Origin of the sequence: Streptomyces sp. CB02923 (assembly GCF_001905005.1) — a bacterium.
In the GTDB taxonomy this organism is placed as follows: Bacteria; Actinomycetota; Actinomycetes; order Streptomycetales; family Streptomycetaceae; genus Streptomyces.
In genome coordinates, this window is sequence record NZ_LWKZ01000026.1 from 504,622 (window position 1) to 617,861 (window position 113,240).

Below are 113,240 nucleotides of genomic sequence, written 5' to 3' on the forward strand. Positions count from 1 at the left end.
CGTGGATCCGCACCTCCGGCGCCTTCGACGCGGTCGCCGACTTCGCGGCGGCACTGGCCGATCCGTCGGCCCCCGAGGCGCTGCTGCCCGCGTACGACAGCGGCGACCGCAAGCACCCGGGCGACGCCGGTTACCGGGCGATGGCGGAGGCGGTGGATCCGGCGGCGCTCTGAGCGGTGTGCCGCCCCGGCCGGCCGAGGCGGGCGGCACACCGGCTCGTGATCAGCGGAGGTGTGCCCCGGCTCGCTCCGGAAGGGAGCGGACGGCCGTGGCCATGACGGCCAGGGCGGCCAGGGCGCACAGGCTGCCGACGGCGAACGCCGCACGTGGCCCCCACAGCTGGCTGACCGCTCCGGCGCCCAGCACGCCGAACGGATTCGTCCCCCAGGTGAAGAGGCGGTCCACGCTGACGCTCCGGCCACGGAGCCGGTCGGGGACCATGCTCTGGCGCAGGGAGACGGCTATCACCGTCCAGCAGGTGATCGCGTACACCGAGAGGCAGTACGCGCAGGCGATGACGTAGATGTTCCTCGTCGCGGCGATCCCGAGCCCCGACAGGGCGACGGCCACCGGGCCGCCGGTCAGGATCGCCCTGCGGCCGAGGGCCTCGGTGAGACGTGCCGCCGTCGTGCTGGCGGCCACGCCGCCCAGCGCGCCGACCGTCAGCAGCACCCCGTACAGGGCGGCCGGCAGGCGCAGTTCCTGCCGCACCAGGAGGATCAGCACGGCGAGCTGTCCCATGTAGACGGTGTTCACCAGCGTCGCCGCGGCAGTGAGCTTCAGCAGGACGCGATGCCGCAGCAGGTACCGGAGACACTCTCCGATCTCCCGCCGGACGTGTCCGGACCGCTGGGGCCGGGGCGGCGTCCGCCGTACCGTGCGGACCCGGCGCAGCAGCAGCGCCGAGCACAGGAAGGACACCGCGTCGAGCAGCAGCGGCACGCTTCTGCCCACCGCGAAGAGAAGCCCGCCGAGTGCCTGCCCGGCCAGGTCGCGGCCGATGGTCTGGGTGGCGTAGAGATGGCCGTTGGCCCGCTCCAGGCCGTTGCCGTCCACCAGTCCGGGCAGCAGGGCGTTGGCGGCGCAGTCGAAGAGCACCTCGCCGACGCCGAGGAGGAACGCCAGGGTCACCAGTGGCCAGAAGGTGAGGTGGCCGGCGAGGAGGAGCACGATCGCCCCGAGGAGCACCAGGCTGCGCAGCAGATCCGCGAAGACCATGACGCGCTGCCGGTCGAGGCGGTCCACGTAGACCCCGGCGGGCAGGGCCACCAGCAGCCAGGACGCCGTTCCGGCCGCGGTCAGGACGGTCACCTGGAACGGACTGTCCAGGAGGGCGACGGCCAGCAGCGGCAGGGCGGCGAAGCGGACTCCGTCGCCGAGTGCCGAGACGGCCGAGGACTGCAGCAGCGCGCGGTAGCCGACCGCGGCGGCTCTTCCCATCAAGGGGCCTGCCGTGCGGAGATGAGAGCGATCTCGACCAGGTGCACGTCGGGCGGCGCGGCGAGGACATGGCAGACCTGTGCGGCGACGTCGGCGGGATCGAGCCCCTGCTCCTGGTGCCAGCGGGCGGTCGTCTCCCGCACCTGCGGGTCGGTGATGTAGGCGCCGCGGTTGGTCAGCACCATGCCGGGCGAGAGCACGGTGACCCGGATGCCGCGGTCGTGCAGTTCGTCGCGGAGACCGTCGCTGATGGCGTGCACCGCGTGTTTCGTGCCCGCGTAGACGCCCGTCACCGCACCGGGCGTCCGCCGCCCGCTCATCGAACTGATGTTGATCAGCTGTCCGGACCCGCTCCGTGTCAGGAAGGGGATGGCGGCCTGGGACGCGGCGAGCAGCCCGAGGACGTTCAGTTCGACCATCTCCCGCCAGTCGGCGGGGCGGCCGTCGTGCACCGTGCCGAGCCGGAAGCTCCCGGCGTTGTTCACCAGGGCGTCGAGGCCGCCGAGCGCGTCGGCGGCGGCCTCGACCGCCCGCGGCACCGCGTCGGGGTCGCGGAGGTCCGCCGGGACGGGCCGGGCGCCGGTCTCCCGGGCGACCGCCCGGAGCCGCTCGCTGTCCCTGGCGAGGACGGCGACGTGCGCGCCCCGGTCCGTCAGGGCGCGGGCCGTCGCCTCGCCGATGCCGGCGGAACCGCCGGTGATGAGGACCTTGCGCGCACTGAGCGCCATGTTCGCCTCCGTACCGGCCGTCAGCGGACGCCGAGGCCCGCGAGAAGGTCGCGGGTCAGGCGCGTATGCGGGTGGTTCGGTCCCAGGACGCGGTCCCGGGCGCGCAGGACGTCCTGAACGATGGGCAGGGCGGCGTCCCGGTCGCCGCTCACCGCCGTCCACCGGCCCAGTTCGTGCTGGGTCAGCAGGGTCCGGGGGTGGTGCGCGCCCTGGACTTCCTTCCGTACGGGCCACAGGTCGTGCAGCATGGCCAGCGCCTTGTCGGGCGCTCCCGCCTCGCCGACCCATTTGGCGTGTTCGTGGCGGGTCGTCAGCATGCTGATGTGCCGGGGGCCCAGGACCCGTTCCCGGCGGGGCACCAGTTCCTCGAACTGCTCGGCGGCCTTTTCGGCCTCGCCGGTTTCGCCGGTGCGGCGCGCGATTTCGTGCCGGGCGGTGAGCGTGTCCGCGTGTTCCGGCCCCTGGTGCTCCGTACGCGTTTCCAGGATTTCCCGGAATCGGGCCAAAGCGGTGGCGGGATCGCCTCCCTCGCCGATCCAGTAGGCGAGGCGGTGTTCGGTCAGCAGGGTGTCGGGGTGCGTCGGACCGAGGGCTCGCGCACGCATCGGGAGGAGTTCCCTGCTCAATTCGACGGCCAGGTCGAAGTCGCCCGACTCGCCCGTCCAATAGGAGATGTTCTGACGGCAGTGCAAAGTGCCCGGGTGGTCGGGTCCGGCCAGTCGCTCCCAGTCCGGGAGGTAGGCTTGAAAGGCACTCAGCGCCGTGCGGAAATGTCCGCCCTCGGCCAGCCAATGCGCGTGAATGTCCCTCGTCGTGAGGGTTTCCAGGTGTTCCGGGCCGTAAACGCGCTCGAATACGGGCAGCAACTCGCCGAGGGCCGAGGCGGCGAGATCCGGGCTCTCCTGTTCGCCGAGGCGGTCGGCCTCGTCCCGTTGCGCCGGCAGATTCCGTACATCGCGGACCCGGGGCGCCGATGTCCGGTGTCCGGCCTCCCGCGGGGCGCCTTCCGGGACTCCCCCGTCTCCGGCCCGGGAGCGCACCCACTCGACCAGCCCCGGCATCGCGGCCTCGATCATCGAGAAGACCTCGGCGAAGTCCGCCTCCGTCCCGTAATAGGGGTCGGGCACCTGGTCCGCGCCGGACGCCGCGCCGCCGCACTCCGGCGAGAACGACCGCAGCAGCCGGATCCGTCGGGCCGGCTCCCCTGCTCCGCCGTCCCCCGCTTCGCCCCGCGCCGTTTCGAGCCGGGCCGTTTGGAGCCGCGCCGTTTCGAGCCGGGCTTCCAGTTCGGCGACGTGGCGGGAGTCCATGGCCACGAAGAGATCCGCGTCGAGGTCGCGTTCCCCCAGTTGAGCCGCCACGTGATGGACCGGGTATCCGCGTGCGGACAATACGCCGGCGGCCCGTTCGTCGATGCGCTTTCCGGTGTGCCAGGTCCCCACCCCGGCACTGGTGACGGAGACGCGGTGCGCCATTCCGGCCCTGCTTAATTCCTCCTGAAACATCAGTGCCGCCATGGGAGAGCGACAGATATTCCCCGTACAGATGAAGGAGATATGCATGATCGACACGATAGGCGACGGCGTCACGGGCGGACAAGGATCTTGCACGGGCGCATTTGCAGTGACGACGAAGTGTTCAATTGCGCACCTTTCCGGACAACCGAAGGTGCGGCATGCCCGTTGCGGCGCGATATCGACCGCGATGGGCCGATGGGACGGGCGGCGCGGCCGGGTGGGTTCGACGGGCGTCAGTCGCCGTCGGCGATGAAGTCCGCTATCGCGGCAGCGACGGCTTCGGGCTGCTCGTCGGGGATGAAGTGTCCGGCGTCGGGCACGACAATTCGGGTGGTGTTGTCGGCCCATGGGCTGATGGAGGCGGCCATGTCCGGAATGGAGCCGTGGCTGCTGGAGATTCCGAGGACCGGCACCGTCAGGTGCCGCGACGTGAGCGCCTCGCGGTTCTTGCGCGCCGACTCCGCGGCGTCTCGGTAGTACGCGAGGGAAGCGCGCAGGCCGCCGTCGGCGGCGACGGCCGCCACGTAGTGGTCGATCTCGGCGTCGTCGAACGTATCGGGAGACAGCGCCTTCACCTTCAGGAACCAGCCGACGTACTCGCGTTCGCGGCCGGCGAGCAGCGTCTCGGGCAGATCGGGCACGAGGTGGAACGCGAAATGCCAGGTATTCCACGCGCGATCCGGGTCGGTGGGAATCGCCTCCGGGAGAGTGATACCGGGAATTCCGGCGTCGAGCAGAGCGACCCCGCGCAGGTGGCTCTCGAAGTTGAGGGCGAGGGAGAAAGCGACCCAGGCGCCGACGTCGTGGGCGACCAGGGAGTAGGTCGACACTCCGAGAGCCTGCACGGCGGCATGGACGTGCGCGGCGACCGTGTGCGTGTCGTAGCCGCGCTCCGGACGCTCGGAGTGGCCCTGACCCGGCAGGTCGATCGCGATGACGCGGAACCGGCGGGCGAGGCCGGGCATCACCTTTCGCCAGGCCCACCAGGTTTGCGGGAATCCGGCGAGCAGGACGACGGCCGGGCCGCTCGGCCGTCCGCCTTCGACGGCATGAAGGCGGACGCCGTCCGCGTCGACCCAGCGGTGAGTGAATCCGGTCAGATCCTGCAGGGGCAGGTCGCGGACGGGGTTGCTTTCGCAGACATGAGGAGTGCTGGTTGTTGCCGGGCCGGTCACGGGGATTCTCCATCGGTGTCAGGTACGCGGTGTGCGGTGTGCGGTCGGAACGGTGTGGCTGGCCATGACCACGATCGCAGGCTACACATCTTGAACTGATTAGTTCAAGATAGAATGGTGCGCGACACGGTCCGCACCATCGACGCACCGGCAAGGAAGTACCGCGTGGCAGGCAAGAAGCAGTTCGACATGGACACGGCGCTCGACGCCGCGATGATCCAGTTCTGGCGCGACGGCTACGCCGACACCTCATTGGACGATTTGTCGCGGGCAACCGGCCTGAACCGCAGTTCCATCTACTCCTCCCTCGGCGGCAAGGACACGCTCTTCCTGCGCTGCCTGGATCTCTACGCCGCGCGCTATGGCGAGAAGTACGACGCCGCCCTGTCGTGTGCAGCCTCGGAACCCGTTGCCGCTGTCCGTGCGTTCTTCGACGTCACCCTCCAGCGCATCGCCGATCCCGGACTACCTGATGGATGCCTGATCGCCCAGTCGGCCATGGCGATCCCGGTGCTGAGTCCGAGCATCGCGGCGCACGCCAAGCAGGCACTCGGCTTCCAGCGCCTGCGCCTGCGCACCGCGCTGAAGGCCGGCCGGCTGACCGACCAGGACGCCGAGGCCTTCGCCGTACACACGGCGGCTGTGAACCAGTCGCTCGCCGTCATGAGCAGGGCCGGGGCGAGCCCCGCGCAGCTCCTGGCCATCGTGGGCGTGACCGTGGACGCGCTGGCGCGGGCAGCTCAAAGGCGCTGACCCCACGTCAGCAACGAAGTTCGACCGCCGCCCTAAAACCGCTCCACGACCCGGAAACGCTCGGCGACGACCTGCGTGTCGTCGTCGGTGTGGAACTCCGGGTCGCCGAGCGCCTCGCGCATCTGCGGGCCGTGCCAGAAGCTCTCGTGGTCGGACCGCCAGGCGGCCACGGTCCGGTGGCCCTCGCCTTCGTCCACGGCGTGCGGCAGGTCCACATCGGCCAGCCGCAGCACCCGTACTTCCGTCACTTCGATGACGGCGACGGTTCGGCCGCCGGAGTCGGGTACCCGGTAGCGGTCGCCGATGCGCGGCAGCGGGTCGCCCTCGTGCTCGTAGTCCGCCAGCAGGCCCGTCGTGGTGGTCTTGGCGCCACTGAGGACGGCGGCGACGAGCCGGTCCCGCAGCGGGCCCGGGTAGGCGAACTCGCAGGGCGGCAGGTCCTCGTGGGCAGGCATACGGCTCACCCTATGGGGGTGGTGGCGCGGCGTGCCCGCGCATTTCAGGGGCGGTCGTCCCGCCCGGCGGCGCGGGCCGTGTGCAGGGCCCAGGCGACCATGGGCAGTTGGAGCGGCAGGCGGCCGTAGGCGACGGCCCTGAGGGGCGCCGGGCGGTGTCGCCAGTCGCGGGCCATCTTGATGTTGGCGGGGAAGACGGCGGCGAACAGGCCGGCGGCGGCCAGCGCGCCGGCCCGGCGGGTGCGCGGCAGGGCGACCGCGGCGGCCACGGCGAGTTCCGCGGCGCCGCTGACGTACGTCCAGGTGCGCGGGGAGCCGGGCAGCGCGCGGGGCACGATCGCGTCGAACGGCTTGGGGGCGAGGAAGTGGAGCGCCCCCATGCCGCCGAGCATCCGGGCCATCGTCAGGGCGGAACGGTCGGCGGTGCGGTCGGCGGCTGCCACGGGGCGCTCCCAGGGTCGGTCCGGTGCGGTCGGGGCCGACCTTACCCGTGGGTCAGGTCGGCGGACAGGGGCTGATCACCGTTGGGGACGAGGTGTGCGTCACGCTTCACCAGGGCCGCGTAGCGGCCGCCTGCGGCGAGGAGTTCGCCGTGGGTGCCGCGTTCGGCGATCCGGCCCCCGTCGAGGACGACGATCTGGTCGGCGTCGCGGACGGTGGACAGGCGGTGCGCGATGGTGATGGTGGTACGGCCCTTGGAGAGCGCGTCGATGGCCTGCTGCACCGCGTGTTCCGTACGGGTGTCCAGCGCGCTGGTGGCCTCGTCGAGGACGAGGACGGGCGGGTCGCGCAGGATCGTCCGGGCGATGGCCAGGCGCTGCTTCTCGCCGCCGGAGAAGCGGTGGCCGCGTTCGCCCACGAGGGTGTCGTAGCCGTCCGGGAGGCCGGCGATGTGGTCGTGGATCTGGGCCGCGCGGGCGGCGCGTTCGATGTCGTCGTCGGTGGCGTCCGGCTTGGCGAAGCGGAGGTTGTCGGCGACGGAGGCGTGGAAGAGGTACGTCTCCTGGGAGACCACGCCGACGGCGCGGGCCAGGGAGTCGAAGTCCAGGTCGCGGACGTCGGTGCCGTCCAGGGTGACCCGGCCCGCCGTCACGTCGTACAGCCGCGGCACCAGGTAGCTCAGGGTGCTCTTGCCGCTGCCGGTCGGCCCGACGACGGCCAGGCTGCTGCCGGCCGGGACGCTCAGGTCGATGTCGCGCAGGGTCGCCGGGGCGGGCGCTGCGCCGGGTTCGCGCTCCGGGTTGTCGTACGTGAACGTCACGTGCTCGAAGCGGACCTCGCCTCGCGGCTCGGCCAGGCGTACCGGGTGTGCCGGTTCGGTGATGGCCACCGGCAGGTCGAGGTATTCGAAGATGCGCTGGAAGAGTGCGACGGAGGTCTGCATCTGCACGCCGGTGGACAGCAGCGAGACGGTGGGGCGCAGCAGGCCCTGCTGGAGGGTGACGAAGGCGACGAGGGTGCCGATGGAGAAGACCGGGCCGCCGAGCTGGAGGACGAGTCCGGCCGACCAGTAGATGACGGCGGGCATGGCGGCCATGACGATGCCGATGGTGGCCATCCGCCAGCGCCCGGCCATGTTGGCGCGGACCTCCAGGCCGACCAGCCGCTCGGACTCGGTGGCGAAGTTGCGGGTGAGGGAGTCGGCGCGGCCCATCGTGCGGCCGAGCAGGATGCCGCTGACCGACAGCGACTCGGTGACCATCGCGGACATCGCGGCCATCTGCTTCTGCCGGGCGGTGGTGATCCGCTTTCGTTCGTTGCCGACCCGGCGGCTGATCCAGACGAAGAGCGGGAGCAGCAGCAGGGAGACCAGGGTCAGCCGCCAGTCGAGGGCGAGCATGGCGACGACGGTGGCGACGACGGAGGTGAGGTTGGAGACCAGGGAGGTCGCGGTGGAGGTGACGGTGGCCTGCATGCCGCCGATGTCGTTGGCGATGCGGGACTGCACCTCGCCGGTGCGGGTGCGGGTGAAGAACGCCAGCGGCATCCGCTGGAGCTTGGCGTAGACGGCGGTGCGCAGGTCGTGCATGACGCGCTGGCCGACGGTGGTCGAGATCAGGGTCTGCAGGACGCCGAAGACGCTGGTCAGCACGGCGGTGACGATCATGCCGGCGGCGAGCAGGGTCAGCAGTCCGGTGCGCCCCTGGGGGATCGCCACGTCCAGCACGGCGCGGAGCAGGAAGGGGGAGGCGACCGAGACCAGGGAGGAGGCGGCCACCAGCAGGCCCACCGTGGCCAGCCGGCCGCGGTAGGGGCGGAAGAGGGCGAGGATGCGCCGCACCTGGGCCGGCTGGGCCGGGTCCCTGGGCGGCGGGGTCCACTCGGGTTCGTCGGGGCGCATGGGCTCCTTCGGAGGGGTACGGGAGGTGGGACCCGCCGAGCATAACCAATTGTTACCTATACTCACAATGAGCGTGGTCCTGATACCCTCCGGCCATGCCCTCCCCCGACCCGGCCGCCACCGACCCGGCCACCACCTCCCCCGCCACCACCGACCCCGACCTGGCGGAGCAGCTGGTGCGCCTGACCCGCCGGATGCACCGCGCGCAGCAGCGGCACCTGGAGACGCTCGACATCGCGCTGACCCCGGCGCAGACCCGGCTGCTGCGCATCGTGGACCACTACCGCGAAGGGACACCGCCCCGCATGGCCGACCTGGCCGCACGCCTGGAGGTCGTACCGCGGGCCGTGACGACGCTGGTCGACGCGCTGGAGGCGAAGGACGCGGTGCGCCGGGTGCCCGACCCCGCCAACCGCCGCGTCATACGGATCGAGCTGACCGACACCGGCCGTTCGACGCTGCGCGCGTTGCGCGGCGCGCGCCGGGACGCGGCACGCGAAATCCTGGCACCACTGACCGCCGAACAGCGGGACGTGCTCGGCGGCCTGCTGTCCACCCTGGTGGACGGGGCGGCGGGACGCTGCTGAAACACTGGAAACGGGTGGCCGCACCGGGCGCCGGAGCGGCGGAGCGGGCCCGCGCAGACCGGAGGAGAGTCGTCATGCCCCTGCTGGAACCGAAGCCCGGGACCCTGCGGCCGGCCACCACGGAAGGCCCGTACCACGACCGGGTGACCGACCGACGGGCGTCCGGCACCCCGGAGCGGCTGCGCGACGACCTGACGGCGCTGCTCGGCCCGGACAAGGTGCTGCACACCATCTCCGACCTGGTCCGGTACGCCTCCGACGCGAGCCCGTACCGCTTCGTCCCGCAGGTCGTCGTGCTCGCCGAGGACGTCGACGACATCTCCACGGTCTTCTCCTACGCCCACGGCAAGGGCCGCGACGTCGTCTTCCGGGCCGCCGGCACCTCGCTCAACGGGCAGGCGCAGGGCGAGGACATCCTCGTGGACGTGCGCCGGCACTGGGCGGGCGTCGAGGTGCTGGACGACGGCGCCCGCGCCCGTATCCGGCCCGGCACCACGGTCGTACGGGCCAACGCCGCGCTCGCCCGGTACGGCAGGCTGCTCGGTCCGGACCCGGCCAGCGCCATCGCCTGCACGCTCGGTGGCGTGGTCGCCAACAACGCCTCCGGCATGACGGCGGGCACCACCCGCAACTCCTACCGGACGCTGGCCTCGGTCACGCTCGTGCTGCCCTCCGGAACGATCGTGGACACCGGTGACCCGGCGGCGGACGGGGAACTGGCGCACGCCGAACCCGCGCTGTGCCAGGGACTGATGGCGCTGAAGGCGGAGATCGAGGCGGACCGGGAGCTGGTGGCCCGCATCCGCGCCAAGTACGAGATCAAGAACACCAACGGCTACCGGCTGGACGCCTTCCTGGACGGCGGCACGCCCGTCGAGATCCTGCGCGGACTGGCGGTCGGCTCCGAGGGCACCCTCGGCTTCATCGCGGAGACCGTCTTCGAGACGCTGCCCCTGAACCGGTACACCTCCACCGCCCTGCTGTTCTTCCCGACGCTGAGCGCCGCCGCGGCCGCCGTCCCGCAGTTCAACGAGGCGGGGGCCATCGCCGTCGAGCTGATGGACGGCAACACGCTGCGCGCGTCGGTGCGCGTGTCCGGGGTGCCCGCCGACTGGGCGGAGCTGCCGAAGACGACCGCCGCGCTGCTGGTCGAGTTCCGCGCACCCGACGAGGCGGCGCAGGAGACGCAGGAGGAGGCCGCGCGGCAGGTGCTGGCGGGGCTGGAGCTGGTCGCCCCGGTCGCGTCCGTGACCAACGCGTTCACCCGCGACGCCGGAGTCATCGCCGGGTACTGGAAGGCCCGCAAGGCGTTCGTCACCGCGGTCGGCGGTTCCCGCCCGTCCGGTACGACGCTGATCACCGAGGACTTCGCCGTACCGCCGTCCCGGCTCGCCGAGGCCTGTGTGACGCTGCTGGAACTCCAGGACCGGCACGGCTTCGACGCGGCGGTGGCGGGCCACGCCGCGCACGGCAACCTGCACTTCCTGCTCGCCTTCGACGCCGCCCGGCCCGCGGACGTGGAGCGCTACGCCGCCTTCATGGACGAGTTCTGCACGCTGACCGTCGAACGCTTCGACGGCTCGCTGAAGGCCGAGCACGCCACCGGCCGCAACATCGCCCCGTTCCTCGAACGCGAATGGGGCTCGCGCGCCACGGAGCTGATGTGGCGCATCAAGCAGACCGTCGACCCGCACGGCATCCTGGCCCCGCGCGTCCTGCTCGACCGCGACCCGAAGGCGCACCTGCGCGGCCTGAAGACCATTCCGCAGGTCGAAGCCGTCGCCGACCCGTGCATCGAATGCGGCTTCTGCGAACCGACCTGCCCCAGCCAGGACCTGACCACGACACCGCGCCAGCGCATCGTGCTGCGCCGCGAGATGATGCGCCAGACCCCGGCCTCGCCGGTCACCGGCGCCCTGCTGGACGCGTACGGGTACGACGCGGTGGACACCTGCGCGGGCGACTCGACCTGCAAGCTGGCCTGCCCGGTCGGCATCGACACCGGCGCGATGATGAAGGAGTTCCGGCACCGGCGCCACTCCCCCCGGGAGGAACGCGCGGCGGCGCTGACCGCCCGGCACTTCAAGGCGGTCGAGCGGTCGGCGCGGCTGGCGGTGGCCGCCGCCGCGAAGATCGGCGACCGGATCGGCGAGGGCCGCGCCGACCGGCTGCTGCAGTCCCTGACCGGCGCGGCACGCAAGGCCGTACGGCCCGATCTCGTACCGGAATGGCTGCCGCAGATCCCCGGCGCGGCGGCCCGGAAACTGCCCGCGACCCGGCGCGTGGGGGCCGCCGCCGTCTACTACCCGGCCTGCGTGAACCGCATCTTCGGCGAGCCGGACGGCTTCGGCGGCCCGTCGCTGCCCGAGGCGGTCGTGGCGGTGTCCGGGCGCGCGGGCAGGCCGGTGTGGATCCCCTCCGACGTGGCGGGCACCTGCTGCGCCACCATCTGGCACTCCAAGGGCTACGACGAGGGCAACGCGGTGATGGCCAACCGCATCGTCGAGGCCGCCTGGGGCTGGACGGCGGGCGGGCGGCTGCCGCTGGTCGTGGACGCCTCGTCGTGCACGCTGGGCATCGCCCACGAGGTCGTGCCGTACCTCACCCCGGACAACCGGGAGCTGCACGCCGAGCTGACCGTCGTGGACTCGGTGGTCTGGGCGGCCGAGGAACTGCTGCCGCACCTGGAGGTGTTGCGGACGGTCGGTTCGGCCGTCCTGCACCCCACGTGTTCCATGCGGCACCTGGGTGACGAGGCGCAGCTGCGCGCGGTCGCCGAGGCGTGCGCGACGGAGGTGGTCATCCCGGACGACGCGGGCTGCTGCGCCTTCGCGGGCGACCGCGGCTTGCTGCACAAGGAGCTGACGGAGGCGGCGACCGCCAAGGAGGCGGCGGAGGTGACGTCCCGGCACTTCGACGCGCATCTGTCGGCGAACCGGATGTGCGAGGTCGGGATGGACCACGCGACCGGCGGCCGGGGGTACCACTCGGCGCTCCTCGCTCTGGAGCGGGCGACGCGGCCGAAGGCTTGAGGGGCCGGAGGCCATGCGGCGGGGCCCGCCCGACACTCCGGGCGGGCCCCGCCGCCGTCCGGCGTCTCAGCCGCGGACGTGCAGTGCCACCGCGCTCTTCGCCGGGACCGTGATCCGTGCCGTCCCGTCGTCCCCGACGGTGACCGTGTGCCCGTCGCACGCGTCGGGCGCGGCCCGGGTCACGTCGCAGTACGTGCCCGCCGGCAGGGATGTCGCGAACGTACGGTCCAGCGCCGTGTCGCCGTTGTTGAGGGCGACGAAGCCCTTGCCCTCACGCGCGAAGGCGAGGGCGCCGCCTCCGTCGTCCCACCAGTCGCTGAGCGGGGCGGAGCCGACCGCGTTGCGGAAGCCGACCATGCCGGTGATCTCCCGCTTGGTGTGCGTGTCGGTCCAGCCGTCGGTTCCGGCGGGCGGGCCCGCGTCCTTGTCGGTCCACGCGTAGCCGGAGTGGACGTTCGGTGAGCCGTACGGCGAGGCGAGCATGAAGACGTTGGCGAGGAGGTAGGACGCGCCGTCCTTGTAGGTGAGTGTCGAGCCGTTGCGCTCGGTGTCCCAGTTGTCGACGAACGTACGGGCCCGGTCGCCGCTCAGCTTGCCGTCGGCCACGGACTTCAGCGAGGCGAGGTTCCCGCTCTGGAAGGCGGCCTTGAGGTGCGTCCCGTAGCGGAACTCGTCGACGTCGCCGGTGCCGGTGTACTCCTCCGGCCGCACCGCCTCTCCCTCGCCGTACACGACCTCCTGGACCCAGAACCCGGGGTCCTTCATCTTGCTCTTGACGGCCGCCAGGTCGTCGGCGGCCAGGTGCTTGGCGGCGTCCACGCGGAAGCCGTCCACGCCCAGTGACCGCAGGTCGTCCAGGTATCCGGCGACCGCGTTCCGTACGTGGTCGCTGCCGGTGTCCAGGTCGGCCAGGCCGACGAGTTCGCAGGTCTGGACGTTGCCCCGGTCGTGGTAGTCGGAGATGCCCTTGCGGCAGGGGTGGAAGTCCCGGTCACCATAGAGGCCGGGGTAGCCGTACTTGGTGTACGCGGTGCCGCCGGTACCCGTGCCGGATCCGGCGGCCATGTGGTTGACCACGGCGTCGGCGATCACCTTCACTCCGGCCGCGTGGCATGCGTCCACCATCTTCTTGAAGGCCGTACGGTCACCGAGCCGCCCGGCGATCCGGTAGCTGACGGGCTGGTACGAGGTCCACCACTGTCCGCCCTGTATGTGTTCGGTGGCGGGTGACACCTCGACGTAGCCGTATCCGGCCGGGCCGAGCCGGTCGGTGCAGGCCTCGGCGACCTGGGAGAACGGCCGCTCGAAGAGGGTGGCTGTAACGGTTTTCACGCCCGGCGGGGCGGCCTGCGCCGTCCAGGGGGCGCACGCGGCGAGGCCGGCGGCGGCCAGCACGCCGCCGATGACACGGGTACGACGCTGCATTCTGCGGCTCCTTCGACAGGCGGACACGACCGGCCGGTGTGCGGTGGTGGGGCACCGCGGGCCGTCTCCGCGCGGGCAGCCGCGAACGGGCTGCCGTGGGGGGGGAACGTCCGACGGAGCCTGCCGTTCCGCCGGTTGGCCCGTCAAGAGTTTCCGCAAGAATTTCCAGGCATTTGCGCAAGACGGTGGTCCCGCCGCCCCCGGGCCGTACCCGGCAGGCCCCGCACCTGCGCACAAAAGATCAGTCGCAGCGGCCCTCTTGTGCTTCGAGCCACACAACCGACAAGGTCCTCAGCGAGGTTCACGCTTCCGCCACGCACCATCCGCTCCTATGGAGGACCGATGAACGAGGCACCATCGCAGAACCACGGGCCGCACGAGAACGACGGCCACGAGGAGGGGCCCGGACGGGAGGGAACCCGGCCCAGCAGGCGCTCCGTTCTGTGGACCGCCGGAGCGGCGGGGGCCGGACTCGGGATCGGCGGGCTGGGCGCGGGCAGCGCCGCCGCGGCCGACGCCGGACCGGGAGCGGCGGCTGCCGCCGCCGGGGAGGCGGCAGCGGCCCCGAAGGGCCGTCACAAGACCATGATCGGCGTACCGTTCGAAAGACGGCGCACGGTACGCATCGGCATCATCGGCCTGGGCAACCGCGGCATGGGCATGCTGCCCCTCTACCTCGCCATCCCGGGCGTCCGGGTGGTGGCGGTCTGCGACCCGGTCAAGGACAAGGCGGCGAAGGCGGTCCAGCTGGTCACCGCGGCCGGACAGCCCGCACCGGCCGTCTACACCAAGGGCGACCACGACTTCGAGAACCTGTGCGAGCGCGGCGACCTCGACTTCGTGTACATCGCCACCCCGTGGGACTGGCACTTCGAGATGGCCAAGGCCACGCTGCTGGGCGGCAAGCACGCCGGCGTCGAATGCCCGGTCTCCATGCGGATGGACCAGCTCTGGGAACTGGTCGACCTGTCCGAACGCACCCGTCGCCACTGTATGCAGGTGGAGAACTGCTGCTACGGCCGCAACGAGATGCGCGTCCTGCGGATGGCGCACGCGGGCCGCTTCGGCCAGCTGCTGCACGCGGCGGGCGCGTACAACCACGACCTGCGCCAGCTGATGTTCGATCCGACGTACTACGAGGGCCCGTGGCGGCGGCTGTGGCACACCCGGCTGCGCGGCGACCTCTACCCGACCCACGGGTTCGGCCCGATAGCCAACTACATGGACATCAACCGCGGCGACCGGGTGGTACGGATCTCCAGCTTCGGCACGCCCGCGCTGGGACTCGCCGAGTACCGCGAGGAGCACATGCCGCCGGGCGACCCGAGCTGGAAGGAGTCGTACATCGAGAGCGACCGCACCTTCAGCCTCGTCCAGACCGCCAAGGGCAGGGTGCTGCGGCTGGAGCACGACGTGTCCACACCGCACCCGTACAGCCGCATCAACAGCCTCGGCGGCACCAAGGGCGTCTTCGAGGACTACCCCGAGCGGATCTACATCGAACCCGACCAGAGCAACGACGAGTGGGGGGACTTCAGCAAGTACGCGGAGTGGGACCACTGGCTGTGGAAGGAGCACTCCAACCCGCCCGGCGGCCACGGCGGCATGGACTACATCATGCTGTTCCGGCTCATGCAGTGCTTCCAGCTGGGACTCGTACCGGACTTTGACGTCTACGACGCGGCGACCTGGAGCGCGCCGGTGCCGCTGAGCCACGCCTCGATCAAGGCCAAGGGCGAGCCCCAGGACATCCCGGACTTCACCCGTGGGCTGTGGCGCAAGCCGCGGCAGGGTGTGGACTCCCCGAAGCCGACGGAGTGACGCGGACGGGGCCGGACGGGCCTGACGCCCCGTCCGGCCCCGGCACCGTGCGGGCCGTTCAGTCCGTGAGGTGCGCGGTGTCCCCCATGACCACGACGGGGTGCTGTCGCGGGTCGAGGGTGCGCAGCAACGAGACCATCCCCGCCTTCGAGATGCTCACACAGCCGGACGTGCCGTTGCCGTGGTCCAGGTGGAGCCAGATACCGCCGCCCTTCTTCTGGCCCTGCGGCCGGGTCGGGTCCAGGGGCGTGGTGCCCTTGACGCGGTTGTAGTCGACGGCGATGACGTGGTCGAAGTCGTGCCAGGTCCGCTTCCCCCAGTACGTCGGCGGGGTGAAGGCCGACGAGTGGGTGTACGGCAGCTTCGCGCCCGGGTCGGGCAGCACACCGCCCGCGTCGGAGAGGCTGAAGACGCCGACCGGGCTGCGCATGTCGTCCTCGTGATGGTCGGTGGTCCAGCCCTTCCTCCCGTTGTGCGCGGGCCAGGCCACGGTCCGCTCCCACCCCTTGGCCGTCTTCGTGTACAGGGCCAGCGTGGCGTCCGCCGAGTCGGCGCCCTTGCCGTACACGGCCACGACCTGCCGCGTGTCCCCGGGAATGCGCGAGCGCAGCTTCGCGCCCACGCCCGGGATGTTCTCCGTGTATCTGGAAGCCTCCGCGGTACGGCCGCCGCTGCCCTTGCCGTTGTCCTTCGCCGATCCGCCGCTCGCGCCGCAGCCCGCCAGCAGGATCAGTCCCGCCGTGGCCGCCGCCGCCCTTCGCACCATGCAGCACGCAGTTCGCATGGCTCCCATGGTCGCACCCGTACAGCTCGTACGGACGGTACGGCACCGGCCCATTGTGTGCGCCCCGCGCGGAAAACCGGTTGAAGCGGGCCACCCTGACGCGCCAGTCTTCCATGGCTCCCCCGAAGCCGTGCCCTTATCTCCTGCCCGCGCGCTCGTACGGCGCCCGGCACCGTCCCACCACGGCTCGGTCCGGTCACCGGACCCACCGGCCACCGGACATCCGGCCTGCCGGCCGCCCTCGGCCCCGAACCGTCGCCATCCGACCCGACCTTTGGACATCATGCACATTCGCGATCTACCCCATGCCGACCCAGGGGTCCCGGACGTCCGCTCCGGTGGCCGCTTGCTCCTGTGGCTCTACCGGCAGCAGCTGGGCGGGCAGACCAAAGCACTGTGCTGGGGGCTGGTGCACACCGGTGGCGTGGCGTCCTTCCCCGTCCCGGTCGGGCTCGCGGTGCAGGCCGTCGTGGACCGTTCCGGCTCCCGGCTGCTGCTCGCGGGCGGGTTGTTGCTGCTGCTCGGCGTGCTGGTCGCGGTCGGCGACGTGATGCTGCACCGCGCCGCGATCACCAACTGGATCACGTCGGTGGCGCGCCTCCAGCAGTTGCTGGCGCGCAAGACCACGGAGTTGGGGTCCGCCATGACCCGACGGGTGGCCGCCGGTGAGGTCGTCGCCGTGAGCACCGGCGACCTGGAGAAGATCGGCTGGTTCGTCGAGGCGATCTCCCGGTTCGGGGCCGCGGCGCTGACCTCCGTCGGCGTCTGTGTGGCCCTGGTGGTCTACCAGCCCGCGCTGGGCGTGGTGGTCGCCGTCGGCGTGCCCGTACTGGCCCTGGCCGTACTGCCGCTGCTGCCGCCCGCGACCCGCCGCGCCGACGAACAGCGCGAGAAGGCGGGCCGGGCGACCGAACTGGCCTCCGACACCGTCGCGGGGCTGCGCGTCCTGCGCGGCATCGGCGGCGAGGAGCTCTTCCTCGGCCGGTACCGGCGCGCGTCCCAGGACGTCCGCCGCGCCGCCGTGCGCAGCGCCCGGATGTGGTCCATGATCTCGGCTTTCCAGGTCGTCCTGCCGGGGCTGCTGCTGATCGCGGTGGTCTGGTTCGGGACCGGGCTCGCGCTCGACGGCCGGATCGGGGTCGGCGAACTGGTCACCGTCTACAGCGCGGTGACGTTTCTGCTGTACCCCTTGAGGCACTTCGAGGAAATCGCCATGGCCTATTCCTTCTCCAAGCCGTCGGCCAAACGCGCCGCCCGCGTGCTGGCGCTGAGCCGTCCCGCCGACGGGCGGATCGCCGGTCCCGGAACGCTCCGCGGCGATCTGTACGACCCGGTCAGCGGACTGTGCGCACCGAGCGGGCAGCTGACCGCCGTGGTGTGCGGCGACCCCGACGCGGCCGGGCGGCTCGCCGACCGGCTCGGCGGCCACCCCGCCGACGCGCCGGAAGGCACCCCGTCGGTCCTGCTGGGCGGCACCGCGCTGGACGACGTCCCGCGCGAAGCGGCCCGTACCGCCGTACTCGTCCAGGACAAGGACCCCATCCTGCTCTCCGGGACGCTCGGCGAACTCCTGGACATCCCGTCGTCCGGATCGGTACGGGCCGGGGACGCGCTGACGGCGGCGCAGTGCGGCGACGTGCTGACCGCGCTGGCGCAGGGGTCGGCCGACGACTCCGGCGACCCGATGCACACCCACATCACCGAGCGCGGCCGGTCCCTGTCGGGCGGGCAGCGGCAGCGCCTGGCGCTGGCCAGGTCGCTGGTCACGGACCCCGAGGTGCTGGTCCTGGACGAGCCGACCAGCGCCGTCGACTCGCACACCGAGGCCCGGATCGCGGACGGGCTGCGCGCCCTGCGCGCGGGCCGCACGACCGTGGTGCTGACCTCCAGTCCGCTGCTCCTGGACCGCGCCGAACAGGTGGTCTTCCTCGGCGCGGAGGGAGTCGCGGGCATCGGTACCCACCGCGAACTCCTGCGCACCGACGTCGCCTATCGCGCCGTGGTCACCCGCGAAACCGAAGAGGAACCCGAACCGGCGGCCGCGTCCGTGGCCGGCCCGTCCGTGGCCGGGCTGCGTCTCGCCCGTACCGGCACCGACCAGATCGAGGAGAGCGCATGATCGGCCTGGCGCCACCGGAGCACGATCCGGACGCCCCGCGGACGGCCACGACCCTGCCGGTCGGCTCGCCCGCGACCGTACGCGCCTACGTGGGCGGGCTGGTCCGCCGGCACCGGCGGGCCTTCGTCCTGCTGGTGACCGTGAACGCCGTCGCGGTGATCGCCTCCATGGCCGGGCCGTTCCTGCTCGGCGGTGTGGTGGAGGACCTGGGCAACGGGGTCCGCGACCTGCACCTGGAGCGCACGATCGGGCTGTTCGTCCTCGCCCTGGCGATCCAGACGGTGTTCGTACGGATGGTGCGGCTGCGCGGCGCGATGCTCGGCGAGCAGATGCTGGCGGACCTGCGCGAGGACTTCCTCGTACGGTCCGTGGCCCTGCCGCCGGGTGTGCTGGAACGGGCCGGGACCGGCGACCTGCTGTCCCGCATCACGACGGACATCGACCGGCTGTCCAACGCCATGCGCGAGGCCGTACCGCAGCTGTCGATCGGCGTGGTCTGGATCGCGCTGCTGCTCGGCGGCATGACCGTCACCGCTCCCCCGCTGGCCCTGTCCGTCCTCGTCGGCCTGCCCGTACTGATCATCGGCTGCCGCTGGTACTTCAAACGGGCGCCGCACGCCTACCGCTCCGAGGCCGCCGGGTACGCCGCGGTCTCGGCGGCGCTGACCGAGTCGGTGGACGCGGGCCGGACCATCGAGGCGCACCGGCTCGGCGAACGCCGCATCGGGCTGTCGGAACGCCGGATCCGCGAATGGACTCAGTGGGAACGCTTCACGCTCTACCTCCGCTCGGTGCTCTTCCCGGTCGTCAACGTGACGCACGTACTGATCCTGGGCGCGGTACTGCTGCTCGGCGGCCTGTTCGTGCTGCGCGGCTGGATCACGCCCGGCCAGCTGACGACGGGGGCCCTGCTCGCGCAGATGATGAGCGAGCCCGTGTCGATGATTCTCAGGTGGTACGACGAACTCCAGGTGGCCCAGGTCTCCATCGCGCGGCTGGTGGGCGTACGGGAGATCGAACCGGACGCCGCCGACGAGCGGGCGGAGCCTGCGGGACGGGACGTACGGGCGGACGACGTGCGGTTCGGCTACAGCGCCGGGGTCGACGTGCTGCACGAGGTCACACTGCGGGTACGCCCGGGGACGCGGATGGCGCTGGTCGGACCGTCCGGAGCGGGCAAGTCGACACTCGGCCGGCTGCTCGCCGGGATCTACGCCCCGCGCACCGGCGAGGTCACGCTCGGCGGCACCGAGCTGTCCCGGATGCCGGCGGAACGGGTGCGCGAGCATGTGGCGCTGGTCAACCAGGAGCACCACGTCTTCGTGGGCTCGCTGCGCGACAACCTGCTGCTGGCCCGTACGGACGCCGGGGACGCCGAACTGTGGACCGCGCTCGGCGCGGTGGACGCGGACGACTGGGCGAGGGCCCTGGAGGCGGGCCTGGACACCGAGGTCGGCTCGGGCGGCCACACCCTCACCCCGGCGCAGGCCCAGCAGATCGCGCTGGCCCGCCTCGTGCTGGCCGACCCGCACACGCTCGTCCTCGACGAGGCGACCTCGCTGCTGGACCCCCGCGCGGCCCGGCACCTGGAACGCTCGCTGGGCCGGGTGCTGGACGGCCGTACGGTCGTGGCGATTGCGCACCGGCTGCACACCGCGCACGACGCGGACGTGATCGCCGTGGTCGAGGCGGGCCGCATCAGCGAGCTCGGCAGCCACCACGAACTGGTCGCCGCGGACGGCGCGTACGCGGCGCTGTGGCGGTCGTGGCACGGATAGGGGGCTCGGGCCTCCGGGGCCGGGCTCCGGGGCTCGGCTCCGAGGCTCGGATCCGGGGCCGGGCTCCAGGGCCTGGCTCCGGGGGACGGCTCCGGACGGCGAGGCCGGTGGGAGCCGGGGCGCCGGTGACGCTGCGGGCCGGGTCGACGGTGATCTCGCCGGGGCATTCGGCACCTCTCCCGGCTGCACGGGAGAGGTGCCGAATGCCCCGGTGAAGACCGGCACGGGAGCAGTGCCGAATGCCTCAGTGCAGACCGGCACGGGAGCGGTGACGAATGTCCCGGTGAAGACCGGTGTCGGAGGGAGTCGGCTTCACCTCGAAGACGACCGCGCCGTCCGTGTCGGCCCCGCCCTCGGCCAGGTCGGGGAGACCGCACCCCGGGGCACGGGCAACGCCACGCAGGTGTGGTCCCGGCCCGTGACCCGGGCCGGGGCCACCGCCCGCAGGGCGTGGCGGTCCCTGCCCCAGCCGACCGGTGGGCAGGACGTCGGGGATCTTCGAGGCTCCCGGGAACCCGTTACCGCCCGCACTGCCCGTCGGGGGTGGCTCAGAGGTAGCCCAGGGCCCCCAGGCCCCCGATACCGCCCAGCAGCATGAACACGGGCATCAGCACCTTCAGCTCCACCCAGCTCCCGGCACGGAACCGCATGGGCTTCGGCGGGCCGATCGGGTACCAGCGCTTGCGGCCGATCGGTATGGGCCACAGGATCGGGCAGCCCGAGACGGTCAGCGCGTCGCCGATGTCGTGGACCAGAGCGCCCAGCACGATCGGCAGGCCCAGCCACAGGTATTCCTGCCCGGGGTCGGTGAACAGCCAGCCCGCCCCGTTGCCCGGCTGGTCCAGGACCCCGGCGAGGATCCAGGCCGTCGCGGCGCCCAGCAGCCACACCAGGACGTCGCTGGAGACCCGGGCAGCCCGCCACAGCAGTCCTTCGATCGCCAGCACCATGTGGACGAAGAGGATGCCGAGCACCGCCCAGCGGCCGCCCGTGACCGCCAGGAGCGACATTCCGCCGCCGACCAGGACCGCCCACACCCACGTATGAGTGAGGGTGCGGTGTCCGCCGTTCCGGTTCGAGTCGCCGCGCATCTTCGTGGCCTTGTAGACGGCGTGCGAGATGTTGTCGACAACGCCGCACACCGCCCGCGAGAGCGGCCCGAAGGCGCGCGATATCGTGGCCGACTTGTGGTCCAGGTCGGGGGCGAGCGCCGCGCCCGCGCAGATCAGCGCGCCGACGACGAGTACCGGCCAGGGCATCGGATATCCCGCGGCCGCCGTCGCCGCACCCACCCCCAGCCAGGCCGCGGCGCCGGACAGCGAGTGCGCCGGTCCCATCATGGTCGTTCCCCATCCCGGATCGATCTGGACACAGAGCTCGGGTCCCGGTTTCTGACGCCGGGCCGGCGACACAGCGTAGCGTCAGATGATCTAGGTCTGACCCGCCGGTTGTCCGATCCGGACCACGGGAAGGCAGTATGGGGGCGTGACCCTCATCGATCATCTCCCGAACGACGCCGACCCCGATGCCCTCTTCGAAGCCTTTTCGAGCTGGGCCGAACAGCAGGGCATCGCGCTCTACCCTGCCCAGGAGGAGGCGCTGATCGAGGTGGTCTCGGGGGCGAACGTCATCCTGTCCACCCCCACCGGCTCCGGCAAGAGCCTGGTCGCGGCCGGCGCGCACTTCACCGCGCTCGCCAACGACCAGGTCACCTTCTACACCGCGCCGATCAAGGCGCTGGTGTCGGAGAAGTTCTTCGACCTGTGCAAGCTCTTCGGCACCGAGAATGTCGGGATGCTCACCGGCGACGCCTCCGTCAACGCCGACGCGCCGGTCATCTGCTGCACGGCCGAGGTGCTCGCCTCCATAGCGCTGCGGGACGGCAAGGACGCCGACATCGGTCAGGTCGTCATGGACGAGTTCCATTTCTATGCCGAGCCGGACCGCGGCTGGGCCTGGCAGATCCCGCTGCTGGAACTGCCGCAGGCGCAGTTCGTGCTGATGTCGGCGACGCTCGGCGACATGTCGCGCTTCGAGGAGGACCTGACCCGGCGCACCGGCAAACCGACCTCGGTCGTCCGGTCCGCGACCCGGCCCGTTCCGCTGTCGTACGAGTACCGGGCGACCCCGATGACGGAGACGCTGACCGAGCTGCTGGAGACGCACCAGGCCCCGGTCTACATCGTGCACTTCACCCAGGCCGCGGCCGTGGAGCGGGCGCAGGCGCTGATGAGCATCAACATGTGCACCCGGGCGGAGAAGGACGAGATCGCCGCGCTGATCGGCAACTTCCGCTTCACGACCAAGTTCGGACGCAATCTGTCCCGTTACGTCCGGCACGGCATCGGCGTTCACCACGCCGGCATGCTGCCCAAGTACCGCCGGCTGGTCGAGAAGCTCGCCCAGGCGGGCCTGCTGAAGGTCATCTGCGGTACGGACACGCTCGGCGTCGGCGTCAACGTCCCCATCCGTACCGTGCTGTTCACCGCACTGACCAAGTACGACGGGACGCGCGTACGGACGCTGCGGGCGCGGGAGTTCCACCAGATCGCGGGCCGCGCCGGGCGGGCCGGTTTCGACACCGCCGGCTTCGTCGTCGCGCAGGCACCCGAGCACGTCGTGGAGAACGAGAAGGCACTCGCCAAGGCGGGCGACGACCCCAAGAAGCGCCGCAAGGTCGTACGCAAGAAGGCGCCGGAGGGCTTCGTCAACTGGGGCCAGAACACGTTCGAGAAGCTGATCTCCGCCGAGCCGGAGCAGCTGACCTCGCGCTTCCGGGTCACCCACGCCATGCTGCTGTCCGTGATCGCGCGGCCCGGCAACGCCTTCGACGCGATGCGCAAGCTGCTGGAGGACAACCACGAGCCGCGCCGCAACCAGCTGCGGCACATCCGCCGCGCCATCGCCATCTACCGCTCCCTGCTGGACGGCGGGATCGTCGAGCGCCTCGACGAGCCGGACGCGGAGGGGCGCATCGTCCGCCTGACCGTCGACCTGCAGCAGGACTTCGCGCTCAACCAGCCGCTGTCCACCTTCGCGCTGGCGGCGTTCGACCTGCTCGACCCGGAGTCGCCGTCCTACGCACTGGACATGGTCTCGGTGGTGGAGTCCACCCTCGACGACCCGCGGCAGATCCTCGCGGCCCAGCAGAACAAGGCCAAGGGCGAGGCGGTGGCCCAGATGAAGGCCGACGGCGTCGAGTACGAGGACCGCATGGAGCGCCTCATGGACGTCGAGTACCCCAAGCCGCTGGACGAGCTGCTCTCGCACGCGTACAACCTCTACCGCAAGAGCCATCCGTGGGTCGGCGACCACCCGCTGTCGCCGAAGTCGGTCATCCGCGACATGTACGAGCGCGCGATGACCTTCACCGAGTTCACGTCGTTCTACGAGCTCGCGCGCACCGAGGGCATCGTCCTGCGCTACCTCGCGAGCGCGTACAAGGCGCTCGACCACACCGTGCCGGACGACCTGAAGTCCGAGGACTTCGAGGACATCATCGCCTGGCTGGGCGAGATGGTCCGCCAGGTGGACTCCAGCCTGCTGGACGAGTGGGAGCAGCTGGCCAATCCCGCGGAGGAGACCGCCGAACAGGCCGCCGAGCGGGCGGACCAGGTCAAGCCGGTCACCGCGAACGCGCGGGCGTTCCGGGTGCTGGTACGCAACGCCCTGTTCCGGCGGGTCGAGCTGGCGGCGCTGGACAAGGTCGAGGAGCTCGGCGAGATGGATGCCGAGTCCGGCTGGGACGCGGACGCCTGGGGCGAGGCGATGGACGCGTACTGGGACGAGTACGACGAGCTGGGCACCGGTCCGGATGCGCGCGGGCCCAAGCTGTTGCAGATTCAGGAGGAACCCGAGCACGGGCTGTGGAAGGTACGGCAGACTTTCGCCGACCCCAACGGCGATCACGACTGGGGCATCTCCGCGGAGGTCGACCTGACGGCCTCCGACGAGGAGGGGCGCGCGGTCGTGCGCGTCACCGCCGTGGGCCAGCTGTGACCGGGTGGTGCGCCCCGCGCGGGGCGCACCACCCGGCAATGGCATCGAGACATCCGACGGAGGACGTACGGCCATGAGCAATCCCGCCGAGCGCCTGGTGGATCTGCTGGACCTGGAGCAGATAGAGGTGAACATCTTCCGCGGCCGCAGCCCGCAGGAAAGCCTCCAGCGCGTCTTCGGCGGGCAGGTGGCCGGACAGGCGCTGGTCGCGGCCGGGCGGACCACGGAGGGCGACCGCCCCGTGCACTCGCTGCACGCGTACTTCCTGCGCCCGGGGCGTCCCGGGGTGCCGATCGTGTACCAGGTGGAGCGGGTACGGGACGGCCGGTCCTTCACGACGCGCCGCGTGGTCGCCGTCCAGCAAGGGCGCACGATCTTCAATCTGACCGCCTCCTTCCACAAGCCCGAACCGGGCTTCGAACACCAGTTGCCGATGCGCCGCGTGGTACCCGCTCCCGAGGAGCTGCCGACCGTCGCGGACGAGGTGCGCGAGCACCTGGGCGGGCTGCCCGAGGCGCTGGAGCGGATGGCCCGCCGGCAGCCCTTCGACATCCGCTACGTCGACCGGCTGCGCTGGAAGCCGGAGGAGATCGAGGGCGCGGAGCCGCGCAGCGCGGTCTGGATGCGTGCGGTCGGCCCGCTGGGTGAGGACCCGCTGATCCACACCTGCGCGCTGACCTACGCCAGCGACATGACCCTGCTGGACGCCGTCCGCATCCCGATCGAGCCGCTCTGGGGCCCGCGTGGCTTCGACATGGCTTCCCTGGACCACGCGATGTGGTTCCACCGCCCCTTCCGCGCGGACGAGTGGTTCCTCTACGACCAGGAGTCCCCCATCGCCACCGGCGGCCGGGGCCTGGCCCGCGGCCGCATCTACGACCGCGGCGGCAACCTCCTCGTCTCCGTGGTCCAGGAAGGTCTCCTACGCCCCCACACCAAGAACCACAGCCTGGAACGTCCGTACGGCGACGAGGCGGGAAAGTAGGCACTCGGCCACCGGCGGGATGAGAAAGCAGGCATTCGGCCTCCCGTGAGCTCCTGTCCCTCTCATGACCTATACGGCCGAGCTGCGAACCGCTCCCAAGCCCTCCCTCGTCGGGCGGGGCGGTGACGCCGACCAGGGTCGATGCCCGTCACGGGCCGTCACCCGGCGGGCGCGGGCAGGCCGGGAGGCGTAGGCGGGCGGTGGCCGGCTGGTGGTGGCGGGCGCGGTCCAGGGAGCGGGAGAGGTTGACGCGGTACCAGAGCACCTCGTCGAACTCTTCCGCCATGGTCGCCCGCTCGACCGCTTCCCTGGCCGCCGGGCCCGGGGCGGGCGGGGCCAGGGACGGGCGCAGGCGTCGTAGCACGGAGCGCTCCCATGGATCTTCCACGACCGAGGCCAGCTCCTCCGGGGGCAGTACCGCCGCGATCACCGCGGCCGACTCCCAGCCGTCCGTCGCCTGGCTCATCAGCTGGGCGACCCGGCGGCTGCGCCACTTGCGACCGCGCCAGTCCTGCCCGCCGTCGAGCACGACCCGCAGTACCGCGGGGATGTTGCCCCGCAGCAGCCCCGGCTCGCGGTCGGCGAAGTCCGTCAGCTCCGCCGCGAGGTAGAGCCAGACCACGGCGCCGTAGCGGTTCACGTAGCAGCGGGCGGGGGCGAAGCAGCCGGACCGGGCCAGCCGCAGGCAGCGGGCCGCTCCGATGCCGAGCAGTTCGGCGGCCTCGGCCGTGCCGACCGTGCGGAGTCGCTCACGCAGTGTGCCGGGGAAGCCCTCCTCGCTGCGCAGCCGACGGATCTCCTCCGCCGGCACCCGGCGCCGCCCCCACGGGCCGACCGGGCCGGGCCGCGCTTCAGGATCCGGTGGGAGGGTGAGAACTTCCCCCAACTGCACGGCCAGGTCGAATTCTCCGCCTCTCAGGCCGAGTTCGCGGGCTGCGCGCCCTGGCGTGAACACCTCACCGGCGGCGAGCCATTCCTCCGTCGCGAGCACCGCAGGCGCCTGCCGCCCGTCGCACATCACCGTCATGTCGCACTCCCCCGTCATCGTGTCCGTCGAGGGATCCACTGCGGATCCCCGCCGGTTCGTTACCGACAGTGACGACGATAGCGGTGAGGTACGACAGCCGGTCAACCCCCGACCTCAGCCCTGTGGACAACTCTCCGGCTGCCGGGCCGCGACCCCCAGATGTTCCCCCACACGGTTGACCAGCAGCGCCATTTCGTAGGCAATTTGTCCCATATCGGCCTCTGGGCCCGCCAGTACGCACAGACAGCTGCCGTCCCCCGCCGCCGTCACGAACAGCACGCCATCGTCGAACTCCACCATCGTCTGCCGCACCCGTCCGGCCTCGAAGTGCCGTCCGGAGCCCTTGGCGAGGCTGTGCAGCCCCGACGCGACCGCCGCCAGGTGCTCGGCGTCCTCCCGCGCCAGCCGCTCGCTCGCGCTCGTCACCAGCCCGTCGTTGGACAGCACCAGGGCGTGCCGCACCTGGTCGATCCGCTCGGTCAGGTCGTCCAGCAGCCAGTCGAGTCCACCGCTCAGTGCCATACCGCTTCCTCCCCGCGTCCCCGTGGGCAACTGCCGTGCAAGCCTGGACCACCGTTGCCGTACGGGCAAGCAACCCGGCGGAGCCGACGCGCTCGGTGCGGCCGCGCGGCCCGTTCACGCCGGATGGCGCAGGATGGCGGTATGGCACGCAAAATGAGCAAGGACGAGTGGCAGAGCTTCCTGTCCGAGGGCACCCGTACCGGCAAGCTCTCGACCGTACGGGCCGACGGCAGCCCGCACATCGCGCCGGTGTGGTTCCTGCTGGACGGCGACGACCTCGTCTTCAACACCGGCGCCGACACGGTCAAGGGGCGCAACCTCGCCCGGGACGGCCGCGTCTCGCTCTGTGTGGACGACGACCGGCCGCCGTTCAGCTTCGCGATCGTGGAGGGCCAGGCCGAGACCAGCGACGAGCTGTCCGAGGTGCGCGCCTGGGCCACCCGTATCGCGGCGCGTTACATGGGTGAGGAGCGCGCCGAGGAGTACGGGGCGCGCAACGGCGTTCCCGGGGAACTGCTGGTCCGGATCCGGATCAGCAAGGTCGTCGCGCTCGCCGATCTGGCCGGCTGACGCCTCATGGCCGTGCTCCGGCGGCGCGCCCCGCCGGAGCACGGCGGCCGTGAGCGCGCCCTCACCCCACCGAGTCCAGCAGCCGGGCGGTGTGCACCCGCCCGGCGTGCTCGACCAGCCGTATCAGCACTTCCTTCCCCGAGTCGCGGTCCCGCGCGTCGCACAGCACCACCGGGGTGCCCCGGTCCAGGTCGAGCGCCCGCGCCACCTCGCCGGCCCCGTAAGCGCGCGCCTCAGGGAAGCAGTTGACGGCCACCAGGAAGGGAATCCCGCGGTTCTCGAAGTAGTCGACGGCGGGGAAGCAGTCCTCCAGCCTGCGGGTATCGGCGAGCACGACGGCACCCAGCGCGCCCTGCGCCAGGTCGTCCCACAGAAACCAGAAGCGGTCCTGCCCCGGTGTCCCGAAGAGGTACAGGGACAGTCCGGCCCTGATGGTGATACGGCCGAAGTCCATCGCCACGGTGGTCGTGGTCTTGCGCACCACGTCCCGGGAGTCGTCCAGCGCCGCGCCCGCCTCGCTGAGCCGTTCCTCCGTGCGCAGCGGCCGGATCTCGCTCACGGCACCGACCAGAGTCGTCTTGCCGACCCCGAACCCGCCCGCCACCAGGATTTTCAGAGCCAGCACACTGTCGTCCGAGGTGTTCGCGGATCCGTCGGCAGGCGCTACAGGTACGTCGTGGGGATCGTCGTGCGACTCGAAAACCATGGCGAGGACCGTACTCCTTTCGCTACGCAGCGTGGCACGGAGTTGACAAGTTCGTACGCTTCGGGAGAAAGCCCCGGCCACCGTCCGGCCGGGCGCCACCAGCGGGAAGCCCGCGCCCGAGCCGGTCGCCACGCCGGCCGGACGCGAGAAAGAAGGCTGATGATGTCCACCCACGAGGCCACCGGTACCGGCACGGACATCGCGGCCGTTCCCGCCGCGGGCGACAACGAGGCCGGTCCCTGGCACAACGTCTGCCGAATCTGCCATCCGCGGGAGTCGCCCGTACGGCCGCTCGTCGCCATCTGCGGTGAGCCACTGCTCGGCATCAGGGCCGCCCGGGACGCGCCGCGGTGCGAGCTGTGCGACTACCTCACTCCGCTGCACGAGCGGGGCCACCGGGCCTGAGAGCGAGGGAGCAGCAGGGGAGGCGCGAGGGAGGCACCGGGGGAGGAGCGGGCGAGGCCGGCTCGTGTGCGTCCATCACACCGACTGTGCGCTCATCACACCAACAGGCGTACATCCCCTGCTAGCTTGGTTAGCAAATCTAACTAGGTAGGCGAAGGGGCCGCATGTCTCAGCAGCAGTGGAACACGGTCGACGACTACTTGACCTCTCTGCTCGTCCCCGCCGACGAAGCGCTGCACGCCGCACTGCGTGACAGTGCGGCCGCCGGTCTTCCCCACATAGCCGTCTCCCCCACCCAGGGCAAACTGCTCCACCTCCTCGCCCGAATACAGGGCGCCCGGCGCATCCTGGAGATCGGCACCCTCGGCGGCTACAGCGCCATCTGGCTCGGCCGCGCCCTCCCCGCCGACGGCCGGCTCATCTCCCTGGAGGCCAACGCCGCGTACGCCGACATCGCCCGCGCCAACCTGGCCCGCGCCGGGCTCGCGGAGCGTACCGAGGTCCGCGTGGCCCCGGCGCTCGACAGCCTCGCCGAGCTGGTCGCCGAGCGCGCCGAACCGTTCGACCTGGTCTTCATCGACGCGGACAAGCCGAACAATCCGCACTACCTGGAGCAGGTCCTCGAACTCACCCGCCCCGGCAGCCTGATCATCGGTGACAACGTCGTACGTGACGGGGACATCGCCGACGCCGCCAGCACGGATCCCTCGATCCGCGGGACCCGCCGGTTCCTGGAACTCATCGCGGAGAATCCGAAACTGAGCGCCACCGCCGTGCAGACCGTGGGCACCAAGGGCTACGACGGGTTCTCGCTGGCCCGGGTGATCGAATGACCGGCCGGCCCGCCGATTGAGCTGCCGACCGGCCGGCCGCGTTCATCCCAGACTGATCCTGTTTCCGGCGGAGATCTCCGCGCCGACCACGCCCGAGCCGGCATAGCGGACGTTGTTTCCCGTGGCCGTCCCGCCGGAACAGGAGGTGAACAGTATCGCGGTCCCGTCGCCGCCCCGGCTGTATTTCACGATGTTCCCGGTGACCACTCCCTCGTGGACGTACTGCAGCGCAATGCCGTGGGAACTGGCCCAGTCGCGGATGATGTTCCCGGAGACGACGATGTTCTCCATCGGTGTGTCCGACATCCCGTATATGCCGATGGTGGCGTAGCGGGGCCCTTGGCCCGGTTGTTTCTCCAGCCCCATGTGCGTCAGGACATTGTGCGCGATGACGATGTCCTCGGTCTGCGACCAGAACCACGACTGGTACTGCGCGGAGGGATCCATCTGCACCTGGATTCCGCTGTTGCAGTCCTCCATGATGTTGTTCGAGATGACCGCGTGGCGCCAGTTGTGTGCGCGGACGGCGTAGTTCCTGGCGTTGGTGATCCTGTTGTTCACCACGCGCAGACCGTCGTGGAAACGGCCGGGGAAGGTGGCCGTGTGCGTGCCCACCAGCGCTCCGTACCCGTCGGCCGAGCAGCCGTCGACGACGATGTTGGCGCTGTGCGTGCCGTCCGGCGCCTCCTGGACCTCGATCGCCTCGGAGAAGAACCGGGTGGGCGTGGTGGCCCGGAAACGCCGGAAGACGCAGTTGCGCGCCGTTCCGTTGCGGATGCCGTGGAACTCGATCGCGTGCCAGTCCGGGATGTTCTCCACCACCAGGTCCTCGTAGAGGATGTTCTCGGCGGAGCAGAAGGCGAACATGTCCAGCGGCAGCGTGTTGTTCGCGCCACCGTCCCATAATCCACCGCGGATGCTGATGTTGGACGCGCCGTTGTAGCCGTCGTGGGAGAAACCGCCGCCCCAGAGAGTGTCGATGGCGGAGGTGTCGCTGCGGAAGATGTGGGCGCCGTATGCGATCACGGTCAGATTTCCCGGTTCCGGTACCACTGTTCCCGTGCTGTGCATCCGGTAACGCCCCGGGGGAATCACCAAGGTCCCCCCGCCGGCGGCGCAGATGGTGGTCACCGCGTTCTGCAGGAGGGCCGCCGCGTCGACGAGGCCCTGCGGATCGGCACCGAAATGGTCGACGAAATTCCACTTCCCCGTGTCCGTCATGCCTGCATGATTACGCCGGGCGGCCGGAAACGTAAGACATCGAAAGGCGGCAGTTGCGGCACCAACCACCGCAGCCCCGGCCCCGTCCGGGGCTGCGGTACTCCGGGCGCGCCGTCGCCACCGCCACCGTCACGCGCCCTCCAGCGCCGCCGGCCCGACGCGGAGACACGGCAGCGTAACGGCGCCCATCGGGTGTACCGAAACCACGGAAAACCAGGGACGCTTGGCGACAACGACACCTCTGCCCCATCCCGGTCCCTTCCTGCCCGTGCCCCACTTCGGAGCCCTGATGCCATCGACCGGCGGCCTGCTGCGCGGCAGCCGAGCTGCGCGAAGGCGCTCGTGAACACCCACCGATGCCACCGGCCCCGTACGCGGGCACCACCTCCCGTCGGCGGCCCAGCGACCGCCCCGCCTTCGTCCCGTCTTCCTGCCTTTCCTTTCCTGTGCGGAGATTCCCGATGCGTACTTCGGCAAGAACGATGCGTCATTCGGTAAGAACACGGCGCCGACGGCCCGGGCCACCGAGCGACGGACGCCATCAGCACGAGGACGAACGTCTTCTCCATACGCTCGGCTACTCCCAGCAACTGCGTCGGCGGATGGGCGCTTTCGGCAACTTCGCCGCGTCCCTGTCCGCTATTTCGATCATGTCCGGCGCCTTGTTGCTCTTCGGCTACGGCCTGAACTCCGGGGGTCCCGCGGTGGTGATGTGGGGGTGGCTCGCCATCGGGCCGCTGGTGCTGTGCCTGGCGGCGGCCCTGGCCGAGATCACCTCCCGCTACCCCACCAGCGGCGGCCTGTACTACATGGCCCGCCAGCTCGGCGGTGAGCGGTGGAGCTGGTACACCGGCTGGCTCAACCTCCTGGGCCTGCTGGCCGGAATCGCGGCCCAGGACTACGGCATCGCGACCTTCACCGCCGCCTGGGCGAACCTGCAGTTCGGCCATGTGCCCACGCCGGGCTCCCTGCTGGTCGTGTACGCGATCGTCCTCGTGCTGCACGCGGTCCTGAACCTGTTCGGCGCACGGCTGATGAACGCCCTCACCTCCCTGAGCGCGTGGTGGCACCTGGCCGGAGCCGTCGTCATCATCGGCGCCCTGGCGCTCGTCCCCTCCCACCACCAGCCGGCCGGCTTCGTGTTCACCGAGTTCACCAACAACACCGGCTGGAGCTCCCCCACGTACGTGATCCTGCTGGGCATGCTGCTGCCGTGCTTCGCCCTGGCCGGCTACGACACCTCGGCCCACCTCAGCGAGGAGACCAGCCGGGCCTCCGTCGCCGCGGCGCGCGGCATCGTCCGCTCGGTGGCGGTGTCCTGGATCGCCGGCGGCATCCTGCTGGCGGCGCTGCTGTTCGCCGTCCAGGACTACGCCGCGACACTGGCCGGCCCGACCGGCGTGCCGGTGGCGCAGATCTTCTTGGACGCGCTGGGCGTGGCGACGGCGAAGGCCCTGCTGCTGGTGATCATCGTGGCCCAGTTCCTGTGCGGCTACACCGTGACCGCCGCCGCCTCGCGCATGATCTACGCGTTCTCCCGGGACGGCGCCCTGCCGGGCTCGGCCCGCTGGCGGCAGGTCAGCCGCCGTACCGCCGTACCGGCCAACGCCGTCTGGCTCGCCGTCATCGTCGCCTTCGTCCTCGCCCTGCCGTCCCTGTACTCCGCCTCCGCGTTCTCCGCGGTGACCGCCATCTCGGTCGTCGGCTTCACCCCGGCCTACGCCATCCCGGTCCTGCTGCGGCTGCGCCACCGCGACAAGTGGACGCACGGGCCCTGGCACCTGGGCCGCTTCAGCCGGCCGATCGGCTGGACAGCGGTGGTGTGGGCAGCCGCGGTGACGGTGCTGTTCCTGCTGCCGCAGACCAGCCCGGTCGCCGCCGCCACCTTCAACTACACACCGGTCGCCACGCTGGTGGCCCTCGCGCTGGCCGCCCTGTGGTGGCGCATCGGGCGCCGCTCCTACGACGTGCCCCGATCGGGCGACCCAGCCAACCATCAGGACAACGCGTCCGAAAGCGTCATCCGATGACTCCAACACCGCTTGTCACACGTACAGTTCCCACTGACCCGGAGGCGCCGGAGTCGTCCACCGTCCACTCAGGGGCCTTCACCAGTCCAACGGTTCATGGAGGGGGTACGGTGACCGGTCTCACGGAGTCCGTCGAATCGGTACAGCAGCTCGCCGCGGCCTGGCGTGCCATGGTGCTCGACCGCGAGGCGGACGCGGATGTGCGTGACCTCCCGGGCATCTCCGTCCGCTGGGCCGACTGCCGGTTCGTGTTCTGGAACTGCATCACCCTGACCGGCACGGGCACCGGAGCAGAGGCCGTCGGACAGCGTCTGAGCCAGGCTGCGGACATCATGCGCGCGAAGAAATACCCGGGCTTCCTCTGGCTCTTCGAAGACCTTCTCGACGACGAGGCCCGCTCCGCGTTGAGGGCGTCGGCCGAGCAGGCAGGCCTTCGGTACGCATTTCCCGGCAGGGGCATGGCCGCGGATCTGCTCCCGGCCCCCGAGCCGGTCCACCCCGACCTGACGTTCACGCGCGTGACCACCGACGCGCAGGTGCTGGCCTACGCGGATCTCAACTCGCGCGCCTACGGTTTTCCCTTGGAGGAGGGCCGCGACGGCCTCGCCGGATCCGCGTTCTGGAAGAACGAGGCGTACGCCTACCTGGGCATGCGCGGCGACACACCGGTGACGTGCGCCGCTACGGTCGCCGTGGAAGGCCGCCTCTTCGTCGCGCTCGTTGCCACCGACCCGCAGTGGGAGCGCAGGGGCTACGGCGAGGCGGTCACGCGCAAGGCGCTGTACGAGGGGGCGCGGGCCACCGGGCTGACCCGCGCCACTTTGCACGCGACCGCAGCCGGGGCCCCCGTGTATCCACGGATCGGTTTCCGGCCGAACTCACCCATCCACTTCTACGGCCTGGCGGACTGAAGCCCGGCGGGCTGGGGCTGGCGGTCCGGAGCCCTGCGCGCCGGGCCGCCGACGCCTGAGCTATTGCTGCTGGTCAGCAGGCAACGGCGCGGTGGGCAACGGCGCGCTTCGGTCCCTACAGTGCCCGTATGAACGACAGTTCCCGTATGAACAACGGCACCGCCGAGACTCCCGGGCATGCCCGTCATGTGCCTGACGCATCCAGTCAGGTACATGACGTACAGGAGTTCTTCGCGTCCCGCGCGCACGACTGGGACGCGAAGTTCCCCGACGACGGTCCCGCCTACCAGGCGGGGGTCGCCGCGATGGAGCTGCGCGCGGGCGACCGGGTCCTGGACGCGGGCTGCGGTACCGGGAGGGCCCTGCCCGCCCTGCGGGCCGCCGTCGGGCCGGGCGGGACGGTGCTGGGCGCCGACCTGACGCCCGAGATGCTGGCGGCAGGCGTGCGGGCCGGACGCGGACACCTGGCGTCCCTGCTGCTCGCCGACGTGCACCGGCTCCCGCTGCCGGACGCCTCGCTCGACGCCGTCTTCGCTGCCGGGCTGCTGTCCCACCTGGCCGAACCCGGGCCGGGTCTCGCCGAACTGGCCCGGACCGTACGGCCCGGAGGCCGGCTGGCGCTGTTCCACCCGGTCGGCCGCGCCGCTCTGGCGGCGCGGAAGGGGCGCCGGCTCACGCCCGGGGACGTACGGGCCGAGCCCAACCTGCGCCCGCTGCTGGAGCGCTCCGGGTGGGACCTGGTGCGCTACGTGGACGAGGACGCGCGCTATCTGGCGATGGCCGTGCGTCAGGAGATGTGAGACGCCTTCTCCACAGTGACCTGGCCCTCGAACCGGCCTTGGAACCAGTCCTCTAACCGGTCCGCTTCACCGGGGGGGGACGCCTCGGTGGCTCAGTGCGGCACGGGGCAGCCGCCCGCGGGGCGCCCCTGGGGGAAGGTGCCGAGGTCGGCGATGGTGTAGCCGTTCGGGTAGCTCTTGATCTCCGGGTTCTGGCGGGCGTAGTGCGGACGGCGGCGCGGCGGGAGCAGGCGGACGGACTTGGCGCGCAGCCGCAGCGCGCCGCGCACCGCCGCTTTGACGGCCGGCTTGGGACGCTCGTAACGGAAGGCGTCCAGCAGGGCGTCGTCCAGCAGTGCCATGCTCGCGCCGCGCACCACCGGGGCCAGCGGGCCGTACCAGTCCGCCATCAGGCTGAGCGTGGCGTCGGACACCCGCCGCCCGCCCTCGTCCCAGCCGAAGTGGGCATCCTCGTAGTCGTCCAGACAGCGTTCGAATTCCTGGAAGCCCTGCGGGATACCGCTGATACCCATGTGGCGCCCGAGGGTGCGGTAGTAGACGGCCGAGGCGTGCTTCTCGTGCGCGCTCAGCCGCCGCCACCCGTACAGATCCAGCCAGCGTTTGGGTACCACGACGAACGTGCACAGCACGTACCGCATGTCGTCGTCGGTGATGTCGTAACTGCGGTGCATCTGGTTGATCCGGCGGATCGCGGTCCGGCCGTCCTCGGTGTCGAAGCCGTGCTCCACCACCGTGTCCAGGAGAAGCGCGGTGTCGTCATAGCGCTTTTGCGTACGGTCCGTCAGCTCGGCGGTCTCGGCCAGCAGTCGGCCGATGCTGGGAACGGCGTAGGTCCGGTAGAGCGCCAGCTCCAGGGCGCGCGCGACATCCCACGGGAATTCGTACGTCGTGGTGATGCGGTGGATACGCAGGAAGTCCCGCTCCGGATCCAGTCGCCGGATCTCCTTCAGCCAGTCATATCGCCGCACCGAGAGCCTGCCCTTTCGTCGTCGAAGTTCCCATCCTAAGCACGTCGGGCACACTGGAACGACCGGCACGGGAACCGGGAATGGGGGACACGATGACCGGATTCTTGCGTGGCATCTCCGGATTGTTCCGGGGACTTCGGGACTTCTTCGCCCGCGTCCGCACCGCGGTGCACCTGCCGGGCAGGGACGAGCCCCGGGCACCCGGAGTGAAGCGGCGGCACAACATCTTCGAGGCCGCGGCGGTCCATGTGGCGGCGTGCGCCGAGGACGACGACGAGCGCAGCGCCGAGGCGGCGGAGTGGGTCTCCCCGGAGGCGCTCGCCTTCGGCATCAACGAGCTGGCCTGCCGGGCGGTGATCGCGCTCGCCCGGGAGCGCAGCGAGTCCCCGCAGACGGTGGCCCGGGACCTGCTCAACCTGCCGGTGGCCTGAAAGCCCGGGTCCGGAAGACCTGTGGTCGCCCGGTCGGTGGCGTACGACTGGTGACAAGCTGCCGCCCGGCCAACTAGGGTGCGCCGACGACTGATCGGAACGATCGGTCCGGTTCGGGTCCGGCGCGGGCCGGCCCGGGGACCGTGGCCGGTGACGCCGGGCTGAGCCGGGCGGATCAGAGCGCATCGGATGGGGAGGCCCGGGTGTCGACCGAGAGCGCCGGTACGTCCACGGCCGGAAACGCCGGCGGGGTCGCCCCCGAGAGCGTCGACGAGGACCAGTTGCTCGTCCTGACGGCGGTGTTGCTGACGCCCGCGCAGTTCCCGAGCGTGCTGGGCGACGACTACCCGGAGGTGTGCGCCGGGCTCGGCCTCGAACCGTACGGGCAAGGGTACGGGCTGGTGCTCGGCCAGGACGGGCACGGTGCGCGCTGGACGGTGGTGACGGACGACGCCTCGCTCGTCGCGTGCGCCGTCGCGGCCTGGGACTGCGGGATGGAGTACGACCTCTCGCCGGACGAGGGCAGCGTGGTCGAAGCGCTGCCCGGCTGGCCGCTCACGCTCGCCGTGGCGGCGCCGGGGGTGCCGGCGCCGCACGACCCGGAGCCGGAGGAGGGCGGTCCGGCCGTGCTCAGAGCGCCGGACGCCGCGCAGTGGGGGCCCGCGCAGCGGCGGCTGGGTGCGGACGAGATCGCGCTGCAGTGGGCGGTCTGGCGCGAACAGGTCGAGGGGGAGGTCACGTTCGTCGATCCGGGGGCCCGGCCGCATGCCGGAGTGCAGCGGGCACTGGCCGAGGCGCGCGGTTACGTGGCGGCGCCTCCGCCGCCGGGGCGGGTCCGCTCGTCCTTCGCCGCCGGTGAGGCCCGTACGCTGCGCGTGGACGGGCCGGGGTGGAGCATGGTGGCCCGCACCGACGACATCGCGTTCGTCCTGCTGGACGAGCAGCCGGGCGAAATCCTGCCGGTGGGCCGCGGGCCGGAGCTGCCGGGGCTGCTCCAGGCGCTGGAAGCGCTGGCGGTCCGCCCGGCCTGAAGGCTCGCCCGAAAGTTCACCCGAAGGCCCGCCTGTGAGCCGTGGCGGCGCCCCACCCGCAGGCCGTCCGCCCACGGGTCCGCTGACGGGGACGTCGTCGCGGCCCGGCCGCCCGCCCGGCTCACGCCGCCGGACGTCCGGACACCGGCCACGGGGTCAGCGCCCTATCTCCTTGCGGGTCACGCGGCGCAGCCTGCGCCGCTGCGAGGGGTCCAGCGTCAGATACGCCACGGCCGGCACGCCGACCATGACCAGCACCGCCGCCCAGAACGGCAGCAGCCACAGCAGGATCACTCCCGCCGCCACGCCGCCGATGGCGACCTTTGCGTTCGTGGACATCCTTCACGTCCCTTCCGCGGCAGTTGCCGCGCTCTCTGTACCCCATTGAACGCCTTTCCGGCCTCACGAGTTCCATCCGTGCCGACGAACGGACCCGGCCGCCGGCAACCGGGTCGGCACCTTCCCCGGTCATGCTGTACCCTCAGGCGCTCCGGTCGCCAGTAGTCAAACTTGAGGAGTCTGCTGCACGTGCACTTCCCTCCCACGGCACCATCCGCTCCCCCGTGCACGCTCGCGCACGGGGCGGCGGTCTTCCTGCCCGCCGATCCGCCCCGTGCGGGACGGATCGCTTTCTGGCGTACGGACGGCGGATGTCCGAACGAAAAGCGCCCGCACGGAGGGCGTCCGAACGAAGAGCGTCCGCACGGCGGGCGTCCGTACGGCACCGCGGAGGACGACGGGCCCGATGCCGGATGGCCGACACAGCCGTTGACCGTCGCCGTGCCGGGCGACGGCGGCGGTATCGAACTCATCGAGGTGCCGGCCGTCGTGCTGCCGGTCGCCGACGCCCTTCCCGTCCTCACCCGCGCCCGTACGGCCCCTGCCGCCGACCCGGCCGCGGCCTTCTGGGGCGCCGCCGCCGTACTGGCGCTGCAACTCGCCGCGCGCGGGCGGCTGCTGCCCGGAGTGAGCCGTTCCGGTCACGACGCGTGGCGTGTCGGCCCGCTCGACCCCGCCGACGCAGGGCGGCTGCGCGAACTGGCCGCGGCGCTGCCGCCGCAGGCGCACGCCGTCCCGCTCTCCGACACCGACGGCTCCAACGGTTGCAACAGCACCGACAGCTCCGATGGCACCGGCCCCCGCCCCTGCCCCGCCCCCGGCACCGTTCTGCTGCCGGAACCCGGGCGCCTGGTGCGGGAGTTCCTGGACGCGGTGGCGGACGGGCTGCCCCGCTCCCCCGCCGCCGCCCTGGTCGCCGGCGGGCCGGCTTTCGCCGCGCCCGAACCGCAGTACATCCCCGAGCAGCTCACCTGGGCGGCCGACGTCGCGGCCGGGCACGACGCGGGCGTACGGATCTCCCTGCGCATCGAGGTCGCCGGACTGCCCGGAACGGACGACACCGGCCCGGCCGGAACCACTGCCACCGGGACTGCTGCCGCCGGTACCGCTGCCGCCCGCCGCGCCGCCTTCACCGCCGTTCTCCAACTGCACGACCTCGCCGACCCCGCCCTCGTCACCGACGCGTCCGAGGTGTGGGCGGGCACCTCCCCCACCGGGCAGGCGTTCGGCCCGCGGGCCCGTATGGACACCCTGCTCACGCTGCGCCGCGCCGCCGCGGCCTGGGCGCCGCTCGCCCCGCTGCTGTCCGCCGCCGTGCCGGACGCCGTGGACCTCGCGGACGAGGAGATCGCCGAGCTGCTCGGCCCCGCCTCCCGCGCGCTGGCCGCCGCCGGTGTGCAGGTGCACTGGCCCCGGGACCTGGTACGCGGGCTCAGCACCCGGGCCGTGGTGGGGCCGCCGGACCAGGACGGCGCACCGGAAACCGCACCCGGGGGACGGGACGGCGGCCCAGGCCGGGACCGCGCCGCGTCCGACGTGCCGTCCTCCCTCTCGGCCGACGCACTGCTCTCGTTCAGCTGGCGTTTCGCCGTCGGCGGCCAGGAGATCAGCAGGGCGGAGCTGGACCGGCTGGCCGAGGCCGGACGGCCGCTCGTACGGCTGCGCGACCGGTGGGTGCTCGTCGATCCGGAGGCGCTGCGGGCGGCCCGTGACCGCCAGGACCGCAAGGTGACGCCCATCGACGCGCTCGGCGCGGCGCTCACCGGGACCGTCGAGGACGGCGACGGAGCACGCGTGGAGGTGCGGGCGTCCGGCTGGCTGGCCCGCCTCCGCGACCGGCTCACCGCACCGGCCGCCGACGCCGTACCGGACCCCGCCACGCCGGGCACGTCCGAACCGGACATCGCCGCACCGATCACATCCATACCGGACACCGCCGCACCGATCGCGCCCGTACCTCCCTCCGCCGCTCCGGATGCCCACGCCGAACCCCCCGTCGCCCAGCCCCCCGCCCTCGCCGCCACCCTCCGCGACTACCAGCTGCGCGGCCTCGGCTGGCTGCACCGGATGACCTCGCTCGGCCTCGGCGGCTGCCTCGCGGACGACATGGGCCTGGGCAAGACCATCACCCTCATCGCGCTGCACCTGCACCGGCAGAGCGACCCCGCCTCCGCCGGGCCCACGCTCGTCGTCTGCCCGGCCTCCCTGATGGGCAACTGGCAGCGCGAGATCGAGAAGTTCGCGCCCGGCACTCCGGTGCGCCGCTTCCACGCGGGCCGGCGCAGCCTCGCGGACCTGGCGGACGGCGCGTTCGTGCTCACCACGTACGGCACGATGCGGCTGGACGCGGCGAAGCTGGCCACGACGCGCTGGGGTCTGGTCGTCGCCGACGAGGCGCAGCACGTCAAGAACCCGTTCTCGGTGACGGCCAAGGCGCTGCGCACCCTTCCGGCGGGCGCCCGGGTGGCGCTCACCGGCACGCCGGTGGAGAACAATGTGTCCGAACTGTGGGCCGTCCTCGACTGGACCACTCCGGGCCTGCTCGGCCCGCTGAGTCGTTTCCGCACGCAGTACGCCATGGCTGTCGAGAGCGGTACGGACCCGGCCGCCGCCGACCGGCTGGCCCGGCTGGTGCGCCCGTTCCTGCTGCGCCGCCGCAAGTCCGATCCGGGCATCGCGCCCGAACTGCCGCCGAAGACGGAGACCGACCGGGTGGTGGCGCTGACCGCGGAGCAGGCCGGGCTGTACGAGGCCGTGGTGCGCGAGGGGCTCGGCGAGATCGCGGAGGCGGACGGGCTCGCGCGCCGCGGCCTGGTCGTCAAGCTGCTGACCTCGCTCAAGCAGATCTGCAACCATCCGGCGCAGTTCCTCAAGGAGGACCGGCCGCTGATCGCGGGCCGTTCCGGGAAGCTGGAGTTGCTGGACGAGCTGTTGGGGACGATTCTCGCCGAGGACGCGGGTGTGCTGGTGTTCACGCAGTACGTGCAGATGGCGCGGCTGCTCGAAACGCACCTGGCGAGCCGCGGGGTGCCGGCCCAGTTGCTGCACGGCGGTACGCCGGTCGCGCGGCGCGAGGAGATGGTGCGCCGCTTCCAGGACGGCGAGGTGCCGGTGTTCCTGCTGTCGCTGAAGGCGGCGGGTACGGGCCTGAATCTGACCAGGGCCGCCCATGTCGTGCACTTCGACCGCTGGTGGAACCCGGCGGTCGAGGCGCAGGCCACCGACCGCGCGTACCGCATCGGCCAGACCCGTCCGGTGCAGGTCCACCGGATGATCACCGAGGGGACGGTCGAGGACCGGATCGCCGACCTGCTCGTACGCAAACAGCGGCTGGCGGACGCGGTGCTCGGCACCGGGGGCGAGACCGCGCTGACCGAACTCACCGACGCCGAGCTGGCGGACCTGGTGGCGCTGCGAGGGAGCGAGCGATGACCGACCTGCCCGAGAAGGCCGGGGAAGCCCTGGCCGGAGCGTTTCCCGAGGACGAGCGCCGCCCGGCGCCCGGCCGGGAACGTACTTTCGCCGCCCTGCCGCCGGCGCGCGGCCGTGGATTCGCGCAAACCTGGTGGGGCCTGGCCTGGCTGAAGGCGCTGGCGGACAGCGCGCTGGACAACGAGCAGGTCAAGCAGGGCCGCCGGTACGCGCGGGCGGGCACCGTGGGTGCGGTCTCCGTACGGCCGGGCCGGATCACCGCGGTCGTCCAGGACCGCGACGGTACGCCGTACCGCTGCGACGTACTGCTCCAGGAACTGGCCGCGGCGGACTGGGACCGCTTCCTGGACCTGGTCGCGGACCGGGCCGGGCACATCGCGGCGCTGCTGGACCATGACATGCCGCCGCACCTGGTGGAGGACGCGGCCGCCGCCGGCATCGAACTGCTCCCCGGTATCGGTGACCTGGAGGCGGAGTGCGGTTGCGAGGCGTGGGACCACTGTTCCCACACCGCCGCGCTCTGCTACCAGACGGCGCGGTTGCTGGACAAGGACCCCTTCGTGCTGCTGCTGATGCGCGGGCGGGGCGAAGAGGAGCTGCTGCACGACCTCCAGGTGCGCACCGCCTCGCGCGCGCGGGAAGCCGCTGAGCAACTCGCCTCCAGCGCGCCCGAAGTGGAGTCGGCAGCGGCCGAGGGCATATCGGCGGCGGAGGCGTACGCGGCGTACACGGCATACGCGGCGCAAGACAGCCTGCCGCCGCTGCCCGTACCCCCGGCCGTGGACGAGCCGGGCACCGCGCCGGTCCTCGGCGGTGGAACGGAGCCTGCGCCCGGTGTGGAAGTGGCAGCGCTGGAGTTCCTGGTGAGCGACACCGCAGCGCGCGCCCAGCGGCTGCTGGCGGACGCGCTGGCGCCCGGACACGCGGACAGCCCGTCGCAGGCAGCGCTGAGCTGCGCCCAGGACGCCGTGCGGCTGGCGGCGTCCGGCCCGGGGCCCCGGATCGCGGCACGGCTGGCATCCGGTTCCGGGCGTACGGCCCAGGCGCTGGCCCTGGCCGTACGGGCATGGGAGTACGGCGGCGCCCCGGCGCTCGCGGTCCTGGAGGAGGAGTGGGCGCCGGAGCCCGCGGCCCTGGCCCGCGCCGCGGCCCAGCTCGCCGCCGCCTGGGACGAGGACGAGCCGCGGCCACAGCTGCGCCGCGACCGCAACCGCTGGACTGTGGCCGGCGGCGGGGCGCAGCTCAGGTACGGGCGCGACGGGCGGTGGTGGCCGTACCTGAAAGAGCGCGGGCAGTGGGCACCCGCGGGGCCTGCGGCCGAAGATCCTGCGTCGGCACTCGCGACGCTGGGCGGCGGGGCCGACGGCGACGGGTAACCGGGCGGGACGGCGGCTCGCGACTGGGAGGGGCGGCGGCCCGCGGCCGGGAGCGGCCCCCTCGGTCCGCTCCCCGCGCCCCCACGTTCCCGCCGCGCCGCCCCGCCGCGCGTACTGACTCCCCCTACGGCACGGCTCGGCGCTACTCTGCTCGGCGTCAGGGGCCCGGCGCACCGGCCGTCGGCCCGGCGTCCGGCCGATCGGAGGGACCGTGCCTGCTGTGAGCCCCTTGGACGTCCTCGACCGGCGCCGCGCCGCGGTGACGGGGCGGGACGCAGACGCCTTCGCGGACCTGTTCGCGCCGGACGGCGTGATCGAGCTGCCCTTCGCGGGCGCCGACGTACCCGACCGCATCGAGGGCCGGGAGGCGATACGCGCCTTCGCGCGGGCGGCGATGTCCGCGATGCGCGTCGACAAGTTCGAGACGCTCGCCGTCCACCGCACCGAGGACCCGGAGGTCGTCATCGCGGAGGTGCTCACCAAGGGCGCGGGGCGCACCGACGCGTTCGAAGGCCGTTCGGTGCAGTTGTTCCGCATCAGGGACGGCGGGATCGTGCTGCTCCGCGACTACACGGGGCCGCTGCGCAAGCCCTCCTGAGCTTGCCCGTACCCGGCCGGCGCGGCTACACGGCCCAGATGCGGGCGATGAAGAAGGCGGCGACGAGGACGACCACGACGGCGAGCGCCAGCACCGGGCCCTTGGACCAGCCGCGGGTGGGATTGTGGGTCTCCAGGGGCCCGGCGTCCGGGGTGCTGCCCTCGGCGGGCGGGGTCTCGCCCGGTGGCACCCCGCCGCCCGGCTCCAGGCCGGGGGTGCGCTCCGGTTCCGGGTCCGGGTTCTTCGGTGAATCGTTCATGCTGCCTGGGTGCCCGGGGACGGCCGATTGTCACCTTCCCCAGGGGACACCGAAGGTCTGCCCCACGCGACGCCGAAGATCTGTCCCACGGGACACCGAAGGTCTGTGCCACGCGACACCGAAGATCTGCCTCACGGGACACCGAAGGTCTGCCCCACAGGTCCCTGAAGGCTTCCGCAAACCCCGGAGTCCCCGGCACGAATAGGGCGCTCGGGGGCATGTACGGCGCGCGGCGAGTGCTTCAGCGGTCAATCATTCGTATCTGGTCGCGGCGCGCCGCCGCGCGTGGTTCGCTGGCGTGAACCCCCCACGCCCTGCCGTGCCCCCGCAGCGAGGAGGCCCCTTGCCCCTGCCCGATGCCGAGCACGCCGGTCCCCGTACCGCCCCCGACGTGTCCCCGCCCGTCCCCCGCCCCCCGCAGCACCTCCCGTACTACGAAGACGTGTCCCCCGGCAGGGGCTGCCGTCCGCCCCGCGCCTGGTACGCCCGCTCGGACGCACGGCGGATGTCGCTGCACGGGACGTGGCGTTTCCGCCTCTCCCCCACCGCCCGCGGCGCGGACACCGCTTTCGCCCGGCCGGACTTCGACGACGCGGACTGGGCCGGTCTGCGCGTACCGGGCCACTGGGTGCTCATGGGACACGGCGCGCCCGCCTACACCAACACCCGTTACCCGTTCCCCGTCGATCCGCCGCGGCTGCCCGACGAGAACCCGACCGGGGATCACCGGCACACCTTCGACCTTCCCTCCGACTGGGAACCCGGGCCCGCCCTGCTGCGTTTCGAAGGTGTGGAGTCCTGCGCCCGGGTATGGCTCAACGGAAGGGAGCTGGGGCACTTCAAGGGCAGCCGGCTGCCGCACGAGTTCGAGGTGGGCCACCTGCTGCGGGCCCGGCGCAATGTGCTCGCGGTCCGTGTCCACCAGTGGTCCGCGGGAAGCTATCTGGAGGACCAGGACCAGTGGTGGCTGCCCGGCGTCTTCCGCGATGTCACGCTGCACCACCGGCCTCCGGGCGCCGTCCTGGACCACTTCGTGCACGCCTCCTACGACCACCGCACGGGCCTGGGCACCCTGCGGGTGGACTGCGCCCCGGCGGGGCGTGTCAGCGTCCCCGCGCTCGGGCTGGACCTGGCGACGGGTGAGAGCGCGACGGTGCCGGTCACACCGTGGACGGCCGAGACACCGCATCTGTACGACGCCGAACTGCGCACGCCCGGCGAGCGCGTCCCCCTGCGCGTCGGTTTCCGTACCGTACGCGTCGAGGACGGCCTGCTGAAGGTCAACGGGCGGCGCGTGCTGTTCCGCGGCGTCAACCGGCACGAGTTCGACCCGCGTTACGGGCGCTCGCTGGGCCCCGAGGCGATGCGCCGCGACCTGCTGCTGATGAAGCGGCACAATGTCAACGCGGTCCGTACGAGCCACTATCCGCCGCACCCGGCCTTCCTCGGCCTCTGCGACGAGCTGGGTCTGTGGGTCGTCGAGGAGTGCGACCTGGAGACGCACGGTTTTGGGCAGCAGGGCTGGCGGGACAACCCGGTGGACGACGCCGCGTGGACTCCGGCGCTGCTGGACCGCGTGCGCCGCATGGTCGAGCGCGACAAGAACCATCCCAGCGTGATCATGTGGTCGCTGGGCAACGAGTGCGGCACCGGCCGCGGCCTGTCCGCCATGGCCGCCTGGACGCGCGACCGCGACCCGTCCCGCCCGCTGCACTACGAAGGCGACCCCGCCTGCGCCGACACCGACGTCTACTCCCGGATGTACGCGGACCACGCCGAGGTCGCCCGGATCGGCCGTCGGGAGGAGGAGCCGCTCGCCGATCCGGTGGCGGACGCCCGGCGCCGCGCCCTGCCGTTCCTGCTGTGCGAGTACGCGCACGCGATGGGCAACGGGCCCGGCGGGCTGAGCGAGTACCAGCGGCTCTTCGAGACGTACGAGCGCTGCCAGGGCGGCTTCGTGTGGGAGTGGATCGATCACGGGCTGCGGCAGCACACCGCGTACGGCGAGGTGTTCCACGCGTACGGAGGCGACTTCGGCGAGGAGCTGCACGACGGCAACTTCGTCTGTGACGGGCTGGTCTTCCCCGACCGGACGCCGTCGCCCGGCCTGACCGAGCTCAAGAAAGTCGTCGAGCCGGTACGGATCGGCGGTACAGGTACAGGTACACGTACGGGCACGGGTACAGGCACAGGTACGAAGCCCGGCGCGGGCGACGGCCACGCCGCCCCGGCCACCGTGCGGATCACCAACCTGCACGACTTCGCCGGCCTGACACACCTGGCGTTCCGCTGGTCCTACGAGGCCGAGGGCGAGGTCCTCGCCGAGGGGCCGCTGGACGTGCCGCCGCTCGCGCCCGGGGCGCACACCGAGGTGGCGCTGCCCCCGGAGCCCGCCGGGCGGCGCGGCCGTGAAGCCCTGTGGACGGTGCGGGCGTTACTGGCCGGGGACACCGCGTGGGCCGAGGCGGGCCATGAGGTCGCCTGGGGGCAGCTGCCCGCCGCTCCTGCCGCACCCGGCCCTGCCGTCCCCCGTCCCCCCTCCGTGCGCGCGGCCCCGCGGCGCGGCGAGGGCAACCTCGTCCTCCTCGGTCCGGGCGCCTTCGACGCGACCACCGGTGTGCTCCGCTACCTCGACGGCGTGCAGCTGACGGGCCCGCGGCTGGACGTGTGGCGGGCGCCGACCGACAACGACGAGGGCGCGCCCTGGCAGCCGGGTCCGCGCCCCGCCGAGCAGTGGCGCCGGATCGGCCTGCACCGCATGCGTCACCGGGTGGCGTCCGTCGAGCACGGCCGTGACGCGCTGGTGGTGCGGACCCGGGTCGCGCCGGCCGGCTCCGGTCTGGCCCTGGACACGGACTACCGCTGGAGCGCGGACGGCGGACGGCTGCGGCTGGAGGTGTCGGTGCGGCCGTACGGCGAGTGGCCGTGCCCGCTGCCCCGGCTCGGCGTCCGGATGGGACTGTGCGGCAGCCTCATGACGGCGCGGTGGTACGGCGGCGGGCCGGGCGAGGCGTATCCGGACACCAGGGCGGCGGCGCGGACGGGGCTGTGGCGGATGCCGGTGGACGCGCTGCAGACGCCGTACGTGCGGCCGCAGGAGAACGGGGCGCGGGCCGGTGTGCGGTGGGTGGAGCTGGCCCGCAGCGACGGTTCGGGGGTGCGGGCCGAGGGCGAGCCGGCGTTCTGGTTCACCGCGCGCCGCTGGACGAGCGAGCAGCTGGACGCGGCGCGGCACACGACCGACCTGACGCCGGGCGACCGGGTCTGGCTCCATCTCGATCATGCGCAGCACGGCATCGGGAGCCGGTCGTGCGGCCCCGGGGTGCTGCCCCCGTACGAGCTGACGGTGGCTCCTGCCCGGTTCGCCGTCATCTTGCACTCACTGCGATGATTTTCACGTTTCCACGCCTATTGACAGCTGTCGTCCTCGGCGGTCTAAACCAATGACAGGATGGAGATGCACCTTTTTCGACGCAACTGACCGAGAGGCCCCGTCCTGCCATGGCGCTCGCCATCCTCACCCGCCTTCGTGACCGCTCCGCCCGCAGTGCCCCCGCCCCGGCCCCCATCCCGCGCGGTGCGGGAGCGCTGGACCTCACCGTCCAGGATCCCGTGGGGCTGCCGATGGCACGGGCCGGGATTTCGGTGCGCGACACCGAGGGCGCCGAGGTCACGCGCGGCCAGACGGACCCCAACGGCATGTTCACCGCGACGCTGGCGCCCGCCGCGTACCACGTGGTGGTCACCTGCGACGGCTTCCGTCCGGAGCGGTTCGACAGCCTGGTCACCGAGGGCGGGCGGACCGCGCCGCGGACGCTGGGCCTGGAGCCGGCCCCCGCGGTGCCGATGCCCACGCCGGGGCAGTGGCGGCTGGACCCGGACCACTCGTCCATCCGCTTCACCGCCCGGCACATCGGGCTGGCCGAGATCCACGGCCGGTTCAACACCTTCGAGGGCGGTCTGTGGATCGCGCCGGACATGCGCGACTCGCGGGTGGAGGTGACGATCGACGCGGCGAGCATCGACTCGGGCGTCAAGATGCGCGACGACCATCTGCGCTCGGCGGAGTTCCTGGACGTGGCGCGCTATCCGTACCTCCAGTTCACCGGAGAGCGGTTCGTGCACAAGGGCGGTACCCGCTGGGCCGTGCAGGGGGTGCTGCACCTGCACGGCGTCAGCCGGTCGGTGCAGCTGGACACCCGCTACCTGGGCATCGGCACCGGCATGGGCGGCGAGACGCGTACGGCGTGCAGCGCGGTGACCGAGCTGCACCGGGAGGACTTCACGCTGGACTGGCGCAAGATGCTCGCGCGGGGCATCGCCGCCATCGGCGCCACGATCCGCATCGAAATGGACATCCAGGCCGTCCAGGCCGAGTGACCCGGGCCGCCGGACACGGGTCGGGCGTGGGACTGGCCCCGGGCATGGGACTGGCCCCGCCCGTGGGTCCGGGCCCGGGTGAGAGGCTGGGTGCCATGAGCACCGCTGCCGCACCGTCGTTCGCCGCCGCCCTCGCCGCGGGCCCGCTCGTCCTGGACGGCGGGCTGTCCAACCAGCTGGAGTCCGCCGGGCACGATCTCAGCGACGCGCTGTGGTCGGCGCGGCTGCTCGCCGAGGACCCGGCCGCCGTGGTCGCGGCGCACCGCGCGTACTACGAGGCGGGTGCGCAGGTGGCGATCACGTCCAGCTACCAGGCGACCTTCGAGGGGTTCGCCGGGCGCGGCATCGGGGAGGCGGAGGCCGCCGGGCTGCTGCGGAGGAGTGTGGAGCTGGCGCGCGAGGCGGCTCGGCAGGCGACGGCGGCCGGCGCGGCGGGGCCGTTGTACGTGGCCGCCTCGGCCGGTCCGTACGGCGCGATGCTCGCGGACGGCTCCGAATACCGGGGCCGTTACGGGCTGTCGGTGGACGAGCTGGAGCGGTTCCACCGTCCGCGGCTGGAGGTGCTGGCCGCCGCCGGGCCCGATGTCCTGGCGCTGGAGACCGTGCCGGACGCGGACGAGGCGCGGGCTCTGCTGCGGGCGGTGCGCGGCCTGGGCGTGCCGGCCTGGCTGTCCTTCAGCGCGGCCGGGGAGCACACCCGTGCGGGGCAGCCGCTGGCGGACGCCTTCGCGCTCGCCGCCGACGTCCCGGAGGTGGTCGCGGTGGGCGTGAACTGCTGCACTCCCGAAGACGCGGACCGGGCGGTGGCCGTGGCGGCCCGCGCGGCCGGAAAGCCGGTGGCCGTCTACCCGAACAGCGGCGAGAGCTGGGACGCGCAGGCGCGCGCCTGGTGCGGTACGCCCGCCTTCAGCGCGGACCGGGTCGCTGCCTGGACCGCCGCCGGGGCCCGTCTCGTCGGCGGCTGCTGCCGGGTGGGGCCGGACGCGGTGGCCGCGCTGGCGCGGCAGCTGACCGGCTGATCCGGGGGCCGGCGCGGCGCGTACGCGGCACCGGCCGGGCCGGGTCGTTACCCGGTCGCAACACCGGTGGCGGCGACATCGGCCCTGGCCGGTGGCAGGATGCAGCCAACTCACCTCCGACCGGTGAGTGTGGGGCCGCATCCTGATCCGGAGGACCCGTGTCCGTTCGCTCCTCGATGTCCGCCACGGCCGCTCTCGTCGCGGCCGCCGCTCTTCTCGCCACGGGCTGCACCAGCACGAAGTCCGACAAGGTGGCCGGCGGAAAGTCGGCCGCGGGCGTCCAGCTCGTCTCCCCCGGCACGCTCAAGACCTGCACCCATCTGCCGTACGCGCCGTTCCAGGTGAAGAAGGGCGGCGAGATCGTCGGGTTCGACGTGGACCTGGTCGACCTGGTCGCCAAGGAACTGAAGGTGCCGCAGGAGATCGTCAACACGCCCTTCGAGGGCATCGAGACCGGCCAGGACTTCGCCATCCGCAAGTGCGACCTGGCTGCCGCGGGCATGACCATCACCCCCAAGCGCGACAAGGTCATGGACTTCTCCGACCCGTATTTCAACGCCACCCAGGCGCTCGTCACCAAGAAGGGCGCGCCCTACAAGAAGGTGGCGGACCTCAAGGGCAAGCGGCTGGGCTACCAGAAGGCCACCACCGGCGCGGAGTACGCCAAGAAGAACGGCGCGGGCGTCGAACTGGTCGAGTTCGAGGACCTGGGGCTGCTGCTCACCGCCGTGAAGTCGGGTCAGGTGGACGCGGGTATCAACGACAACGGAGTGCTGTTCGACTACGTCAAGCAGAACCCGGACACCGCGGTGACCGCCGAGTTCGACACCGGCGAGCACTACGGGGTCGGTGTGCGCACCGGCAACGACGCGCTGCGCAAGAAGATCAACGAGGTGCTCAAGAAGGCTCGTTCCGACGGCAGTTACGACCGGATCTACAAGAAGTGGTTCGGCACCGCGCCCCAGCAGGGCTGACCCGGCAGCCAGCGTGAGGAGCCGACACTGATGCCCCTGTCCCGACGCCGGAGGGCTCGCCTCCTGCGCGGCGTCCAGTACGCCGTGCTGGCTGCCGCCGTCCTCGTCCTCGCCCTGGTCGCCGACTGGGGGACGCTGCGCCACGCGTTCTTCGACGTGGAGGTCGCCAAGGCACTGTTCCCCGAGATCATCACCACCGCGCTGGTCAACACCGTCCAGTACACCCTGCTCGGCTTCGGTTTCGGCCTGGGGCTCGGTCTGGTGCTGGCGCTGATGCGGCTGTCGCAGGTACCGCCGTACCGCTGGCTCGCCGTCACCTACATCGAGTTCTTCCGTGGTGTGCCGGCGCTGCTGGTGTTCATCGCGCTGGGCTTCGGCGTGCCGCTCGCCTTCGAGGTCGCGCTCGACATGAACATCACCGTGATGCTCTCGCTCGGCCTGGTCGGTGCCGCGTACATGGCGGAGACGATCCGGGCCGGCATCCAGGCCGTGCCCAAGGGGCAGACGGAGGCGGCCCGTTCGCTGGGGATGTCGCAGGGCCGCGCGATGCGTTCGATCGTCATACCGCAGGCGTTCCGGATCGTCCTGCCACCGCTGACCAACGAGCTGATCCTGCTCACCAAGGACTCCTCGCTGGTCTACCTGCTCGGCCTGTCGCTCGGTCAGTTCGAGCTGGCGAACTTCGGGCGGGACGCCCTCAACGAGCACAAGAGCCTGACGCCGATCCTCATCGCCGGTCTGCTCTACCTCGTCATCACCCTCCCCCTGGGCCAGCTGGTCCGGCGGCTGGAGGCCCGTACCGCGAAGGCGAGGTGACCGCTGTGGACACCGGACAAAAGCCGGCGACGGCAGGACGGGCGATCGAGGTCGAGGGGCTGCACAAGTCCTTCGGCGCGCTGGAGGTCCTCAAAGGCATCGACTTCTCCGTGGAGCGGGGCGAGGTGGTGTGCGTCATCGGCCCCTCGGGGTCGGGCAAGTCGACTCTGCTGCGCTGTGTGAACCTGCTGGAGGAGCCGACCGCGGGCCGGGTCACCGTGGCGGGCACCGAGGTCACCGACCCGGACGTGGACATCGACCGGGTCCGGCGCCGGATCGGGATGGTCTTCCAGTCGTTCAATCTCTTCCCGCACCTGACGGCCCTGGAGAACCTGACGATCGCCCAGCGGCGGGTGCTGCGCCGCGACCGGACGGCGGCGCAGCGCGTCGCGCGTGCCAACCTGGCGCGGGTCGGCCTGAGCGACAAGGAGTCCGCGTACCCGGCGCAGCTGTCGGGCGGCCAGCAGCAGCGGGTGGCCATCGCCCGCGCGCTGTCCATGGAGCCGGAACTGATGCTCTTCGACGAGCCGACCTCGGCGCTCGACCCGGAGCTGGTGGGTGACGTGCTGGCGGTGATGCGCTCGCTCGCCCAGGACGGCATGACGATGCTCGTCGTCACCCACGAGATGAGCTTCGCGCGGGAGGTCGCCGACCGGGTGGTGTTCATGGACGGCGGGGTCATCGTCGAGGAGGGGTCGCCGGAGCGGGTGGTGGCCGATCCGCAGCACGAGCGGACCCGGACGTTCCTGGCGCGGGTGCTCGACCCGGCGGCCGCCGGGATCAGCGAGGTGGCCGACGGCGGGGCGCGGGGACCGGATGAGGAGCGGCGCGAGCCGTGACCGGGCGGACCGCGCGGGGCGCCTGGTAAGTTGCGCGCCCGGTACACGGCAGCCGCCGGGCGCCGTCGCGCTCCCGTCGCCCGCCCCCGACCTGGAGGCACCGCTTGTTCGTCGACCTGCCCCTGGACCAGTTGCGCAGCTACCGTCCGCCGCTGCCCGAACCCGACGGCTTCGACGCGTTCTGGCGGCGCACGCTGGACGAGGCCGGTACGTACGACCTCGACGCGCGCTTCGTGGAGACCGACGCGGGCCTGTCGCTGCTGCACACGTACGACATGGAGTTCTCGGGCTTCGGCGGTCACCGCATCCGGGGCTGGTTCCTGGTGCCCCGCGAGGCACCCGGGCCGCTGCCCTGCGTCGTGCAGTACCTCGGGTACGGCGGCGGGCGGCTGCATCCGCAGGACTGGCTGCTGTGGCCGGCGTCGGGTTACGCCGCGCTGGTCATGGACACCCGGGGGCAGAGCGGCCCCAACCGGCCCGGTGACACTCCCGACCCGGTCGGCTCCCCCCATCCGGGCGTGCCCGGCAAGATGACGCAGGGGCTGCTCGACCCGGACGACTACTACTACCGGCGGGTCTACACCGACGGCGTACGGGCCGTGGCGGCAGCGCGCGGCCATGCGGCGGTGGACGCCGAGCGCGTCGTGGTGGCGGGCGGCAGCCAGGGCGGGGCCATCGCGCTGGCCGTGGCGGGGCTGGTGCGCGGCCTCGCGGGCGCCCTGATCGACGTACCGTTCCTGACGCACGTGCGGCGCGCCGTCGAGATCACCGACGAGGGTCCGTACGGCGAACTGGCCCGCTACCTCGCGGGCGCCCGGACCCAGGTCGACGCCGCCCTGCACACCCTCGACCACTTCGACGGCCTGAACTTCGCGGCCCGCGCGAGCGCGCCCGCGCTCTTCGGGACCGCGCTGCGCGACCCCGTCACCCCGGCCTCCACCGGCTTCGCCGCGTACCACCACTACGCGGGCGCCAAGGAGCTGCGGCTGTGGCGCTTCAACGGGCACGAGGGCGGCGGCGGGCACCAGCGGACGGAGGAGATGCGCTTCCTGGGCAAGCTGTTCGGCTGAGCGGGTCAGCGGGCCCGCAGCAGGTGGTCCAAGGCGAGCTGGTCGAGGTGCTCGAACGCCATGCCGCGGGCGGCGGCCGCCGCGGCGTCGAAGGTCTCGTACGCCGTACGGTCCGCGAGGAGGCCGGTGAGTCCGTCCTCGGCGGTGGGGCGGGCCAGTTCGTCCAGCCGGGAAGCGCGCAGTGCCTCCCGGACGGCCGGGTCGGCGCGGAAGGCCGCCGCGCGCTCCTTGAGGATCAGGTAGGTGCGCATGCAACCGGCCGCCGAGGCCCACACCCCGTCCAGGTCCTCGGTGCGCGGCGGCTTGAAGTCGAAGTGCCGGGGCCCTTCGTAGCCGGCCGTCTCCAGCAGGTCCACCAGCCAGAAGGCGGCCCGCAGGTCTCCGGCGCCGAAGCGCAGGTCCTGGTCGTACTTGGCGCCGGACTGGCCGTTCAGGTCGATGTGGAAGAGCTTGCCGGTCCACAGGGCCTGGGCGATGCCGTGCGGGACGTTCAGGCCGGCCATCTGCTCGTGCCCGACCTCCGGGTTGACGCCGTACAGCGCGGGCCGTTCCAGGCGTTCGATGAACGCGAGCGCGTGGCCGACGGTGGGCAGCAGGATGTCGCCGCGCGGCTCGTTGGGCTTCGGCTCGATGGCGAATCGCAGGTCGTAGCCCTGTTCGACGACGTACTCGCCGAGCAGGTCGAACGCCTCCTTCATCCGGTCCAGGGCGGCGCGGACGTCCTTGGCCGCGCCGGACTCCGCGCCTTCGCGCCCGCCCCAGGCCACGTACGTACGGGCGCCCAGCTCGACGGCCAGGTCGATGTTGCGCAGCGTCTTGCGCAGGGCGTAGCGCCGCACGTCGCGGTCGTTGGCGGTGAACGCGCCGTCCTTGAAGACCGGGTGGGTGAAGAGGTTGGTCGTGACCATCGGCACGGCCAGGCCGGTGGCGTCCAGCGCCTGGCGGAAACGCTTGACCGCCGCCTCGCGCGCAACGTCGCCGGAGCCGAAGGGGATCAGGTCGTCGTCGTGGAAGGTGATGCCGTACGCGCCGAGTTCCGCCAGCCGGTGGACGGATTCGACCGGGTCCAGCGGGCGGCGGGTGGCGTCCCCGAAGGGGTCGCGGCCCTGCCAGCCGACCGTCCACAGACCGAAGCTGAATTTGTCCTCGGGCACGGGCCGGTAGCTCATCGCGACTCCCTCGGCCAATTCGTCATGGCGCTTTACAAATTGCGGCGGGGCCAAACTAATATGCGGCAGCACGCCGGGGAAGCCCCTGGACGGGCGTGGTGCGCGGCATCCGTCGGGGGCGTTCCCCGCGGTGCGGAGGGAGAACGCGATGGGCACACAGGCAGCGGGACCGCTCGTCGTCGGCGTGGACAGTTCCACCCAGTCCACCAAGGCGCTCGTGGTGGACGCCGCGACCGGCGAGGTCGTCGCCCGCGGCCAGGCTCCGCACGTGGTCACCGGCGGTACCGGCGCCAGTGGTACGGATGCGGGCGGCGCGGGCAAGGAGAGCGACCCCGCGCAGTGGTGGAGCGCGCTCGGCGAGGCGCTGAGCCAGTGCGGTGACGCCGCGCGGCAGGCCGCGGCCGTGTCCGTCGGGGGCCAGCAGCACGGCCTGGTCACCCTGGACGCGTCGGGGCGGCCGGTGCGCCCGGCGCTGCTGTGGAACGACGTACGGTCGGCGCCCCAGCACCGCGGCCTGCTGGCGGAGTTCGGCGGGCCGCAGGCGTGGGCGCGGCGGGTGGGGAGCGTGCCGCTCCCGGCGTTCACCGTGACGAAGTGGGCCTGGCTGCGCGAGAACGAGCGCGCGGCGGCCGACGCGACGGCTGCGGTGCGGCTGCCGCACGACTACCTCACCGAGCGCCTCAGCGGCGAGGCGGTCACCGACCGCGGCGACGCTTCCGGGACCGGCTGGTGGTCCCCGGCAAGCGAGGCGTACGACGAGGAGATCCTCCGGCGCATCGGCCTGGACCCGAAGGCGCTGCCGCGGGTCGCGCTGCCGGGCGAGGCGGCCGGCACCGTACGGACCGCTGAACTGCCGCTGCCGCACGGCGCGCTGGTCGCCGCGGGCACCGGAGACAACATGGCGGCGGCGCTGGGGCTCGGACTGCGCCCCGGGCAGCCCGTACTGAGCCTGGGCACCTCCGGCACGGTCTACGCGGTGTCCACCCGGCGCCCGGCCGGCGACCCCACGGGCACGGTCGCCGGGTTCGCCGACGCGCGCGGCGACTGGCTGCCCCTGGCCTGCACCCTGAACTGCACACTGGCCGTGGACCGGGTCGCCGCCCTGCTCGGTCTGGAGCGGGAGGACGTCGAGCCCGGCGGGTCGGCGGTGATGCTGCCCTTCCTCGACGGTGAGCGCACGCCGGACCTGCCGCAGGCGTCCGGGCTGCTGCACGGCCTGCGGCACGACACGACACGCGGCCAGGTGCTCCAGGCGGCGTACGACGGTGCGGTGTTCGCGCTCCTCCAGGCGCTGGACCGGATCGTGGACGAGGACGTACCGGCCGACGCGCCGCTGCTGCTGATCGGCGGCGGGGCGCGCGGGCGGGCGTGGCGGGACACCGTGCGCCGCCTTTCGGGGCGGCCCGTGGTGGTGCCCGAAGCCCGTGAGCTGGTCGCGCTGGGCGCGGCGGCGCAGGCTGCGGGGCTGCTGCTGGGCGAGGACCCGGCTGCGGTGGCACGGCGATGGGGGACGGCGCGCGGCGCGGAGTACGCGGCGGTGCCGTGTGACACGGCGGCGCGGGAACGGCTGGCGGAGACGCTCACGACGGGCGGGCCGCTGCTGGGGGCCTGACCGGAGCGGAACCCCGCCCGGGAAACGGTGGCCGGAAATCCGGATCCGGGGAGCGGATGGGGAGGGGATTCGGACGGTGCCGTACCGCGGGCGCGGGAGTTGTGATGGGGTGCCGGGCATGAGCATCTTTGTTCGTGCCCGGTTCGATGTCCGTGACCGCCGGCAGGACGGCGCCGAGCGGAGTGCCACCGCGCTGCACGAGGCGGCCGGTCCGGAGCCGGGCTGCCCGACCTACCGCTGGTTCACGCTTCCCGCGCCCGGCGCCTATCTGGTGCTGGAGGAGTACGCCGACCCCGCTGCCGCAGCGGCGCCGCAGGAGAACGCCGCCGGGCTGCAGACGAGTCTGGGCCGGTGCGCCGACATGGCGTTCGCCGAGATGTACGGGCCGCTCGGGCCCGGACGGCCGGAGACCGGCGGCTGAGGCCCGGCCTTCCCCTCGCCCGTACCCGTGCCCGTGCGCACCTGCCACCGACGAAACCGGAGATCCGCGACCCGCATGGCCAAGCCGTCCGCCACGCCCGCCACGGGTGCCGCGTGAACTCCGCCGGTCCCGCCGCCGACACCCAGCACGGCATCCGCCGCCGCAACCTCGCGCGGGTCCTCGGCACCGTCGCCGCCGCGGGGCCGATGTCACGTGCGGGGATCGCCGCGCGGGTCGGGCTGACCCGGGCGGCGGTCTCCAGCCTCGTCGACGCGCTGCTGCGGGCCGGTCTGCTGGTCGAGACGGGGCCTGCCGCGCCCAGCGGACGCGGGCGGCCGGGCAGCGAACTGTCCGTCAGCGACACCGGGCCCGCGGGGATCGGCGCCGAGATCGGTGTCGGTCACCTCGCGGTGTGCGCCGTGGACCTGCGTGGCCGGATACGTGCCCGGGAGGCCACCGACTCGGTCAACCGGGGCAGCGACCCCGGTGCCGTACTGCGCCGGCTGGCCGGAATGATCACGGAGGTCACGGGACGGATCGCACCGCTGGGCCTGCGGCCCGCCGGGCTGACGGTCGCGGTTCCCGGGCTGGTCGCGCGCGGTACGACAATCGTGGCACACGCCCCGAACCTCGGCTGGCGGTACGTCGATCCGGCTCCGGCCCTGCGCGCCCTGACCGACGCCCACTGCCCGCTGGCCGTCGGGAACGAGGCGCATCTCGGCGCGCTGGCCGAGATGCGGCTGGGCGGCGGGCCGGACGGCCACGGCGCGCCACCGCCCGACTTCCTCCACATATCGGCCGAGGTGGGCATCGGCGCCGCGGTCGTCGTGGGCGGGCAACTGCTGCACGGCGTGCGGGGGTTCGCGGGCGAGCTGGGGCATGTGCCGGTGTACCCGGGCGGGCGGCCGTGCGGCTGCGGCGGGCGGGGCTGTCTGGAGCAGTACGCGGGGGAAGCGGCCGTTCTCCGGGCCGCCGGCCTCGATCCCGCGCAGGCGACGGCCGGTCGCCCCGGCTCGCGGGCCGGGGTCGAACTGCTCGCCCGCAGCGCCGCGGCCGGGGACCGCGCCGCCTCGGCCGCGCTGCGGGACGCGGGGACGGCGCTCGGCATCGCGCTGACCGGGGCGGTGCACCTTCTCGACCCGCAGGCGGTGGTGCTCGGCGGTGCGCTGGCCCGGCTGGCGCCCTGGCTCCTGCCGCCGCTGGAGCGGGAGCTGACGGCCCGTACCGCCGTCGGGCCGCTCGCGGAGTCCGCGCCGCGTGCGCGGGTGGCCGTCTCCCGTGTCGGCGCGGACGGGCCGCTGCTCGGAGCGGCGCACGCGGCGCTGCGTGCCGTCCTGGACGACCCGCTGGGGCGGTCCCGTACGCCCGCTGTCCTGCGGCAGCTCTCCGGCGAATGACCCGCTCCGTCACCTCGTCGTCTTTCCGCCGTCACCGGGCCTTGTGGCGCCGCTCCGCCGAATACCCCCGGCACACTTTCCACCGATGGATTCCACTAAACCTGTCCATCTCAATTATTTTTTATGCCACTCTTTTGAGTGATTGCCCAGATTAAAACAACACGTCTATGTTCAGTTCGGCGAGCGGCACGGACCTCGCCTTGCGGAACGGCCGTGGCTCCGGCCGCCGTCAGATTGTCAACTTCCCTAGATTGGTGGCGAAGCCGTGACGGTTACCGACGAGACCATTCCCGGCCCCGGGGGCGAAACCCCGAATTCCAGCCTGACCACGACCGCGGCACGCAACCTGGCCACGACCACCAAGACCGTCCCCCAGATGCAGGGCATCACCTCGCGCTGGCTGCTGCGGCTGCTGCCCTGGGTGCAGGTCTCGGGCGGCACGTACCGCGTCAACCGGCGCCTGACCTACACGGTCGGCGACGGCCGCGTCGACTTCGCCGTCTCCGGCACCGAGGTCTCGGTCATCCCCGACGAGCTGCGCGAACTGCCCGCGCTGCGCGACTTCACCGACACCGAGGTGCTCGGCGCGCTCGGCGGGCGGTTCGTCCAGCACGAGTACGCGCCCGGCGACGTGATCGCCGCCGCGGGCGCACCGGCCGACCGCCTGGTGCTGATCGCGCACGGCCGCGTCGACCGCATCGGCACCGGCAAATACGGTGACGAAACGGTCCTGGGGGCGCTGGCCGGGGGCGACCACCTCGGCGACCAGCCGCTCACCGACGCGGCCGCGTCGTGGGAGTACACCTACCGCGCGGTGACGCGGGTCACCGTCATGGCGCTGCCCCGGCAGGCCGCACAGGAGATCACGGACCGCTCTCAGGAGCTGCGCGCACACCTCGCGACGGCCGGCACCGGCACCGCGCAGCCGCGCAACGCCAGCGGCGAGTCGGCCATCGAGGTCGCCTCCGGCCACCACGGCGAACCGCGTGTGCCCGGCACCTTCGTCGACTACGAGCTGACGCCCCGCGAGTACGAACTGAGCGTCGCGCAAACGGTACTGCGGGCCCACACCCGGGTCGGCGACCTGTACAGCGAACCGATGAACCAGGTCGAGGAGCAGTTGCGGCTGACCATCCAGGCGCTGCGCGAGCGCCAGGAGCACGAGATGGTCAACAACCGCGAGTTCGGCCTGCTGCACAACGCCGACCTCACGCAGCGCGTCCGTACCCGCAGCGGCCCTCCCACCCCCGACGACCTGGACGAACTCCTCGCCACGGTGTGGAAGGACCCGGGCTTCCTGCTCGCCCACCCCAAGGCGATCTCCGCCTTCGGCCGCCAGTGCAGCGCCCACGGCCTGTACCCGACGGCGGTCGACTTCATGGGGCACTCGCTGCCCTCCTGGCGCGGTGTGCCCATCTTCCCGTGCAACAAGATTCCGGTTTCGGCGGACGGCACCAGCTCCTTCCTGGTGATGCGCGCCGGCGAGGAGAAGCAGGGCGTCGTCGGCCTGCACCAGACGGGAATTCCCGATGAATACGAACCGGGCCTCTCCGTCCGTTTCATGGGGGTCAACGACCAGGCGGTCGCCAACTACCTCGTGAGCGCCTACTACTCCGCCGCGGTCCTCGTGCCGGACGCGCTGGGAATTCTGGAAGACGTGCAGACCGGCCAATGAACCACCCCTTTTCAGCCATGGCAAACAGTTGAAGAACCGTTTGCCGAGAAATGACGCACGACGCCGAACGACCGACAGGAACAGGTGAAACCCCCCATGACCACATCGGCGGACCCGACGTCCGGACCCGGCGCCACCCCGGACACCGATCAGGCGCGCACGAGCCTGGCGACAGCCGCGGCACGCAATCTGGCCACCACGACCAAGACCGTGCCGCAGATGCAGGGGATCTCCTCCCGCTGGCTGCTGCGCGTGCTGCCCTGGACGCAGGTCTCCGGCGGTACGTACCGCGTCAACCGGCGCCTGACCCACACGCTCGGGGACGGCCGGGTCGAATTCACCAGCACCGGCTCCGACGTCCGGGTCATCCCCGCGGAGCTGCGGGAGCTGCCGCCGCTGCGCGACTTCGACGACCCGGCGGCGCTGGAGGCCCTGGCCGACCGGTTCGTACAGGAAGAGCACGCGCCCGGCGACCTCCTGGCGGAGCAGGGTGCGCCGGCCGACCGGGTCGTCCTCGTCGCGCACGGCAAGCTCAACCGGGTCGGCGCCGGCAAGTACGGAGACGAAACGGTTCTCGGCGTACTCGCGGACGGCGACCATCTGGGCGAGGCGGCGCTGCTGTCGCCGGACGCGACCTGGGAGCACTCCGTACGGGCCGTGACGCGGGTGACCGTGCTGACGCTGCCCCGCGCCGAGTACGAGCAGCTCGCGGACCGCTCCCCCGCCCTGCGCGATCATCTGGAGCGCTACCGCACGGCCCAGGTCCCGCCGCAGAACAAGCACGGCGAGGCGGCCATCGACGTGACCTCGGGCCATATCGGCGAGCCCGCGCTGCCGGGCACCTTCGTCGACTACGAGCTGGCGCCGCGCGAGTACGAGCTGAGCGTCGCGCAGACCGTACTGAAGATCCACAGCCGGGTCGCCGACCTCTACAACGACCCGATGAACCAGCTGGACCAGCAGCTGCGGCTGACCATCGAGGCGCTGCGCGAGCGCCAGGAGTACGAGATGGTCAACAACCGCGAGTTCGGCCTGCTGCACAACGCCGACCTCAAGCAGCGCATCCACACCCGCAGCGGCCCGCCCACCCCCGACGACCTGGACGAGCTGCTCGCGCGGCGCCGCAAGACCCAGTTCCTGCTGGCGCACCCGCGCACCATCGCGGCGATCGGCCGGGAGTGGAACGCCCGCGGCATCTACCCGACCGGCATGGAGATCGGCGGTACGGCCGTCCGGGCCTGGCGCGGCGTCCCGCTGCTGCCCTGCAACAAGATCCCGATCAACCCCGACCAGACCAGCTCGGTCATCGCCATGCGGGTCGGCGAGGAGAACCAGGGCGTGGTGGGGCTGCACCAGACGGGCATCCCCGACGAGTACCAGCCGGGCCTGTCGGTCCGCTTCATGGGCATCAACGAGCAGGCGGTCATCAACTACCTGGTCAGTGCCTACTATTCGGCGGCGGTACTGGTGCCGGACGCGCTGGGCGTCCTGGAGGACGTGGAGATCGGCCACTAGAGCGCGTCTCCGGCCGGCAGTGAATCGCTTCTCCGGCCGGTCGGTCTCCGCCTGCCGCCCGCCGCCCCGGCCATAGCGCCGGGGCGGCGGGCGGCCGCGAGCGAGTGGAGCAGAAGGCGGCCCGCACTCGTTTCGGGTCGGCCCGCACCCCGGGGCAAGGTCAAAAAACCGGGAACCCTCACGTGCGGCGGACCGTTGACCGTGTGTCGGCAGTGGCTGCAGGGCGCCGAGACGTGTTTCCCGCCCTTCGAGGGCGGTGGCTTTACGCCAGGCCGCGCAGTGCCGGGAGCGTACCGAACACGGACACGGCCGGGCCGGAATCGGCAAGCGGTGGCCGCCCGATGGCGCCGGTCCTCGTGCGCGCGGTGACGCAGACGCCGTCGGCGGACCGATGCCTGCTGCCCCACGCGCCGCCCCTGCCGCTTCCCCTCTGCACGACACACCTGGCACTCCTGTCACAGCCGCCGCGACACCCCCTCACCCAACCTGGGAATTCGCCGTCACCGCCGGCGGCAGCCCGCCGAGGTGATTCCCCCGCCGGCCACCCCTCGACCCGTCTCCCCGCCACGCTTTACGGGCTCCGGCGCACCGCACACCACCTCCCGCGACAGCCACGCGGGCGCCCGGCGCACGGCACCCGAATCCGGCCGCTTCGCGCAATTCCGGCCGCCAGCAGGCCTTTTGGGGCGTGGCCAGACCTTTTCGGTCGAAAAAACAGGTTCTCCCGGAACCGCCCCAAAGAGCGGATCACGCCTTACGCTCCCTGGTCATGCGCAGAACAAACAGCAGATTCAGCAGGGCCGGCCTCGCCGCCCTCCTCGCCCTCGTCGTCTCCGTCCTCGGCCTGGGCGGCGCCTCCCCGGCGGCCGCCGCCGACACCCCGGCGCTCACCTTCACCGTGGACAAGACGCAGGCAACCCCCGGCTCCGACGTCACCGTGACCATGACGTTCACCAACTCCGGCACCGCCGACGTGCGGTTCGTGTGGCAGTCGTTCCAGCCCACCTGGGAGACCTCCACCGCGAGCGGCCTGAAGTACACCTGGAAGACGTGTACTGCCGACCCCGGCGTGACCTGCACCCCGGGCGCGGGCGCCACGTACTCCGTACCGATCGCCCCGAACGCCACCCGTAAGGTCACGATGACCTACACCATCGGTGCCGACTCGTCCTGCGGCTACCCCGACGTCGCCTTCTACTCGTACATCTACTACGAGTTCGCCGGCGGCCTGCCCGCCAAGGACGGCACCTTCACCACCCCCGCCACCCGCGTGATCTGCCCGACCACTCCCCCGGCGGGCGCGCAGGCCTGACGCAGGCCGTAGTTCCCGCGCGTTCCGCACGGTCGGACCGCCCAGCTCCACCCGGCACCGCACCGGCGCGGCCCCCCGCACGCGTTCCGTCCCCGTCAGCTTCCCGCTCCTCCGGTCCAGGGCCGTGGCCACGCCCCTGGACCGGAGGGGCGGTTCCTGTTTCTGCGCCGCCGGGGCGCCGTGCCGGGGCGCCGTGCGGGGGTGCGGTGCGCCGCTGGAAGCCGTCGACCGGACGTGGGAGGGCGGTAGGCCGGTGCGGCATCCGGGTGACGGGAGCGACACGACGGCCGTACGGCGGTTGTACGGTTTTCTGACACCTCCGGGCCATAGTGGGCTGCTCGTACCCATGGGACAGTTACCGCGACGTCTGGGGGGATCGTGAAGAATCGATTCGTTCGTGCACGGGCGGTACTGACGGCGCTGACGGCCTGGGGCGTGCTCGCCGGGAGCGGGGCGGCCGCCGGGGCCACCGCGGACGGCGGCACGTTACGGCTGGGACGGGCGGTGCCCGTCGCGCCGGGAGTGGCGTACAGCGCCTTCGACGTCGTGGTGGGGCGGGGCACCGCGCACGGGCACCTTCTGACGGTGGATCTGGCCGACCGGCGTGTCACGGTGGACCTGCTGTACCCCGGCGCGGTCGGCGCGCGGTCCCCGGTCTCCCGGCTGGCCGACGCGCGGGCCGCGGTGGCCGCCGTCAACGCGGACTTCTTCAACATCACCGAGACCCAGCATCCCGGCGTGGAGGCGACCGGCGCCCCGGTCGGCCCGGCCATCGCCTCCGGACGGCACCTGAAGGCGGCCGTGCCCGACGGGCAGCGCTTCGGTCCCGCCCTGCCGCCCGGCACGACCAACAGGGACGTCATCGGTGTCGGCTTCGACCGCCGCGCGCGGCTGGACCGGCTGACCCTGCGCGGCGCCGTACTGACCTCCGACGGCGCGCTCCCCCTGAAGGGCCTGAACCAGTACGCGCTTCCGGTGGACGGCATCGGCGCGTTCACCTCCCTGTGGGGGCCCACCTCGCGCGTCCGGGCGACCTGCGGCACGGACACCGACCGGGCCGCGCCGTGCAGCGCGGAGACGTACGAGGTCACGGTCCGGCACGGCCGGGTCACGAAGGCCGTGCAGGTGCCCGGCGGGGGCGGCATCGCCCGCGGCACGACGACGCTGGTCGGCCGGGAGGAGGGCGCCCGGCAGCTGCGCAAACTGCACGTCGGCGACCGGGTCCGGGTCGGTCACGCCCTGACCGGGCGGCGGCCCGCACCGCTGCGCTTCGCCGTCGGCGGCTTCCCGATCGTCCGCGGCGACGAGCCGCTGACCGGCCTGGACACCGTGACTCCGGCGGTACGGACCTCCGCCGGAGTCGGCGGTGGCGGGCGCCGGCTGCTGCTGCTCGCCCTGGACGGCGCGCCGGGGCGGGCAGGCATGACCGTACGCGAACTGGCGGACCTGATGGACCGGTTGGGCGCCCGGGACGCCGTCAACCTGGACGGCGGCGGCTCCTCCACGCTCGTCACCCGCGAGCCGGGCAGCCCCGGTTCGACCGTACGCAACCACCCTTCGGCGGGCGCGGAAAGACCGGTGCCGAACGCCATCGGCGTCCTCTCGCGGGGGTGAATCCGTTCCGGGGCCCGGTCAGGGCCGGACGCTGCTGACCACGTCGGCGGCGCCGGACAGCCCGTTCTGGATGTCGGGGGCCAGGTTGCTGCCCGCGAGATAGAAGCCGAGCAGTATGCAGACGAGGGCGTGCGAGAATTTCAGCCGTCCGCTGCGCAGGAAAACGACGGTCAGTACGACGAGCAGCACGACGACCGAGATCGAAACAGCCACGGCACAACCTCCTCACCCCGCCGCCCGAACGGACGACAACGGGCGCCAGTTTGGCTTATTCGGACCCTTTCCCCGCGTTTCCGCGGGTGCGCCATACAGGTGATCACTGCGGGTCACCGGACGGCGGTGGGCGTGACCGCCGCATTTCCCTTTCCGCGCCGGGCGGCGAACGCCACCGTCCGCGCCGATCCGTACGGGACGGGGCGCGCCGCCGCGCGGGACCTTGGTCCCGGACCTTCGGCCGCCCGAACCGGCTTGTGTACCGCCTATATTCGTGGAATGAGCACATCGCGGGGGCGGCGCGCACTGCGCCGCTGGATACCGAACCAGCACGGCGCCTGGGCCATGCTCGTCGTGCCGTTCCTGGCGGGTGCGCTGCTGGGCGGGTTCGACGGGTGGCACGCGGTGCTGCTGCCCGCGTGGCTGCTGGCCTATTGCGCGGCGTTCCACGGCCAGCAATACCTGCGTCTGCGCCGCGTTTCCCGTAATCCGCGGGCGCCGCGCCGGCATCTCGCGCCGCTCGCCGGATTCGGCGCGGCTTTCGCGATGTGCGCCGTACCGCTCGCCGCGGCGTATCCGTGGCTTCTGATCGCCGCGTTGTGTGCGGCGCCGTTCTTCGCCGTGAACCTCGTCTACGCGTACCGCAATGATGAGCGCGCCACGGTCAACGGAATCGCGGCGGTGGTGCCCGCCTGCGGAATGCTGCTCGTCTCGGACCGGCTGGGCGGCGGCACCGTCGATTCCGGCGCGTGGCAGGCCGCCGCGGCCTGTCTGCTGTATTTCACCGGGACCGTGCTGTACGTGAAGACGATGATCCGTGAGCGCGGCAGTGAGACCTTCCGGGTGGCGTCGGCGGTGTATCACGGGCTCGCGGTGGTGGCCGCCGTCTCGCTGGATGCGTGGCTGGCGGTGCCTTTCGTCGTGTTCTTCCTGCGGGCCCTGGCTCTGCCAGGCCGCAAGGTGCGGATCGCGGTGGTCGGTGCCGTGGAGGTGCTGTGCTCGTTGCTGCTGCTGGCCTTCATCGTGTGCGGCGGCCTGTTTCCCCGCTGACCCTCCGCGCCCGGACTACTCCGCCTTCCAGGCCGGGGCGCCCTCTCCCGCCACGCTGTCCTTCGCCTGCTTGATCTGGGCGTAGACGTGGGCGCGCAGCTCGGCGAAGCGCGGGGCGGAGCGGGTGGTGATCTGGTCGCGGGCGGCCGGCAGGTCGACGGAGAGGTCCTCCTGGACGACGGTGGGCGCCGAGGACAGCACGATCACCCGCCGTCCCAGGTAGACCGCCTCGTCGATGTCATGGGTGACCAGCAGCGTCGTCACGCCGAGCCGTCGCCACAGGGTGAGCAGCAGGTCCTCCAGCTCGGCCCGGGTCTGCGCGTCCACGGCGGCGAACGGCTCGTCCATCAGGAGCACCTGCGGCTCGTACGCGATGGCGCGGGCGATGGCGACGCGCTGCTGCATACCGCCGGAGAGCTGCCACGGGTGGGCCGCCGCCGCGCCGGCTAGGCCGACGGCGGACAGCGCCTCCTCGACCAGTTCGCGGCGGCGTGGCGCGGGGACCTTCTTCTCGCGCAGCGGGAGTTCGACGTTCTTGCGCACGGTCATCCAGGGGAAGAGGCTGCGCCCGTACTCCTGGAAGACGACGGCCATGCCGGGCGGCGGGCCGGTGACGCGGCGGCCCGCGACCCGTACCTCGCCCGCCGTCGGTGACAGCAGTCCGGCGAGGCACTTGAGGAGGGTCGTCTTGCCGCAGCCGGACGGGCCCACGACACACACCAGGTCGCCGTCGGCCACCCGGAAGTCGATCTTCCGTAGCGCCTCGACGCCGCCGCGCCCCTCGTACACCTTGCCCAGTCCGGTGATCTCAAGCATGCCGCCCCCGTTCCTCGCCGCGCGCCAAGTGCCAGGCCAGTATGCGGCGTTCGGCGGCCCGGAAGGCGAGCGAGAGGCCGAATCCGAGCAGTCCGAGGACGACGATGCCGCTCCACATCTCCGGTATGGCGAAGCCGCGCTGGAAGAGGACGACGGTGTAGCCGATGCCGGAGGTGCTGGCGAACATCTCCCCGATGACCATCAGGATGATGCCGATCGACAGGGCCTGCCGCAGTCCCGCCATGATCTGCGGGCTCGCGGCGGGCAGTACGAGGTACCGCAGCCGGGCGGGCCCGCGCAGCCCGAAGCAGCGGCCGGTGTCGTCCAGCACCTCGTCGACGGCGCGTACGCCCTCGACGGTGTTCAGCAGGACCGGCCACACGCAGCCGGAGACGATCACCAGGACCTTCATCGCGGTGTCCAGGCCCGCGAACAGCATGATCAGGGGGACGAGGACGGGCGGCGGTACGGCGCGGAAGAACTCCAGTACGGGTTCGGCGGCTGCCCGCAGGGTGCGCGAGGAGCCGATGGCGACGCCGAGGCCGACGCCCAGCAGGCCCGCGAGGGCGTAGCCGGTGAGCAGCCGGCCCACGCTGGGCAGCACGTCCTCGGTGATCCGGGCCGAGAACCACACCTCGGTGAAGGCGGTGGCGACGCGGCCGGGCGTCGGCAGATAGAAGGTGGGACTCGCGGAGCTGTAGGCCCACCAGCCGAGGACCAGCAGGACGGGCAGGCCCAGGACGCGCAGCAGGCGCAGGCCCGCCCGCCGCAGCGGCCCGGCGTGCCGGTGCGGCGGGCTCATCGCGCCGCCTCGCCCCGTACGGACGGGTGCCACGCCAGCACCCGGCGCTCCACGGCCCGCACCGCCGCGTTCACGGTGACTCCGACCAGTCCGGCCAGCACGATCAGCGCGTAGACCTCGGTGACCGCGCCGCCGGACTGGGCGAGCTGGATGCGCAGGCCCAGCCCCGGGCTGCCGATGACCAGTTCGGCGGTGACGGCGAGGATGAACGCCACCGCGGCGGCCAGCCGCACTCCGGTCATCACGTACGGCAGGGCCGTCGGCCACACGAGGTGGCGCAGCCGGGCCCAGCGGCCGAGGCGGTAACTGCGGGCGGTCTCCCGGGCGACCGGGTCCATGTCGGCCACGCCGTACAGCACCTGGATGAGCACCTGCCAGAAGGAGGCGTAGACCACGAGGAGGAGGGTGGAGCCGGTCTCGGCGCCGAAGAGGAGGGTGGCCAGGGGGATCAGCGCCACGGACGGGATGGGGCGCAGGAACTCGATGGTGGAGGCGGTGGCGGCGCGCAGTCCCGGTACGGCGTCGATGAGCACGCCGAGGGCGATGGCCAGGCAGCAGGCGATGGCGAGGCCGAGCGCCCAGGAGCGCAGGGTCTCGCCGAGCGCCGTCCACAGGGTCGCGTCGCCCAGTTCGGTGGCGAGGTGGCGCAGGATTTCGGTGGCGGGCGGCAGGTGGCGGGGGTCGACGAGGCCGAGCCGGGGCACCGCCTCGGCGGCGGCGAAGAGGCACGCCAGGCCCAGGAGGCCGAGGGCCGCGGCGCGCGGCGCGCTCATCGGCGCCCCGGCGCGCGCCCCGCGGCGGGTCACGGCAGCAGTGCGCCGACGTCGGCGGGCCGTTTGAGGACGCCGTCCTTGCGGGCGAAGTCGGCGACGGTCTGCACGGACGCGCGGTTGATCTCGGTGGGCCACTTCGGCAGTACGATCCGCCGGATGACCGCGGGCGGGATCTTGGTGTAGGTGCCGAGTTCCTCGCGTACCGCGTCGGGGTGGGTGCGCGCGTAGGTGAGGGCCTGGTTGACGGCGGCCCTGAAGCGCTTGACCAGGTCCGGGTTCTCGCGGAGCAGTTTCTCGCTGGTGAAGTACATGGCGACGGTGAGGTCGTCGGTGGCCTCGGCGAAGGGCCAGCACACCTGCCGGGCGCCCTGGTCCATGGCCTGGGTCTGGAAGGGCTCCACGGTCCAGACGGCGTCCACCCGCCCGGCGGCGAGGGCGGCGGGCATGTCGGGCAGGGGGATCTCGGTGAACTTCAGCTTCTCGGGGTCGCCGCCGGCCCGGCGCACGGCGGCCCGGATCGTGGTGTCGCCGATGTTCTTCAGCTGGTTGACGGCGATGTTGTGGCCGGGCAGGTCCTTGGCCGACGTGATGTCGCTGTCCTTGGGCACGAGGACGGCGCTGTAGTCCTTGCCGGGCCCTGCCTGCCCGGTGGAGGCCACGCCGTTGGCGACGGCCTTCAGGGGCAGCCCCTGTTCGCGGGCCGTCAGGAGGGTGGTGGTGTTGCTGAAGCCGAAGTCGAACTGGCCGCTGACGACGCCGGAGGAGCTGTACGCGCCGCCCTGGACGGGCGTGATCTTGGCCTCGATGCCCTGCTTGGCGAAGAAGCCGTGGGACCGGGCCAGGTGGACCGGCGCGGTGTCGACGATGGAGAGCGCGCCGATCTCGATGCGGTCCGGACCGTCGCCGCCCGTTCCGGAACCGTCGTTTCCGCACGCCGTGAGGGCGAGGAGAAGCGCTGCTGATGCCGCCGCGGCGGACCGTAAGCGATACACGCGGGAACCGTAGGGGCGGGCGGGGTCGTCGTCAACGGTGCATGGGCATCGGACCGGGAGGGAGCCGGGGCAGCACACCGGGAACGCGGAGTACGGAGAACGCCACCGCGCGGGCGCGACGCGCCGGTGGCGCGAAGTGTCGTGGATCACGTCACGCACCGCAACGAAAAGCAGGTGGTTCGCGTCTTAGCGGCCGACATCCCCCGGACCGCTCACGGAAAGCCCCCAGATGACCCCTGCGTCCGCTTCGCACCGCCACCGGCCGCCGCGCGGCGCGCGGGCCGCGCTGGCACTGGCGCCGCTGCTCGGCGTCGGCGTGCTGACCGCCTGCGGAGGTCCCGCGGCGTCCGCGTCCAAAGGCCCTCCGGTGCGGGTGTCGCTGAGCGCGGCGAGCGGTGTGAAGACCGTGCAGGCAGGGGACACATTGCAGGTCAGCGCGTCCGGCGGCCGTCTGACCAAGGTCGTCGTGACGGACCCGAAGGGGCGCCGGCTGCCGGGCGGGCTGGGCGACGGCGGCCGGGTGTGGACCTCGCACGAGAAGACCGCGCCGGACACCAAGTACTCGGTCGTGGCCGAGACCAAGAATGCGCAGGGCAGCACGGACACGGTCAAGGAGTCGCTGACCACCGCCCAGGCCGACAAGCTGAACAAGCTCGCGCTGAGCCCCGGCTCGCAGGGCGCCACCGTCGGCGTGGCCCAGCCCGTGTCGGTCACCTTCGACTTCCCGGTGACCGACAAGGCCGCCGTGGAGAAGCATCTGAAGGTCACCACCGACAACCGCACGACCGGCTCGTGGGGCTGGGTGAAGGACTTCTCCGGCAAGGACCGGGTGGACTGGCGCCCGAAGGAGTACTGGAAGCCGGGCACCAGGGTCGGGCTGCGCGCCGACCTGAGCGGCGTGGACTCCGGCGGCGGCCGCTACTTCGCCAAGGACTACGACCTGAACTTCACCATCGGCGACCGCCACGTGATCGAGGTCGACCTGGACAGCAGGCATCTGACGTTCACCGAGAACGGGAAGGAGGTGAAGGACATCCCCATTTCCGCCGGCCGGCCGGACGCGCGGCACTCCACGTGGACGGGCATCTTCCCGCTCATGGCGAAGGAAGGCACGATCACCGTGGACTCCGGGACCGTGGGCCCGGACGACGCGTACCACGAGACGGTCCGCGACTCCATGAAGCTCACCAGCTCCGGCACGTACGCGCACGCGGCGCCGTGGAACGCGGGCAAGGTGGGCCGTGTCAACGACAGCTCCGGCTGCATCGGGCTGACCGACGCCGACGCCGACTGGCTTTACTCCAAGGTCCGCGTCGGTGACCCGTTCGAGGTCATTGGTTCCTCCGTACGGGGGAAGGCGGCCGAGAACAACGGACTCGGGGACTGGATGGTCGACTGGCCCCAGTGGCAGAAGAAGAGTGCCCTCCCATCGAGCAGCTGACCCCTTACAGAGCCTAGTGTGACGGAATGAGCACCGTGCAGGACCAGGACCAAATAACGGCGTGGGCGCGTTTTCGCCGCCGCGTGCCCAACGGCTTTGCCATCTCCCTCAGCCTTCTGGGGCTGTTCTGCGCCGTCACGGCGCTGATCGGGCCGCTGCGACGCGCCCTGAAACCGGTCATCTACTGGCTGGACACCCTGACCATCGCGGTCGAACCGAACTTCGCGTACGCGGCCTTCCTCTTCCTGCTGGCCGCGGCCATGACCGCACGCAAACGGGTCGCGCTCTGGGTCGCCGTCGTCTACATGGTGCTGGTGACGCTGACCGACGCGATCCTCGTGGCGGACGGCTACCAGGAGTACATCTTCTCCCTGGTGCTGTGCGGGGCCGCGCTGGTCCTGCTGCTGGTCTCGCACCGCGAGTTCTACGCGATCACCCGCCGCGGCGCGTTCTGGCGCGCCGCCGGTGTGCTGGCCGCCGGTCTGGTGGCGGCGGTCCTCGTCGGCTGGGGCCTGGTGTCCCTCTTCCCGGGCAGCCTGGAGCACGGCGGCGGCAACCGCCTGCTGTGGGTCGCCGACCGGGTCTGCGGCGGTCTGGTCAGCGGCCGCCAGTTCGACGGCCATCCGCCGCACTGGCTGATCAGCCTGCTCGGCCTGTTCGGCGCGGTGGCGCTGCTGAACGCGGCCCTGACGCTCTTCAGGTCGCAGCGCATGGAGGCCGCGCTGCACGGCGACGAGGAGACCCGTATCCGGGCGCTGCTGGCCCGCTACGGCGGCCGGGACTCGCTCGGCTACTTCGCCACCCGCCGCGACAAGGCCGTGGTCTTCTCCCCCACCGGCAAGGCCGCCGTCACCTACCGCGTGGAGGCCGGCGTCTGCCTGGCCAGCGGTGACCCGGTCGGCGACCGCGAGGCGTGGGGCCCGGCCATCGAGGAGTGGCTGAAGGTCGCCGGGCGCTACGGCTGGCAGCCCGCCGTCATGGGCGCCAGCGAGGACGGCGCCAAGGCGTTCGCGCGCAGCGGCCTGAGCGCGCTCCAGCTCGGCGACGAGGCGATCCTGTACGTCAAGGACTTCGACCTGGACGGCCGCGAGATGCGGGTGACCCGCCAGGCCGTCAACCGGGTGGAGCGCACCGGCGCCACCTTCCGGGTCCGCCGGCACTCGGAGCTGTCGGACGAGGAGATGCAGGAGGTCATCCACCGGGCCGACGCCTGGCGCGACACCGAGACCGAGCGCGGCTTCTCGATGGCGCTGGACCGGCTCGGCGACCCCGAGGACGGGGACTGCCTGCTGGCCGAGGCGTTCGACGGCAACGGCAACATGATCGCCCTGCTGTCGTTCGTGCCGTGGGGCAAGGACGGCATCTCGCTGGACGTGATGCGCCGCGACCGCAGCGCGCCGAACGGCGTGATGGAGTACATGGTCGCCCAGCTGTGCGCGCACGCCGGGCAGATCGGTGTGCGCCGCATCTCGCTGAACTTCGCGGTCTTCCGCTCCGCCTTCGAGGAGGGCGCCCGCATCGGCGCGGGCCCGGTGCTGAAGGTGTGGCGCAAGCTGCTGCTGTTCTTCTCCAAGTGGTGGCAGCTGGAGGCGCTGTACCGCTCCAACGCGAAGTACGCCCCCGAGTGGTACCCGCGTTTCCTGTGCTACGCCGACACCGGCGCCCTGGCCCGTATCGGCATGGCCTCCGGCATCGCCGAGGGCTTCGTGGCCGTACCGAGCCTGGGCAAGCTGTGGGGCAAGGGCCGCAAGAAGCGGGTACTCGCCCCCGCCAGCACCGCCGACCTGCCCTCGCTGGACGAGCTGGGTCTCGTGGAGAAGCCCGCGAGCGAGGAGGAGCTGCGCGAGCGGGAGCTGGCGGCGCTGCCGGAGCAGGTCCGCATCCGGCACCGCAAGCTGGAGCGGCTGCGCGCGGAGGGCACCGACCCGTACCCGGTCGGTGTGCAGCGCACCCACACGCTCGGCAACGTCCGCGACGAGCACCCGGACCTGGAGTCCGGTACGCGCACCGGCAAGGTCGTACGGATCGCCGGCCGGGTGCTGCTCACCCGCGACCACGGCGGTGTGCTCTTCGCGGTGCTGCGCGACTGGTCGGGTGACCTCCAGGTCGCGCTGACCCGCGAGGGCACGGGCGCCGAGGAGCTGGCGCGCTTCGCCGGCGACATCGACCTGGGCGACCACATCGAGGCGGAGGGCGAGGTCGGCGCGAGTGACCGCGGCGAGCTGACGGTCTTCGTCACGCACTGGCGGCTGACGGCCAAGTGTCTGCGTCCGCTGCCCGACAAGCGGCGCGGTCTGACCGACCCGGAGGCCAAGGTCCGCCAGCGCTACGTGGACCTGGTCGTCTCGCCGGACTCGCGGGACAACCTGCGGGCCCGCAGCACCGCGGTGCAGGCGCTGCGCCAGGGTCTGATCGAGCGCGGCTACCTGGAGGTCGAGACGCCGATGCTCCAGCAGATCCACGGCGGGGCCAACGCGCGCCCGTTCCAGACCCACATCAACGCCTACGACCTCGACCTGTATCTGCGTATCGCACCCGAGCTGTACCTCAAGCGGCTGTGCGTGGGCGGTATGGAGAAGGTCTTCGAGATGGGACGCACGTTCCGCAACGAGGGCATCTCCTACAAGCACAATCCCGAGTTCACGATGCTGGAGGCGTACCAGGCGTTCGCCGACTACGACGTGATGCTCGACCTGACCCGGGAGCTGATCCAGGGCGCGGCCGTCTCGGCGTTCGGCAGCGCCACCGCGCGCAAGGCGGACGCCGACGGCAAGCTCGTCGAGCACGACATCTCGGGCATCTGGCCGGTCAAGACGGTGTACGGCGCGATCTCCGAGGCCCTGGGCGAAGAGGTCGACGCGGACACGGACCCGGACGTGCTGCGCCGCCTGTGCAACGCCGCGCAGGTGCCGGTGAAGCCGGAGATGGGCCGCGGGGACGTCGTCCTGGAGATGTACGAGCGGCTGGTCGAGGAGAAGACCACGCTGCCCACCTTCTACAAGGATTTCCCCACCGACGTCTCGCCGCTGACCCGTCAGCACCGCAAGGACCCGCGGCTCGCCGAGCGCTGGGACCTGGTGGCGTTCGGTACGGAGCTGGGCACCGCCTACTCGGAGCTGACCGACCCGGTCGAGCAGCGGCGGCGGCTGACCGCCCAGTCGCTGCTGGCGGCGGGCGGCGACCCGGAGGCCATGGAGCTGGACGAGGACTTCCTGCAGGCCCTCGAATACGCGATGCCGCCGACCGGTGGTCTGGGGATCGGCGTGGACCGGCTCGTCATGTTCCTCACGGGTCTGTCGATCCGCGAGACGCTGCCGTTCCCGCTGGTGCGACGCCGGTAGGCCGCACGCGCCGACACAGCCGGAAGGGCCGTCCCCTGGTGGGGGCGGCCCTTCCGGCGTATCCGGGTCAGCCGCCCAGCACCTCCGGGTTGGCGCAGTGCGCGAGCGGCTCGCCGCGCAGGAAGCGGGCGGCCTCGGCGGCGACGATACGGGCCGCCTTGTGCGCGACCTGGCGGCTGCCGCCCGCGATGTGCGGGGTCAGCACGACGCCGGGCGCGGACAGCAGGCGCGAGCCGGCCGGGACCGGCTCCGCGGGGAAGACGTCGAAACCGGCGCCGCGCAGCTGCCCGGACTCCAGCGCGTCGCAGACCGCGTCGTAGTCCACGAGCGCGCCGCGCGCGCAGTTGACCAGCACGGACCCGCGCGGCATGGCGGCGAGCTGCGCGCGGCCGATCATGCCGCGGGTCTCCTCGGTGAGGCGGGCGTGCAGGGAGACGATGCGCGAACGGTTCAGCAGTTCGTCCAGCCCGACCTGTTCGGCGACACCGGCGAGCGCCGCGGGGGCGGCGTACGGGTCGTGGACGAGGACGTGCGCGCCCATGGCGGCCAGCACCTTGGCGACCCGGCTGCCGATCGCCCCGTAACCGACCAGGCCGACCGTGGTGCCCTCGATCTCGATGCCGCACTTGTCGTAGTCGTAGTAGTCGCCGCGCCATACGCCCCGGCGCAGGTCGGTGTGGGTGTCGCCGACGCCGCGGGCGGCTGCCAGGAGCAGGGTCAGGGTGTGCTCGGCGGTGGCGGTGGCGTTGCGGCCGGGGGCGTAGCAGACGGCGACGCCGTGCCGGGTGGCGGCTGCCAGGTTGGCGTTGACCGGGCCGCCGCGGCCGACGCAGAACAGTTCCAGGTCGGGGCAGTGGGCGAGGATGCGCTCGGTGAGGGCGGCGTGTTCGGTGACGCAGATCCGGACGCCCTGGAGCGCCTCGATGAGCTGGTCCTCCGTACCGGACGCCTCGTCGACCTCGGCGACCTTGCCGAGCGGGGTGTGCGGCCAGGGCAGTTGCAGTTCCCTGATCTGCGCGGCGGGCACCGCGCCGCCGGTCGCCTCGCGGACCGCGTCGGTGAGCAGGCCGGGGAGGATGAAGTGGTTGCCGGCGGCGAGGACGGTGGGGCTGCTCATGGGGGTCGTTCTCCCTGGATCAGGCGTTGGCGTGCGTACGGGGACGGGTCAGTGCAGCGGTGCGGCGGTGACCGGCGTGGGCGTGGCGGGGGCGTTGAGGCGCAGCAGCGCGGCCTGGCCGTCGCGGACGCGCAGTTCGGTCAGTGCGCCGTTGAGGAGCTGCGGGAAGACGCGCCGGTAGTCGGCGAGCGGGATGCCCAGCAGGTGGCAGAGCAGGACCCGGACGAGGGTGGAGTGGGCGACGATCAGGACGCGGCCGTCCGGGTGGGCGCGCCCGATGTCGGCGAGGCAGTCGGCGGCGCGCAGGGCGGCGGCGCGGGGGTCCTCGCCGCCGGGCAGGTGGTGGCCCACCGGGTCGGCGAGGAACGCCTCCAGCTCCGCGGGGAAGCGACGGCGCATCTCGGCCTTGGTCAGGCCCTCGCCGCGGCCGAAGTCCACCTCGTAGAGGCGTTCGTCGACGTGCGGGGTCAGACCGCAGGCCGCGGCGGCGGGCGTGGCGGTACGGCGGGCGCGGGACAGCGGGGAGCACCAGACGGCGTCCAGGCGGGCGGTGGCGGCCCAGTCCGCGAGGGCCGCCGCCTGCTCCTCACCGCGTCCGGTCAGTGCCACGTCGGTGAGTCCGGCGTAGCGGTTCTCGGCGTGCCATTCGGTCTCGCCGTGGCGTACGAGGATGAAGTCGGTCACGGTGCGGCCCTCCTGCGGGCGTGATCGGCCACGGTCTGGTCGAGCCAGCCACGGCGGGTCAGTTCGTCGAGGAAGCGGAGGTAGGCGGGGAGCAGGCGGGCAGTACGGGCCGGGTCGGGGGTGACCGGCGCGCCGGTGCGGACCATGGCGGCCGCGGCTTCCTGGAGGGTGACGCCGCCGGAGGTGGCGGCGAGCACGGCCATGCCGAGGGCGCCTTCGGCCTGTTCGGGCAGGTGGACGGGGCGGCCGAGCAGGTCGGCGCGGAGCTGTGACCAGTAGGTGTTGCGGGCGCCGCCGCCGGTGAAGGTGAGCGGTCCGTCGACGGGGGCGCCGAGGTGGTCGAGGTAGTCGAAGCAGAGCCGTTCGACGCAGGCGACGCCGAGCAGGCAGGCGTGGAACTCCTGGGCGCGGGTGGGCACGTCGCCGAGGGTGAAGGGTTCGGCGCCGGGCGCGCGGAAGGGGAAGCGTTCGCCGCCCGCCGATACGAGGGGGTAGGTGACCGCGTCCCAGTCCCGGCCGTCGCGTCGGGCCTCGGCGGTGAGCGCGTCGAGGTCGTCGCCGTGCTCCGGGGCGAAGTGCTGTGCGAGGACGCCCGCGCCGGAGCTGGAGGCGCCGCCGGGCAGCCAGTCGCCGTCCGGTCCGCGGTGGCAGTAGACGACGCCGTGCGGGTCGCGGATCAGGTGCGGGCTGGTGCCCTTGAGGACGAGGGTGGTGCCGAGCACCGCGTTCCAGGCGCCGGGGGCGAGCGCGCCCGCGCCGATCTGGGCGGCGCAGCCGTCGGTCATCCCGGCGACGACGGTGACGCCTTCGGGGATGCCGGTGGCACCGGACGCCGCCGCGCACACCGTACCGAGGACGGTTCCGGGCCGTACGACCTGCGGCAGGACGCGTTCGGGCACGCCGAGCCGGGCCAGTTCGGCGGACGGCCAGCGTTCGTCGGCGAGGTGGTAGCCGGTCTTGAGGGCGTGGCTGGCGTCGGCCGGGACCTGGTGGCCGGTCAGCCGCCAGGTGATGAGGTCGGGCTGGTGCAGCAGCCGGGCCCGCGCGCCCAGGCCGGGGTTCCGCCGCAGCAGCCAGAGCAGTTTGGGCAGGGCCCAGGAGGGCTGCATGGTGCGGTAGCCGAGGTCCTGCCACACCGCTCCCCCGGCCTCGTTGACGGCCTCGGCCTGTTCGGCGGCGCGTCCGTCGTCGTACATCAGGCCGGGGGTGAGCGGGGTGCCGTCGGCGTCGGCGAGGAGGACCGTGCCGGAGGTGGCGTCGAGGGCCAGGCCGCGTACCCGGGCCGGGTCGGTCCCGGCGAGGGCCTCGCGGCAGGCGGCGGACAGCGCGGTCCACCACTGTTCGGGCCGCTGCTCGTGGCGCCTGCCCTCGCGGTGGCTCGTCAGCGGCCGGGAGGCGGCGGCGAGCAGCTGCCCGGTCCCGTCGACGGCGACGCAGCGGGCGCTCTGCGTACCGAGGTCGAGACCGAGCCAGACGGCGTCGGCGGTCAGGGCGTCAGACACGGTGGGGGGCTCCTTGGGCGGGGGGCTCGGGTGGTGCGGGTACCGGGTGCGGCAGGGCCGGCGGCCGGCCGGCGGCTCCGTCGGCGCTGTGCGCGCCCCGGTCGGCCCCGGGGCGCCAGCCCGCCTCGCGGGCGAGGGCGCGCCAGTGCAGGAAGTCCTCGTACAGTTCCGCGTACTGGGCGGTGCGCTCCGGGTCGGGCTCCCAGCTGGACCGCATCCGTACGTACTTGGTGGCGGCGCTGTGCATGCTGGACTCGGCTCCGGACAGGACCAGGCCGGTGAGGAAGGCGCCCTTGGCGCCGAGTTCGGTGTCGCCGGAGCGGGCGGTCGGCACGCCCGTCGCGTCCGCGATGAGCGCGCACCACGCGTCGCTGTTGGCGCCGCCGCACAGGCGCAGTTCGGTGACGTGCGTGCGAGCGGCGGTCAGCGAGTCGCGCAGCACGAGCGAGAGGCCGTCGAAGACCGCGCGGGCCATGTCGGCGCGGGTGTGTTCCAGGGACAGGCCCCAGAACCCGCCGCGGGCGTGCCCGTCGAGGAACGGTGCCCGCTCGCCCGCCGGGGAGAGGTACGGCAGGAACATCAGGCCGCGTGCTCCCGGCTCGGACTCGAAGGCCAGCCGGGCCAGTTCCGGCGGGCCGGACAGGTGCAGCGTGCGTGCGGCCCAGCCGAGCACCTCGGCGCCGTTGAGGGTCGGGAAGGCGCGCAGGACGCGCTCCCGGCCGCGGTAGGCGATGGAGATGCCGGACGGTTCGCCGGTGGTGTCCACGCTCGTGCGGACGATCTCGGTGCACAGGGTGGTGCCGAGGATGCTGCACGCCTGGCCTGGGTTGACCACGCCGACGCCGCGCGCGGTGGCGGCGATGTCGTACGGGGCCATCACCACCGGAAGTCCGGCGGGCAGCCCGAGTTGCCCGGCCGCCTCGGACGTCATCTCGGCGATCCGCTCGTGCTCGCCCAGCACCTTCGGCAGCAGCCGCTCGGCTCCGGTCAGGCCGAAGAGGTCGAGCAGGTACGGGTCGTACGTGCCGGTGGCGTGGTCGAGGAAGGGTGCCGAGGCGTCCGACTCGTCGACGGCCGTGACGCTGGTCAGCCGCAGGAAGAGCCAGCCTGCGGCGGTGAGCGAGGCATGTGAGCGGGCGAGCCGGTCGGGGTCGTGCCGGGCCAGCCACGCGAAGATCGCGTTGGGCATTCCGGCGCAGGTCAGCGAGCCGTTTCGGCGGAAGGCGGCCTCCAGGACGCCGTCCTGCTGCCACTGGCCGACCAGGTCGCCCGCCCGGCCGTCGGACCACAGGATCGCGGGGCCGGTGGGCCGTCCCCGGTCGTCCACGAGCCAGGCGCCGTCGCCCTGGGCGGTGAAGGAGACCAGCCACACGGGGTCGGCCGGGCCGGGGCGGCCGGCGAGTTCGGACAGGGCGTTGCGGACGGTGCAGACGACGGCGTTCCAGACGGCGTCCATGTCCTGCTCGGCCCGGCCCGGACGGGGGCGCAGCACTTCGGTGGCGAGCCGGGAGACCGCGGTCTCGCGGCCTTGGTCGTCGAAGACGACGGACTTGATCATCGTGGTGCCGACGTCGATGGTCAGTACGGACATCAGGTGCGTCCTCTCACGCCGGTGACGGGGCGGACGACGCGGCGGCCGTGGTGGCGGGGGTGGCCGTGGCGGCCGGTCGGGCCGTGGTGGCCGTGGTGGCCGCCGCCGGTGCCGCGCCCGGCTCGCCCGGTTCGTCCGGCAGCTTCAGGAAGAAGGTGAGCACGGTACTGACCGCGTACATCCCCGCGAAGATCCAGACCACTCCTTCGACGCCGAGCGGCCCGGCGAAGACGGCGACGACGGCCGGTCCGACGAAGGTGCTGGCGCCGGCGCCCAGGTTGAGCGCCGCCAGTGCCTGGCCCTTGTGCCGCGGCTCCAGCGAGGGCATCAGTGCGGATATCGGGACGTACCCTGCCAGCGTAGCGCCGTAGAAGGCGGCGACGGCCAGGGCGAGGCCGAAGTCGGCGCCCGCGGCCTGCGGTACGTAGAACAGCAGCAGCGTGCTGACCGTGCAGCCGGCGCCGCCGAACCAGGCGATGGTGCGGCGCCAGCCGAACCGGTCGCCGATCATCCCGCACAGCAGGTTGGCGACGATGTTGGTCGCGAACATCGCGCTGAGCAGGTGCAGCCACTGGGTGAGGGTGAAGCCGACGGTCCGTGTGAAGTGCACCGGCAGGATGACGAAGAACCCGAACTGCGAGGCCGTGTTGATGGTCCGTACGAGGGCGCCGGTGCCGACCCGGGGGTTGCGCCACAGGATCGTGACACTGCCGAGGAGCGTGGCCATCGGGCCGTCGCCCTCGGAGCGCGGGCGTCTGCCGCCGCGGTCGTCGCGTACCAGCAGCAGGGCGATCAGGCCGCCGACGGCGACCAGGACGAGGGCGGCCCACAGGGTGGCGTACGCGCCGATGTGCGGGATGAGGCCACTGGCGACCAGCGAGCCCAGGGTCGGCAGGCCGCCGGTGAACGCGAACCAGAACCAGCCCATGGCGGTGCTCAGCCGGGCCCGCGGCGCGACCCCGGCGATCCAGACGAGGAACCCGTACGCGAACAGCGGATAGCCCAGGCCCCGCAGGCCGTACCCCAGCATCATCAGGGGGTAGTTCGCCAGCGGGACGGCCGCGGCGAGGAAGACGACCTGGAAGGCGCCCCAGATGGCGAGGCCGGTCCACATGACGCGGCGCGGGCCCCACAGCTCGGACAGCACACCGGAGAGCCAGGCGGCGACGCCCGCCGCGATGCCGTAGACGGTGAACAGCAGCGCCACCCGGGACTCCGGGACGCCCTGGTCGATCAGGTACGGCGAGAGGTAGCCGGACTCGACGCCGTCTCCGATCATGAACAGGAGCAGGCCCAGGTAGCCCCAGGCGAGGGTCGGCGGGATGCCCAGGCGGGTGATCGCCTGTGTGATCGCCTGTGTGATCGGCGAACGCGGGAGAGGTTTCTTCATCGAATCTCCCCTTTCTACGGCTTCTACGGCTTCTACGGCGGCAGGGGCCCGCGGAGCGGACGGAGCCGATGCAACAGTCCGGCCGAAACCAGCGTCAATGGTGGCCGGAAATCTTCGCATCGGACCGGTGGTCTGCCGTGTTGTGTCCTGCCGGGGCTGCCGGTGCGGGCCGCGTCCGCCGCGCGCGCCGCGTTAAATCCGTGCGAACATAACGCGGCGAATTCACACGGCGTACGGTGCGCACCGCGCGTCGCACGCCCCGTACGGCACAGGAAGTGGTGGGCGGCATGGACCGGCTCGAAGCCCAGGAGGAGCGGCGCCGCCGCCTGCGCGACACCGTCATCGCCCGCGGCTTCGTCCGCACCTCGGACCTCGCCGAGGAGTACGGGATCAGCCTGATGACCGCCCACCGCGACCTGGACGCCCTCCAGGCGCAGGGCTGGCTGCGCAAGGTGCGCGGCGGGGCCACCGGCCTGCCGTCGGCGCAGTTCCACGGAAGTGTGGCCGACCGGATGGCGGTCATGGCACCGGCCAAGCAGGCTCTGGCGAGGGCCGCGGCGACGCTGCTGGTGCCCGGCCAGACCGTCATGCTCGACGACAGCACCACCTGCCTTTTGCTGGCGCACCGGTTCGCCGAGCACGCGCCGCTGACCGTCATCACCAACTCACTGCCGGCCGTCACCACGCTCGCCAAGGAGCCCGGCATCTCCCTGATCACGCTGGGCGGCGCCTACTTCCCCGCGTACGACGCCTTCATGGGCCTGCACACGGCGGACGCCGTACGGGCCTTTCGCGCGGATGTGCTGTTCATGTCGACCACTGCCGTCACCAACGGCCGCTGCTACCACACCTCGCCGGAGACGGTGCAGGTCAAGCGGGCGATGATGGAGAGCGCCGCGCGGCGGGTGCTGGTCGCCGACCACACCAAGTTCACCAAGGGCGGGCTGTACGCGCTGGCGCCGCTGACCGACTTCGACGTGCTGGTCGTGGACGACGGGCTGGCGGCGGCCGAGATCCGGGCCGTACGGGCGCGGGGCACCGAGGTGATGGTCGTGCCGCGGCCCTGACCCCGCGCATCAGCAGGCGCGGTCGAGCACGTCGGCGGCGGCGCGCACCGAGACGGCCCACGGCCGCTCCGGCGACACGGTCGGCTCCAGGGCGTCCAGGAGGCGGGTGCCGTCGTCGGCGGTGGGGCGCCGCGCGCCGATACGGGCCGCCTGGCGCAGGGCGACGGCGAGCGAGCCGTGCAGCAGGCGCAGGGTCCTGGCCTGCCGGAGCGCGGTGAACGCGGCCTGGGTGCCGAACGGGACGATGTCCTGGTTGTGCCAGTTGGTGGGGACGCTCTGCATGGCGGCGGGGGTGGTGTCGCGGCGCATCGCGACCACGAGGGAGGTCGCGGCGAGCTGGATGCCCTGGACGCCGTGGTCGCGGCCGGGGTCCTCGGCGAGCATCGGGTTGAGGCCGCCGTTGCGGCGCGGGTCGATCAGCAGGTCGAGCTGGCGTTCGGCGAGGTTGGCCAGTTGGGCGGCGGTGATGGACATCAGGTCGGCGGCGAAGGCGACCTGCTGGCCGAAGAAGTTGCCGCCGTGGGCGACGACGTCGCGCTCGGGGAAGAAGAGGGGGTTGTCGCTGATGCCGTTGAGATCGTCGGTGACGACCTGGCGGGCGTGGCGCAGGCTGGTCGCCGCGGCGCCGAGGATGTGCGGCGCGCAGCGCAGGGTGTAGGGCTCCTGGAGGGCGCGGGTGCCGCTGGGTTCGTGGCCGACCAGTCGTTTCCGCAGGTCGTCGGCGCGCTCCGTGGTGTCCTCGTGGCCCAGTGCCTCGAAGATCTCGGGAGCGGTGAAGTCGGGGCGGCAGCCCAGGACTCCGGCGAGCAGGGCGGTCAGCGCGGTGCCGGCGGCCACCGAGCGGTGCAGCTGGGCGAGTGCGAGGCCGGCGCCGGCCGCGGTCACGGATGTGCCGTTGACCAGGCCGAGCGCGTCCCTCCCGGTGAGTTCCACGGGCCGCAGTCCGGTCTCGGCGAGGGCGTCGGCGGCGGACATACGGGTGGTGCCGACGTAGGCGTCTCCGCGTCCCTGGAGGGATCTGATGGCGTGGGCCAGGGGTGCGAGGTCACCGCTGGCGCCGACCGATCCGTACTCGGGCATCACCGGCGCGAAGGGTGTGCCGAGCATCGCCACCAGCGAGTCCACGGCGGCGGGAGCCACCCCGGAGTGGCCTCTGGCCAGGCTCCACAGGCGGGTGAGCAGGGTGGCGCGGGCCACCGGCGGCTCCAGGTCGGGGCCCTGGCCGACTTCGAGGTGACTGAGCACGTTCTCGCACTGGTCCGCTTCCTCGTCCTGGCCCGCGTAGACGACGAGGGGGCCGAAACCGGTGGTGGTGCCGTAGATTTCGCGGCCCTTGCCGATACAGGCGTGGAGGTAGTCGTGGCAGCGGGCGACGGCGGCGCGGGAGGCGTCGTCGAGGCGTACGGTGACGGGCCCGGCGGCGCTTTCGAGCGTTTCGGGGGTCAGGACCGAGGGAAACCGCAGCTCGGCCGTGGGGGGCCGGAAGTTCGAGGACATCGCTTTCCTTGGGTGGGGACGGGCGGTGGGGACGGGCGGTGGGGCCGCGGGGCCGGCGCGGCGGTCAGGTCCTGCCGGTCGTGAACAGGTGGGCCCATGCGGTGCCGGGCGCTTGCGGGCTGTCGCCGGGGTCGGCGGCGATGGCCAGAACCTGGTCGGCGTCGCCCGTGGCGAGGACGCGTGCGGCAGTGGTACGGGCCGCGGCCAGCAGATCGCCGATGGCGAGCGTGGCGACGAGCGGACCGGTCAGGCCCCACACGGCGCTCAGATGGCCGAGCGCCGTGGAGGGCACGTTCTGGAAGAGCAGGGGCTTGGGCACCTGCCGCTGCCCGGCCACCGCGTCGTCGATGGCGGCCTGCGTGACCACGTCGCCACGGGTGGCCGCGAGGACGAGCGCGGTGCGCGGGCCGAGCGCGAGGGGCAGCGGGGGCGCGCCGTACCGGTCGGTGAGGCAGCGTTCGCCGACGGCCACCAGCAGGGGCGCGAAGGCGGAGGTGTCGAAACGCGGAACCTCCGGCAGGCGGGCTGTCGGTGCGTCCGGCGGCGGCCACTGGGCCCGGGTCTCGATGATCAGTTCCATGGTGTCCTCGGGAGGCTGGGGCGTTTCTGATGGGTCTTCGCGGCATCGCGACGCCCGGCACTCATCAGAAGCGTCCTGGTCCCGCACTCGTGACGTCGTACGGCACCGGGTGGTCGGGGGAACGGCATCACCGGTCGTGTCACGATCGCGGCGGCATCGACAGGAGGAGGGCCGTACAGACACCGCCGAAACCGCTGTTGAGGCTGAGCGCGTAGCGGGTCTGCGGGGGGCGTCCCCGGTCGAGCACGAGGTCGAGGGGGCAGTCCTCGTCCGGGCCGAGGTAGTTGGCGTTGACGGGCAGTTCCCCGTGGCGGAAGGCGAGGGCGCAGGCGGCCAGCTCGACCAGGCCGGAGGCTTCCAGGCAGTGTCCGTGCAGCGCTTTGGTGGAGCTGACGGGCACCCGTACGCCGTGCGGGGACAGCGCGCTCACGATGGCGGCGGCTTCGCCCGCGTCGAAGGCGGGGGTGGCGGTCGCATGGGCGTTGACGTAGCCGATGCGGTCGCCGGTGACCTCGGCCCGGCGCAGTGCGGTGGCGACGGCGGCCGCGGGGCCCCGGCCCTCGGGGTGGGGCCGGCAGACGTGGTGGGCCTCGCCGGCGTTGCCCCAGCCGCGGACGTCCGCCCACGGCGGTACGGCTGGGCCGGTTCCGGTGCCGGTGCCTGTGCCTTCGAGGACCACGGCGGCGGCGCCGTCGCCCAGCACCGGGCCCTCCCGCCCGTCACTGAACGGGCGGCAGACGCCGTCCGGGGCGAGGATGCCCGCACTGTCGAAGGCGGCGAACATGCTCGCGTCGACGAAGCTGCCACCGGCGACGACCGCCCGCCGTTCGGCGGTGGTCCCGATGAGGTGGGACGCCTCGGCGACGGCGGTGTTGGAGGCGGCGCAGGCGGCGGTGTGGACGGTGAGCACCTCGCGCAGGCCGCAGGCGCCCGCCAGCTCGACGGCCAGGGACGCCGTGTCCGGGCCGGCGTGCAGGGCGAGGACGAGCGGCGTGGCGGCCCGGTCGGCGGGGGACAGCCCGGCCTGGTCGCAGGCCTCGCCGATGAGCTGTTCCAGCTCCGCGTAGAGGTCGGGCGTGCCGGGGAGGGTGGCGGCGTGGCGGGCCCGGTGGCGGGCGGTGTCGAAGCGGGTGACCGGGGAGGTGGCCGGTACGGCGGAGGTCAGGCCCTGCCAGAGGGCGTCCGTGCCACGGCCGTACGCGGTGAGGACCGACAGGCCGGTGACGCGGGCCATCAGGAGACCTCCGCGTGCCGGGGCTGGAAGGTGACGGGCAGCGCCGTCAGCCCGGCGGTGACGTGCAGGTGGGTGATGCGGCCGGTCGAGCCGCGCTGCCAGGGCAGCGTGTCGAGCGGCTGGGCGGCGGCGAGTCCGGGCAGCCGGCGCAGCACGGCGCCGAGAGCGGTGCGGCACAGTCCGACGGCGAGGCCGCTGCCGAGGCAGAAGTGCGAGCCATGGGCGAAGACCAGGTCCTGGCCGGAACCGCGGGTCATGTCGAGGCGGTTGGGGTCGGCGAAGCGCTGCGGGTCGCGGTTGGCGAGGGCGATGTGCGCGATCACCGCGTCGCCCGCTTCCAGCTGCGCGCCGTACAGCTCGGTGGGCCGGAGGGCGAAGCGCGGCATGGTGGCCGCCAGCGGAGAGGTGTAACGCAGCAGTTCGTCGAGGCCGTCGAGGACGGTGTCCGGCTCGGCGAGGAGGTCGGGGCGGTGCCAGAGCGAGTACAGGCTCGACGTGAGGAAGTCGGCGACGGGCTCGTAGGTGGCGACGAGCAGCAGGAAGAGGGTGGAGGTCAGCTGCCCCTCGTCGAGTCCGGCGGCGTCGGCGTGCGCGATCATGCCGCTGACGGCGTCGGCCCCGGGTCTGCGCCGCCGGAAGGCCACGAGGTCGTGCAGCAGCTCGCTCATGGCCTCCCGCTCGGCCGCGTACCGCTCGCGGTCGGCGGAACCGGGGGGATCGAACAGCGGTGACGGGCCCCAGCGCGGCAGCTCCAGGACGCGCCGCACGAAGTCGTCCGGATATCCCAGAAGGCCGGTGATCGCCCGGACGCCGAACGGGTGGGCGAAATCGTGGACGAGGTCGGCCCGGCCGCTCCCCGCGACCGCGTCGAGCAGGTCCTCCGCCACGCCTTCGGAACGGTCGACGGCGGCCCGTACGCGCTCCGGCGTGAACGCCGACGCGCCCAGCTCCCGCAGCTGTCGGTGCAGGTCACCGTCGGTGTTGCCCATACTGCGGACGATGCTGTCGGTGACCTGCGGCCCGGTGAAGCCGAGGTAGCGCGTCCAGCGCTCACCGCCCCGGACGGCCGGTTTGGCGAAGTCGGCGTCCGTCAGCACCCGGCGCGCGGCGTCGTATCCGCTCGCGACCCAGGCGGACGAGCCGTCGGGCAGCTCCGTACGCCACACCGGAGGCTCACCGCGGGTGTCGATGCGCTCGGCCTCGGGGCTGTGCCGGACCCGCGCGTCCATCAGAAGTGCCGTACCTGGACCAGCGGCCACCGAAGCCTCCCCTTCATCGAGCACACAGAGTCACTAATAAATTACCATCAGTAATATCGTGTCACTACGCGTCTCGCTCGAACGGGTGACGCAGCAGGCAGACCGTCGAGGCCGAGACCGACCGGACAGGGACCGCACATGCACGACGAGGGCATCGGCGCTTGGCCCGCGCGACGGGCGCGCCGCACACCGCACCGCACCGCACTGATCCACGGCGACGAACGGCGGATGAGCTACACCGACCTGCACGACCACGCCACCCGCCTCGCCCGCGCCCTGCGGCACCACGGTGTACGCAAGGGCGACCGGGTCGGCTTCCTCGGCCCCAACCGGCCCGCGTTCCTGGCGTCCCTGTTCGCCACCGGCCTGCTGGGCGCGGTGTTCGTCCCGTTCAACGTACGTCTCGCCCCGCCGGAACTGGCCTACCAGCTGGCCGACTGCGGCGCCCGGGTGCTGCTGCGCTCCGACCGCTCCCCCGGCGTACCGGCAGAGCCCGGCGTACCGGTAGGAACCGGCGTACCGACAGGAGCCGGTGTACCGGTCGTCGAGGTCGACGCGGAAGGAAGAGCCGAAGCGGCCACCGCCGCTGCCCACCCGGCCGACGAAGCCGTGGCGCCGGACGACCCCTGCGTGATCCTCTACACCTCCGGCACGACCGGCCGGCCCAAGGGCGCCGTACTCACCCACGCCAACCTGACGTGGAACGCCGTCAACGTCCTGATCGACGAGGACCTGACGGCCGACGAGGTCGCCCTGATCGCCGCACCGCTCTATCACGCCGCGGCGCTGGGCATGCAGGCACTGCCGGTGCTGCTGAAGGGCGGCGCGTGCGTGCTGATGGAGGCCTTCGACGCGGGCGCGGCGCTCGAAGCCGTCGAGAAGCACCACGTCACGTCCCTGTTCGGCGTCCCGACGATGTTCCGCCGCATCGCCGCCCACCCGCGCTGGCGCGAGTCCGACCTGTCCTCCCTGCGCACCCTCGTCTGCGGCGGCGCCCCGGTCCCCGAAGCGCTGATCGCCACGTACGCTCACCGGGGGCTCACCCTCCGCCAGGGGTACGGCATGACCGAAGCGGCCCCGGGCGTCCTGCTGACACACGAGCGGCACACCGACGCCGGTCCGGGTTACGCCGGCGTACCCCACTTCTTCACCGACGTCCGCGTGGCCCCTCCCGCAACTGGCTCCCTCTCCCGTTCCCCCACCCGATCCCCCAACCGTTATCCCACCCGATCCCCTGCCCCCACCCCCTCCTCCGCCCCCGTCGGCGACACCGGCGAACTCCTCGTACGCGGCCCCAACGTCATGCCCGGCTACTGGAACCGGCCGCGGGACAGCGAAGCAGCCTTCACGGACGGCTGGCTGCGCACGGGCGACGCGGCCCGGACGGACGCCGACGGCGGAGTGACCATCGTCGACCGCATCAAAGAAGTGATCATCTCGGGCGGCGAGAACATCTACCCGTCCGAGGTCGAGCACGCGCTGCTGGCCCACCCCGGCGTCGCCGAGTGCGCCGTGATCCCCGTACCCGACACCGACTGGGGCGAGGTCGGCCGCGCGGTCCTGGTGGCCGCTCCGGGGGCGACCCTCGACACGGCCGAGGTCCTCGCCTCCCTGACCGGCCGCCTGGCCCGCTACAAGATCCCCCATTCCGCCGTGATCGCACCGGACCTCCCCCGCTCCGGCGCGGGCAAGGCGGCACGCCGGCACATCAAGGAGCGCTACGGCTCCCCCTGACGCCGCCCTTCCCTCCCTCGCCTCACTTCACCTCACCGATGGCTCACCACATTCACCACCCGCCCGTTCGGATCCCGTACGAAGAACCGCCGCACCCCCCACTCCTCGTCCCGCAACTCCCGTACCACAGGCGCACCGGCCGCCAGCACCGCCGCGTACACCGCATCCACGTCATCCACTTCGACACTCATATCCGGCGGCGTCTCGGGCGCGGAACGGTCCTCGGTCATCAAGATCACCTGCGCGGCGGGATTCTCCGGAGCCGCAAGCGTCATGACCCACCCCAGATTCATGACCTCCTCCAGCCCGAGAAGCCCGTAGAACTCCCGGCTCTCCTCCATGGCCTGCGAATGGATGTCGGGCACTACCCGGCGAACGGACATCAGCAGCTTCCCTTCGGACACGCCACACCATGCGTGCGGTGCCACACGCAGCAGCCCGGGACCCCGCGAATGCCCGGTGATCCGAACTGCGCCAACTATGACAGCGGGCACTGACAATGGGCTTTCGGCGCAGTTGGCGGAGCGTCTCCTCCTACGCCTTCGACCGCCGACTACCCTGCCGCACCGCCGTCCGGCCAACACCGGGGTGCGGATGCGGCGGTGGCTCAGATGTCGAGCCGGGACCGGTCGAGTCCCGCGGCGGAGCGTGAGATGAACTCCTCGCGGGGCGCGACGTCGTTGCCCATCAGGAGGCCGAAGACCCGCTCGGCGGCCTCCAGATCGCACGAGTGGACGGCCGGGGCAAGTGGACGGCCAGGCAAGTACACGGCCAGGCAAGTTCACGGCCGGCAACCGGCGCGATCAGATGTCGAGAAAGCGCACGTCCTTGGCGTTGCGCTGGATGAAGGAGCGCCGGGCCTCGACGTCCTCGCCCATCAGGACGGAGAAGAGAGCATCGGCCACGGCCGCGTCATCGAGGGTGACCTGGCCCAGGACACGGTGCTCCTGATCCATGGTCGTGACGCGCAGTTCCTCGGCGTTCATCTCGCCCAGGCCCTTGAACCGCTGGACGGAGTCGTCCTTGACCCGGCGGCCGTCCTGCCGGGCCCGTGCCAGCAGTACGTCGCGTTCGCGGTCGGAGTAGGCGTACTCCACGTGGTCCCGGCCCCATTTGATCTTGTAGAGCGGCGGGCGGGAGAGGTAGACGTGTCCGTGCTCGATCAGCGGCCGCAGGAAGCGGAACAGGAAGGTCAGCAGCAGGGTGTTGATGTGCTGGCCGTCGACGTCGGCGTCCGCCATCAGAATGATTTTGTGGTACCGGAGCTTCTCGATACCGAAGTCCTCGTGCACGCCGGTGCCGAACGCGGAGATCATCGACTGGACCTCCTGGTTGTGCAGGATCTTGTCGATACGGGCCTTCTCGACGTTGAGGATCTTGCCGCGGATGGGAAGGATCGCCTGGTACCGCGGGTCGCGGCCGGACTTGGCCGAGCCGCCGGCGGAGTCGCCCTCGACGATGAAGATCTCGCTCTTCGCCGGATCGCTGGACCGGCAGTCGGACAGCTTGCCCGGCAGGGCCGTCGACTCCAGCAAGCCCTTGCGGCGGGTCAGGTCCCGCGCCTTGCGGGCCGCCAGCCGGGCGGTGGCCGCCTGCGTCGCCTTGCGGACGATGTCGGCCGCCTCATTGGGGTTGCTGTCGAACCAGTCCGTCAGGTGCTCGTGCACGACCTTCTGCACGAACGTCCTGGCCTCGCTGTTGCCCAGCTTGGTCTTGGTCTGGCCCTCGAACTGCGGCTCCCCCAGCTTGACCGAAATGATCGCCGTCAGACCCTCGCGGACGTCCTCACCCGTGAGGTTGCCGTCCTTCTCACGCAGCAGCTTCTTCTCCCGCGCGTACCGGTTGACGACCGTGGTCAGCGCCGTACGGAAACCCTCCTCATGGGTGCCGCCCTCGTGGGTGTGGATGGTGTTGGCGTAGGAGTAGACACTGTCGGCGAACTGGCCGTTCCACTGCAGCGCGGCCTCCACCGACAGCAGCCGACCGGTGTCCTCGGCGGCGATGGAGACGACGGAGGGATGGACCGGCTCCCCCTTGCGGGCGTTGAGGTAGGCGACGAAGTCGGTGATGCCGCCGTCGTAGCGGTAGGAGACCGTCTTCGCAGCCTGCTCCCCGGCGGTGTCCGGACCCGCTTCGTCGGCCGCGGCCGTCGCGCGGGCCGACGCACGCTCATCGGTGAGGGTCAGGGTCAGCCCCCGGTTGAGGAAGGCCATCTCCTGGAACCGCCTGGCCAGCGTTTCGAAGGAGTACTCGGTGGTCTCGAAGACGCCGCCGTCCGCCCAGAACGTCAGGGACGTGCCCGTCTTCGAGGTCGTCTCGTGGCGGGCCAGCGGCGCCGTCGGCGCTCCGCCCGCGTACTCCTGGGTCCACCGGTGGCCGTCGGTCCAGATCTCCGCCGACAGCCGGGTCGAGAGCGCATTGACCACCGACAGGCCCACACCGTGCAGACCGCCGGAGACCGCGTACCCGCCGCCCCCGAACTTGCCGCCCGCGTGCAGCACCGTCAGTACGAGTTCCACGGCCGGCTTCTGCTCCACCGGGTGCATGCCCACCGGGATGCCGCGCCCGTTGTCGGTCACCCGTACGCCGCCGTCGGCCAGGATCGTCACCTCGATCCGGTCGGCCACCCCGGCCAGCGCCTCGTCGACGGAGTTGTCCACGATCTCCTGCACCAGATGGTGCAGACCCCGCTCGCCCGTGGAACCGATGTACATGCCGGGGCGCTTGCGTACGGCGTCGAGCCCGTCCAGGACGGTGATCGCGGTGGCGTCGTACGCGGCAGGCCCGGCGTGGCCGTTCCGCTCGGCGCCGGAGACATCGGCGCCGGAGTCATCGGAGGCGGAGACATCGCAGGCGGAGACATCGGAGACGGCGTGAGCGCCGGAAGTAGTCACAATGCTCTCTTTTCGGGCACGGCAAACCGCGCTCTCGCGCGCCGTGGCGCGAGAGCGGTCGGATCGCTGGACGGAAAACGTGTCGCGGGCAGGCCGAAGAAGACCCTCAGGGCCCGCAGATCCCGGCGCCGGGAAGGCGACGAGACACTTTCCAGATTACCGAAACCCCAACGCGAACCCAGGGCAAGAAGCCGCCCATACGCCTACCTCGTCGACGCGGAACCCGCCACCCAATCCCCCCTGCTCGCCCGACAGGAAATCCCCGTAGAGCAGCACACAGTGGCCTTCTGGGTACTTTGACGCGCCGGGCTACAGAGGCTTTTTCGAGCATGCCGCTCTGCGGCCGGACGCGGCCCTCCCGGGGCGTACGCGACGGCCGCGGTCGGCTCCGCCAGGGGCCGGAACTCCCGAGTCAGCCGTCCGCCCCGGAGGGCCCCAGTTCCCCCCACCCCACGGTCCGGTCGCACCACCGCTCCAACAGCACGCGGTCGTGTCCGACCGCCAGCAGCCCGGCGCCCGACTCCCTCCGGTAGTCCTCCACGACCGCGACCAGGGCGGCCGTTGTCGAGGCGTCGAGCATGGCGGTCATCTCGTCGCAGATCAGCCAGCGCGGGCGGAGGATCAGGGCGCGGGCCAGGCAGGCGCGTTGGAGTTGGCCGTCGCTGACTTCGTGGGGGCGGCGGGCCAGGAGGTCGGGGCTCAGGCCGACGACGGGGGACAGTTCGGCCAGGCGGTGCGCGGCGTCGGCGCGGCGGCCGGTGGCCCGTAGCGGCTCGGTGATCAGGTCGGCGAGGCGGAGGCGTGGGTCGGCGGACAGGCGGGGCTGCTGGAAGACCACGCCGTACGCGGTGCGCTGGGCGCGCGAGGCGCGGTGGCGGTAGCCGCTGACGGGTCGGCCATCGAGAACGACGGTGCCGGCGTCCGGGCGGTGCAGCAGCGCGGCCACCCGGGCCAGCGTCGATTTGCCGCAGCCGCTGGGGCCGAGCAGGCCCACGGCCTCCCCGGTCGCGATGCGCAGCGACACGTCACGTACGACGGGCCGGCTGCGGTCGTATCCCGCGGTGATCGAGTGGAGTTCAAGCACCGGCTGCTCCCCTTTGCGCGGCGGCCGCCGGCTCCTCCAGCGGGTGGTGGCAGGCGGTGCCGTCCGTCAGCGCGGGCACGGCGGTCGTGCAGAGGTCCGTGGCCCGGTCGCAGCGGGCGGCGAAGGCGCAGCCCGGCGGGAGGCCGCCCAGTTCCGGCGGCATGCCGGGGATGGGGGTGAAGGCGCGGTCCGGGAGGGCGTCGAGCAGGCCGCGGGCGTACGGGTGGCGGGGGCCGGGGCTGTCGAAGAACGTCGCGGCGTCGGCGAGTTCGACGATCCGGCCGGCGTACATGACGGCCACCCGGTCGGCGATCCGCTCGGCTGCCGCCAGGTCGTGGGTGATCATGAGAAGTGCTCGCCCGGTGCCCCCGGACCCGCCCGGCGTGTCGATGTGGCGGCGCAGTTCGTCGACCGTACGGTCCACCAGGTCACGGTCCAGGCCGGTCGTCGGTTCGTCGGCGAGCAGCAGTGGGGCGTCGCCGACCAGCGCGAGAGCGGTCGCGGCGCGCTGCGCGAGGCCGCCGGACAGTTCGTGCGGGTGGCGGTCGAGGTGGCCGTCGGGGAAGGCAGCTCGTTCGGCGGCCCGCTCGGCGGCGGCCCGCAGCGCGCGCTTGGGCGTGTCCGTGAGCTCCCGGACGGTCTCTTCGAGTTGCGCCCGTACGGTGCGTACGGGGGTGAGGTGGGCGGCGGGGCTCTGCGGCACCAGACCGATGCGTCGGCCGCGTACCGAACGGGACAGCTCCCGTTCGGAGGCGGTGAGCAGTTCCACGCCGTCCAGATGGGCACTGCCGGCGGTCTGCGCGTTGCCCGGGAGGAGTCCGAGCAGCGCGGAGGCCAGGACGGACTTGCCGCACCCGCTCTCGCCGACGAGTGCGAGGCACTGGCCGGGCGCGAGGTCGAAGGAGGCGTCGGTGACGGCGGCGATGTGCCGCCCGCCGCGCATCCGGAAGCGTACGGAGAGACCGCGTACGGACAGCACGGGAGAGGCCGTGGGTGCGGACGGCACAGGCGAGGCCGTGGGTGCGGACGGCACGGGAGAGGCCGCAGGTGCGGAGGGCACGCGAGCGGCAGTGGATGCGGACGGCACAGGCGAGGCCGTGCGTGCGGACGGCTCGGTCACAGCATCAGCTCCGATCGGCGGCGCGGGTTGATGCGTTCGCGCCAGACACCGGCCAGGCCGGCGATGGCGAGGGTGGGAACGATGATGAACAGGCCGGGGAAGAGGGTCGGCCACCAGTCGCCCGCGAGCAGCGAACTGCGCGCGCTGTTGACCATGTTGCCGAGACTCGCCTCGTGGGCGGGCAGCCCGAGGCCCAGGAAGGACAGCGCCGACTCGTGCCAGATGGCGTGCGGCACCATCAGGACGGCGGCCAGTCCGGCCTGCGGCAGTACGCCCGGCAGCAGATGCCGGACGGCGACCCGCAGGCGTGAGGCGCCTCCGGAGACGGCCGCGTCGATGTACGGGCGGGAGCGCAGGGAGAGCACCTCGGCCCGCACGATCCGGGCGGTGGACAGCCAGTGGGTCAGCGCCACCGAGATGATCACGGGCCAGACGCCGGGCCGGAACATCGCCACGATGAAGATGCCGAGCAGCAGATGCGGCACGGAGGAGAAGAGGTCCACGACGCGCATCACACCGCGGTCCGCCCAGCCGCCGAGCGCCCCGGCCAGCGCGCCGACCGCGGTGCCGATGACGGTGGCGGCGAGTGCCGCGACCACGCCGACGAGCAGGGAGACGCGCAGGCCGTAGACGCAACGCAGCAGCAGGTCGCGGCCAACCTCGTCAGTGCCGAAGGGGTGGGCGAGGGAAGGTTCCTGGAGCTTGGCGGCGAGGTCGACGGCCTGCCGGTCCAGGGGGATCAGGAGAGGCACCACGACGACGGCCAGGACGACGGCCGACACGAGGACGGCGGAGGTCCGGACGCGCAGGGCGCGGGTGCGCAGGGAGCGGGTGCGGTTGCCGTGCCCGCCGCGTTGCGCCGAGCGCTGGTGCCAGACGGTCCCGCCGTCCGAAGCCCCGGTCGGCGCGGAAGCTCCGGAGGCCGCGTTCGGTTCCGAATCCCCCGCCGCCGTCTCAGTAACCGTCTCGGTCGCCTTCTCAGTCGCCGTCTCGGTGGTCTTCACCGTCTCAGCCATCGAATCCCACCCTCGGGTCGGCGAGTCCGTACAACAGGTCGGAGAGCAGGTTGCCGACCAGCACGGCGACCGTGGCGAGCACCGTCAGCGCGGCCAGCAGCGGGAAGTCCACGCTCGTCGCCGCGTCGACGGTGGCCGCGGCGATGCCCGGCCAGCTGAAGACGGACTCCACCAGCAGCGCCCCGGTGATCAGCTCCGGTACGCGTGAGCCGACCAGGGTGAGGACCGGCAGCAGCCCGGAGCGCAGGGCGTGCTGGAGCAGGACGGTGCGCTCGCTCAGGCCGCGGGCCCGCGCGCCGCGCACCGGGTCCTCCTCCAGGGCGTCGCCGACGCCCTGCCGTACGTACAGCACGAACCACGGGAGCTGCGAGACGGCGAGCACCAGCGCCGGGAGGACGACGTGGCGCGCGATCTGGCCGGGGGTGGCGACGTCGCTCCCGGTGTCGGTCAGCCCGCCGGCCGGCAGTACGCCCAGCTTGAGCGCGAACAGCCAGACGGCCAGCAGCCCGAGCCAGAACGGCGGTGCGGCCTCCAGGGTGTACGCGGCCGAGGTGACGGCGCGGTCCAGCATCGAGCCGGGCCGCCGGGCCGCCAGCACGCCCAGCAGCGTGCCCACCAGGACGGCGGTCACGAACGCCAGGGCGCACAGCAGCACCGACCAGCCGATGCGTTCGCCGATGACCTGCGACACGGGGGCCCGCAGCGTCGCGGAGTCGCCGAGGTCGCCGGTGAGCGCACCGGTCAGCCAGTGCCACCAGCGGCCGAGCAGCGGCTGGTCGACGCCGAGGTTGAGCCGGATCTGGTCCAGGTTCTCCTGGGAGGCGGTGAGACCGGCGGTGCCCGCGTACGCCTTGACGGGGTCGAACGGCGCGGCAGCCGCGACGGCGAACACGCCGAGGGTGACGGCGAGGAGGACCGGCACGGCGAACAGGGCCCGCCGTCCGGTCATCCGCGCCATCGGTGCCCAGGGCAGCTGTGCGAGGCGGCTCACTTGGCGGGCTGCCAGTCCTCTACGTTCCACCACGGGCCGGAGGCCAGGCCGTGGTCGTGCGGCTCGACCTGGGTGGTGAGGTCCTTCCACCGGTCCTTGAGGACGTAGAGGTGGTCGATGTGGGTGAGGAAGATGTACGCCGGGTCGTCGGCGAGTTCGCGCTGCACCGTGTCGTACCCGGCCTTGCGGCGGGCCTTGTCGTCGGTGCGGCGGGCGTCCACCAGTGCCTTGTCGACCGTGGGGTTGTCGTAGCGCGACATGTTGTTGAAGCCGTCGCCCGCGAGCGAGGAGTGCAGCAGCAGGTACTGGTCGAAGTCCGGGTCGGCGGGACTGCCGCCGCCCGCGAGGACCGCGTCGGTCTTCATGTTCGGCATGATGCTCTCCCAGGGACCGGACTCCACCTTCACCTCGATGCCGGCCTTCTTGGCGTCGGAGGCGAAGGCGAGCGCGTGCTCCTGGCGGAGCTTGTCGCCGGCGAGGTACCAGAGCTTGAAGGAGGCGGGCTGTCCGTCCTTGGCGCGGATGCCGCCCTCGCCCTTCTGCCACCCGGCGTCGTCGAGGATCCGCTCGGCCTTCTTCAGGTCGTGGGCGCGCTCGGTGCCCTTGGCGAACCAAGGGCTGTCGGTCGGTACGGGCCCGTAGGCGGGCTTGCCGGCGCCGTCGAGGATGCCGTCGACCATGGCCTTGCGGTCCACCGCGACGTCCAGGGCCTGGCGTACGGCCTGGTCGCCGGTGACCTTGTTGGCGGTGGGCAGCGTGACGGTGCGGTAGTCGAACGTCTTGGCCGCCAGCGACTTCTTGTCCTTGTCGGACGTGAAGGTGGCGGCGAGGTTGGGCGGCAGGATCGCGCCGTCGAGGTCGCCGGAGCGCAGCCGGGTGGCGCGCACGTCGTCGTCCTTGATGATCGCCATGGTGAAGTTCTTCACCTTGGGGGCGCCGCCCCAGTAGTGCGGGTTGGCCTTGAAGGAGAGCTTCTCGCCCTTGGACCACTTGGTGAGGATGTAGGGGCCGGTGCCGATCGGCTGGGTGGTGAAGGAGCCGCTGTTGATGTCCTGCTTGCCCGCTACGTGCTTCGGGGCGATCGGCAGGACGGTGCGCTCGGCGAACGGCGCGTAGGGGTACTTGAGGTGGAAGACGACGGTACGGGCGTCCTTCTTCTCGACCTTCTCCAGGGCGTCCAGTTCGGCCTTGGAGGCGTTGTTGGTCTTCGCGTCGAGGATGGTCTCGTAGGTGAAGACCACGTCGTCGGCGGTGAAGGGCTTGCCGTCACTGAAGGTGACGCCGTCACGCAGCGTGTACGTGTAGGTCTTGCCGTCGTCGGAGACCTTGGGCAGCTCGGCAGCCAGCGCGGGCTTGAGCTTCATGCCCGCGTCGTGGGTGAGCAGACCGTCGAAGATCTTGGAGTTGCCGTCCTTGCCGTAGCCCAGCAGCGGGCTCAGCGACTCCGGCTCGTAGGCGATGCCGACCACGGCGGAGTCCTCGGAGCCGGCCGCGCCGCCCTTGCCGCCGGTGGGCGTCGAGCAGGCCGCCGCTCCGAACGCCACCGTGCCCGCCAGCGCCGCGGCGGCCACTGACCGTATCGACCGGGACGTCATGACCCACTCCCCTACTGAAGATCGACTGTTGTTGCAAAGCGCAGGCAATTAAACAGCATGTGAGAAACGGAAGCCCCGGTACCCCTGCCCGCGGGGCCCGCCATGATGGGCGTCATGTCCGTGGATCCGCTGTCGCGTCTGCCCGCCGCTCTGCGGGACGTTCCGTACGCCGGGGCCCGGCATCCCGGGGCCGCCGCGCTGCCGGGCAGCCCTCCGTACGACGTGCCCCCGTACGACGTATCGGCAGGGGCGAACTGCCAGCTCTACGCGTACGCCGTGCTGCGCCACTTCGGGCGCGAGGTGCCGCCGCTGCGGTCCGCCGAACTGTGGGCGGACACCGCTGCGACCGCACGGGCCGAGCCGCCGGGCCCGCTGGACCTGGTGCTCTTCGACGCCGGGGAGGTGCCGGGACGGCCCGCCGGGTACGGAGCGCACGTCGGCGTGTACCTGGGGCCCGGCCAGGTGCTGCACCTGTGCAAGGAGGCCGGGCGGCCCGCCGTGTGGTCGTACGCCGACTTCGCGGAACGGCCGCGGTACGCGCGGTTCCTGGGCGCGAAGCGGGTACGGGGAGCGGGCGTCAGCCGGTAGGAGCGCGCCGCACCGAGGTACGGGGAGCGGGCTTCAGCCGACAGCCGCACCCCGCTCCGAAGCCGTCACCAATCCCCGCCGCCGAAGCCCCCGCCGCTGTCACCGCCGCCGAAGTCCCCGCCGCCGAAGCCACCGCCGCCACCGAAGCCACCGGAGAAGTCGTCCGAGTTGAAGTCGGAGCCGGAGACGTCGCCGCCCTCCGCGCCCTGCTGGCCGCCGCCGAAGTCGGAGGCGTAGGCGGACGGGCCCATCAGGACGCTGCCGAGCATGGTGCCCATGAGGAGGCCCGGCAGCATGCCGCCGCCGAAGTAGCCGCCCGCCCAGGGACCGTACGCCGGGCCCGCGTCCCAGTAAGGACGCTGTCCGTACTCGGTCTGCACCGTGCGGGCCATCGGCTCCTGCCCGTCCGCCAGGCGCGCCTGGTCCGCGGCGCAGACCGGCACCGTGCGCGGCGCCGCTCCGTTCGGCGCCCACTCCGCGTCCGCGACGGACGGACCGTGGCGCGGGTCGAAGAAGCACGGCACCCGGCGTTCGGGCAGCGGCTTGCCCTCGCGCCGCGCGGCCAGGGTGGCCAGCGCGAACCGGCCGTCCTCCAGTGCCTTGGTGACCGGCTCGACGTCGCCGGGGCGCTCGGCGCGGGCCATCGCCGTCTTGGCGTTCTCGTACGCGTCCAGCGCGTGGCTGTAGTCGGCGCGCATCGCGTCGTCCGCGCCGGGCTCGCCGGGGGTGAAGTCGAGCCGGTCCAGCTCCTCGCCGAAAGCGGTGATGTCCTCGTCCACGACGACGCGCAGTTGCTCCAGCGCGGCCCGCTCCTCCTCGGCCCGCTTCTTCTTGCTGCGGCGGTGCAGCGCGAACGCGCCTCCGCCGCCCGCCACCACCAGCGCCCCCAGGCCGACGAGCGCGCCGGTGCTGACACCGGCGCCGTCGCCGCCCCAGGAGGCCGGCTCGTGGCCGGACGCCTGCTGGGTCGCGGTGTCGACGAAGCTGTTCAGGCGCTCCTTGGTGGTGCCGTAACCGGACCGCTGGACCGAGCCGACGAGGTTGCGTACGGAATTGCGCGACATGGCTCGGGCGTCGGCGGCGGCGTTGAACCGGTCGCCGAGTTCGACGGCGTAGACGCCGCTGACGCCGGTCTTGGTCCGCAGGTCCTTCAGGAGGGTCTCGGGCCGGTACTCGGCGGCCTTGGGCAGCACCGCGACGAAGACCGGCTTCCCGGAGTCCTTGATCTTCTTGGCGAGGGCGTCCGCGTCGGCGGCCGACAGTTCGCCGGACGCCCGCGGATCCACGTACACCGGCCCCTTCTTCAGGGCGTCCGCCGCCTCGTCGAGCCCTCCGGCGGCTCGCGCGCCGGGTGCCACGGCGGTGAGCAGCGCCAGGAGGACGGCGGCCAGGAGGAGCGCCGGACCGGCCTGTGGGCGCTGGAGGAGCGCCGCTCCGGAGGCCGCGGGGCGACGGGTTGCGATCTTCATGAGTACGACGCTACCCGAACCGCACTTTTTCGACATAACGGTTGCGTAACGGGCGACACCGCGCTCCGCGTACCCGCGTACCGGGCACGCCACCTCCGCGCGGGCACGGCGTCGCACGGCCGCGGGCACAGTGTCGTACGGCCACGGCTCGCCGTCCGCTCAGGGGCCCCCAGTGAGGTGGCCGTCGCCCCCGTGGCGGTGATGATCTCGCCGCACGGGGAGGCTCCGCCCGACCGCCCCCGACGAAACACGGAGGTCATCATGCGTACGGCGAAGGCCAAGGGCATAGCCGTCGGAGCCGTCACCACCGCCGCGGCGGCCGCCCTCGCGGTCGGACCGGCCGCCACTCCGTCCGCCGCCGCCCCGGCCGTCAAGGTCACGACACCGCCCGCCGGCTCCAGCGCGAAGGTGGCGGGCAGTGTCCTCGTCCAGTGGTCGAACACGACCGGGAAGGAGGTGGACGTCTGGCTGAGCGCCCGGACGCCGTCCGGCAGCCACGACCGGCTGTCGCTGGTGGCGCCCAAGGCCGGCAGCAAGAAGGCCGGCGAGGCGCTGGCCACGCTGCCCACGGTGCCGCCGGGCACCTCCTACACGGTCGAGGTGACCACCCAGGACGGCAAGGAGAGCGACGTCAGCGGCCCCTTGAGCCTCATCGGGTAGGCCCCGGGCGCGGCTACGGAGCCGGGATGTCCACCAGCCCCGCGAGCACCTCGCGGTGGCGGCCCGGCGTGCCCAGGGCGATCTCGTCGGTCTTGGCGCGCTTGAGGAACAGGTGCGCCGGGTGCTCCCAGGTCATGCCGATGCCGCCGTGCAGCTGGATGCACTCCTCGGCCGCGCGCACCGCGACGGGCGCGCAGTACGCCTGCGCGACCGCCACCGCCACCGGCGCGTCCGGGCTGCCGGTGGCCAGCGCGTCGGCTGCGTTGCGGGCCGCGGCGCGGGCCGAGGCGACCTCCAGCCAGAGCGCTGCCATCCGGTGCTTGAGCGCCTGGAACGATCCGACGGGGCGGCCGAACTGGGTGCGTTGAGCGGTGTGCCGGACGGTTTCGGCCAGGCACCACTCGGCGATGCCGAGCTGTTCGGAGGCGAGCAGTCCCGCACCGGTCAGCAGGGCCCCGGTCACCGCCGCGCGGGCCGTGTCCTGCCCTGCCAGCAGCCGCCCGGCGGCACCGTCGAGGGTGATGCGGGCCGGGACGCGGGTCAGGTCGAGCGGTGTGGCGGGCTCGGTCCGCACCCCGTCGGCCGTCGCGTCCACGGCGTACAGCGCGTATCCGTACGGGCCGTCGGCCGGTACGAGCAGCAGGTCCGCGGCGACGGCGTCCGCGACGCCGGTCACCTCGCCGCTCAGCGTGCCGTCCGCGGCGGCCCGTACGGACGGTTCCGGCAGCGTGCCCGGAGCCGTCGGCAGGGGCACCGCGAGCACGCCGACGCTCCGCCCTTCGGCGAGCGCGGCCAGCGGCGCGGTCACTTCCGGGCGGTCCGTCTCGCAGTCGAGCAGCGCCGACACGGCCAGCACCGCACTGGTCAGGTACGGCACGGCGGCCATCGAACGCCCCAGTTCCTCCAGGACGACGGCGGCCTCGCGGGCGCTCGCGCCCTGCCCGCCGAGCTTCTCCGGGACCAGCAGCCCGGCCGTGCCCATGTCCACGGCCAGCGGGCGCCACAGTCCGGTGTCGTACGCCCGGCCGCTCTCCAGATCCGCTAGGACGGCGGCCGGGCCGCCGCGGTCGGTGAGCAGCGAGCGGACGGCGGCCCGCAGGTCCTCCTCCGGCTCCGAGTAGAGGAGGCCGGGGGTGGTGTCGGCGTCGGCGTCGGGCTGAGCGGGGGCCGGTTCGGTGGAAACAGGACCGGCGGAAACAGGACCGGCGGAAACAGGTTCGGTGGAAGCCGGTTCGGTGGAAGCCGGTTCGGCAGGGGCCGGAATCCTCGGAGCGGTCATCGGGGGAGGTCCTTCCACGCGACGTCCTTGTCGGTACGCGGCTCGGGCGGCAGCCCCAGGACGCGTTCGGCGACGATGTTCAGCAGCACCTCGGAGGTGCCGCCCTCGATGGAGTTGCCCTTGGCCCGCAGGTAGCGGTAGCCGGCCTGGCGTCCGGTGAAGTCCACGCCCTCGGGGCGGCGCAGCGTCCAGTCGTCGTACCCCAGCCCGTCCTCGGCCAGGAACTCCACCTCCCAGCCGCTGATCTGCTGGGCCAGCCGGGCGAACGCCAGCTTCATGCCGCTGCCTTCCGGCCCCGGCTCCCCCTTGGCGAGCTGCTGGCGCAGCCGCTCCCCCGTCAGGCGGGCGACCTCGGCGTCCACCCACAGGCGCAGCAGCCGCTGGTGGAGGTCGTGGGTACGTGCTTCGGGGCGCCGGCGCCAGGCCTGGGCCGCGACGCCGATCATGCCGCCTTCGCGGGGCAGGCGGGCGCCGCCGATCGCCACCCGCTCGTTCATCAGCGTGGTCTGCGCGACCTTCCACCCCTCCCCCACCTCGCCGAGGCGGTGCGCGTCGGGAATCCGTACGCCCGTCAGGAAGACCTCGTTGAACTCGGCCTCGCCGGTGATCTGCCGCAGCGGCCGCACCTCGACACCGGGGTCGGTCATGTCGCAGACGAAGTAGGTGATGCCGCGGTGCTTGGGCAGCCGCGGGTCCGTTCGGGCGATGAGGATCGCCCAGCGGGCCTGGTGGGCGCCGGACGTCCAGACCTTCTGGCCGTCCACGACCCAGCCGGTGCCCTCTTCGTCCCGTACGGCACGGGTGGCGAGCGCGGCCAGGTCCGACCCTGCGCCGGGTTCGCTGAACAGCTGGCACCACACCTCTTCGCCGGTCCACAGCGGCCGCAGGAAACGCTTCTTCTGCTCGTCCGTGCCGAAGCGGAGGATGGTGGGGGCGGCCATGCCGAGTCCGATGCCGATACGGCGCGGGTCGTTGTCCGGCGCGCCCGCCGCCTCCAACTCGGCTTCCACCACGGCCTGGAGCGCGCGCGGGGCGTCGAGTCCGCCGAGGCCCCGGGGGAAGTGGACCCAGGCCAGCCCGGCGTCGAAACGGGCCCGCAGGAAGTCGAGCGGGGCGGTATCGGCGGGCGGGTGGGCGGCGAGCAGGCCGGCGGTGCGGCGGCGCAGTCCGTCGGCGTCGAGGCTCCCGGTCTCCGTGGTTTCGGTGGTCGGTCCGGTCTCCGTGGTCGGCTCGGCCTCCGTGGCCGGTCCGGCCTTCATGGACTCCGTGGTCGGCTCGGTCTTCATGGCCCCCGTGGTCGGCCCGGTCTTCATGGCCCCCGTGGTCTGCTCGGTCATGACGCGTCCTCCGTGCCGGGGACGACGACGAGGCGGCCGGTGGTGGTGCCGTCGAAGACCCGCTGTACCGCCTCGGCCGCGCCGGACAGCGGCACGCGGCCGCCGATCAGCGGCCTGATGACGCCCTGTGCGGCCAGCTTGGCCAGTTCCTCGTGGCAGGCGTCGACCGCGGCGGGGTCCTTGGTGTTGTACAGGCCCCAGTGCAGGCCGAGGATCGTGTAGTTCTTGACGAGGGCATGGTTGAGGCCGGGGGTCGGTACGGCGCCGCTGGCGAAGCCGACGACCACGATCCGGCCCTCGAAGGCGACGCACTTGACGGACTTGGCGTACGCGTCGCCGCCCACCGGGTCGTAGACCACGTCCGCGCCCCGGCCGCCGGTCGCTTCCTTGACGGCGGCCACGAGGTCGTCGGTGCGCCGGTCCAGCACCAGGTCGCAGCCCAGTTCGTGGGCGACGGCCGCCTTGTCGGAGCCGCCCACCACCCCGATGACCCGTGCCCCGGCGGCCTTGCCGAGCTGTACGGCGGCGCTGCCGACGCCCCCCGCCGCCGCGTGCACGAGCAGCGTCTCGCCGGGCTGGAGGCGGGCCCTGCGGTGCAGGCCGAACCAGCCGGTCTGGTAGCCGATGTGCAGTGCGGCGGCCTCCGCGTCGTCCAGGGCGTCCGGTGCGGGACGGACCGTCGCTGCGTCCACCACCACCAGCTCGGCGAACCCACCGTCCGGCAACGGTGGCTGGGCCAGCACCCGGGCCCCCACCTCAGCGGTCGCACCCTCGCCCGCCGAGAGCACCTCACCGCAGATCTCCACGCCCGGCGTGAAGGGGAACGGCGGGCGCACCTGGTACTGGCCGCGGCACAGCAGCGCATCGGGGAAGTTGACGTTGGCCGCCCTCACCCGCAGCAGCAGCTGTCCCGGTCCGGGCTGCGGGTCCGGCACTTCCTCCAGCCGCATCACCTCGCGAGGCTCGCCGTTCTCGTGTACGCGCCATGCCTTCACTGGTGCCTCCACAGACCTCGGGTACGCGGGGAGCGCGGGTTGTCGGACCCGGTGTCGAACCCGCGACCCTCGACATACTAAGCGGTCGGTATCCCTGAGGGAACAGCCGATCGCCCGGAGCCTGGTCATGACCCGGATCCTGGCCATGACAGGGTCAGGCACCCCGCAGCCCGATGGACGACACTGGCGGGCATGGACACACCCGCCGAGTTGGGCAACTTCCTCAAGACCCGCCGCGCCCGCCTCCAGCCCGAGGACGTCGGCCTGGTCTCCTACGGCGCCCGGCGCCGCGTACCGGGTCTGCGCCGCGAGGAGCTGGCGCAACTGGCGGGTGTGAGCGTCGCGTACTACACACGGCTCGAACAGGGCCAGAGCCACAACGCCTCGGACGGCGTCCTCGACGCGCTCGCCCGTGCCCTGCGGCTGACCCCGGACGAACGCGCGCACCTGCGCCACCTCGCCCGCCCCACGCAGGTTCGGCGCCGCCCGGCCGTACGGCACGACAAGGCGCGCCCCGGGACGCTCCAACTGCTCGCCGCTCTCGGCGAGGTGCCGGCTCTGGTCCTCGGCCGGCGCTTCGAGGTACTCGCGTGGAACCCCCTGGGGCACGCGCTGCTGGCCGGGCACCTGGACCTCGACAGCCCCGGCCGGCCCCTGGACCGTCCCAACACCCAGCGGCTGCTGTTCCTCGACCCGCACACCCGCGAGCTGTACCCGGACCGCGAGACCGAGACCCGGCGGGCCGTCGCCGCGCTGCGCATGGCGGCCGGGCAGCACCCGGACGACCAGCAGCTGGCCGAACTGATCGGCGAACTGTCCATGAAGAGCACCGAGTTCAGCACACTGTGGTCGCGGCACGCGGTCAGCAACTGCAGCTTCGGGGTCAAGAGCTTCCACCACCCGCTGGTGGGCATGATGGAGCTGGACTTCGAGATGATGCACACGCCCGACGGCTCCGGGCAGGGCCTGCTGATGTTCACCGCGCGGACCGGCAGCCCGTCCGAGGCGGCGCTGCGGCTATTCGCCGCGCAGCACCTTCCAGAACCGCGGGTCTTCAAAACCGAGCGCCCATAGCCCGGCGTTCCGTACGCCGTACTTCTTCAGCAGCGGCAGGTGCGCGGCGACACCGCGCGCATCCTGGTACCAGACGTGGTGCACGGCCCGGCCCGCCCGGTACGTGAAGTGGGGTGTGCCGGACTTCGCGTCGAAGCGGTAGGCGGCGCCCTTGCTGCGGCGCAGCGCCTCCGCCTCCTTCCAGGTCAGGTGCTTGGCGCGGGCCTTGACACCCTGGGTCCAGTCCCAGCCGTACCCGGGGAAGGCCACTTCGAGCTTGTCGCGCGGCACGGTGCGGGTGGCGTAGCGCAGGAACTCCTCGTACCAGGCGAGCGAGGACAGCGGGCCCGGGGAGCCCTCGGCCCAGTGCAGGTCGTAGCCCATGATCCGGACGCGGTCGGCGGCCCTGCCGAGGCGCACGTAGTCGTACGCCTTGCCGGAGGTGCCGGTGCGGGCCATGACCGTGATGACGCAGCTCTTGCCCCTGGCGTGCAGCTTGGTGCACAGCTCGTCGGCGAACAGCGCGTAACCGGTGCGTACGCGCTCCCGCATTTGGGCGGTGCCGGTGGTCGCCATCGTCTCGTAGTCGAGGTCGATGCCGTCGTACGCGCGCGAGGCCACCAGCCGCAGCAGCGCCGCGACGTGCGCGCCGCGGCGGGCCCGGTCGTGCAGCAGCGCGGCCATCGCGTTGGCGTTCATGGACTCGTTGACGGTGGGCACGACCTTGATGCCGGCCTTGTGCAGCCCGGCGATGATCCGCTTGTTTCCCGCGCCCGGCTGGCTCCTGATGGTGGTGGCGGAGGTGGCCCGGTACCAGAACGGGCTGACCGTGTGCAGTTGCGCGGCGTGCTGGAGGGCGTCGCGGTAGGCGGTCCGGGTGTCGTCCCAGTAGGGCAGCCAGGCGGATACCGTGCGGCTGGACTTCACGGCGGCGGGAGCCTTGGCGCCCGGCATCCCGGCGTCGTCGAAACCGTCGTCGAACCCGCCGTCGAAACCGCTGTCGAAACCGTCGTCAGCGGCGGCGGGAGGTGCGACGGCAGGAGGCGCGGTTGCGCGCGTCCCGTGTGCGGCGGTGCCCCCCGTACGGTCCTGAGCCGCGGCGCCGGGAGTCAGAGCGGCGGCGACCCCGGCCGCCGTCAGCAGGAACACGAGCCCGAGCCGCGCCCGGGGAGCGGATGCTTGGTCCATGCCCCGAGCTTGTCCCGGGCACCGCACACCCGCCGCGCCGGTTGCGCCGAACGGCCTCCGGGGCGCACCCGGAGCGGGCCGGTTCCCCTCCGGGCCGTACCGCGAACGGTTCACAGCCGTACGCGAACGAGCCACAGCCGTACGCCGACGAGCCACAGCCGATGCGAACCGGTCGCAGCCGTATAGGGACGAGCCGCAGCCGTACGTCAACGGTTCAGCGGCGGGAGTCGGCGGAGTCCTCGGCCGCCCGGCCGCCCGCTCCGAGCAGGCCGGTCGCCGTGAGGTCGGCGTGGCCGGACAGGCGCAGGAACGCGCGGCGGGAGCCCTCGGCCACGATCCCCGGCAGGACGGCACGCACCGCCTGGCCCGCGCGCAGCCAGGGCTGCGCGTAGACCGTGGCGGCCCGCCGCTCGATGCCGCGGACCATACGGTCGGCCACCGGTCCGGCGTCGTACGTCTTCGACGCGGGCCACGGCAGGTGGGCGCGCAGCTCGCGCATCGCCGTCCGGCCGTCGGAGGCCCGGACCATGTCGGTGTCCGCCCAGCTGAGGTACGCGGTGCCGACACCCACCCCGCGGTGGGCCAGCTCGGCGCGCAGGACCTGCGCGAAGGTCTCCACCCCGGACTTCGAGGCGCAGTACGCGGACAGCATCGGGGCCGGCCCGATGGCCGCGAGGGAGGCGACCTGGAGGAAGTAGCCCCGGGTACGCAGGAGCGCGGGCAGGAAGGCGCGTGCGGTCACCGCGCTGCCGATCAGGTTGACCTCGACGACGCGGCGCCAGACGGCCGGGTCGGTATCAAGGAACAGGCCGCCCGCCACCACCCCGGCGTTGGCGACGACGACGGACGGCGGGCCGAAGCGGCGCTCCACGAGCGCGGCGGCGCGGTCCATGGCGTCCTCGTCGGTGACGTCCACCGGCCAGTGGGCGGCACGCCCCGGCAGACCGGCCGCGACCCGCTCCAACTCGTCCTCCTCCAGCCCGAGCAGGGCCACGCCTGCTCCCCGCCGGACGAGTGAACGCGCCATGTGCGCGCCCAGGCCGCGCGCGGCGCCGGTGACCACGGCGGTGCACCCCCGCAGGGGAAGGGCGTGGCTCATGGTCGGGCCTCCACGGGCTGCGAGCGGTACCGGTCGGGGCGGCGGGTCCAGGGGGGACCCGAGATCGGGTCGAGGCCGGGCTGAGGCCGGGTTGAGGGCGCGTCGAGATCGGATTTCCCCAACGTAACGCCGTGGCAGCGGCGCAGCCCGGCGCCTCACGGACACACGGGCATACGGGCACACGGGCACACGGGTGTGGTGCCGAAGGTACGGATGTGGCCCCGGAGGCCGAACCGAGAGGACCGGCCTAGGCTGGCAGGCGACGCCGACGACCGGTTCCCCCGACGTTGGAGACCGCATGGCGGTACGACATCAGCTGATCAAGAGGCACCCCGACGCGGTGTGGGCGGTGCTCGCCGACGGCAGCCGCTATCAGGACTGGGTGGTCGGGCCGTACCGGTCGCAGCCGTGCGAGGGCGTCTGGCCGGAACTGGGCTCCGCGCTCTCCTACAGCGTGCACCTGGGACCGTGGACGCTCACCGGCCGGACCGTCGTCCGGCGCTGCGAAGCCCCCCGGGAACTGGAGCTGGAGGTCGACAGCGGCGCGCTGGGCACCGCGCGGATCGCGGTCGAGATCCGCCCCTGGGGCGACTACAGCCTGGTCATCATGGACGAGCACCCCCTGCAAGGACCCGGCGGGCTGGTGCACAACGCCGTCCTGGACGCCCTGTTCCAGATCCGGCACCGCCGCATGCTGAGCCGCCTGGCCAAGGTCGTGGAGAGCTGCCCGCGGCAGCCGAGCGAGGCGGCGTGAAGGCTCGTATCCGGGGCGTACGGACCGGCCGGAGCAGAGCCGAGGCCGCACGGACGGCCTCGGTCGTACGGACAACCCTGGTCGTACGGACAGCCCTGGACCTCCGGGTGCCCCTGGCCGTACGGGCGGCCCCGGTGCCCCCGGGCCCGGCGGAGAGGAGACGGCGATGCCGGACGCGGTGGTGATCGGCGCCGGCCCGAACGGGCTGGTGGCCGCCAATCTGCTGGCCGACGCGGGCTGGAGCGTGGAGGTCCTGGAGGCGCAGCCCGAGGCGGGCGGCGCGGTCCGCAGCGACCGCGGCGTGCACCCCGACTTCGTCAACGACCTGTGCAGTTCCTTCTATCCCCTGGCCGCCGCCTCGCCCGTGCTCGCCGCCCTCCGCCTCGACGACCACGGGCTGCGGTGGAGCCACGCGCCACGGGTCCTCGCGCATCCGCTGGCCGACGGCCGGTGCGCGGTGCTGGAACGCCGACGGCCTGCCACAGCCGACGGGCTGGACCGCTTCGCCACGGGCGACGGCGACGCCTGGAAGCGGCTCTGCGACATCTGGGACCGGGTGGGTCCGGACATTCTGGGCGCTCTGTTCACCCCGTTCCCGCCGGTACGGGCCACTGCCCGGCTCGCCGCCCGGCTGCGCGGCGCGGGCGGCCTGCGGCTGGCGCGCACCCTGGTACTGCCCGTACGGCGCCTGGGCGAGGAGGAGTTCGGCGGCGAGGGCGGCCGGCTGCTGCTCGCGGGCAACGCCCTGCACGCCGACCTGGCGCCGGAGGCCGCGGGCAGCGGCGGCTTCGGGTGGCTGATGTCCATGCTCGCCCAGTCGTACGGCTTTCCCGTGCCGGTCGGCGGCGCGGGCGCGCTGACCGAGGCCCTGGTACGGCGGCTGGAGGCGCGCGGCGGTGTGCTGCGCTGCGGTGAACGCGTGACCGAGGTCGTCGTGCGCGCGGGCCACGCCGTTGCGGTGCGTACCGCGGGTGGTGAATCGGTGCCGGCGGGCCGGGCCGTACTGGCCGACGTCTCCGTACCGTCCCTCTACGGCGACCTGGTCGACAGCCGGCACCTGCCCACGCGGCTGCTGGCGGACCTGCGCCGCTTCCAGTGGGACTTCGCCACGTTCAAGGTCGACTGGGCGCTGGACGGTGCGGTGCCGTGGACCGCCCGGGAGGCGGCGACCGCCGGCACCGTGCACCTGGCCGACGGCGTCGACGACCTGACGCGGTTCGCCGCGCAGCTCGCGGCGGGCCGGGTACCGGACCGGCCGTTCGCCCTCTTCGGGCAGATGACGACCGCCGACGCCACGCGCTCACCGGCCGGGACCGAGTCGGCGTGGGCGTACACCCACGTACCGCACGTCGTCCGCGCGGACGACGGGGGCGCCGGCATCACCGGCGCTTGGAGCCACGGTGAGCGGGAGGCGATGGCGGACCGGGTGGAGGAGCAGGTGGAGCGGTACGCGCCGGGCTTCCGCTCCCGCGTACGGGCCCGCCGCGTCCTCGCGCCGCCCACGCTCCAGGCGCTCGACGCCAACCTGCACGGCGGTGCCATCAACGGCGGTACGACCGCCATGCACCAGCAGCTCGTCTTCCGCCCGGTGCCGGGCACCGGACGCCCTGAGACGCCGGTCAAGGGCCTCTTCCTGGCCTCGGCCGGGGCGCACCCGGGCGGCGGTGTGCACGGCGCGCCCGGCGCCAACGCGGCGCGCGCCGCCCTGCGCAAGCGGTCGCCGAGCAGCACACTCACCCGTCTCCAGCGCTCACTGACCGGCCGCAACCGGCTCGGTGACCGGCCGGACGATCCGGCGGAGTGACGCGGACGGGGTCGCGGGCGAAGGGTCGCGAGCGAAGGGCGGCGGACGGCAGGCGGCGGACGGCAGGCGGCGGGACAGTCCGTCAGGCCGTCACCCGGTGGGCCGTCAGCCGGTAGGCCGTCAGCCGGTGGTCTGCGCCGCCCACGCGTGCGAGCGCGCGCCGCCATCCGCTTGCGCTTTCAACCTTCCTTCCATTTCCGCTTCCACTCCCGCTTCCACGAGCGCCGGGGAGTGGGTGGCCGGAATCAGACCCCACCACCAGGAGATGACGGGGATGTCCAGCGGCGCGTGGCTGTCGTCGGTGGGCGTGGAACACAGCGTCGACGGCAGGCGGGCCGGGTCGTCGGGAGTGGTGTAGCGCAGGGAGGTGATGCCCCAGTCCTGGGACCCGCGGATGAACGAGCCCAGGTTGTGCAGGTACTGACGCAGTTGCGGGCTGGCCTGCTTCCGCAGGTGCGCGCTCAGGCGCATGAACAGCGTCATCACACGGTCCCGCTGGGCTATCGCCGTGATCAGCGCCTCGTCCTGGGATATGCCGTACTCGTTCTGCAGGACGCGCAGGACGTTGAGGTAGTAGCCCGGACCCCGGCTCTCCTTGTGGTGGGAAAAGATATCGTTGTCCCAGGTGATGATGAAGGAGGCCATCTCGGCCGCGGCGCGCACGGACGTGTGCTCACGCTCGTGCGGCTGGAGTTCGTAGCCGTGCCCCATCTCCAGCATCGGCAGGACGACCGAGGTCGCTCCGTCGTACAGGCGCATCAGGGTGTAGTCGGGCAGGCTCGGCACGGTGCCCGCGCGCCGGTAGGACGCCTCCCACACCACGGAGAAGAAGTACTCACGCAGGGCGTCGATCCAGCGGGCGGCCTGGCCCGCTGTGCCGTAACGGGAGACACGGTGCCGCAGGTCGCGCAGGCCCTCGGCGAGACGGTCGCCCGGCAGGGTGGGGGCCTCGGGGTTCTGCGCGACGCGCAGCAGCCGGTGCAGCACGCCGGTCAGCTCGCCCGGGTCGTGGCCGAGGTCGCTCTCCTCGCAGTAGCCGTCGTCGACGCCGAAGAGCCACAGGACGAAGTCCGCGAGGAGGGAGACGACCTCCTCGCGGCCGTCGGGCAGGATCCGGGCCGAGAAGCCGCCGATCCCATGGGTCACCAGCCGCCCGCGCAGCTCGTCGGAGCCTATGCAGAAACGATTCGCCCAAGCGGTCGTACGGGCCTCGATCTCCAGGTGCCGGGGGTGGACGGCGGGCGGGATGGGCGAGTAGGTCGGCGGAACGGTCAGCTCGGGTCCCACACCGGACCACCTCTCAGCATCGTCACGGCACAGTCGGCCGGACGGAGAAACAGACATGTCGGCCTTTGATCGATCAACTATGGCGCATAGTACGTCCCCCGCCCCCCTGATCCAATAGGGCTTTCGTGTCTATGACAAGTTTCGGAAGGTAACCATCCGCTTCCCGTCGGTCTCCGGACGCCACCCCTTCGCGCCGGCGACGGGGCCCGTACACCGGGGTGAACTGCGCACCCTGACGGAGTGTCGCCACCGAGCCGGAGACATTCGAGGAGGCGGCGTCACCGGACCGGAGACACCTGAAACGGCGCCGTCACCGGACTGGAGACACTTGAAACGGCGCCATCACGAACCGGAGACTCCTGAGACGGCGCCATCACGAACCGGAGACACCCCGACGGAATGTCATCACCGGCCTGGAGAAGAAGCACGGAGCACGGGACACGGTGCACCGTGCCGGACCCCACCGACTTCGACGAAGCCGAGCGCCGCGCCTGGACAGGGCGGGCGCAGGCATACGAGCGGAGCTTCGCCTCGCTCTGCGCCCACCCGGTCCCCGCCCTGCTCGACGCGGCGGGGATACACGCCGGCTCACGCGTGCTCGACGTCGGCACCGGCTCACGCGTGCTCGACGTCGGCACCGGTACCGCGGCCCGAGCCGCGGGTGAGCGGGGCGCCTCGGTGACGGCCGTGGATGCCGATCCCGGCATGACCGCCCGCGCGGCCGCGGCTTCCCCAGGCGTGTACGTGTGCGTGGCCGGCCTGCCCCGCCTGCCGTTCGCCGCCGACCGGTTCGGCGCCGTGATCGGCAACTTCGTGCTCAACCACGTCGGGCGCCCCGGTGCCGCGCTCGCCGAGCTGCGCCGGGTCGCGCGTTCGGGCGCCCGGATCGCGCTCACCATATGGGCGGCCCCGCCGGCCTCCGGCCAGGCCTTGTTCGGGTGCGCGATCCGGGCCGCGGGAGTCACCCGCCCCGCCCACCTGCCCACGCTCGCGCCCGAAGACGACTTCCCGCGTACCGAAGAGGGTTTCGCCCGGCTGCTGCGCGATGCCGGGCTCACCGATGTCCGATGCTCAACGCTCGCCTGGGAACACCGGGCCAGCCCCGAGGAATGGTGGAGCGGACCCGCCGCGGGAGTGGCGACGGCCGGTCAGGTGATCACGAGCCGACCGCCCGCGGTCGTCGCGGAGATCAGGCGTCATTACGACGCGATGTGCGCGGACTTCACGGGGCCGGACGGCATGCTCGTACTGCCGCACGCCGCGCTGCTGGGCAGCGGGCGCGTGTGAGGGCACGGGGCGAGGGACAGGGTTCGGGGTGCGAGCAGGACGCGGGACGAGGACGGGGTGAGGGAAGGTCGGACCATCACGCAGGCGCGGGCAGGAAGTCCCGCAGGTGCGCGAGCAGCGCTTCCGGTGCCTCCTCCGCGATGAAGTGACCGCAGTCGGCGATCTCCGCGCCGGTCACCTGCTCCGGATGGGCGGAGTAGTCCCGCCAGATGTCCAGCGTCGGCAGCTGCGCGGGCAGGCCGACCGCTCCCCACAGGGCCAGTACGGGTACGGTCAGCAGCCGCCCCTCGGCGAAGTCCTCGTCGTCCAGGGCGGTGTCGGCCGCCGCGGCCCGGTAGTCGTCGAAACCCGCACGCAGCGCGCCGGGGCGGGAGAACGCCGCCACGTACGCGTCCACGACCTCGTCGGTCAACGCGTGCCGGTTGTAGGTCCACCGCTCGAAGAAGTACTCCAGATAGCCGCGGATGTCCTGCCCTACCAGCCATTCGGGCAGGTCGGGCTGGAGGTGGAAGAACCAGTGCCAGTATCCGGTGGCGATCGTGGCGTCCAGGCGGCGGAACATCTCACGCGTCGGCACGATGTCCAGCAACGCGAGCCGGTCCACCTGTTCCGGCCGGTCCAGAGCCCAGCGGTGGGCCACCCGCGCACCCCGGTCGTGCCCGACGACGGCGGCCTGTTCAAACCCCAGCGACTCGACGAGACCCGCCATGTCGGCGGCCATCCGCCGCTTGTCGTACCCGGTCACGGGCTTGTCGCTGCGGCCGTAACCCCGCAGGTCGGGGGCGACGACGGTGTACTTCCGGGCCAGTTCGCCGAGGACCGGCTGCCAGCACCGGGAGGTCTGCGGCCAGCCGTGCAGCAGCACCACCAGCGGGCCGGAGCCCGCCCGGGTGTAGTGCAGCCGTACGCCGTCCACCTGGGCCACGCCCGTGGTTGTACCGTCCACCGTCCGTTCCCTCCCACGCCATTCGCAATCCGTCTTCAGGGCCGGGCCGACGGCGGCCCGTTACCGGGCTAACCATCTCAGGGGGTTAGTACAGTGGCAAGCATGTCGAGCAAAGACACGTGGATCCGGTACGGCGGGCGGACATGCCTGGACTTCGTCAACACCCTGCGAGACCGGCTGCGCACACCCCGCGAGACGCTGCTCGTGCCGCAGGACCTGCGGCGATGGCTGGAGTGGGCCGGGCTGCCCACTCCTGCCCACCCAGCAGCGGCGCGCGACGCGGCGGCACTCACCCTGGCCCGGGAATTGCGTGACGCGGTGGACCGGGCCGTGCTCGCGACGGTCGACGGCTCGCTGCCCGCACCGGCCGACCTCAGCCTCATCAACAGGACGGCGGCCGCACTCCCCTCCCCTGCCCCCCAGCTCGCCGTGATCGACGGCAAATTGGTGAACTCGCCGCCGGCCGCCCCGGCAGTCGCCGACCTGACCGCGGGCCTCGCCCTGGTCGCCCAGGACGCGGTGGCGCTACTGCCGTCACCCGAAGTACTGCGGATACGCGTCTGCGGCGCGGACCACTGCGGCGTGCGCTTCGTCGACCGCTCCCCCGCGCACAATCGCCGCTGGTGCTCCATGGAGTTGTGCGGCAACCGCGCCAAGGCCCGCCGCCATCAGGAACGGGCAGGGCGTTCATCCCGGCGGGACGGCGGTGGATGATGGCGCGATGGAGACTCCCGTGGTGATCCCGACGGGAATGGTGCTGCTCATCGGAGCACCCGCCGCGGGGAAGAGCACCTTCGCCGGGGAACTGGTCGCCCAGGGCAGGCTGCCCGCCGACGCCGTGGTGTCCAGCGACGCCATCGCCGAGGAGCTGTTCGGGCCCGGCATCGACCGGGAGACGGTCGACGCGCAGGTCTTCCAGGAGCGCGACCGCAGGGTCACCGAACGGCTGGACGAGGGCCGTACCGTCCTGATCGACGCGACGAACGCGCTGCCCAGAGGGCGCGAGCGACTACTGGCCATCGCGCGGAAGTTCGGCGTGCCGGTCACCGCGCTGCGGTTCGCACCGCGGGAGCCCGTCCTGCTCCGCCAGAGCCGCGAACGCACGAAACGCGTTTCCGACGCGGAGATATCCGCCTACGCGGCACTGGTACGGGACTCCGCCCGCTCCGCCCTCCTGCTGGCGGAGGGCATCACCGCCGTCCACGAGGTCCCGGGCCGCACCCAGGGCATCAACGCCGCCCAGGCCGCACGCTGCTTCCGGTTCGAGGGGTGAGGGGCGAGGAGGGGCAAAGAGGAGCGAGGGGCGAGGGGAGGGTGGGCGGCTCTGCGGCTGCGCCTCCTATGCGGCTGCTCACGCCGCAACGGCTCCAGAGCGTCGTTACGTAACCGATGCGTCGCTACGCTACGGGTACGTCGCTACGTACCCGGCGCGTCGTGACGCTACGGTCACGTCGCCACGTGACCGGTACGTCGCTACGCTACGGGTACGTTGCTACGCAACCGGTGCGTCGCTACGCACCCGGTACGTCACGACGCTACCGGCGCGTCACGACGAGACCACGACGTCGCTACGCCACCGAAGCGTCGCAACGCCCCCGAAGCGTCGCCACGCTACCGGAGCGTCGCTACGTGCCCCCTCCGTCGCTACGTTCCCGTAGCGACGTTCCCGTAGCGCGTCGCCGTGGGTCGGGTCAGGTGCGGCCCTCGCGTTCCTGGGCGTCTTTCAGGTCGGTGGAGGATGTGGCCCAGCGGGCCCGTATGACTGGAAAGCCCGCTTGCTCGCAGGCGGCGCAGACCAGTTCGTCGTCGTCCACGACATGGCGTACCTCGCGACTGCCCGCCAGGCGGCGCAGCAGTTCCAGCTTGGTGTAGCGGGCGGGGCGCCGGTCCTCGTTCGGGCGCATGTACAGCTGCCCTTCGGGCAAGCCGTGCTGTCCGAGCCAGGCCAGGGTGTCGCGGCGGCAGCGCTCGGGGCGGCCGGTCAGGTAGACGACCTCGCACTCCTCGGCGCTCTCCCGGGCCAGTTCCACGCCGGGTGCGAGCGGCGGGTCGTCCGGTGCCGCTGCGAAGAAGCCCTTCCAGTCGCGCGGCCGGCGCTCCAGGAAGTGCTGGCGGTGCCCGGTGTCGGCGAGCGTGCCGTCCAGGTCGAAGACCGCCAGGGGCCGCGAGCCTCTGCCGCGACCGCCGCTTCCCGTTCTGTTCAACGCGCGTCCTCTCGCCCCGTGCGCTTGCTCCTGCTCCTGCTCCTGCTCCTGCTTGTCGTACACGCGTGCGGCGTTGCCGTGGGGTGGCCAGGGCCGGGGACTTACTCCTCGTGCATGATCTGAATCAGGTTGCCGCAGGTGTCGTCCAGAACCGCAGTGGTGACCGTGCCCATCTCCACCGGCTCCTGGGTGAAGCGCACCCCCAGCTTGCTCAGCCGGTCGAATTCCGCCCGTACGTCGTCCACGGCGAAAGCGGTGGCCGGGATGCCGTCCTGGACCAGCGCGGTCTTGTACGGCTGCACCGCCGGGTGGCCGGAGGGCTCCAGCACCAGTTCGGTCCCGTCGGGCTCTTCCGGCGAGACCACGGTCAGCCACCGGTCCTCGCCCACCGGGACGTCGTGCTTCTTCACGAATCCCAGCACCTCCGTATAGAAGTGCAGGGCCTGGGCCTGGTCGTCGACGAAGACGCTGGTGAGGTTGATTCTCATGGGGCACCTTCCGGCGCGTCGGGCCTGAGCCACCGGGTCACGATGCGCTCAAGTGGTTCGGTGTTCAGGTCGTGGAACTTGTAGCGGCCCTGGCGCCGTGAGAGGACCAGGCCCGCGGATTCGAGTACGGCCAAGTGCTGGCTGACCGCCTGCCGGGACAGCCCGGAACCGTGCTTGGTCACCAGCCGTGCGCATATCTCGAACAGGGTCTGGCCGTCCCGCTCCACCAGCCCGTCAAGGATGAGCCGACGGGTGGGGTCGGCCAGCGCCTTGAAGACATCCTCCGCCATGACCACCACCATAGGCAAGTAGCTACTTGCCTATCAAGGTAAGGCGATACCGCTCCCCACGCCAGTCGGCGGCCTGCGGGGCACCGGTTTGCGCACCAGAAGGCAGGCTTGCGGATCACGCGCGTTCTCGGGCCGCCGCACCAGCGTGGCCTGCACGGTCAGCCCGGCGCGCGACGCCAGGCCGGCGACGCGGTCAGGAGGCAGCAGGTAGACGTCGAGGGACATGGCGTGGCCGCCGTATCCGGGGCTGAGGAACATCCGTGTCAGATCGTGCGCTAAGGGTTCGCCGGGCTAGTTAGCGCTTTGACCTGGGGTGATTGAGCGTCGGAGCCTTCGCGGGTCGTTGTTGTCGATCTTCGGAGAGCTGTTGTGGCGGTCGAGTTCCTGACGGATGAGCAGGCGGCCCGGTACGGGTCGTTCCACGAGGCGCCCTCCCGGGGGGAGCTGGAGCGGTACTTCTTCCTGGACGACGCGGACCGGGAGGCGGTGCAGGCCAAGCGGCGGGCGCACAACCGGCT

Annotated in this window: 99 protein-coding genes and 1 pseudogene (2 of these 100 only partly in view); 48 read left to right on the forward strand and 52 right to left on the reverse strand. The window is 72.4% G+C overall.

The genetic code is table 11. The features are described 5' to 3' along the window. Positions 1–173: the end of an SGNH/GDSL hydrolase family protein gene (locus tag A6A06_RS33740; protein ID WP_073767186.1), read on the forward strand. The gene continues 1,003 nt to the left of window position 1, outside the view; only the last 173 of its 1,176 coding nucleotides appear in the window; its start codon lies off the left edge, out of view; it ends in the stop codon at positions 171–173. 49 nt (positions 174–222) lie between these two features. Here the strand turns inward: A6A06_RS33740 and A6A06_RS33745 are convergent, their stop codons facing one another. Genes A6A06_RS33745 through A6A06_RS33760 form a run of 4 tightly spaced genes read right to left on the reverse strand, consistent with a single transcriptional unit; the run spans position 223 to position 4,860 of the window. Then, positions 223–1,440 carry an MFS transporter gene (locus tag A6A06_RS33745; RefSeq protein ID WP_073766734.1) on the reverse strand — a complete coding sequence of 406 codons (1,218 nt, stop codon included), beginning with the start codon at positions 1,438–1,440 and terminating at the stop codon, positions 223–225. Continuing rightward, the gene (locus tag A6A06_RS33750; RefSeq protein ID WP_073766736.1) at positions 1,440–2,168 is read right to left on the reverse strand and encodes an SDR family oxidoreductase; all 729 of its coding nucleotides are present in this window, start codon (positions 2,166–2,168) and stop codon (positions 1,440–1,442) included. The genes A6A06_RS33745 and A6A06_RS33750 overlap by 1 nt, the downstream gene beginning before the upstream one ends. A 20-nt stretch (positions 2,169–2,188) precedes the next feature. Beyond that, on the reverse strand, positions 2,189–4,033 hold the full coding sequence (locus A6A06_RS33755; protein ID WP_338015970.1) for an arsenate reductase/protein-tyrosine-phosphatase family protein: 1,845 nt from the start codon (positions 4,031–4,033) through the stop codon (positions 2,189–2,191). Continuing rightward, positions 3,919–4,860: an alpha/beta fold hydrolase gene (locus A6A06_RS33760; protein WP_073766740.1), complete on the reverse strand. Its 942-nt coding sequence runs from the start codon at positions 4,858–4,860 to the stop codon at positions 3,919–3,921. Before A6A06_RS33760 ends, A6A06_RS33755 begins: the two co-directional genes overlap by 115 nt. 165 nt (positions 4,861–5,025) lie before the next feature. On the opposite strand from A6A06_RS33760, the gene A6A06_RS33765 reads away from it, so the two are divergent. Further along, complete coding sequence (locus tag A6A06_RS33765; RefSeq protein ID WP_073767188.1) at positions 5,026–5,613, forward strand: TetR/AcrR family transcriptional regulator; 588 nt, start codon at positions 5,026–5,028, stop codon at positions 5,611–5,613. A gap of 32 nt (positions 5,614–5,645) precedes the next feature. On the opposite strand, the gene A6A06_RS33770 is transcribed toward A6A06_RS33765, so the two are convergent. The 3 genes from A6A06_RS33770 to A6A06_RS33780 are packed head-to-tail and all read right to left on the reverse strand — an operon-like array spanning position 5,646 to position 8,409. Beyond that, positions 5,646–6,068, reverse strand: a complete 423-nt coding sequence (locus A6A06_RS33770) for an ASCH domain-containing protein (protein WP_073766742.1) — start codon at positions 6,066–6,068, stop codon at positions 5,646–5,648. Positions 6,069–6,112: 44 nt separating this feature from the next. Further along, positions 6,113–6,511, reverse strand: coding sequence for a DoxX family protein (locus A6A06_RS33775; protein WP_443333813.1), 399 nt, complete (start codon positions 6,509–6,511; stop codon positions 6,113–6,115). 41 nt (positions 6,512–6,552) lie between these two features. After that, positions 6,553–8,409, reverse strand: coding sequence for an ABC transporter ATP-binding protein (locus tag A6A06_RS33780; RefSeq protein WP_073766744.1), 1,857 nt, complete (start codon positions 8,407–8,409; stop codon positions 6,553–6,555). Between the two features lie 95 nt (positions 8,410–8,504). On the opposite strand from A6A06_RS33780, the gene A6A06_RS33785 reads away from it, so the two are divergent. Continuing rightward, positions 8,505–8,996 carry a MarR family winged helix-turn-helix transcriptional regulator gene (locus A6A06_RS33785; RefSeq protein ID WP_073766746.1) on the forward strand — a complete coding sequence of 164 codons (492 nt, stop codon included), beginning with the start codon at positions 8,505–8,507 and terminating at the stop codon, positions 8,994–8,996. A 74-nt stretch (positions 8,997–9,070) separates the two neighbouring features. Continuing rightward, complete coding sequence (locus tag A6A06_RS33790) at positions 9,071–12,028, forward strand: FAD-binding and (Fe-S)-binding domain-containing protein (RefSeq protein ID WP_073766748.1); 2,958 nt, start codon at positions 9,071–9,073, stop codon at positions 12,026–12,028. 66 nt (positions 12,029–12,094) lie between these two features. Here A6A06_RS33790 and A6A06_RS33795 read toward each other — a convergent pair whose 3' ends face one another. Then, entirely contained in the window at positions 12,095–13,453 is a 1,359-nt protein-coding gene (locus tag A6A06_RS33795) for an alpha-amylase (RefSeq protein WP_073766750.1), read from the reverse strand. Between the two features lie 342 nt (positions 13,454–13,795). On the opposite strand from A6A06_RS33795, the gene A6A06_RS33800 reads away from it, so the two are divergent. Beyond that, complete coding sequence (locus A6A06_RS33800; protein WP_073766752.1) at positions 13,796–15,274, forward strand: Gfo/Idh/MocA family protein; 1,479 nt, start codon at positions 13,796–13,798, stop codon at positions 15,272–15,274. 58 nt (positions 15,275–15,332) lie between these two features. Here the strand turns inward: A6A06_RS33800 and A6A06_RS33805 are convergent, their stop codons facing one another. Continuing rightward, complete coding sequence (locus tag A6A06_RS33805) at positions 15,333–16,067, reverse strand: L,D-transpeptidase family protein (protein ID WP_073766754.1); 735 nt, start codon at positions 16,065–16,067, stop codon at positions 15,333–15,335. Between the two features lie 274 nt (positions 16,068–16,341). Between A6A06_RS33805 and A6A06_RS33810 the strand changes: the two genes are divergently transcribed. Together A6A06_RS33810 and A6A06_RS33815 are read left to right on the forward strand one after the other, a co-directional pair. Further along, on the forward strand, positions 16,342–18,177 hold the full coding sequence (locus A6A06_RS33810; RefSeq protein ID WP_073767192.1) for an ABC transporter transmembrane domain-containing protein: 1,836 nt from the start codon (positions 16,342–16,344) through the stop codon (positions 18,175–18,177). Continuing rightward, entirely contained in the window at positions 18,174–19,955 is a 1,782-nt protein-coding gene (locus tag A6A06_RS33815; protein ID WP_073766756.1) for an ABC transporter ATP-binding protein, read from the forward strand. The genes A6A06_RS33810 and A6A06_RS33815 overlap by 4 nt, the downstream gene beginning before the upstream one ends. A gap of 548 nt (positions 19,956–20,503) precedes the next feature. On the opposite strand, the gene A6A06_RS33820 is transcribed toward A6A06_RS33815, so the two are convergent. Next, on the reverse strand, positions 20,504–21,295 hold the full coding sequence (locus tag A6A06_RS33820) for a metal-dependent hydrolase (protein ID WP_073766758.1): 792 nt from the start codon (positions 21,293–21,295) through the stop codon (positions 20,504–20,506). A 145-nt stretch (positions 21,296–21,440) separates the two neighbouring features. Between A6A06_RS33820 and A6A06_RS33825 the strand changes: the two genes are divergently transcribed. Together A6A06_RS33825 and A6A06_RS33830 are read left to right on the forward strand one after the other, a co-directional pair. Beyond that, positions 21,441–23,954, forward strand: a complete 2,514-nt coding sequence (locus A6A06_RS33825; protein WP_073766760.1) for a DEAD/DEAH box helicase — start codon at positions 21,441–21,443, stop codon at positions 23,952–23,954. 73 nt (positions 23,955–24,027) lie between these two features. Then, a complete protein-coding gene (locus A6A06_RS33830; protein ID WP_073766762.1) occupies positions 24,028–24,939 on the forward strand; it encodes an acyl-CoA thioesterase in 912 nt (303 codons plus the stop codon). A 148-nt stretch (positions 24,940–25,087) separates the two neighbouring features. Here A6A06_RS33830 and A6A06_RS33835 read toward each other — a convergent pair whose 3' ends face one another. Both A6A06_RS33835 and A6A06_RS33840 read right to left on the reverse strand, forming a co-directional pair. Next, entirely contained in the window at positions 25,088–26,005 is a 918-nt protein-coding gene (locus A6A06_RS33835; protein ID WP_274535906.1) for a DUF6397 family protein, read from the reverse strand. A gap of 75 nt (positions 26,006–26,080) precedes the next feature. Further along, positions 26,081–26,488 (reverse strand): roadblock/LC7 domain-containing protein, encoded by a 408-nt coding sequence (locus tag A6A06_RS33840; protein ID WP_073766764.1) that lies wholly within the window; start codon positions 26,486–26,488, stop codon positions 26,081–26,083. Positions 26,489–26,629: 141 nt separating this feature from the next. On the opposite strand from A6A06_RS33840, the gene A6A06_RS33845 reads away from it, so the two are divergent. Continuing rightward, on the forward strand, positions 26,630–27,058 hold the full coding sequence (locus A6A06_RS33845) for a PPOX class F420-dependent oxidoreductase (protein WP_073766766.1): 429 nt from the start codon (positions 26,630–26,632) through the stop codon (positions 27,056–27,058). Positions 27,059–27,119: 61 nt separating this feature from the next. Here A6A06_RS33845 and A6A06_RS33850 read toward each other — a convergent pair whose 3' ends face one another. Further along, positions 27,120–27,764, reverse strand: coding sequence for a GTP-binding protein (locus tag A6A06_RS33850; protein ID WP_242441087.1), 645 nt, complete (start codon positions 27,762–27,764; stop codon positions 27,120–27,122). Between the two features lie 162 nt (positions 27,765–27,926). Here A6A06_RS33850 and A6A06_RS33855 point away from each other — a divergent pair, with 162 nt between their 5' ends. Then, the gene (locus A6A06_RS33855) at positions 27,927–28,169 is read left to right on the forward strand and encodes a hypothetical protein (RefSeq protein ID WP_199931347.1); all 243 of its coding nucleotides are present in this window, start codon (positions 27,927–27,929) and stop codon (positions 28,167–28,169) included. Positions 28,170–28,333: 164 nt separating this feature from the next. After that, positions 28,334–29,002, forward strand: coding sequence for an O-methyltransferase (locus A6A06_RS33860; protein ID WP_073766770.1), 669 nt, complete (start codon positions 28,334–28,336; stop codon positions 29,000–29,002). 42 nt (positions 29,003–29,044) lie between these two features. Here the strand turns inward: A6A06_RS33860 and A6A06_RS33865 are convergent, their stop codons facing one another. Further along, on the reverse strand, positions 29,045–30,223 hold the full coding sequence (locus A6A06_RS33865; RefSeq protein WP_073766772.1) for a glycosyl hydrolase family 28-related protein: 1,179 nt from the start codon (positions 30,221–30,223) through the stop codon (positions 29,045–29,047). Positions 30,224–30,705: 482 nt separating this feature from the next. Between A6A06_RS33865 and A6A06_RS33870 the strand changes: the two genes are divergently transcribed. The 3 genes from A6A06_RS33870 to A6A06_RS33880 all read left to right on the forward strand — a co-directional run bounded on the left by A6A06_RS33870 (position 30,706) and on the right by A6A06_RS33880 (position 33,964). Next, positions 30,706–32,253, forward strand: a complete 1,548-nt coding sequence (locus A6A06_RS33870; protein ID WP_073766774.1) for an amino acid permease — start codon at positions 30,706–30,708, stop codon at positions 32,251–32,253. Between the two features lie 110 nt (positions 32,254–32,363). Continuing rightward, positions 32,364–33,164, forward strand: a complete 801-nt coding sequence (locus A6A06_RS33875) for a GNAT family N-acetyltransferase (RefSeq protein ID WP_073766776.1) — start codon at positions 32,364–32,366, stop codon at positions 33,162–33,164. 128 nt (positions 33,165–33,292) lie between these two features. Next, entirely contained in the window at positions 33,293–33,964 is a 672-nt protein-coding gene (locus A6A06_RS33880; protein WP_443333814.1) for a class I SAM-dependent methyltransferase, read from the forward strand. A 92-nt stretch (positions 33,965–34,056) separates the two neighbouring features. Here the strand turns inward: A6A06_RS33880 and A6A06_RS33885 are convergent, their stop codons facing one another. After that, a complete protein-coding gene (locus A6A06_RS33885; protein ID WP_073766777.1) occupies positions 34,057–34,932 on the reverse strand; it encodes an oxygenase MpaB family protein in 876 nt (291 codons plus the stop codon). 92 nt (positions 34,933–35,024) lie between these two features. Between A6A06_RS33885 and A6A06_RS33890 the strand changes: the two genes are divergently transcribed. Both A6A06_RS33890 and A6A06_RS33895 read left to right on the forward strand, forming a co-directional pair. Beyond that, positions 35,025–35,363 (forward strand): hypothetical protein, encoded by a 339-nt coding sequence (locus A6A06_RS33890; RefSeq protein WP_242441088.1) that lies wholly within the window; start codon positions 35,025–35,027, stop codon positions 35,361–35,363. A 203-nt stretch (positions 35,364–35,566) separates the two neighbouring features. After that, positions 35,567–36,394, forward strand: coding sequence for a hypothetical protein (locus A6A06_RS33895; RefSeq protein ID WP_073766778.1), 828 nt, complete (start codon positions 35,567–35,569; stop codon positions 36,392–36,394). Between the two features lie 156 nt (positions 36,395–36,550). Here A6A06_RS33895 and A6A06_RS33900 read toward each other — a convergent pair whose 3' ends face one another. Beyond that, positions 36,551–36,733: a hypothetical protein gene (locus tag A6A06_RS33900; protein ID WP_030998668.1), complete on the reverse strand. Its 183-nt coding sequence runs from the start codon at positions 36,731–36,733 to the stop codon at positions 36,551–36,553. Positions 36,734–36,922: 189 nt separating this feature from the next. Here A6A06_RS33900 and A6A06_RS33905 point away from each other — a divergent pair, with 189 nt between their 5' ends. The 3 genes from A6A06_RS33905 (at position 36,923) to A6A06_RS33915 (ending at position 42,139) form a co-directional block, all read left to right on the forward strand. Further along, positions 36,923–40,165 (forward strand): DEAD/DEAH box helicase, encoded by a 3,243-nt coding sequence (locus A6A06_RS33905; RefSeq protein ID WP_073766779.1) that lies wholly within the window; start codon positions 36,923–36,925, stop codon positions 40,163–40,165. Beyond that, positions 40,162–41,541: an SWIM zinc finger family protein gene (locus A6A06_RS33910; protein WP_079194545.1), complete on the forward strand. Its 1,380-nt coding sequence runs from the start codon at positions 40,162–40,164 to the stop codon at positions 41,539–41,541. The genes A6A06_RS33905 and A6A06_RS33910 overlap by 4 nt, the downstream gene beginning before the upstream one ends. 220 nt (positions 41,542–41,761) lie before the next feature. Further along, on the forward strand, positions 41,762–42,139 hold the full coding sequence (locus A6A06_RS33915) for a nuclear transport factor 2 family protein (protein WP_199931348.1): 378 nt from the start codon (positions 41,762–41,764) through the stop codon (positions 42,137–42,139). A 25-nt stretch (positions 42,140–42,164) separates the two neighbouring features. On the opposite strand, the gene A6A06_RS33920 is transcribed toward A6A06_RS33915, so the two are convergent. Then, positions 42,165–42,398 carry a DUF6480 family protein gene (locus A6A06_RS33920; protein WP_073766783.1) on the reverse strand — a complete coding sequence of 78 codons (234 nt, stop codon included), beginning with the start codon at positions 42,396–42,398 and terminating at the stop codon, positions 42,165–42,167. A 391-nt stretch (positions 42,399–42,789) separates the two neighbouring features. Here A6A06_RS33920 and A6A06_RS33925 point away from each other — a divergent pair, with 391 nt between their 5' ends. The 7 genes from A6A06_RS33925 to A6A06_RS33955 all read left to right on the forward strand — a co-directional run bounded on the left by A6A06_RS33925 (position 42,790) and on the right by A6A06_RS33955 (position 51,496). Next, the gene (locus A6A06_RS33925; protein WP_073767202.1) at positions 42,790–45,789 is read left to right on the forward strand and encodes a glycoside hydrolase family 2 TIM barrel-domain containing protein; all 3,000 of its coding nucleotides are present in this window, start codon (positions 42,790–42,792) and stop codon (positions 45,787–45,789) included. Between the two features lie 110 nt (positions 45,790–45,899). Continuing rightward, positions 45,900–46,778, forward strand: coding sequence for a YceI family protein (locus tag A6A06_RS33930; RefSeq protein WP_073766785.1), 879 nt, complete (start codon positions 45,900–45,902; stop codon positions 46,776–46,778). Positions 46,779–46,873: 95 nt separating this feature from the next. Further along, a complete protein-coding gene (mmuM, locus tag A6A06_RS33935; protein WP_073767204.1) occupies positions 46,874–47,797 on the forward strand; it encodes a homocysteine S-methyltransferase in 924 nt (307 codons plus the stop codon). 176 nt (positions 47,798–47,973) lie between these two features. Then, positions 47,974–48,771 carry an ABC transporter substrate-binding protein gene (locus A6A06_RS33940; RefSeq protein ID WP_073766787.1) on the forward strand — a complete coding sequence of 266 codons (798 nt, stop codon included), beginning with the start codon at positions 47,974–47,976 and terminating at the stop codon, positions 48,769–48,771. Positions 48,772–48,801: 30 nt separating this feature from the next. Continuing rightward, positions 48,802–49,587, forward strand: a complete 786-nt coding sequence (locus tag A6A06_RS33945) for an amino acid ABC transporter permease (protein ID WP_073766789.1) — start codon at positions 48,802–48,804, stop codon at positions 49,585–49,587. Next, positions 49,584–50,426: an amino acid ABC transporter ATP-binding protein gene (locus A6A06_RS33950; protein ID WP_073766791.1), complete on the forward strand. Its 843-nt coding sequence runs from the start codon at positions 49,584–49,586 to the stop codon at positions 50,424–50,426. The genes A6A06_RS33945 and A6A06_RS33950 overlap by 4 nt, the downstream gene beginning before the upstream one ends. Before the next feature lie 104 nt (positions 50,427–50,530). After that, complete coding sequence (locus A6A06_RS33955) at positions 50,531–51,496, forward strand: acetylxylan esterase (protein WP_073766793.1); 966 nt, start codon at positions 50,531–50,533, stop codon at positions 51,494–51,496. Positions 51,497–51,501: 5 nt separating this feature from the next. Here the strand turns inward: A6A06_RS33955 and xylA are convergent, their stop codons facing one another. Next, positions 51,502–52,665, reverse strand: coding sequence for a xylose isomerase (gene xylA, locus A6A06_RS33960; RefSeq protein WP_073766795.1), 1,164 nt, complete (start codon positions 52,663–52,665; stop codon positions 51,502–51,504). A gap of 148 nt (positions 52,666–52,813) precedes the next feature. On the opposite strand from xylA, the gene xylB reads away from it, so the two are divergent. The 7 genes from xylB to A6A06_RS33995 all read left to right on the forward strand — a co-directional run bounded on the left by xylB (position 52,814) and on the right by A6A06_RS33995 (position 62,211). Continuing rightward, positions 52,814–54,277: a xylulokinase gene (xylB, locus tag A6A06_RS33965; RefSeq protein ID WP_073766797.1), complete on the forward strand. Its 1,464-nt coding sequence runs from the start codon at positions 52,814–52,816 to the stop codon at positions 54,275–54,277. Positions 54,278–54,395: 118 nt separating this feature from the next. Continuing rightward, positions 54,396–54,698, forward strand: coding sequence for an antibiotic biosynthesis monooxygenase (locus A6A06_RS33970; RefSeq protein WP_199931349.1), 303 nt, complete (start codon positions 54,396–54,398; stop codon positions 54,696–54,698). A gap of 113 nt (positions 54,699–54,811) precedes the next feature. Further along, the gene (locus A6A06_RS33975) at positions 54,812–56,095 is read left to right on the forward strand and encodes an ROK family transcriptional regulator (protein ID WP_073766801.1); all 1,284 of its coding nucleotides are present in this window, start codon (positions 54,812–54,814) and stop codon (positions 56,093–56,095) included. Positions 56,096–56,360: 265 nt separating this feature from the next. Beyond that, positions 56,361–57,770, forward strand: a complete 1,410-nt coding sequence (locus tag A6A06_RS33980; protein WP_073766803.1) for a family 2B encapsulin nanocompartment shell protein — start codon at positions 56,361–56,363, stop codon at positions 57,768–57,770. Between the two features lie 96 nt (positions 57,771–57,866). After that, the gene (locus A6A06_RS33985) at positions 57,867–59,285 is read left to right on the forward strand and encodes a family 2B encapsulin nanocompartment shell protein (protein ID WP_073766805.1); all 1,419 of its coding nucleotides are present in this window, start codon (positions 57,867–57,869) and stop codon (positions 59,283–59,285) included. Between the two features lie 769 nt (positions 59,286–60,054). Continuing rightward, positions 60,055–60,597 (forward strand): hypothetical protein, encoded by a 543-nt coding sequence (locus A6A06_RS33990; RefSeq protein ID WP_073766807.1) that lies wholly within the window; start codon positions 60,055–60,057, stop codon positions 60,595–60,597. A gap of 378 nt (positions 60,598–60,975) precedes the next feature. Further along, the gene (locus A6A06_RS33995; RefSeq protein WP_073766809.1) at positions 60,976–62,211 is read left to right on the forward strand and encodes a phosphodiester glycosidase family protein; all 1,236 of its coding nucleotides are present in this window, start codon (positions 60,976–60,978) and stop codon (positions 62,209–62,211) included. An 18-nt stretch (positions 62,212–62,229) separates the two neighbouring features. Here A6A06_RS33995 and A6A06_RS34000 read toward each other — a convergent pair whose 3' ends face one another. After that, positions 62,230–62,424 (reverse strand): hypothetical protein, encoded by a 195-nt coding sequence (locus A6A06_RS34000; protein ID WP_073766811.1) that lies wholly within the window; start codon positions 62,422–62,424, stop codon positions 62,230–62,232. A gap of 132 nt (positions 62,425–62,556) precedes the next feature. On the opposite strand from A6A06_RS34000, the gene A6A06_RS34005 reads away from it, so the two are divergent. After that, a complete protein-coding gene (locus tag A6A06_RS34005; RefSeq protein WP_242441089.1) occupies positions 62,557–63,474 on the forward strand; it encodes a YwiC-like family protein in 918 nt (305 codons plus the stop codon). Positions 63,475–63,489: 15 nt separating this feature from the next. Here the strand turns inward: A6A06_RS34005 and A6A06_RS34010 are convergent, their stop codons facing one another. Genes A6A06_RS34010 through A6A06_RS34025 form a run of 4 tightly spaced genes read right to left on the reverse strand, consistent with a single transcriptional unit; the run spans position 63,490 to position 66,857 of the window. Continuing rightward, positions 63,490–64,290, reverse strand: a complete 801-nt coding sequence (locus A6A06_RS34010) for an ABC transporter ATP-binding protein (protein WP_073766815.1) — start codon at positions 64,288–64,290, stop codon at positions 63,490–63,492. Next, positions 64,283–65,092, reverse strand: coding sequence for an ABC transporter permease (locus A6A06_RS34015; RefSeq protein WP_073767206.1), 810 nt, complete (start codon positions 65,090–65,092; stop codon positions 64,283–64,285). Before A6A06_RS34015 ends, A6A06_RS34010 begins: the two co-directional genes overlap by 8 nt. Then, entirely contained in the window at positions 65,089–65,865 is a 777-nt protein-coding gene (locus tag A6A06_RS34020; protein ID WP_073766817.1) for an ABC transporter permease, read from the reverse strand. Before A6A06_RS34020 ends, A6A06_RS34015 begins: the two co-directional genes overlap by 4 nt. A 29-nt stretch (positions 65,866–65,894) precedes the next feature. Continuing rightward, positions 65,895–66,857 (reverse strand): ABC transporter substrate-binding protein, encoded by a 963-nt coding sequence (locus A6A06_RS34025; protein ID WP_073766819.1) that lies wholly within the window; start codon positions 66,855–66,857, stop codon positions 65,895–65,897. Between the two features lie 229 nt (positions 66,858–67,086). On the opposite strand from A6A06_RS34025, the gene A6A06_RS34030 reads away from it, so the two are divergent. After that, complete coding sequence (locus A6A06_RS34030) at positions 67,087–68,298, forward strand: L,D-transpeptidase (RefSeq protein WP_073766821.1); 1,212 nt, start codon at positions 67,087–67,089, stop codon at positions 68,296–68,298. Between the two features lie 26 nt (positions 68,299–68,324). Beyond that, a complete protein-coding gene (gene lysX, locus A6A06_RS34035) occupies positions 68,325–71,639 on the forward strand; it encodes a bifunctional lysylphosphatidylglycerol synthetase/lysine--tRNA ligase LysX (protein WP_073766823.1) in 3,315 nt (1,104 codons plus the stop codon). A 67-nt stretch (positions 71,640–71,706) separates the two neighbouring features. Here lysX and A6A06_RS34040 read toward each other — a convergent pair whose 3' ends face one another. Genes A6A06_RS34040 through A6A06_RS34060 form a run of 5 tightly spaced genes read right to left on the reverse strand, consistent with a single transcriptional unit; the run spans position 71,707 to position 77,923 of the window. Beyond that, positions 71,707–72,756 (reverse strand): 2-hydroxyacid dehydrogenase, encoded by a 1,050-nt coding sequence (locus tag A6A06_RS34040; protein ID WP_073766825.1) that lies wholly within the window; start codon positions 72,754–72,756, stop codon positions 71,707–71,709. A gap of 48 nt (positions 72,757–72,804) precedes the next feature. Then, complete coding sequence (locus tag A6A06_RS34045) at positions 72,805–73,440, reverse strand: histidine phosphatase family protein (RefSeq protein ID WP_073766827.1); 636 nt, start codon at positions 73,438–73,440, stop codon at positions 72,805–72,807. Beyond that, entirely contained in the window at positions 73,437–74,942 is a 1,506-nt protein-coding gene (locus A6A06_RS34050) for an FGGY-family carbohydrate kinase (RefSeq protein ID WP_073766828.1), read from the reverse strand. Before A6A06_RS34050 ends, A6A06_RS34045 begins: the two co-directional genes overlap by 4 nt. Beyond that, positions 74,935–76,533 carry an FGGY-family carbohydrate kinase gene (locus tag A6A06_RS34055; protein WP_073766830.1) on the reverse strand — a complete coding sequence of 533 codons (1,599 nt, stop codon included), beginning with the start codon at positions 76,531–76,533 and terminating at the stop codon, positions 74,935–74,937. The genes A6A06_RS34050 and A6A06_RS34055 overlap by 8 nt, the downstream gene beginning before the upstream one ends. Before the next feature lie 13 nt (positions 76,534–76,546). After that, positions 76,547–77,923: an MFS transporter gene (locus A6A06_RS34060; protein ID WP_073766831.1), complete on the reverse strand. Its 1,377-nt coding sequence runs from the start codon at positions 77,921–77,923 to the stop codon at positions 76,547–76,549. 287 nt (positions 77,924–78,210) lie between these two features. Here A6A06_RS34060 and A6A06_RS34065 point away from each other — a divergent pair, with 287 nt between their 5' ends. Next, positions 78,211–78,990 carry a DeoR/GlpR family DNA-binding transcription regulator gene (locus A6A06_RS34065; RefSeq protein WP_073767208.1) on the forward strand — a complete coding sequence of 260 codons (780 nt, stop codon included), beginning with the start codon at positions 78,211–78,213 and terminating at the stop codon, positions 78,988–78,990. Positions 78,991–78,999: 9 nt separating this feature from the next. On the opposite strand, the gene A6A06_RS34070 is transcribed toward A6A06_RS34065, so the two are convergent. From A6A06_RS34070 to A6A06_RS34085, 4 genes are all read right to left on the reverse strand, one after another. Continuing rightward, a complete protein-coding gene (locus A6A06_RS34070) occupies positions 79,000–80,487 on the reverse strand; it encodes an aromatic amino acid ammonia-lyase (RefSeq protein WP_079194548.1) in 1,488 nt (495 codons plus the stop codon). Positions 80,488–80,551: 64 nt separating this feature from the next. Next, on the reverse strand, positions 80,552–81,067 hold the full coding sequence (locus tag A6A06_RS34075; protein ID WP_073766833.1) for a hypothetical protein: 516 nt from the start codon (positions 81,065–81,067) through the stop codon (positions 80,552–80,554). A gap of 139 nt (positions 81,068–81,206) precedes the next feature. After that, positions 81,207–82,301 carry a beta-ketoacyl-[acyl-carrier-protein] synthase family protein gene (locus tag A6A06_RS34080; protein WP_073766834.1) on the reverse strand — a complete coding sequence of 365 codons (1,095 nt, stop codon included), beginning with the start codon at positions 82,299–82,301 and terminating at the stop codon, positions 81,207–81,209. Further along, positions 82,301–83,560 carry a cytochrome P450 gene (locus A6A06_RS34085; RefSeq protein WP_199931350.1) on the reverse strand — a complete coding sequence of 420 codons (1,260 nt, stop codon included), beginning with the start codon at positions 83,558–83,560 and terminating at the stop codon, positions 82,301–82,303. Before A6A06_RS34085 ends, A6A06_RS34080 begins: the two co-directional genes overlap by 1 nt. A 138-nt stretch (positions 83,561–83,698) precedes the next feature. Between A6A06_RS34085 and A6A06_RS34090 the strand changes: the two genes are divergently transcribed. Then, positions 83,699–85,294 carry an acyl-CoA synthetase gene (locus tag A6A06_RS34090; RefSeq protein WP_073766837.1) on the forward strand — a complete coding sequence of 532 codons (1,596 nt, stop codon included), beginning with the start codon at positions 83,699–83,701 and terminating at the stop codon, positions 85,292–85,294. 32 nt (positions 85,295–85,326) lie between these two features. Here the strand turns inward: A6A06_RS34090 and A6A06_RS34095 are convergent, their stop codons facing one another. From A6A06_RS34095 to A6A06_RS34125, 8 genes are all read right to left on the reverse strand, one after another. Further along, positions 85,327–85,677 (reverse strand): VOC family protein, encoded by a 351-nt coding sequence (locus tag A6A06_RS34095; RefSeq protein ID WP_073766839.1) that lies wholly within the window; start codon positions 85,675–85,677, stop codon positions 85,327–85,329. 224 nt (positions 85,678–85,901) lie between these two features. After that, positions 85,902–86,063, reverse strand: coding sequence for a hypothetical protein (locus A6A06_RS42375; protein ID WP_206780374.1), 162 nt, complete (start codon positions 86,061–86,063; stop codon positions 85,902–85,904). A gap of 34 nt (positions 86,064–86,097) precedes the next feature. Beyond that, positions 86,098–88,053, reverse strand: coding sequence for a DNA topoisomerase (ATP-hydrolyzing) subunit B (gene gyrB / locus A6A06_RS34100; protein ID WP_242441111.1), 1,956 nt, complete (start codon positions 88,051–88,053; stop codon positions 86,098–86,100). Between the two features lie 547 nt (positions 88,054–88,600). Next, the gene (locus A6A06_RS34105; protein ID WP_073766843.1) at positions 88,601–89,272 is read right to left on the reverse strand and encodes an ABC transporter ATP-binding protein; all 672 of its coding nucleotides are present in this window, start codon (positions 89,270–89,272) and stop codon (positions 88,601–88,603) included. Beyond that, positions 89,265–90,359, reverse strand: coding sequence for an oligopeptide/dipeptide ABC transporter ATP-binding protein (locus tag A6A06_RS34110; RefSeq protein WP_443333815.1), 1,095 nt, complete (start codon positions 90,357–90,359; stop codon positions 89,265–89,267). Before A6A06_RS34110 ends, A6A06_RS34105 begins: the two co-directional genes overlap by 8 nt. A 29-nt stretch (positions 90,360–90,388) precedes the next feature. Continuing rightward, positions 90,389–91,408, reverse strand: coding sequence for an ABC transporter permease (locus tag A6A06_RS34115; RefSeq protein WP_242441090.1), 1,020 nt, complete (start codon positions 91,406–91,408; stop codon positions 90,389–90,391). Then, a complete protein-coding gene (locus A6A06_RS34120; RefSeq protein WP_073767216.1) occupies positions 91,401–92,366 on the reverse strand; it encodes an ABC transporter permease in 966 nt (321 codons plus the stop codon). The genes A6A06_RS34115 and A6A06_RS34120 overlap by 8 nt, the downstream gene beginning before the upstream one ends. Before the next feature lie 29 nt (positions 92,367–92,395). After that, the gene (locus A6A06_RS34125) at positions 92,396–93,994 is read right to left on the reverse strand and encodes an ABC transporter substrate-binding protein (protein WP_073766844.1); all 1,599 of its coding nucleotides are present in this window, start codon (positions 93,992–93,994) and stop codon (positions 92,396–92,398) included. 114 nt (positions 93,995–94,108) lie between these two features. Between A6A06_RS34125 and A6A06_RS34130 the strand changes: the two genes are divergently transcribed. Continuing rightward, on the forward strand, positions 94,109–94,582 hold the full coding sequence (locus A6A06_RS34130; RefSeq protein WP_079194576.1) for a cell wall hydrolase: 474 nt from the start codon (positions 94,109–94,111) through the stop codon (positions 94,580–94,582). A gap of 65 nt (positions 94,583–94,647) precedes the next feature. Here the strand turns inward: A6A06_RS34130 and A6A06_RS34135 are convergent, their stop codons facing one another. Then, entirely contained in the window at positions 94,648–96,051 is a 1,404-nt protein-coding gene (locus tag A6A06_RS34135; protein WP_242441091.1) for a hypothetical protein, read from the reverse strand. Between the two features lie 261 nt (positions 96,052–96,312). On the opposite strand from A6A06_RS34135, the gene A6A06_RS34140 reads away from it, so the two are divergent. Beyond that, positions 96,313–96,711, forward strand: coding sequence for a hypothetical protein (locus A6A06_RS34140; RefSeq protein WP_199931352.1), 399 nt, complete (start codon positions 96,313–96,315; stop codon positions 96,709–96,711). A gap of 13 nt (positions 96,712–96,724) precedes the next feature. On the opposite strand, the gene A6A06_RS34145 is transcribed toward A6A06_RS34140, so the two are convergent. The 3 genes from A6A06_RS34145 to A6A06_RS34160 form a co-directional block, all read right to left on the reverse strand. Continuing rightward, entirely contained in the window at positions 96,725–97,990 is a 1,266-nt protein-coding gene (locus tag A6A06_RS34145) for an acyl-CoA dehydrogenase family protein (RefSeq protein ID WP_242441092.1), read from the reverse strand. Next, positions 97,987–99,249, reverse strand: a complete 1,263-nt coding sequence (locus A6A06_RS34150; RefSeq protein WP_443333819.1) for an acyl-CoA dehydrogenase family protein — start codon at positions 99,247–99,249, stop codon at positions 97,987–97,989. The genes A6A06_RS34145 and A6A06_RS34150 overlap by 4 nt, the downstream gene beginning before the upstream one ends. A 74-nt stretch (positions 99,250–99,323) precedes the next feature. Continuing rightward, complete coding sequence (locus A6A06_RS34160) at positions 99,324–100,322, reverse strand: NADPH:quinone oxidoreductase family protein (protein ID WP_073766850.1); 999 nt, start codon at positions 100,320–100,322, stop codon at positions 99,324–99,326. A gap of 192 nt (positions 100,323–100,514) precedes the next feature. Here A6A06_RS34160 and A6A06_RS34165 point away from each other — a divergent pair, with 192 nt between their 5' ends. Continuing rightward, positions 100,515–101,396, forward strand: a complete 882-nt coding sequence (locus A6A06_RS34165; protein ID WP_073766852.1) for a helix-turn-helix domain-containing protein — start codon at positions 100,515–100,517, stop codon at positions 101,394–101,396. On the opposite strand, the gene A6A06_RS34170 is transcribed toward A6A06_RS34165, so the two are convergent. Together A6A06_RS34170 and A6A06_RS34175 are read right to left on the reverse strand one after the other, a co-directional pair. Next, positions 101,340–102,563, reverse strand: coding sequence for a glycosyl hydrolase family 18 protein (locus tag A6A06_RS34170; protein WP_242441094.1), 1,224 nt, complete (start codon positions 102,561–102,563; stop codon positions 101,340–101,342). The genes A6A06_RS34165 and A6A06_RS34170 overlap by 57 nt on opposite strands. Before the next feature lie 214 nt (positions 102,564–102,777). Continuing rightward, positions 102,778–103,662, reverse strand: coding sequence for a short-chain dehydrogenase/reductase (locus A6A06_RS34175; protein WP_073766856.1), 885 nt, complete (start codon positions 103,660–103,662; stop codon positions 102,778–102,780). A 298-nt stretch (positions 103,663–103,960) separates the two neighbouring features. Here A6A06_RS34175 and A6A06_RS34180 point away from each other — a divergent pair, with 298 nt between their 5' ends. Next, a complete protein-coding gene (locus A6A06_RS34180; protein ID WP_073766858.1) occupies positions 103,961–104,416 on the forward strand; it encodes an SRPBCC family protein in 456 nt (151 codons plus the stop codon). A 166-nt stretch (positions 104,417–104,582) separates the two neighbouring features. Further along, complete coding sequence (locus A6A06_RS34185; RefSeq protein ID WP_073766860.1) at positions 104,583–106,220, forward strand: phytoene desaturase family protein; 1,638 nt, start codon at positions 104,583–104,585, stop codon at positions 106,218–106,220. A 120-nt stretch (positions 106,221–106,340) separates the two neighbouring features. On the opposite strand, the gene A6A06_RS34190 is transcribed toward A6A06_RS34185, so the two are convergent. Beyond that, positions 106,341–107,507 carry a selina-4(15),7(11)-diene synthase gene (locus tag A6A06_RS34190; protein ID WP_079194549.1) on the reverse strand — a complete coding sequence of 389 codons (1,167 nt, stop codon included), beginning with the start codon at positions 107,505–107,507 and terminating at the stop codon, positions 106,341–106,343. Between the two features lie 450 nt (positions 107,508–107,957). Here A6A06_RS34190 and A6A06_RS34195 point away from each other — a divergent pair, with 450 nt between their 5' ends. Next, complete coding sequence (locus A6A06_RS34195; protein ID WP_073766862.1) at positions 107,958–108,794, forward strand: class I SAM-dependent methyltransferase; 837 nt, start codon at positions 107,958–107,960, stop codon at positions 108,792–108,794. Positions 108,795–108,870: 76 nt separating this feature from the next. On the opposite strand, the gene A6A06_RS34200 is transcribed toward A6A06_RS34195, so the two are convergent. After that, positions 108,871–109,740 carry an alpha/beta fold hydrolase gene (locus tag A6A06_RS34200; protein ID WP_073766864.1) on the reverse strand — a complete coding sequence of 290 codons (870 nt, stop codon included), beginning with the start codon at positions 109,738–109,740 and terminating at the stop codon, positions 108,871–108,873. A 102-nt stretch (positions 109,741–109,842) separates the two neighbouring features. Here A6A06_RS34200 and A6A06_RS34205 point away from each other — a divergent pair, with 102 nt between their 5' ends. Then, on the forward strand, positions 109,843–110,454 hold the full coding sequence (locus A6A06_RS34205; RefSeq protein ID WP_073766866.1) for a CGNR zinc finger domain-containing protein: 612 nt from the start codon (positions 109,843–109,845) through the stop codon (positions 110,452–110,454). A gap of 7 nt (positions 110,455–110,461) precedes the next feature. Beyond that, positions 110,462–111,013: an ATP-binding protein gene (locus tag A6A06_RS34210; RefSeq protein ID WP_079194551.1), complete on the forward strand. Its 552-nt coding sequence runs from the start codon at positions 110,462–110,464 to the stop codon at positions 111,011–111,013. A 418-nt stretch (positions 111,014–111,431) separates the two neighbouring features. Here the strand turns inward: A6A06_RS34210 and A6A06_RS34215 are convergent, their stop codons facing one another. The 4 genes from A6A06_RS34215 to A6A06_RS34230 form a co-directional block, all read right to left on the reverse strand. Then, complete coding sequence (locus A6A06_RS34215; protein WP_073766868.1) at positions 111,432–111,944, reverse strand: phosphatase domain-containing protein; 513 nt, start codon at positions 111,942–111,944, stop codon at positions 111,432–111,434. A gap of 101 nt (positions 111,945–112,045) precedes the next feature. After that, positions 112,046–112,432 carry a VOC family protein gene (locus A6A06_RS34220; protein ID WP_073766870.1) on the reverse strand — a complete coding sequence of 129 codons (387 nt, stop codon included), beginning with the start codon at positions 112,430–112,432 and terminating at the stop codon, positions 112,046–112,048. Continuing rightward, on the reverse strand, positions 112,429–112,722 hold the full coding sequence (locus A6A06_RS34225; protein ID WP_073767228.1) for an ArsR/SmtB family transcription factor: 294 nt from the start codon (positions 112,720–112,722) through the stop codon (positions 112,429–112,431). Before A6A06_RS34225 ends, A6A06_RS34220 begins: the two co-directional genes overlap by 4 nt. A 33-nt stretch (positions 112,723–112,755) precedes the next feature. Further along, positions 112,756–112,947 (reverse strand): hypothetical protein, encoded by a 192-nt coding sequence (locus A6A06_RS34230; protein WP_206780375.1) that lies wholly within the window; start codon positions 112,945–112,947, stop codon positions 112,756–112,758. A 144-nt stretch (positions 112,948–113,091) separates the two neighbouring features. Here A6A06_RS34230 and A6A06_RS44080 point away from each other — a divergent pair. Further along, positions 113,092–113,240 (forward strand): annotated as a pseudogene (locus tag A6A06_RS44080) (Tn3 family transposase); it runs 2,567 nt beyond the window's last position.

What these genes read in the sequence shown, in the direction of transcription:
- A6A06_RS33810 (WP_073767192.1), top strand. Translation starts at nt 16,342, where the DNA reads ATGCACATTCGCGATCTACCCCATGCCGACCCAGGGGTCCCGGACGTC.
- A6A06_RS34180 (WP_073766858.1), top strand. Translation starts at nt 103,961, where the DNA reads ATGGCGGTACGACATCAGCTGATCAAGAGGCACCCCGACGCGGTGTGG.
- A6A06_RS34175 (WP_073766856.1), bottom strand. Translation starts at nt 103,662, where the DNA reads ATGAGCCACGCCCTTCCCCTGCGGGGGTGCACCGCCGTGGTCACCGGC.
- A6A06_RS33860 (WP_073766770.1), top strand. Translation starts at nt 28,334, where the DNA reads ATGTCTCAGCAGCAGTGGAACACGGTCGACGACTACTTGACCTCTCTG.
- A6A06_RS33830 (WP_073766762.1), top strand. Translation starts at nt 24,028, where the DNA reads ATGAGCAATCCCGCCGAGCGCCTGGTGGATCTGCTGGACCTGGAGCAG.
- A6A06_RS33990 (WP_073766807.1), top strand. Translation starts at nt 60,055, where the DNA reads ATGCGCAGAACAAACAGCAGATTCAGCAGGGCCGGCCTCGCCGCCCTC.
- A6A06_RS34225 (WP_073767228.1), bottom strand. Translation starts at nt 112,722, where the DNA reads ATGGCGGAGGATGTCTTCAAGGCGCTGGCCGACCCCACCCGTCGGCTC.
- A6A06_RS34010 (WP_073766815.1), bottom strand. Translation starts at nt 64,290, where the DNA reads ATGCTTGAGATCACCGGACTGGGCAAGGTGTACGAGGGGCGCGGCGGC.
- A6A06_RS34115 (WP_242441090.1), bottom strand. Translation starts at nt 91,408, where the DNA reads ATGGCTGAGACGGTGAAGACCACCGAGACGGCGACTGAGAAGGCGACC.
- A6A06_RS34095 (WP_073766839.1), bottom strand. Translation starts at nt 85,677, where the DNA reads ATGTCCGTTCGCCGGGTAGTGCCCGACATCCATTCGCAGGCCATGGAG.
- A6A06_RS33770 (WP_073766742.1), bottom strand. Translation starts at nt 6,068, where the DNA reads ATGCCTGCCCACGAGGACCTGCCGCCCTGCGAGTTCGCCTACCCGGGC.
- A6A06_RS34070 (WP_079194548.1), bottom strand. Translation starts at nt 80,487, where the DNA reads ATGTCCTCGAACTTCCGGCCCCCCACGGCCGAGCTGCGGTTTCCCTCG.
- A6A06_RS33870 (WP_073766774.1), top strand. Translation starts at nt 30,706, where the DNA reads ATGCGTCATTCGGTAAGAACACGGCGCCGACGGCCCGGGCCACCGAGC.
- A6A06_RS34135 (WP_242441091.1), bottom strand. Translation starts at nt 96,051, where the DNA reads ATGAAGATCGCAACCCGTCGCCCCGCGGCCTCCGGAGCGGCGCTCCTC.
- A6A06_RS33815 (WP_073766756.1), top strand. Translation starts at nt 18,174, where the DNA reads ATGATCGGCCTGGCGCCACCGGAGCACGATCCGGACGCCCCGCGGACG.
- A6A06_RS34030 (WP_073766821.1), top strand. Translation starts at nt 67,087, where the DNA reads ATGACCCCTGCGTCCGCTTCGCACCGCCACCGGCCGCCGCGCGGCGCG.
- A6A06_RS33795 (WP_073766750.1), bottom strand. Translation starts at nt 13,453, where the DNA reads ATGCAGCGTCGTACCCGTGTCATCGGCGGCGTGCTGGCCGCCGCCGGC.
- A6A06_RS34060 (WP_073766831.1), bottom strand. Translation starts at nt 77,923, where the DNA reads ATGAAGAAACCTCTCCCGCGTTCGCCGATCACACAGGCGATCACACAG.
- A6A06_RS34150 (WP_443333819.1), bottom strand. Translation starts at nt 99,249, where the DNA reads ATGAAGGCCGGACCGGCCACGGAGGCCGAGCCGACCACGGAGACCGGA.
- mmuM (WP_073767204.1), top strand. Translation starts at nt 46,874, where the DNA reads ATGAGCACCGCTGCCGCACCGTCGTTCGCCGCCGCCCTCGCCGCGGGC.
- A6A06_RS34015 (WP_073767206.1), bottom strand. Translation starts at nt 65,092, where the DNA reads ATGAGCCCGCCGCACCGGCACGCCGGGCCGCTGCGGCGGGCGGGCCTG.
- A6A06_RS34220 (WP_073766870.1), bottom strand. Translation starts at nt 112,432, where the DNA reads ATGAGAATCAACCTCACCAGCGTCTTCGTCGACGACCAGGCCCAGGCC.
- A6A06_RS33780 (WP_073766744.1), bottom strand. Translation starts at nt 8,409, where the DNA reads ATGCGCCCCGACGAACCCGAGTGGACCCCGCCGCCCAGGGACCCGGCC.
- A6A06_RS34140 (WP_199931352.1), top strand. Translation starts at nt 96,313, where the DNA reads ATGCGTACGGCGAAGGCCAAGGGCATAGCCGTCGGAGCCGTCACCACC.
- A6A06_RS33970 (WP_199931349.1), top strand. Translation starts at nt 54,396, where the DNA reads ATGAGCATCTTTGTTCGTGCCCGGTTCGATGTCCGTGACCGCCGGCAG.
- A6A06_RS34125 (WP_073766844.1), bottom strand. Translation starts at nt 93,994, where the DNA reads ATGACGTCCCGGTCGATACGGTCAGTGGCCGCCGCGGCGCTGGCGGGC.
- A6A06_RS34170 (WP_242441094.1), bottom strand. Translation starts at nt 102,563, where the DNA reads ATGGACCAAGCATCCGCTCCCCGGGCGCGGCTCGGGCTCGTGTTCCTG.
- A6A06_RS34120 (WP_073767216.1), bottom strand. Translation starts at nt 92,366, where the DNA reads ATGGCGCGGATGACCGGACGGCGGGCCCTGTTCGCCGTGCCGGTCCTC.
- A6A06_RS33890 (WP_242441088.1), top strand. Translation starts at nt 35,025, where the DNA reads ATGACCGGATTCTTGCGTGGCATCTCCGGATTGTTCCGGGGACTTCGG.
- A6A06_RS33850 (WP_242441087.1), bottom strand. Translation starts at nt 27,764, where the DNA reads ATGGTTTTCGAGTCGCACGACGATCCCCACGACGTACCTGTAGCGCCT.
- A6A06_RS33940 (WP_073766787.1), top strand. Translation starts at nt 47,974, where the DNA reads ATGTCCGCCACGGCCGCTCTCGTCGCGGCCGCCGCTCTTCTCGCCACG.
- A6A06_RS34055 (WP_073766830.1), bottom strand. Translation starts at nt 76,533, where the DNA reads ATGTCCGTACTGACCATCGACGTCGGCACCACGATGATCAAGTCCGTC.
- A6A06_RS33900 (WP_030998668.1), bottom strand. Translation starts at nt 36,733, where the DNA reads ATGTCCACGAACGCAAAGGTCGCCATCGGCGGCGTGGCGGCGGGAGTG.
- A6A06_RS34210 (WP_079194551.1), top strand. Translation starts at nt 110,462, where the DNA reads ATGGAGACTCCCGTGGTGATCCCGACGGGAATGGTGCTGCTCATCGGA.
- A6A06_RS33800 (WP_073766752.1), top strand. Translation starts at nt 13,796, where the DNA reads ATGAACGAGGCACCATCGCAGAACCACGGGCCGCACGAGAACGACGGC.
- A6A06_RS33985 (WP_073766805.1), top strand. Translation starts at nt 57,867, where the DNA reads ATGACCACATCGGCGGACCCGACGTCCGGACCCGGCGCCACCCCGGAC.
- A6A06_RS34185 (WP_073766860.1), top strand. Translation starts at nt 104,583, where the DNA reads ATGCCGGACGCGGTGGTGATCGGCGCCGGCCCGAACGGGCTGGTGGCC.
- A6A06_RS33910 (WP_079194545.1), top strand. Translation starts at nt 40,162, where the DNA reads ATGACCGACCTGCCCGAGAAGGCCGGGGAAGCCCTGGCCGGAGCGTTT.
- A6A06_RS34075 (WP_073766833.1), bottom strand. Translation starts at nt 81,067, where the DNA reads ATGGAACTGATCATCGAGACCCGGGCCCAGTGGCCGCCGCCGGACGCA.
- A6A06_RS34040 (WP_073766825.1), bottom strand. Translation starts at nt 72,756, where the DNA reads ATGAGCAGCCCCACCGTCCTCGCCGCCGGCAACCACTTCATCCTCCCC.
- A6A06_RS33750 (WP_073766736.1), bottom strand. Translation starts at nt 2,168, where the DNA reads ATGGCGCTCAGTGCGCGCAAGGTCCTCATCACCGGCGGTTCCGCCGGC.
- A6A06_RS34130 (WP_079194576.1), top strand. Translation starts at nt 94,109, where the DNA reads ATGTCCGTGGATCCGCTGTCGCGTCTGCCCGCCGCTCTGCGGGACGTT.
- A6A06_RS33945 (WP_073766789.1), top strand. Translation starts at nt 48,802, where the DNA reads ATGCCCCTGTCCCGACGCCGGAGGGCTCGCCTCCTGCGCGGCGTCCAG.
- A6A06_RS34065 (WP_073767208.1), top strand. Translation starts at nt 78,211, where the DNA reads ATGGACCGGCTCGAAGCCCAGGAGGAGCGGCGCCGCCGCCTGCGCGAC.
- A6A06_RS33920 (WP_073766783.1), bottom strand. Translation starts at nt 42,398, where the DNA reads ATGAACGATTCACCGAAGAACCCGGACCCGGAACCGGAGCGCACCCCC.
- xylB (WP_073766797.1), top strand. Translation starts at nt 52,814, where the DNA reads ATGGGCACACAGGCAGCGGGACCGCTCGTCGTCGGCGTGGACAGTTCC.
- A6A06_RS33865 (WP_073766772.1), bottom strand. Translation starts at nt 30,223, where the DNA reads ATGACGGACACGGGGAAGTGGAATTTCGTCGACCATTTCGGTGCCGAT.
- xylA (WP_073766795.1), bottom strand. Translation starts at nt 52,665, where the DNA reads ATGAGCTACCGGCCCGTGCCCGAGGACAAATTCAGCTTCGGTCTGTGG.
- A6A06_RS33840 (WP_073766764.1), bottom strand. Translation starts at nt 26,488, where the DNA reads ATGGCACTGAGCGGTGGACTCGACTGGCTGCTGGACGACCTGACCGAG.
- A6A06_RS33805 (WP_073766754.1), bottom strand. Translation starts at nt 16,067, where the DNA reads ATGGGAGCCATGCGAACTGCGTGCTGCATGGTGCGAAGGGCGGCGGCG.
- A6A06_RS34080 (WP_073766834.1), bottom strand. Translation starts at nt 82,301, where the DNA reads ATGGCCCGCGTCACCGGCCTGTCGGTCCTCACCGCGTACGGCCGTGGC.
- A6A06_RS33745 (WP_073766734.1), bottom strand. Translation starts at nt 1,440, where the DNA reads ATGGGAAGAGCCGCCGCGGTCGGCTACCGCGCGCTGCTGCAGTCCTCG.
- A6A06_RS33820 (WP_073766758.1), bottom strand. Translation starts at nt 21,295, where the DNA reads ATGATGGGACCGGCGCACTCGCTGTCCGGCGCCGCGGCCTGGCTGGGG.
- A6A06_RS33855 (WP_199931347.1), top strand. Translation starts at nt 27,927, where the DNA reads ATGTCCACCCACGAGGCCACCGGTACCGGCACGGACATCGCGGCCGTT.
- A6A06_RS33880 (WP_443333814.1), top strand. Translation starts at nt 33,293, where the DNA reads ATGAACGACAGTTCCCGTATGAACAACGGCACCGCCGAGACTCCCGGG.
- A6A06_RS34230 (WP_206780375.1), bottom strand. Translation starts at nt 112,947, where the DNA reads ATGTCCCTCGACGTCTACCTGCTGCCTCCTGACCGCGTCGCCGGCCTG.
- A6A06_RS33930 (WP_073766785.1), top strand. Translation starts at nt 45,900, where the DNA reads ATGGCGCTCGCCATCCTCACCCGCCTTCGTGACCGCTCCGCCCGCAGT.
- A6A06_RS34145 (WP_242441092.1), bottom strand. Translation starts at nt 97,990, where the DNA reads ATGACCGCTCCGAGGATTCCGGCCCCTGCCGAACCGGCTTCCACCGAA.
- A6A06_RS34205 (WP_073766866.1), top strand. Translation starts at nt 109,843, where the DNA reads ATGTCGAGCAAAGACACGTGGATCCGGTACGGCGGGCGGACATGCCTG.
- A6A06_RS34165 (WP_073766852.1), top strand. Translation starts at nt 100,515, where the DNA reads ATGGACACACCCGCCGAGTTGGGCAACTTCCTCAAGACCCGCCGCGCC.
- A6A06_RS33785 (WP_073766746.1), top strand. Translation starts at nt 8,505, where the DNA reads ATGCCCTCCCCCGACCCGGCCGCCACCGACCCGGCCACCACCTCCCCC.
- lysX (WP_073766823.1), top strand. Translation starts at nt 68,325, where the DNA reads ATGAGCACCGTGCAGGACCAGGACCAAATAACGGCGTGGGCGCGTTTT.
- A6A06_RS34020 (WP_073766817.1), bottom strand. Translation starts at nt 65,865, where the DNA reads ATGAGCGCGCCGCGCGCCGCGGCCCTCGGCCTCCTGGGCCTGGCGTGC.
- A6A06_RS33755 (WP_338015970.1), bottom strand. Translation starts at nt 4,033, where the DNA reads ATGGGCCGACAACACCACCCGAATTGTCGTGCCCGACGCCGGACACTT.
- A6A06_RS33790 (WP_073766748.1), top strand. Translation starts at nt 9,071, where the DNA reads ATGCCCCTGCTGGAACCGAAGCCCGGGACCCTGCGGCCGGCCACCACG.
- A6A06_RS34090 (WP_073766837.1), top strand. Translation starts at nt 83,699, where the DNA reads ATGCACGACGAGGGCATCGGCGCTTGGCCCGCGCGACGGGCGCGCCGC.
- A6A06_RS33845 (WP_073766766.1), top strand. Translation starts at nt 26,630, where the DNA reads ATGGCACGCAAAATGAGCAAGGACGAGTGGCAGAGCTTCCTGTCCGAG.